The organism is Streptacidiphilus rugosus AM-16 (assembly GCF_000744655.1).
GTDB classification, from domain to species: Bacteria; Actinomycetota; Actinomycetes; order Streptomycetales; family Streptomycetaceae; genus Streptacidiphilus; species Streptacidiphilus rugosus.
On the sequence record NZ_JQMJ01000002.1, the window covers coordinates 1 to 100531 of the forward strand.

The window sequence follows — 100531 nt, forward strand, 5'->3', positions numbered from 1 at the left end:
GCCGAGACCGGTACCCGGGGCCGGTAGTAGCACTCCAGCTCACGGCCGGTGAACCCGTTGCCGGTGCCATGCGCGAGGCCGGGCGCGGTGGCCGGTGGCGTGGGTGGAAGGGGGGAACGACGGCAGCGCCACGATGTCGTCCTCGGCGGCCAGGTGCAGGGATGCCGTCGTCGGCGGTACGGAACGCGATCACGAGGTCGACTCCCCCGCCGCGCGGGTCCGTCGGCAGGCCGTGGCCCTCCAGGACCCGGCTCAGCTGGGACGGCGCGATGCCCGCGGCCGTGCTGAGGGTGCGCCGGTTCGCGTAGGGGCCGGAGGTGTCCGCGCGGGCCAGGGCGATCTCCTTCACCGTGCTCAGGCGGGCGTTCAGGCGCTGGAGGTCTGCGACCAGCTCGACCAACTCGTCGAAGTCCGTCGCCGTGGGCGGTGCCACAGGAGCCCCGCGCAACGCGCCGGCCAGCACACGGGCCAGATCGTCCGTGATGTCGAACCGCTCCCCGCCGATCTCTACCCGCATCCCCCACCGCCCTCAAAAGCTACACCTGACTCAAATGCTACAGAGGGGTGTTGTTTTCTCCGCACGGCACGCGCGGGGTGCCGTGCGGGTGCCGTGCGGTTGTCGTGCGGTTGTCGTGCGGTTGTCGTGCGGGGGGCGATGAGGTCGGAAGGGCGCGGGGGTGTTCGGGCGTGGGTGGGTGGGGTGTCGGGTTGTGTCCGGCTGCTGGTGGGTCCGGGTGGGTGGTCGGCGACGTGGCGTTGCGGCGTGCGACCGTCGGGCGCGGCGCTCGGGTTGGTCGGTGTGGGGTGGCGGGTCCGTGTGCGGTCGCTGCGCCGTGGCTCTTCAAGGCCCGGGCTACCGGGCGTAGCGTCCACACCCATGACGCCGCCCGGCAGGCCTGCGGATGCCGCCGGGCGCTGGGCGCTGGGCGCGGCGTGCCGCAGCCGCGCTGCTCTGGGTTTCGATCACTCGCGGCCGGTATGCCGGCACCGGCGTCGACCCGGCCCGGGCCTGGTTCGTGACCGGGAGCCGGCGGATCGGGTCGGACCCGCCGCCGCCGAGGTCGCGCGTGGGCTGGTGGAGTCGGTTTCGGTATCGCGTCGCGCGCCGGTGTGGCGGGGACAGGACGGTCGGGCCGGGTGTGGCCGTCGGCAGGGGCGGGGGCAGGGGCGCGGTGGTTCCGGCGGATCGGGTCGGGCATGGTGTCGTGGCGCTCGGGGCGGGGTTCTGGGCCGGTGTGCGGCGTTGGGATCCCCGCCCCGTTCCGGGTCACAGGCTGTGGGCGGTGATGTCGCCGCGGTGGGTGGTGGCGCGGATGGTGAGCCCGGTGGCGCCGTCGTTCTTCAGGGCGTTGCTGACACGGCCGTGGCCGGTGCCGGCGTTCAGGGAGGCGGAGACGCCGGGGGCGGCGGCGACGGTGACGTGGCCGTCCTGGGTGCGCAGGTCGACGGTGCCGCGGTGGGCCTCGGCGACGGTGATGTCGCCGCGGTGGGTGGTGATCTGGGCCGGGCCGGTGATCCGGCCGATCTCCACGTTCCCGTCGACGGCGGTCAGGCGCAGGCTCGCGGCCTCGTCGACCTTGATGTGCTGGTAGGCGCCCTCGAAGACCAGGTCGCCCAGGCGTCCGACGACGCGCAGTTCACAGGCGTCGGCCTTGGTCTGGACGTGGGAGCCGGCGGGCAGCTGCACGGTGACCTGGACCGACCCGGACGGGCCGAACAGCTGGTTCTTCGGCTCGGCGGTGCTGATCCGCAGCACGCCGTCGGTGTGGGCGACCGAGACCTGCTCGGCGGCCTTCACGTCCCGGCTGCGGGACGGGTCGGCGGGGCGGACCTCCACGGTGATGTCGGTGCGGTCGGCGGCGATCAGGTGGACGCGTCCGGAGGGGATGCCCAGGACGGCGGTGACCGGGGCGGTGGCGGGGAACTTCTGCATCATGCTCTCCTGTGTGCGTTGCTGTTTCTGATGTCGAGAACGCTACGTTGCGTTCTAGGTTTCGGCAACACACTTGTTGCGCCAAATCAGCTTCAGTACAGGTCAATGCCTGGATTTCGTTGCACCGAGCTTAGATCTAACGCAACGACAGGAGGAGGGATTCGTTGCATTGATGTGGAGTGAACGCTAGGGTGGCGGCGAAGAGGACAGCTCACACGAGGGAGACGCAGGTGCCGGGAGGCCGACTCACCGCACAGGAACGCCAGCAGATCGCCTCAGGGCTGGCCGACGACCTCCCCTACGCCGAAATCGCCCGCCGCCTGGACCGCCCCACCTCCACCGTCACCCGCGAGGTCGAACGCAACGGCGGCCCCACCGCCTACCGCGCCGACCTCGCCCACCGCGCCACCGAACACCGCGCCCGCCGCCGCAAGCAGGCCGCACCCCGCGGCCCGGGCCCGGCGGGGCGCGGACGCGACGACGTCGCGCTGCGGGAGTACGAGGAGAGCTTCACCACCCTGCTGATGGGCCAGGGCCTGCCCCGGATGACCGCCCGGGTCCTGACCCGCCTGATGACCGCCGACACCGGCGTCACCGCCGCCGAACTGGCCACCGGCCTCGACATCAGCGCGGCGTCCGTCTCCAAGGCCATCACCTTCCTGGAGGCACAGGGCCTGACCCGCCGCGAACGCGACGAACGCCGCCGCGAGCGCTACTTCGTCGACGAGGACGTCTGGTACCAATCCACCATCGCCGCCGCACACGGCATCGCCCAGGTCGCCACCACCGCCCGCCAAGGCATCCCCGTCCTGGGACCCGACACCCCCGCCGCCACCCGCCTGGAAAACATCGCCCGCTTCAGCGACTTCATCAGCGAAACCATGCTCCACGCCGCCGAACAGGTCCGCGCCATCCTCCACACCAAACCCCCCACCACCCACTGACCGGCCAACCCCCAAGCCACGAACGTGGCCACCACCGACGCGACTGTGCCGGACACGGTGATGACCGAGCCGATCCACCAGGCCCTCGCCAGCCGGGATCTGACACCGGGAGAGCACTACGTCGACTCCGGCTACCCGTCCGTGGCGCTCGTCGCCTCCTCCCTCAAGGATTTCGGAACCGTGCTGGTCAGCCCGCTATTGGGCGACTGCTCACCCCAGGGCCGGTCCAGCGCCGGCTACGACCGGACCGCGTTCGCCGTCGACTTCGAACAGCAGCACGCGATCTGCCCGCAGGGCCACGCCAGCTCCTCCTGGAGCCCCTGCACCCAGCGCGGCAACGACGCCGTGGTCATCAAGTTCGCCAAAACCACCTGTGCACCCTGCCCGACACGCGACCGGTGCACCACCTCGAAAGCCGGATACCGGCAGCTCACGGTCCTGCCCCGCCAGCTCCACGAACTCCAGCAAGCCGGCCGTCTCGCCCAGGCCACCCGCGACTGGCGGCACAAGTACCGGCTACGCGCCGGCGTCGAAGGCACCGTCCACCAGGCCGTCGCGGTCACCGGCACCCGCCGTGCCCGCTACCGAGGCCTGGCCAGAACCCACCTCGAACACGTCTACAGCGCCGTCGCCCTCAACCTGATCCGGCTCCACGCCTGGTGGAACGGCCACTCCCTGGACCGAACCAGAACCAGCCACCTCGCCCGCCTCGAACTCGCCCTGGCAGCCTGACCGAATTAACCATCAGAGAGCCTTTTCAGAGTGGGCACCGATCGGGTGATGTCTCCCGGCACCGCTGACCGCAGGAGAACGCCCGAGGCCCTCGGGGTGTTGAGAGAGGTGCTTGAAGTCTCAACTCATCACCCAGAGCGCCTCGTTGGTCACATATCCTGCCGCACTCGACCTGCCCCATGCGATCGTCGAGTGGGTCACCCATGCTGATTGTCACCCGTGAGGGTGACCGCCGGTGCAAGCTCCGCCCGTCCCAGCGCGCCCTGATCGCGCTGGTGTACCTGCGCAAACACGACACCCTGGCCCAGCTCGCGGCCGGCTTCGGGATCAGCGTCGGCACCGCGCACGCCTACGTGCATCAGGTCATCGGCCTCCTCGCCCACCGGGCGCCGGGTCTGACCCGGGCACTACGCGAGGCCAATGAGGAGTACGTGCTGGTCGACGGCACCCCTCGCACCGCGCGACCGGGTCGGCGACGGCCGCGCCGACTACAGCGGAAAACACCGCCGCCACGGCGTGAACCTGCAGGTCATCACCGGTCCCGGCGGCAACCTGCTCTGGGTCTCCCGCCCGCTGCCGGGCCGCACCCACGACCTCACCGCCGCCAGGCGTCACCGCGTCATCGCCACCTGCGCACGGCTGCGGATCCCTGCCCTCGCCGACCTGGCCTACACCGGAGCGGGCCCGGGTGTCGCCGTCCCGGTCCGCCGCCGACCGAAGCGGGAGCTCACCGCGAAGGAGAGGTCGCTGAACAAGGGCCACGCCCGGCTCCGCTGCCCGGTCGAACGAGGCGTCGCGACCCTCAAGCGCTGGCGGATCTTCCGCCATGCCCGCTGCAGCCCCAGCCGACTCGCGTCAGCAGCCAAGGCGGTGCTCACCCTGGAGAGGCAACGCTGAAAACGCTCAGAGTCCCGATCGAGGAGAAACCCTAGCCAGCCGCCCAGCAGTCCAGCGCTGGCAGTTGCCCGAAGGAACGACCGGACCGCCCTACCCTGCGGCCCACCGCCGCTGGAACTGTTGTTTGGGTAGCGGATAGAAGTGGAGCCATAATGGAAGCCAATCCAAATACTTTGCTTAGTAATCTCCAGAGCAGCGCTCCCTCGGCGGAATTCACGCTCCTACTGAATTATCTCTGGGAGCAGTCTCCCACGTGGTGGGATGCCTTCCAGAACTGGGACGACTTCCTGGCCTTCGCCATCGACAGCTACGGCCCCACAATCGCCAGTATCGGGGGCTGCCAGCTCGACGTGCTGGACAGGGCCCTGGACGCCCACAGCGACCCCAGCAGCGCCGGGAAGTACGCGGAGATCAAGCGCATCCTATTGCTGGCCTACGCGCAGCCCGCCGCGTCGACCATCCCTGTGACTGAGGAAAGCAAGGACCAAAAGGACAGGCGTCGGCAAGAACTGGCCGTCTATAAAACCGTCCGCCAGCTTGCAAAGGATGACAAAACCTACGCGGCCTACGACCCCACCTGGGAGTGCGCATACGACCCCGTCGATGATATTTACCTGTGGCGCAAGTCTAACCCGTCTAACGCGGGCGCGTGGGGCACTGCACTGCCACCGTATGCGAAGCCAAGGGCTCGTTACACCGGCATAGCGAAATACGATGAGAAGGGTTGGTGGTACGGCATAGACAGCATGGGAAGCAAATCAAACCCGGAGGAGCGCTGGAGGTACATCAAGAGCACGAGCAAGCCCACCGGAAAAGAAGACCCAGTGCGGTGGCTCACTCTTCGAGAATACGAACTGGCCACCACACCACTCAGGCCGAACAGATACGAGTACACGATCACAACGCCCGGAGGGCGGACCGCCACGCAACCGCTGAAGGGTCCCCTGCTCGATCTCCTCCAGGGAAAGTCGTGGTACCAGGACGTCCTGCTTCCCGACGCCGGCGAGGTGAAAAAAGACGGGATTTCGGCTTGGGTCATACCCGGCAGCCTTGGCAATGCCACGTTGCATGTGTCCGTCTCCCCGTCCGGCCTTAAGGCCCAAAATCGGGCCGCGCTGGCCGGGTACCCATCAGAGGGGGCCGACGTGTCGTTTGTCGGGTTCGAGGGCCTTGTCATCGTTGCTGGGCAGGACTCGGCAACTGACCTCGCGTACCAGATCCTGCGCGATTTTGCGGGGGAAGAGGGAAAGGTTCGCTTCGCCAAGACGGGGGCGAGAACCGTCGCCAAGGTATTCGGCAAGAGGCTCGGCGCCCGCGACTCCATGCAGCTGCTGACCGATGCAGATCAGGCAACAAAGAGCTATTTGATGAAGCTCTACGAAGACACTCGCGGACGAAGCGTGGAGGAAGCCACCCCGCAGTCGGGGGCACCGAATCAGCCCGCCGCCGAAATCAGGCTTCCAGGAAACGGACCCGCCCTTCTCGAACTTTCCTCCGACCAGTGGAGCGCCGTGTACAAGAAGCTAAAGGAGTCCAATCCAATCGCGAACGATCCAGAATTTCCGAGTTATATCAAATTCATCAACGCGGTAATAGAGTACAAAAAATCACCATCTCTAAGCACAGCCAAGGGGGTCCTCCATTATTGCAAGGAGAACGATATCCGCCCGGGGCACTCCATAGCCTCTTACGAGAAGATGAAGGGTACGTTGTTTGATTCTGCCTTCAATCGAGTTTCCATAATAGTCCTAAAGGACCACGACGTGCAGAAGGCGTTGATGCAGGTCCTTGCTCGGGCCTGAATCGTTCATGGCGGCCTTATATACCCAGGCCGCTCGACACTCCGCCCGCCAGGAAGCTTACTCGACCAGTGGCTCTAACCCACACCGGACGGCGTCCAAACACGGCGGAATTCACGAAGCGCCAACGTGTCCACCCGGCACTACAGACGGCCCAGTCCCTGGTGCTTAATCCCACCGGAAGCGTGGTGCTCGTATGACCCGACTAACCTCGCTGTTTCGGTTCGCGTTGGCTGATCTGGGGTGATCCCTGTGGCCGGGGTCGCGGGGCTGTTGTCGGACGGTGGGCATGCCGGTGGCCCGGCGCGGTGGCCGGGTGCTCCGGGGTCCTCGGGTCGTGGGTGGTCAGCGGTGAGGTCGTCGGTCAGGTGGCCGGTCGGGGCAGGGCGACGAGGCGGTTGAACGCGGTGGTCAGTTCGTGGCGCCAGGGCCAGGTGGCGGCGATCCGCAGACGCAGGCGACGGCCTCCGCGGGTGATCCGAGCGGCTGCGTGTAGCACGCGGTAGCGCAGTTTCTTGGGCTGGGCGGTGGCCAACTCGCCCTCCAGCAGCAGGATTCTGGTCCAGGCGAGCAGGTCGATCGCGGTCAGGGACAGCTCCAGCCAGGCCTGGTTGATCGCGAAGTGGCGGGAGGGGAAGCGGCCGAAGCCGGTGGTCTTGCCGCAGCGGATGTGGTCCTCGACCCGCGCGTGGGCTCGGTGTCGGACCTCCAGGTACTGGATGGAGCCGCCGGCGGCGGGCGTGTCGGTGAGGAAGACCTGGTGACGCATGCCTTCGTCCTGGTCGAACAGGGACAGCTGGGCTCCGGGATGGGGGCGCTCGCGGCGGACGATGAGGCGGGTGCCGTCCGGGTATCCGGTGAGGTCGACCAATCCGGTCAGCTCGGCGACCTCGGCACCCGCGCGCAGGGTGCCGTCCTGTTCGAGGGCGGGGTGCCAGACCTGGTCGGGCAGGACCCGGATGGCCTTGCGGACCGGTTCGGTGACGGCGTGCCCGACGGAGAAGGTGGTGCGGATCCCGCGCTTTCGCAGGTCGCGGAGGTGGTTGAGGAAGGCCTTCGCGCCGCCGGCGCTGTCGGCGCGGACGAGGATCTCGGTGCCGTGGCGGTGGGCGTCGGGGATCTGTGCGAGGGCCTGGTCCAGGACGGTGATGTGGTCGGCCGCGGTGTTCGCTCCGGCGTTGCCCGGCCGCAGGATGCCGGCGAGGGCCTCGCCGGTGTTGTCGAGGAAGCACAGCAGCGGGTGGTAGCCGAAGCCGCGTTTGTAGGTGGCGGCGGCCTGTTCCTTCTCGGAGTGGCAGGTGACCAGGGTCGCGTCGATGTCCAGGACCAGACCCGGCAGTTCACGCCCTCCCGCTTGTGAGCCGGGTATGGGGCGTCCGGTCTCGTCGACCTGCAGCCAGGCGACCTCGCGGGCGGTGGCCCCGGCTGCCCGCAGCGTGTTCAGGGCTGTTTCGTCGATGCCGGCCAGCACGCGCCAGGCGGTCGGGGTGGACGCGACGGGGCCGAACACGTCGGCCTGGTCGCGCAGCACGGCCAGGTCGGCGATCGCTTCGCCGCCGTCGGCGAGCATGACCGCGAGGTCCACCGCGACGCGGCCGGGGTCGTGTCCGGTCCCGCGCGGTCGCAGCCGGTGCAGGGCCTCGCTGAAGGCGCCGGTCAGCGTGGTGGCGTCGGCAAGATCCGCGAGCAGACGCGAGCCGGCGTGGCTGACCACCCCGTTCCCGTCGGCGCTGACGACGAGCTTGGGGCGAGACCGGGTAGTGTGCACGCAGAAAGTGCCTTCCCACTGGAACGACTGGGACCTTAAACAAGCCTCATCGTTGCAGCTCAGCAACGTAGCGCGCCTTCGGCGTGCGCCGGGGGGCGGGTAAATCCGGTGCGCGTGCCGTGGGTGCGTCTGTGCGCTGTGGGCTGGCGTGTCGGTGGCCGGGACCATGGTGCTGCCGTCCCGGCCAGCACCGTTGCCTTCTGTGATACCTCGCAGTTCGTAGCTCAGCATGGTGGTGAGGGCCGCCGCGGGAACCGTGGACTGTTGCCTGAGCACGAGCGTCAGATTCCTGATCCTCCAGTGCCCTCCCGGGGCGGCACCCGTCACGACCACCGCCGACCCGAAGGGAGCGGGGCATGGAGATCCTCCACGAGCGCTGCGCAGGCATGGACATCAGCAAGCGGGACGCCAAGGTGTGCGTCCGTGTCCCGAACCCGGGCCGCAAGGGCAGTTTCACCACCACGACCTGGGGCGCAACCACCGGCGCCGTCCTCGACCTGCGGGAACACCTGCTCGCCGCTGGCGTGACGCTGGTGGTCATGGAGGCCACCTCGGGCTACTGGAAGGGCTTCTACTACCTGCTGTCCGAGGGGCTGAACGTCATCCTGGTCAACGCCCGCCAGGCCAAGAACCTCCCCGGACGCAAGACCGATGTCTCCGACGCCGCCTGGCTGGCCCAACTCGGAGCGCACGGCCTGCTGCGCGCGTCGTTCGTCCCCGACGAGCCGGTGCGGGAACTGCGCCACCTCACCCGCACCCGCACCCACGCACCCACCTGACCCGTCAGCGCGGTCAGATCGTCCAACGGCTGGAGAAGCTGCTGGAGGACTCCGGAATCAAGCTCTCCTCGGTCGCCGCCGACATCACCGGCGTGTCCGGGCGCGCGATGCTGGAATCTCTGGTCGCAGGCGAGCGCGACCCGCAGGTGCTGGCCGACCTGGCCAAACGCAGGATGCGGCACAAGATTCCGGAGCTGACGCAGGCGCTGGACGGGCACTTCCGCGAGCACCACGCGTTCCTGGTCCGGCTGCACCTAGACCACTACGACCAGATCACCACGGCGATCGACCGGCTCACCGCGCGGATCGAACAGGCGATGGCACCCTTTCGCCCCGTCCTGGAACTCCTGGACACCGTCCCTGGGGTCAACCGGGCAGTCGCCGGGGTCATCGTCGCCGAGACCGGAGGCGACATGCGCCGGTTCCCCACCGCGAAGCACCTCGCTTCCTGGGCCGGAGCCTGCCCGGGCCACCACGAGTCCGCAGGCCGCGCGAAGAGCACCAGGGTCCGCCCCGGCAACCCCTACCTCAAAGGCGCCCTCGGTCTGGCCGCCTTCGGCGCCAGCCGCACCAAGGACACATTCCTGCAAGCCCGGTACAGACGCCTGGCTGGCCGCCGCGGCGCGATGAAGGCACTCGTCGCCGTCGAGCACTCCATCGTCGTGGCCATCTGGCACATGCTCACCGGCCGCACCCCCTACCACGACCTCGGCGGCCAGTACTTCGCCCAGCTCAACCCCGAGCGCACGGCACAGCGCGCCATCACCCAGCTCAACCAGCTCGGCTACAGCGTCACCCTCAATCCGATCGACCCCGCAGCCTGAGCGCCCACCGTCCCTCCCGGCAGCGGATCACGTGCCGCCGGGATCGCAGCCATGCCCACACCAACGCGGACCTGGGGTTATTTACGCGTCAGAAGGCACTTTCGCTTTTCCGATCATGATCCGGACGCAACCCCAGATGAAACGCGCAGGTTAGCCGAGGACGCCGCCGCCCGGGCTTTACCCGCCGTTCGGCACTGCCTCGCCCGACGGCGCCTGTGCCGGGGCGGGTATCGCGGACTCGATCGTCTGCACGGCCGTCAGCTTGGCGAGCTGTCGGCGTTTCCGGTGGATTCGGCTTTCGATGGCCAGCCACATGAGCAGCAGGAACAGCGGGGTCAGCAAGACGAGCAGGGTGACGGTGATCAAGGGTGCTCCTCGGGCGTGGCCTGCGTAGTCGCGGCGTGCGGCTTGATCCTCAGGTACGTGGCGGCGCTGGGGTCTGCATGGCTCTGCGTTGCGCGGCCCGGGGGCCCACCGGCCCGGACCCAGGCGGCCCGGCACCACGCTCGTGGTCGACCAGATACTCGCTGAGGAAGTGGTCGTAGGGGCGCGGGACGGACGACGCCCCGGCAGGTTCCATGGTCGACGTTGGCAGGTGCGCGGTCACCGCCTTCAGCCACAGGGCCCTGAAGTGCTCCAGCCCGCGGTCGTTGGCGGGGAAACACCGGGCGAGCTGGAGGTAGTCGTCCACGATCGCTCGCTCGATCTCGTCGGTCCAGGTCACGAGGCTCTCCTTGCGGTACGGGGCCAGGGACTGGCATCACTGGCCAGCGGTCTTCGGCACGAGCACGGGTGGTCAGGCCAGCGCCGGGGAAGCTGCGGCGCTGGGTAGTGGGAGCTGGGCCCACACCAGGGTGCGATCGGGATCCCGGTCGCAGCCCCAGGAGTCGGTGAGGATGTCGACGATCGGCAGGCCGCGGCCGTGTTCCGCCTCGTCGCCGGGCAGGGCGGGCGTGGTGGCGGCGGGGCCGGGTCCGGGGTCGGTGACCTCGATGCGGAGCATCCGTCGGCCCGCGTCCGCTACGGCCTTCAGGGCCAGGAGCACCGTCTGGCCCAGGCGGATGGCGTTGCTGACCAGTTCGGAGACGATCAGGAGGGCGTCGTCGGCGATCTGGTCCAGGTGCCACACGTGCAGCTGGCCGGCGACCAGGTGCCGGGCCCGGGCCGGGGCCTGGAGGTCGGGGGGCAGGGTCCACACCGGGGCCGCGGTGGCGGTGTCGGGGGTCATCGCGATCGACTCTCCGCTAGTCCTCGGCCACGGCGAGCGCGAGGGCGATGTCGGCGCGGGTGTAGCTGTGCGGATACCGCAACCGCGGGTCGTGCACCGTCGCGTCACGCAGCCGGCCGTCCTCGCCGCGGTAGCACCGCTGCCGCGGAATCCGCGCCCCGGCCGCCGCGGTGCGGCCGCCAGTGGGTGCGGTCAGGCGCCGGATGTGCCCCGACCAGGACGAGGTCGGTGTGGTGTTGTCGTCGAGTACGGGCTGCGCGTACATCGAGATCACTTCCTGGGTCGCTTTCCCGCCTCGCTCCGCGCCGCGGGACCGTTTCCTGCCTTCTGACATCTACCGTGCGCCCCGACCGGCACCCCTCACATCAGGCACCGTCCCTAGTCCCCACCCCTGTGCCAGGACTAGGGAACCGGGGATACCCCAGGCCGATGCGGGGTGAGGGGTGTGGTCAGTAGCCGCTGGCGCCGTAGGCGATCGCATCGAAGGAACCGTAGGTGGCGTTCGCGTAGCGCACGGAAGCGACGATGTTGTCGACCGGGTTCCAGATATCGGTGTGTGGCCGGGCAGCGCGTACGCGTCGAACGTCGGCTGAATGACCTGCATCAACCCGATCGACGGCATTGTCACGTTAACAGGCGAGCGTGGGATGATCTTGTTGTTGATCATCTCGAGGGAGCGTTCGTGCCGTCGACAGTGCCGTCGTACAAGCGCCACCGCTACCCGGCGGAGGTGATCGCGCACTGCGTGTGGCTGTACTTCCGGTTCCCGCTCTCCTTCCGTGAGGTCGAGGAGCTGATGCTCCGGCGCGGCGTGATCGTCTCGTACGAGACCATCCGGCGGTGGTGTGCCAGGTTCGGGCAGGCCTACGCCGACGGGCTGCGCCAGCGCCGACCCGAGCCGGGCGATAAATGGCATCTCGACGAGGTCTTCGTGAGGATCAACGGGGAGCGGCAGTACTTGTGGCGGGCCGTGGACCAGCACGGCAATGTCCTGGACATCCTGGTCCAGTCCCGCCGCGACAAGGCTGCGGCCAGGCGTTCATGGCGAAGTTGATGAAGAAGCAGTGCCGGGTGCCCCGGGTGCTGGTCACGGACAAGCTCCGCTCCTACGGTGCCGCCCGCCGCGAGTTGATGCCGTCGGTCGAGCACCGCGCCCACAAGGGCTTGAACAACCGCGCCGAGAACAGCCACCAGCCCACCCGCCAGCGAGAACGCGCTATGAAGGGCTTCCGCTCCGCCGGCGCGGCCCAGAGGTTCCTGTCCGCGTTAAGCGGCATCAGCCCCCACTTCCGGCCCGGCCGCCACCTCCTCAGCGCAGCCCGGCACCGGCTCGAAATGACCCTCCGCTTCACCCTCTGGGACCACATCACCGCCGGCATCGGCCTGCCCGCCGCAGCCTGAACCAGGGCCCTGGACCGGCACGACCACGGCCTCGCCCAGCGTCAGACGATCAAGCACCCGTTAACGTGCCAGCACCTCCAGGACTGTGTCGGCGCAAAAGCCCACTGGCGTCGGCGCGACACCGCCCAGCCCCGTGCCGCCAGAGCGAGGCGTGCTCGACGCCCTTGTGCGGAGGGCAGCCATGGCGCTACAGAAATATGCTGGTCGGGAAAGTGTGGTCACCGCGGAGCAGGCGGTCGCGCAGGTGCCCTGGGACCGAAGGTCCGCGACAAGGCCTGTGGGCCAGAAAGTGTCGGCGGATGAAGGGTTCCGTGAGGTGGGCTGGCGGCGTCCGCGTGTCACTGCGGACGTTCCTCCGGGTCATCGTCGTCGTCAACGCCGTACTGCTCGCTGTTGTCCTCGCCTTGAGCGTGTCGGCCGAGCAGAACATGCATGATGCAGCGAAAGCGCAGGCTCGGCGGTCGGAGTCGTTGCAGCTTGCTTACAGCTTCGCCAGTCGTCCGATGACCTCACCAACATGGCCAGGTTGTACGCGTCCACAGGGGAGACACGGTTCCGCGATTACTTCTACGAGATCCTGGCGAACCGGCGGCGGCACAGGATGAGGAGCGGGAATCGCTGCTGCGGGTGCTGGACAACCAGGCCGCCGAGATCCACCGGCAGTTCGGCCCGTACGGCCCGCACCCCCACACGCGCACCGGGGACGCGCGAACCGACTGGCTGGCCTCCTGGCTGGGCCACGCCCCGGCTGTGCGGTTCAGGGGTGAGCAGCTGGCCGAGGACGGTTGGCAGCGCGCGCCGCTGACCGACCCGGACGGCGAGACGTCCGCGTGGACCGTGGCTCGCACGCTTGCCACGCTGCGCAACGGCACGCCGGTGGAGTGGTCCCCGCGCGGCACCGTGACCGCGCTGCGCTTCCGCTGGACGCCAGTGGCCACAGCCCGGCCGTTCCCCGCAGGGGACCCGATCGACTGGGCCCGGGAGTTCACCGGCGCGACCGCGCCACTGGCCGCGCCGGACAGCGCGTGGACGCCCGAGCCCGGAACGGCCACCGCGCAGGGCATCACGGACGCGCTGCGCTCACTGCCCGCTCACGTCGACGTGTCCGAGCGCGCCGGAGAGATCAAGGCCTACGCACAGGACGGCGTGTACCGCTTCACCCCCCGCCGCTGACCAAGCCAGGGGCCGCCCGCACCGGGCGGCCCCACCCCCGGCAGCACAAAGGCCGGCCGCGCCGCCGCCCCGGCGGCACCAGGTCGCCCCACCACGCCCGACGGACCACCCCCAACACCCGCGAGGAGTTCCCGTGACGACCACACTCCCCCGCTGGGCGACGCCGCCCGCCACCCGCTCTTCCGCATGGACGTATGCCACGGAGCCGGATGGACCCGGCACCCGTTCGCCGACCCGGACGGCCAGACGCCCGCCGCCCACGTCGCCGAAGCGCTCGCCCTCATGACCCCTGACACGACTGTGCTGCGCACCGGACAGAGCATCACCACCACCGGGCAGGGTCCGCGATTCATGTCCGCGGTGCGAAGTCCAACACGACGTGGCAGTCCAGGGCAGCAGCTACCCGTTCCAGCACAGGCAGAGTGGGGATGAGCTTCCCTGATTCGATCCGCGAGATCGTCGCTTGCCCAGTACCGGCGCGCTGGGCCAGCTCCGCCTGGGTGATGCCCTTCGCTACCCGCCAGTTCCGCACCACCTCAGCGGTGGTCATCCGGGGTCTTCTCCGGATAAAGCGCCAAGACGCTGGTATCAATGGTCCAGTCACCGACCGGGATAGTGTCCCCGAAGCTGTAATGGACCGTGTTGGCGTACTTCGTTCCGTCGGTGTCCCAGTAGTGGACAGCGGTTCCGTCACGCGGATCCACGATCACGTAGTGGGGGATGCCCATCACGGCATAGTCGCGCAGCTTGTCGACGTAGTCGTTGTCCGGATTCGAGGGAGAGACCACCTCCACGGCCAAGGTTACGGCCTCGGCGCTGATCGCCTCAGCCGTGTACATCGCCGCATCCTCCACGACAATGACATCCGGGCGCCGCATCTTCGCGGCCAGCGGATGCTCGATATCACCCGTATACGCCACCAGCCCCGCCGGGAGCTGCGGGTCGAGCTGTTTGGTGATACGCATCGCAGTTTGATCATGGGCCCCGGTCGGGCTCATCATCATTACGATGTGTCCCCCACTGATCTCAATATGGGGACTGAACGGCGCCGGCGGCTCGAAGTGATCGGCAAAGTCGCGCAGGTGCTGGTAGATCGACTGCTCGCTCATACCACCAGCCTACATGTCGAAATCGACATAACAGGGCAACGATCCGGCACGACCCTGCCGCGCGCCGGTGCCATGGAGGCGCGCCGCGGCACGCGGACTGGACCGTGCTTCCCTGCACGCCCCAGACACACGCCCGCCGTGCTCACGACAAGAAGCTACGGGTTCACGTCCAGTACACGCACCGGCTGGTCTGCCCAGCGTGACGGGTCTGCCGTAGCAATGAACGCACCGTCCGGCCTGTCGGGCGTGGGATCCGCCGCGTACCTGGCGTGCGCGGCAGCCCAGGTGCTTTCCCGTGCAACGGCCAGGGCCGCCGAAAGATCGAGATCCAGCACGAGCACCCCAGGCATCGCGGCAAGGTGCTCGGCCGTTCCAGGGCGCTCACGGTCAGCCTCAACCAGCGCACACGCCGGCGCATAGAGGTTCCACCCGCTCTCCACATGAGCCCGGTGAATCAGCCTGGACACCAAGACGTTCCCGCGGCCGGCCGCGACCATCGCCGTCTCGTCCAGAACCACATGGACAACGTCACTCACGCAGCACCACGCAGGCCAAGGCGCCGATCCAACTCCGCGTCCAGCAACTGCTGCTCATCCTCGCTCGGGTCGTAGCCGTTCCACCGCTGCAACTCCAGGCGCGCCTTCTCAGCACGCTCGGCACGCTCCCGCGGAGTCAGCACGCTCTCCGCGAGCTGTGCAAGGTACGCACGCAAAGACATGCCCTCCGCGGCCGCCACCTCAGCAAGCCGGTCACGCGCATCAGCAGGGATACGCACATTCGCGTCAGCCATCACAACCACCTCTCTTCACCGAAAGCATACGGGTACGCACCCGTATACGTCCGCACATCCGGGGCGAACACATCCGCAGCCACTGGACCTCCCAGGCAGACGCCCACATGTACCCCGCAGGCCGGCAGCCACGGCCACCAGGAGACAGCCAGCCTCACCCACACCACCACCCGCACGGCCGAGAACGCCCTGTGCGGCACGGACCACCCCGACAGCCCGGCCGTGACCGTCGACGCCGCCGGAGTCCTCAAGATCTACAGCACCAACAGGGAGACGATCCGCCTCACCCCCGACCACTGGGCTGCAAGCGGGGCGCAGCGACGACGCACCCCGGACCCGGGCGCTGCGCGGCTGCCCCGCAGGACCCGCGTCCGCACGCGCCGGAGTGCTCCAACGCCACACCCGCGACGGGGCCCACCGCTTCACCCGCCCCGACTCTGAACCGCCCGGCGGCGCCGTGGGCACGCCTCACCCCCGCCCGTCCTGCCCAGGCGGGAGGGCAAGCCCCTCCCGCCCCTGACTGGCCAGGGCGGCACTGTCGCGTTATCGGGTGCTTGATCATCTGATGGCGCGTTGAGGCGTGGGTGGCACTGGTGCCGGGTTTGTGTCAGGCCGCTGCGGGCAGGGCGATGCCGGCGGTGATGTGGCCCCAGAGGGTGAAGCGGAGGATCGTCTCGAGTCGGTTCCGGGCTGCGGTCAGCAGGTGGCGTCGGGTGCGGAAGTGGGGGTCGATGCCACTGAAGGTGGCAAGGAATCTCTGTGCCGTGCCGGCGGAGCGGAAGCCTTTCATGGCGCGTTCGCGCTGCCTCGTCGGCTGGTGGGAGTTCTCGGCGCGGTTGTTCAGGTACTTCGACTGGCGGTGCTCGACGGATCCCATGACCTCGCGGTGGGCGGCGCCGTAGGAGCGGAGCTTGTCGGTCACCAGCACCCGGGGCACCCGGCCCTGCTTCTTCAGCAGTTTCCGGAAGAAACGCCTGGCCGCGGCCTTGTCGCGGCGGGACTGGACCAGGATGTCCAGCACGTCGCCGTGCTGGTCGACGGCCCGCCACAGGTAGTGGCGCTCCCCGTTGATCTTCACGAAGACCTCGTCCAGATGCCATTTATCGCCCGGCCGTGGGCGGCGCCGGAGCAACTGGTCGGCGTAGGCCTGCCCGAACTTGGCGCACCACCGTCGGATCGTCTCGTAGGAGACGATCACGCCGCGTTGCAGCATCAGCTCCTCCACCTCACGGAACGAGAGAGGACGGAAGTACAGCCACACGCAGTGCGCGATGACCTCCGCCGGGTAGCGGGTGGTTCCTGTACGACGGCGACGTCGACGACACGAACGAACCCTCCCTGGGATGAGCAACCTCAAGATCATCCTACGCCCGCCCGGCAACGTGACAGCGCCCGGCACCGGCTCGAGATGATCCTCCGCTTCACCGTCTGGGACCACGTCACCGCCGGCATCGGCCTGCCTGCCACAGCCTGAACCAAGTCCCGAACCCAGCCCGACCACGGCCTCCCACACCGTCAGCCTGGATCCGTCGATTCGATTTCTGTGAGCCGATTCGGGTGTCGCGTGGGTGGATTTCCGCTGGTGGGCAGGGGTGACTGCCGGGTGGCCGTCCCGGCGGCGGGGTCTCCGAGGTCCTCGGGTCGTGATCGGTTGGGGCGGAGGGGAGTTCAGCTCCGCAGGCGGCAGCCGGCCGCTGTCCACAGGTTCTCGAGGGCGTCTTGCCAGGACCAACGCGCGGGCAGGTGGAAGGTCATGGTGCGCCCACCAGCGGCCAGCCGGGGGAACGGCTACCAGTTGGCGGCGGATCGTGCCGGTGCGGGCCCTGGCGTGGAACGCGGAGGCCAAAGTGCCGAGGGTTCGGGTGAGGTTGTGGGCAAGGGTGGCCAGGGTCAGCCACGCGGCGTTCGCGGTGAACTTCCCCGAGGGCAGGTGGGCGAGGGCGGAGTCTTCCAGGTCGGCGAAGATCTGCTCGACGATCGCGTGCGCGCGGTGGCTCTTCTCCGCCTCCACGAGTGGGAATGGGGTGTCGGCGAAGACTGCATGGTAGCGGCAGGCGGGGAACAGCTCGCCCTGGCCGTCCGGGATGTCGTCCTGGTTGAGTCTGCGCACGCGGCGGACCAGCATCCGAGCGGTGACCTGGTACTGCTTCGCTTTCCCGGTGAACGCGGTGTACTGGGCCTCGGCGATTTCGGCGTCGGAGATCCAGCGTTCCTCATCCTGGTCCCAGATTGCTTTCGGGTACTTGATCGCCGTCCAGGTGTCCTCGGGGATCGCGGCGATCAGCTCGCGGACCCTCTTGCGCTGGGCGACGGCGATCGAGAAACGGGCCTTTGCTCGGCGGCAGGCCGCGACGACCTTGTGGGAGAAGAACGCCGAGTCGGCGCGGACCACGATCATGCCGGTGGCGCCCATAGCTCGCACCTGCGATATCGCCTCGGCGACCAGGCTCGCGGCGCCCTTGGCCAAGCCGGCCGAGCCCTTGCGCAGCCGCTCAGCCACGATCACCGGTGCCGAAAGCGGGGTGGAGGCGACCACGATCTGAAAGTGCAGGCCTGTGACCTTGGTGTATCCGTGCTCGGCGCCCTGCTTCCCGGCCCCGTAGACCTGCTTGATCTTGGAGTCGATGTCCAGGAACACGATCTCGTTGCCGCCGGGAAGCAGGTCGCAACTCCCGGCCAGGCGGCAGGTGAATGACCGGGCAGCGGACTGGAGTTGGCGCACGTGTCCCCAGGTGAACGCGCGCAGGAAACCGCCGAGCGTGGACGGCGCACGTGTCCCCAGGCGAACGCCCTGGCCATGGCTCCGTGCCGCAGCACAGTGGTGTCGTCGATCGAGTCGGCCCCGGCGAGCATCGCCGCCACAAGCGACATCACCTTCGCGTCCGCAGCGGCCCCGGCCCCGTTTCTGGCGCCCGCGAGGCGGACCTTTTCGCGGACCAGGCCGGGCAGGCCGCACACCTCCGCAAGTCGCACAGCCGGGGCGAGCCCGCCGTGCGAGCAGGTTCGCGTCGTCGAACGCGGCGAAGGTCACCGCTGGGCTGTGGGAGGATTTCACTTAAGAGGTGCCTTGCCGGTTGGTACTGATGGAAGCGTGAGAACTCCTATCATCCCAGCTCAGCAGGCACCTCCCTGCGTTGGCCCAGCCTCACGCCGACCGCAGATCGGTGGATCCAGGGTCAGACGCTCAAGCACTCGACAACGTGACAGCACCTCCAAATATACCCTCCTGAACTGCGGATATTCGGGCTAGGGGGGCTAGGGGGTGAGGTAACAAGCCTTGACAACGCCGAATATCGGGTCACCACCGAACGAGGCTGAGTTGCACGGAGCCTGGGCGGTGAAGGAGCGGTAGGCGAAGCGCCCCGCCGCGCCGTAGGCAACGGTACGAAATCCGGTGAACGTGCAGGTGCCCTTCTCCGGCGCGCAAGAGGCGGCGTAGCCGACGGGTGCGCCGCTTTGGGTGTAGCAGGATTTACCAGCGCCAGGGGCAGGGTCGATGCCAAAGGCAGCCACCGTGCATGCGGCGCTGCCCTGTCGGGCGATGAAGGAGCCTGCTGCGCCGAACGCGACGACCTGTGCATCCGCGGCGGAGCAGGTGCCGTTCTCCGGGGCGCAGGTGGCCCATCCGCCCGCGGGGGCGCCACTGGGGGCGAGGTAGCAGCTCTTGTGGACGCCGTAGAGGGGATCCCCGCCGAAGGACACGTAGTCGCAGCTCTTGCCGTTGGTCGCAGTCTCGTACGTGAACGCGCCGTTCGCGCCGTAGGCGATCACGTGAGTTCCCGAGAACGAGCAGTAGCCGTTCTCGGATGCGCAGGGAGTGTAGCTGTCGGGCCCGCCGGACGGCGCAACGTAGCAGGACTTCAGCACGCCTGGCGTGGGGTCGCCGCTGAACGTGGAAACCCCACAGATTACGCTGCCGGTCGCTGTCTTGAACAGGTAGCTGCCCGCGCCGTAGGCGATAAGAATCGTTCCGCTGACGCTGCAGGTGCCCCCCTCGCTGGCGCACCAGCTGTATCCGGCGGGCAGGTCTGTGGGGGCGAGCAGATCGGTGTCGCCGACGGAGGTGGTGAACTTCAGGTCGCGGGCGGATTCGGCGGTGAAGGCGCCGCCGCCGTTGGTGCTGTAGCTCTCGGTACCGCTTGCATAGGGGTTTGCGTCGTTGTATTCAAATCCGTAGCAGCCGCTGGAGGTCGCCGACCGCATCCGCAGCGTGTAGGAGTGGCCCGCGGTGACCCGGATCAGTGGGTGGACGGTCATGACGTGCGGTGCTGAGGGGGGCTGCGGCAGGACCTGCGAAGAAAGGGTTGATCCGTTCACTGTGTCCAGGAGGTCAACGATCAGGGGCGCGTTGGTGTGCCAGCTGAACGCCGTGATCGATGCAGAGTTGAGCGTGCCGCTGCGCGATGGAACAAACGTCTGCTGACGCTGGACGTTCCCTGCGATGTCACAGTAGTGCCGGAACCCGGCTGATCCGCTGGACTGGTCCTGTGTGGGCGGTGTGCCGGGTGCGCCCGCGCTGCCGGGCAGGTTCAGTGTGAACGAATCGACACAGGCGATCTGCTGCAGGGCACCGGAGGAGTCGAAGTCCATCGGACCGATGAACAGGTTCGCAGTCGACTCATTGGCGCGCCGACTGTCCCACCGGTCGGACATGAAAAGGTACCGGGTCGAACCGTCAGCCAGTGTCGTCGGGAAACTGGCGAGAGGCTGGCCGCCGCAGCTAGTGCCGTTGACGATCCGGGCTCGCCAGCGCGGTTCAGCTCTACCGGACTGATGGACGCCGTTTGGGTCGTACCAAGCGCCTGACCACGGGCCGAGCATCGAGGTCGCGGTCATCTCGCCGGTACCGCCAGAGCAGTAGGCGCAGGTCGGGTCAGACATCAACGCGTGGTAGACACCGTTCCGCTTAAAGACTGTGAACGCTTCGACATCGCCCAGGCCGAAGTTCGTGTGCTGGCCTGTCACTGACAGGTAGTCGGGAGTGAGCTTCTCTACGACGCCGTCGGCCGTAAGCCCTGCGGCGACCTGGGTGGTGTTGTGGATCAGGTAGGCGTCGCCGTTGTCGTCCTGGAAAAGAGCGAGGTCGACCGCGCCACCGACCGCGAGCTTCGGCGACGGCGCCTGGGTGAACTGCCCGCTGGGGGTGCTGCTGGTGTAGATGTTGTAGACGCCGCCTCCGCCGTCCGACCAGAGTACGAACTTCTGGGTGGCTGCGTTGTACAGGACGTGGGGGCGGAAGCAGTCGCTGCACACGTGGGGCGGGACGACGAACCCGCGATCGGTCCAGTTGACGAGGTCGGGTGAGCTGTAGGCCTTGAACCCGCAGAAGTTCGAGTTACCCCCGTATTCGTAACCGCACGCGTAGCTGGTTCCGTATAGGTAGTAGAGGCCGCCGACCTGAAGGACACTGCCATCGTGGGCGTCCAGAGAGTTTCCGTCGACGTCGAAACGGCTGAGCTGCTGGCCGTTGGAGTCGGCGTTAGTGATCGTGACCCCGGCGTCGGCATATGCACGGGTATCGGTCGGCCCAAGGGGGTGCGGCGCGATGAATGTGACGAAGGTGAGGACTGCGGCGAAGACTGTGAGGACGGCCTTGCGGGCGAGAGCGCGTGGTAGTCGGGGACGGCGAATGGGGGCGGGCGTCATCGGTTGCGGCTCCTTGGCGGCGGGGGAAAACAGCGGGAGCAGGGCAGACAGACAGTCAGTTTTTTGCTGGGCGAGCGGCCGGGTGTCGGAGATGAGGGTGGGGGAGGTCGGGGGCGGCCGGAGGGCGCGGGCTGGATGCCTGATGCTCCGCAGCATGGTGGAGTCGGCGAGGCCGTCGATGAGAGACAAGCTACAGGCGGTGGTGAGCAGCCACAGCCCGGTGCTGGGAGGACCGTGCAACGTCGTACCAACGGTCTACCGATTCCTCATTGCTCGCCGGGACAGTGATCTGTCGTCCGCCCTCTGTCCCAAGAGCAGAGCCCCTCCATCAATTCAATGCGCACTGATCCGCCCCGGGTTTGATGGAGAAATCGAAGACCCGGAAGGATCCCGAGCATGGCTGCTCCTCGTAGGTACCCCGATGAACTGCGCGAACGCGCGACCCGGCTGTGTGTCGAGGCCGCAAGGACCCCGCGGGCCGGGCCGGGGCGATCAAGCGCATCGCCGACCAGCTCGACGTGCACCCCGAGGCGCTGCGCGGCTGGGTGCGGCAGGCCGAGACCGACGAGGGAAGCCGACTCGGGACCACGAGCGCGGACGCGGCCCGCATCGCGGAGCTGGAACGAGAGAACCGCGAGTTTCGCCGGGCGAACTCCATCCTGCGGTCCGCCTCGGCTTTCTTCGCCGCGGAGCTGGACCGCCCGCATCGTTGAGGGTCGCCTACATCGACCAGCACAAGGAGGAGTTCGGCGTCCAGTCGATCTGCGCGGCCCTGGCGGGCACCGACGCCGAGATCGCGCCGAGCACCTACTATGCCGCCCGGGCCCGCCCGGAGGCGGCCCGCACCACCCGCGACCGGGAGTTGACCAGGCAGATCCGTGCCATCCACGCCGACAACTACGGCGTCTAAGGTGCCCGCAAGGTCCACGCCGCCCTGCGGCGCGAGGGCTGGAAGGTGGCCCGCTGTACGGTCGAGCGCCTGATTCGCGAGGCCGGCCTGCGCGGGGCGGTCCGCGCGAAGAGCCCGCGGGCCACCCGTCCCGCTCCCGAGACCGGCCGGCCCGCGGACCTGGTGAACCGGCAGTTCACCGCCGCGGCGCCGAATCAGCTGTGGGTCGCGGACATCACCTACATCAGGACGTTCTCCGGCTGGGTCTACGCCGCGTTCGTCATCGACGCCTTCTCCCGCATGGTCGTCGGCTGGCAGGTCGCCACCAGCCTCCACACCGACCTCGCCCTCGACGCCCTGGAGATGGCCCTCTGGCGCCGCCAACACACCGGCGCCGACCTGGCCGGCCTCACGCATCACTCCGACCGCGGAGTTCAATACCGTTCCCTGCGCTACACCGCGCGCCTCGAGCAGGAGGCCGCCGTGGCCTCGGTCGGGTCCAAGGGCGACTCGTACGACAACGCTCTCGCCGAGGCTTTCAACAGCCTGTTCAAGGCGGAGCTGATCCGCAACAAAGGCCCCTGGACCGGCATCAACGACCGCGAGATCGCCGTCGTCGAGTACATCGACTGGTTCAACCAGCGACGCCTCCACGGCGAACTCGGCCACGTCCCGCTGGCCGAGTATGAAGCCCTTCACGCCGCCGCACCTGTCCCAGAACCCGCCCAGAAAACCAGCTAACCGACCGTCCACGAAACCCGGGGCTTGACACACAGTCAGGGAGTCGGACTGTTGGGGCGGCCCAACAAAGCACGACTTGAGAGTTCCGCAGGTGGGGTCGATCGCGTTGAAGGACGCAAGGTCGCAGGCCACCGGACCGGTCATAGTCCGGTACGTAAATTGGTCGTTGGCCCCGTAAGGCACGGATTGGCTCCCTATAAACGAAGGGGTCTGCTTGAGTTAATGAAACGATTCATCAACTGGGAAGCACTGTCTACTCCTGGAAGGGCACTGTCAATACCCCTGGAGTCGGCGGTCGTTACTCCCGTTGAACTCGTAGTCGCCCGCGAGGGCTGACGTTCCTTGATCCCTGCGGTATGCCGTGGTGGTGAGGTATGCGCAGGCGGGTGGGTACACGCCCGAGCTGCAGGCGGCCCGTGAACGGCTGAGGCTGGAGGCTGCCGAGCGGTTCGAGCGTGGGGATGCGGGTGGAGGTGCTGCGGGAGCGGGCCGATCGGATCCTGGCCAGGCGGGACGATCGCGCAGCTCGCCACGCTCGGCATCACCGTGGCCGAGGTCAAGGAGTCCTGGACCGCCGACATGCCCACCCGCGCGCAGGCGAGCGCGCTGAAGCTGCCCGCAGGTACGCCGGTGCTGCGCTGGACCCGGCACATGATCAGCGACACGGGTCGCGTCGTCGAGGTCGCCGACCCGATCGTGCGGCGCGGCAACAGCACCGTCGTGGAGACCACCATCAAGGTTTGACGGGGAGTCGGTCCGCGTCGGTGCGGGAGAACCCCGGCCCGACACCGGTCGCCGCCAACCCGAGCGCGACCGCGACCGCGTCACCACCCGTGGGATTGGGTGCCCCGGCCTCACCGGCCGATCCGCAGATCGCCCGTTCGGCGGACCCGGCGAGCGAGCCGGCTTCCCCCTCTGCCTCCGGTGGTGGGGTCGTAGTTGCGGGCGCCGAGGAGGCTGTAGTTGGTGGCGGGGTCGGCGGCTGGTTGAGGTAGCCGCGGCCGTCGACCCAGCCGCCCGTGACGCCGCGAGCGGTGCCGTAAGGGGTGAAGGCGGCATCCCACGACTGGACGGGTGCTCACCTTTGAAGGCAAGCACCCGTCCCAGTATCCGCAGCAGGATCAGCCCGTGGAGCTCATCCATCCATACCTAACGCGAGCAGCCGCCGATGCTGGCGACAAAGTCGGTTACGGCGTGATGGAGACCCTGCTCGTCGATATCAAACTCATCCCGAAGTTCCGGGTCTGAGCAGTACGCATCGACAGCGCCAAAGAGTCGATCCAGCTCCTGTGCGATTGGCGCGTAAAGACCCTCACCGACTCCCCTGAAGAGCGCCAGGAAAAGCGTTTCAAACTCGGGGGCCGAAATCCTTCCATCAAGGAAGGCAACTGCAGCGACTCGGAATGGCTCGATCCTAGTGTCCATCAGAAGAGAAACCTATCATTAATTACACTTGAGATTTGACTCTCGCTCAGCTTCCAACCACTCAGGAAGCTGCCGCCTGGATTGGCCAGAACGGCCAAACGCTTCTCTGCATGATAGTGGGCAGTGACAGGGTTTCCGCGATAACTGATGGAGTCTTTGACAATCCCGTCACCATCCAGGAAGTCCTTCATTGCAGACTCAAACGCTTCCCGTCCGACATTACCTACCTGGACGACTCGCTGAACCGCATCGGTTCGAATGGAGACTCGATTCTCTGAGAGGATTGAGTCATGGCACGTCCCTCCCCCTATCCCGCTGAGCTGCGGCGTCGTGCGGTGCGCATGGTCGCCGAGGTTCGCCCCGACTACGACACGGAGTGGGCCGCGATGAAGGCCGTCGCCGCCAAGCTCGGCGTCGGGTCGGCCGAGACCGTGCGGCAGTGGGTCCGGCGGGACCAGGTCGACGCCGATACGCGGGCCGGCGTGACGACGGAGGAATCCGCCCTGGTGAAGGCCCTGAAGCGAGAGAATGCCGAGCTGAAGCGGGCGAACGAGATCCTCAAGGCCGCGGCGAGTTTCTTCGCGGCCGAGCTCGACCGGCCACACCTGCGCTCGTAGCGTTCATCGACGAGCACCGGGACCGCTTCGGCGGCGTCGAGCCGATCTGCCGCGTGCTGACTCAGCACGGCTGCAGCATCGCCCCCTCCACCTACTACGCCCACAAGCAGCGCCAGGCGTCTCCATCAGCCCACCAGGTTCGTGACGCCGAACTGAAGACCTTGATCGCCGAGGTATACGAGACCAACTACCGTGTCTACGGGGCCCGGAAGGTCTGGCGCGAACTGAACCGGCGGGGCCACACAGTGAGCCCTTTCCAACCTGACCGTGCTGGCCGCGGGTTGGGCATGCAGGGCTGTACGAAGTGGCGAAGCTCCTGGTAGACGGGTTCACGACCAAGATCACCCGTTGTCGACCAGGAGCTTCGTCGTGCTTGTCTACCGGTCCGCGATCGACCTGTCCAGTTCGGCCCTGCGGCTCCTGTCCCGCCACCTGGCCGAGCGGCGGAAGCAGCTGAAGACGCGATGGCGACGACTGTCGACGGGCCGACAGGCCCTGCTCGCCCTCGCGCACCTCCGCTGCGGCGACACCTACCAGCGCCTGGCCGCCGCTTTCGGCATCGGGGTGGCCACCGCTTACCGCTATGTCCGCGAAGCCGTCGACGTCCTCGCCGCCCTGGCCCCGACCCTCCAGCAGGCCGTTCAGGCGGCCACCAGCAAGGCGTTCGTCATCCTGGACGGCACCTTGCTGCCCATCGACCGCGTCGCCGCCGACCGCCCCTACTACTCGGGCAAGCACAAGAAGCACGGCATGAACGTGCAGGTACTCACCGATCCGTTCGGACGCCTGCTGTGGGCCTCTCCCGCCCTGCCCGGCGCGGTTCACGACATCAAGGCCGCCCGCACCCACGGCATCATCGACGCCCTCACCGCCGCCGGCGTCCGCTGCTGGGCCGACAAGGGCTACCAGGGCGCCCGCGGCACGGTCCGCGTCCCCTACCGAGGCCGCTGGGCCAAGCTCTCCGCCGGTCAGAAGGCCGTCAACCTCTCCCACGCGAAGATCCGCGCGGTAGGCGAGCAGGCCATGGCCACACTCAAGGGCTGGCGGCTCCTGCGCCAAGCTCCGCTGCAGCCCCAGCCGCATCACCAACATCGTCAAAGCCGTCCTCGCCCTGCACCTCAACACGTCAACATGAGGTTGGAAAAGGCTCAGTGGCCCGCTGCACCGTGGAACGGCTGATGCGCGAGCTGGGCATCACCGGCGCGGTCCGGGGCCGGAAGGTCGTCACCACCGTGGCCGACCCTGCCACCGCGCGGGCTCCTGACCTGGTCGGACGCGACTTCGTCGGCCCGGCACCGAACCGGACCTGGGTCGCGGACTTCACCCACGTCGCGGCCTGGGCCGGCACCGTCTACGTCGCGTTCGTCGTGGACACCTTCTCCCGCCGCATCGTCGGCTGGTCCGCGGCCACCACCAAGCACACCGAACTCGTCCTGGCCGCGCTGGAAATGGCGCTGTGGCAGCGCGACCGCACCGGAACCCGGCCCGAGGCAGGCGAACTGACGCACCATTCGGATGCGGGGTCAATACACATCATTCGCGCTCGCCGAGCACCTGAACCGCGAAGGCATCGCCGCCTCCATCGGTTCGGTCGGCGATGCGCTGGACAACGCACTGATGGAGTCGACCATCGGTCTCTACAAAACCGAGTTGATCAAGCCCCAGCGGCCCTGGCGGACGCTGTCCGAGGTCGAGCTCGCCACCGCCGAATGGGTGGACTGGTACAACCACCGCCGACTCCACGGTGAGATAGGCCACGTCCCGCCCGCCGAATACGAAGCCAACTACTACCTGGCAGCCACAAAACCGCTGGTCACAGTCACAACCTAGAGTCTCCGGACAACCCGGTGCGGTTCAGTTTGTTGCTGCTTTCTTGGCGTGTCTCGCTTGCCTTGGCCGCCCAGTGCGTTGCCCGTTCGGGCTGCCATTTGTCCGAGTGCACGAATCCTTGCAGGAACTGCTGCACCAACGGGCACTGCGCCCCAGTAAGGCGGAGCCAAGCTGTGGTTGTCCACCGCCGCCTGGTGGGTCCGCTTCTGCTTCAAAGAACGCCCAGGAGGTTCCAGCAGTGGCCTACAAATCGGTCAATAAGATCTCAGCCGCGCTTTACACCGGCCTGCTAGGTGTGGCTTGTCTTGTCTTGGCTGCCTGTTCTTCGGGAACCAGCGGCTCGGGTCAGACGCACGTGACTAAGCCCCCGACCGCTTCCCATCGTGTCGCCACTTCCGGGAACGCCGCTCCGCCGCCGCCGGCGCCCGCTCACGGTGCCGCCACCACGAGCGGTACCCGTACCGCTAACGGTGTCGCTGCCGGGAACGGCGGGAACGCCGCTCCGCCGCCGGCGCCAGCGCCCGCTCACGGTGCCGCCACCACGAGCGGTACCCGTACCGATACTGACTTGGGCGGTTCAGGGTGATGGTGGCGGGAGGTCGAGGGAGAGTCCGGTGCCGGCGAGGAAACCGTCGAGGACGGTGGGGCGGTACTGTTTGAACCGGTTGCGCACGAGGGTTTCGAGGCAGGGCTGATTCAAAGTCCTGGTCACGGGTGAACGCGCAGGTCGGGGCGGTGGTGTCGTGTCCGCCGTCACGTAAGCAACGGAGCTCCGGTTGACGGGGTGACCTACCAAGTCGCCCGTGTCCTGGAGCTCCGATGTGCCGCCAGTGGGCCACCGTCTGCCTGATCAAATCTCCCGGCCGCGCCGAGCGTGAACTCCCGCTCCTCGCCGACCGGTTGTCTTCCCTGCCTGATCCGCGCGACCGGCGAGGTCGCCGGCATCCGCTGGTCGCGGTGCTGCTGACCACCGTGTGCGCGGTCCTGGCTGGCGCCCGTTCCTACCTGGCGATCGGCCAGTGGGCCCGCCATGCACCCCAGCACACCCTCGCCCGCCTCGGGTTTCGCCCCCACGGTGTCCTCGGTGTCCGCACCGCGCCCTCGACGTCCACCGTGCGCCGGGTCCTGCTCGCCGTGTGCCCCGGCGGACTGGACGACCCGCTCGGCACCAACCCGACCGGGGCCGACCATGTCGCGGTGGACGGCAAGACCGCACGCGGCTCGCGGACAGACACCGCGCCCGCCGCCCACCTCCTGGCCGCCGTGACCGGCACCGGCCGGACCGTCACCCAGTTACGGGTCCATGCCAAGGCCAACGAGGTGACCGCGTTCGGCACCTGCTCGCCCCGTTCGACCTCACTGGGGTGACGGTGACGGCCGACGCCATGCACACCCAGCGCGACCACGCCCGCCACCTCGTCGAGGACCGCCAGGCGCACTTCCCACTGCTGGTCAAGGGCAACCAGCCCCGGCTGCACGCCGCCCTGCGGGCCCTGCCCTGGCAGCGCGTCCGGGCACGCTACAACCGCGAACTGGGCCACGGCCGTCGCGAGACCCGTTCGCTGCGGGTGCTGACCGTTACCGACCTTCACCTGGACTTCCCCCACGTCGTCCAGGCCGCCAAGATCCTTCGGCACCGCACCGACGCCCGCACCGGCAAGGTCTCCCGGCAGACCGTCTACGCGATCACCGACCTGACCGCCCTCCAAGCGTCCCCGCAGAAGCTCGCCCGCCTCGCACGCTCGCACTGGACCACCGAGAACCGGCTCCACTTCGTACGCGACACCGCCTTCGCCGAGGACGCCTCCAAGATCCGCACCGGCCACGGCCCCGAGAACATGGCCACCCTGCGCAACCTCGCCATCGACACCCAGCGAGCCTCCGGACACAAGGGCATCGCCGCCGGCCTGCGCGAGGTCTCCAGCGCACCCCACGACCGGCCACTCGACCTGCTTAACCTGCCCTGACCAGCCCGGACGTCCCCCCACGACGACTATGAATCAGCCCTGGGGCCGCGTCGAGGCCGACCACGCCACCCTCTCCCCTCGCAAGGCCGCCCGCCTCCCGCTCGCCGATCCCACTCACCCGCGCGAGGACCAGCTCGTGCCGGGCGACCAGCTCGCCCGAGCCCGCCCGCAGATGACCGCCCCGGACACGGCGGAGACCGGCTTCGCCGCCCAGCGCACCCCGAAACCGGCCAACGCTGCGGCCCTGACCGACTGGATCACCCAGGTCCGAGCGGCCGACCCGCCCTTCCCGCACGCCTACGCCACCGGCTTCGAACACGACCGCATCGGCGTCGACCACGCCCTCACCCCGCCCTGGCACAACGGCCGCACCGAAGGAGTCAACAACAAGATCATTCTGCTCAAGCGGCAGACCTACGGCCGCGCCGGACACCGCCACCTACGCCAGCGCATCCTGCTGAGCTGACAGCATCCAGAGAGTGATCACCGCAACGCCGCTGCGTTTAGGGGTTGCAGAGGATTAACTCGCTGTCTTGATCTTTGTGGCGGTCGTGATCTCTTCTCGAGTGGCGAGGTCGTGGTGGGCGGCCAGGTCGGCGAGTTGGGGGCCGGCGGGCTCGATGGTGTGTCCGGCGGCCTGGAGAAGTTGGCGGACGTCGCGGATCCGCCGGTTGATGGTGAAGGGTGTGACGCCGTAGAGCTGGGCGACGGCGACTTGCGGGAGGCCGTGGCGCTGGTGGAGCAGGACGGCCAGGAGGCGGTCGGCGAGCGTGAGGACAGGGCGGCGACCGGTGGTGCCGTCGCCCTTGATGCGGGGCCGGTGGCCGCGGCGCTTGTCAAGGTGGTTCTCGCGCTGGGCGTCGTGGAGGGCGAGGAGCTGGGCGATCAGGGTGTCCCACTCAGGCGTGGTGAGCCCGGTGAAGACCGGGTGCCGCAGCCAGGCGAGGTCGGGGCTGGGCTGGTCGAAGGGGTCCGGACCTTCGTTGATCTCGGCGTCGTAGGGTTCGGGCCGGAGCGTGTAGTTCCAGTCGCCGTGCCAGGTGTGCCGCTCCAGCGGCAGTGCGTCCATCTGGCGGTCGCCCACGGTCACTCCGGTGGGGTAGGTGCCGGTGTCGAGTTCGGCATGGACCGTCAGCCCGGTGCGGGTGGTGGTCGCGGCGATGCTGTTGAGGACCACGTCGTGGCTGGTGAGCGGCCTGCCGCGCCAGTTCATCGTGATGTGGGAGAAGAACCGGTGTTCGACTTTGTTCCATTTCGAAGTCACGGACAATGCCATTGCTTGAGGCCATCAAGTAGTCCGTGACATCGGGAGAGAACGGTCGTTGGACCTGGCATGCATCCGTGGGTGGGGTTGTCTGATCAGGTGCGGCTCGGGGTGGTGACCCGGTGGGTGACGCCGGAGCTGGTTGCCGAAGTGCTGGGCAGGTGCGGGGTCCGAGACAAGAAGCCCGGCGCGTTGCCGGCGGGGTTCATGGTCTACTACACGCTTGCGCTGGCGCTGTTCCAGCAGGACTCCTACACACCCAAGAAGATCAAGAACTTCCTGGCCATCCTTGCGGCGAGGTACGCCGGAAACTCGACAACGGTGCCAGGCGACTGCGCGAGGCGGACAGGCACCTCAAGCGGCCGGACTCGAAGTACTCCTCGAAGCTCTCCTACCGGATCAACACCCGGGACCGGCAGCCGACACGACGCGTCGCACCCAAGGTCATCACCCTACGACCAGCAATAGTTCACTGACTCAAGCAACGGCATTGAGTCCCCGGAGGAAAGTGACACACTGTCATTTTCAGGCCGGTCTCCAGGGCCAGGGCTGCGAGTTCGGCCTTCCAGGCGCAGGTGCGGTAGCTGTTGGAGCCGCCCGCGTCGGCGGTGATCAGTAGCCGGGACGTGGCCGGGTAGTCGAGGCTGCCGCGGTCCTTCCACCAGCGGCGGATGGACTCGACCGCGAATGCGACGGTGTCGTGGTCGGTGCCGACGCTGACCCAGCCGGTGTTCGCAGCCAGGTCGTAGACGCCGTACGGGATCGCCTTGCCCAGCTCTTTGTCAGGGAAGTCGTGGGTGAGACCCGGACGGGCTGGCCTGCGGCAGCCACTGCTGTCCCGCGTTCTTGTAGTTCCCGACGAGCTCTTTCTTCTTGGTGTCGACGCTGACCACCGGCTGCCCGGCGGCGATGTGGTCCCTGGCCTGTTCATTGATGTAGCGGAACTGCCCGTCCCGGTCCGGGTGCCGGTTGCCCTCGACGGTCTTGATGTTGCCCTGCAGGCTGAACCCCTCCTCGCGCAGCAGGTTACCGACCGTGTCGGCGGAGATCCGGTGGCCCTGCCGGGTCAGCTCGGCCGCCAGGGTCCGGGTCGACTTCGTCGTCCACCGCAGCGGCGACATCGGATCCCCGCGCTCATCCGGTTCCACCAGCGCCAGCAGCGCTTCCCGCAGGCCGGGGTCCAGGTCGGCCACCCGCTTGCGGCCGCCGCCCGGCCGGCGCACCCGCCCCAGCGGCGGCTGGCCGGACTCGAGCTCGTCCACCCCCGCCGACACCGTCGCCTCACGCACGCCCGCAGCCCGTGCGACCAGCCTGATCCCGCCATGACCCAGCGACCGCGCCTCAGCCGCGAACAGCAGACGACGCTGCCGCTCATCCAGATGCGGCAGGATCGCCTCGAACTTCGCTGCCAGTAAAGCCTGTTGCTCCGGTGACCTGCCCATATCACAACAACGATACGTAAACCCGGAAGCTACGGGTTGTTGCCCTGCAATCCCTAACGCAGCGGCGTTGCGAAAATCTTGGAAGAGCCAGAACGCTGACACGCCCTCTCCGCCTGAACTTCCCGCGCGACTCGCCGTGTCCTGGTGTGCGCCTGCTCCTCGAACCGCTCCGGCTATGGGACGATGATCGATGTCCTATATGTTCCAAAATGGCACGAAAGACGAGGTGGGAAATATGCCGGGCCCAGGTACAGGTATGCCTCGTCGGGATGTGCTGCGCATGGCCGCCGGTACAGCGATAGGGGTGGGTGCGGGATGGCTCGTAGCCGGGTGTACCTCTCATGGGCCCTCGGGCGGTGCGGGGAGTCCTGGGGTGGCGCGCCGGGGCGGAAGCCTGCGGGTGGGAGTGACCGGCGGCTCGACCGCGGACACGCTCGACGCCCACACACCGGTGGACAACCCTGACATCGCCCGGGTGATCCAGCTGTACGACACGCTCGCCGTCTTCAATGCGGACTTCGCCGTCGAGTCCGCGCTGGCCGAATTCATCGAACCGACTGTGGACGCCGCCGGGTGGACGATTCGGCTGAAGCCCGGGCTAGTTTTCCACAACGGCAAGCCCGTCACCGCCGCCGATGTCGTCTATACGTTCCAGCGGCTCCTCGACCCGGCGACCCACGCGAGCGCCGCCCCACAACTTTCGGCCATTGACCTGAACAACATCCGGGTCCTCGACTCGCTGACGCTGCAGCTGAACCTCAAACGGCCCGACGTGACCCTGCCGCAGACCCTTGCTCTTTACCATACGGGGATCGTGCCCGTGGGCTACGACCCCCGGCATCCGGTGGGGACCGGGCCGTTCAAATACTCCAGCTTCACGCCCGGCAAGCAAAGTGCCTTCGTGCGCAACGACCGGTACTGGCGCCCGGGTGAGCCGTATGTCAATCAGGTCACCATCATCGACTACCCCGATGACGCCGCCCGCGTGAACGCGCTCCTGGCCGGACAGGTCGACGCGATCGACGAACTCCCTCTCGGGCAGGTCGACGCCGTCGCACACCGGGCTGACCTGCGCGTGCTTGAGTCGCAGACCGGCGACTGGCTCACTTTCACCATGCGGGTGGATGTCCCGCCTTTCGACGACGAGCGCGTGCGTCAGGCCTTCCGCCTGGTCGTCGACCGGGAGCAGATGGTGCGCGAGGTCCTGGGCGGGCACGGGGTCATCGCCAACGACCTCTACGCCCGCTACGACCCCGCCTACCTCTCCACCGCGCCGCAACGCCACCAGGACATCGCCCAGGCCAAAGCCCTCCTCAAGCAGGCCGGCCACGAGAACCTCACTGTCGAACTGGTCACCGCGCCGGTCGCCACCGGGCTGATGGAATCAGCCCGCCTCTTCGCCCAGCAGGCCGCCACCGCCGGAATCACCGTCCACGTCCGCCAGGTCACCCCGGGCGTGTTCTTCGGCGACAACTACCTCAAGTGGCCCTTCGCCCAAGACGACTGGTTCACCCGCAACTACATTCTCCAGGCATACGACGGAACCTTGCCCGAATCGCCGTTCAACGAGACCCACTGGAACGATCCGACCTTCACCAGACTCGTCGCCCAGGCACGTGCCACCGTCGACCAGAGCGCCCGCACCAATCTTCTGCACCAGGCGCAGCAGATCGAGTACGACCGCGGCGGCTACATCATCTGGGGCTTCACCAACCAGATCGGCGCCTATACCGCGAAAGTGAACGGATTTATCCCCAGCCGAAGCGGCCTCCCGCTGAGCCAGTTCGAATTGCGCAGAGCGTGGTTCACCGCCTAAACCGCTGGAACAGAGCCCCAGCCACCGGTGCAACTCGGGGATGATTCTCGCTTCGCGATCAAGGGATTTGGTTGCGCGAGTGGGCATATGCACATGCTCGGTCTTGCCAGAGGGGAATGAAGGCCCTGGCTGGAGTTCCCCCCTGATCTTGGACAGCGGGTTTCTACGCTGCGGGGGTGAAGTCGTGCCGCAGTCTGGCCCGGGTTTCGAGTGGGGTGAGGTACCCGAACTCGGGGTGCTTGCGGAGCCTGGTGCGGTTGCACTCGACTTCGATGAAGGTTCGCCGGTGCGCCATCTTCGAACGTGCTGGTCGGAGGGGCTGGTGTGACAGGGCTGCGGTGTGCTCGTGCCGGTCGTGGGCAGGAGTCTGCGGTCTTGATCGTCTGATCGGGCGGCCGGAGTGGGTTCGCCGGTTTCTCCGCGTCGCGGGCGAGGTGCCGCCTACGATCCGGTTCCTGGTGGAGTCCGAGATCGCGGAACGGGTCGCGGCACGGCGCGCGGAGCTGGACGAACTCGAAGACCAGCTGGTCAAGCAGCTGGAGCAGGTGCGGGTCGAGCGCGACGAACTCGCCGTCGCGGAACGGGTCTGGAAGCGGATGGCGGAGCAGTTCGCCGCGGAGAGGGCGGTGGCCGCACCGGCTTCGGCGCAGGTCGCGGGCCACACGGTGCTGCTGGTGCGGCACCGCGGGCGTGGGAGTGGACGCGCTGCCACCTGACTACCAGCGCATCCTCGCGATCGTGCGGGGCGCCGGCGGGCCGGTGGCGGTCAAGCAGGTCGGCGAGGAGCTGGGGCTGGAGGTGGCGGTGCGGGGCCAACTGGAGCCGCTGCGCGGGAAGCTGTCCAAGCTCGCCGGGCGGGGGGCGGTTGCGCAAGCTGCCCGACGGCAAGTTCACCACGCGCCTGTGACCTGCACCGTTGTGGCGCCTTGGCCGTAACCCGCGGTGCCCTCGGCGGTCGTTGACGCTGCGTGACGAACACCAACGAGCCCGCCGAGGGCGTCTCCCTTGTCTACCAGTGCCGCCTAACCTGCGCGTTTCATCTGGGGTCGCGTCCGGATCATGATCGGAAAAGCGAAAGTGCCTTCTGAGCTGCAACGATGAGGCTTGTTTAAGGTCCCAGTCGTTCCAGTGGGAAGGCACTTTCTGCGTGCACACTACCCGGTCTCGCCCCAAGCTCGTCGTCAGCGCCGACGGGAACGGGGTGGTCAGCCACGCCGGCTCGCGTCTGCTCGCGGATCTTGCCGACGCCACCACGCTGACCGGCGCCTTCAGCGAGGCCCTGCACCGGCTGCGACCGCGCGGGACCGGACACGACCCCGGCCGCGTCGCGGTGGACCTCGCGGTCATGCTCGCCGACGGCGGCGAAGCGATCGCCGACCTGGCCGTGCTGCGCGACCAGGCCGACGTGTTCGGCCCCGTCGCGTCCACCCCGACCGCCTGGCGCGTGCTGGCCGGCATCGACGAAACAGCCCTGAACACGCTGCGGGCAGCCGGGGCCACCGCCCGCGAGGTCGCCTGGCTGCAGGTCGACGAGACCGGACGCCCCATACCCGGCTCACAAGCGGGAGGGCGTGAACTGCCGGGTCTGGTCCTGGACATCGACGCGACCCTGGTCACCTGCCACTCCGAGAAGGAACAGGCCGCCGCCACCTACAAACGCGGCTTCGGCTACCACCCGCTGCTGTGCTTCCTCGACAACACCGGCGAGGCCCTCGCCGGCATCCTGCGGCCGGGCAACGCCGGAGCGAACACCGCGGCCGACCACATCACCGTCCTGGACCAGGCCCTCGCACAGATCCCCGACGCCCACCGCCACGGCACCGAGATCCTCGTCCGCGCCGACAGCGCCGGCGGCGCGAAGGCCTTCCTCAACCACCTCCGCGACCTGCGAAAGCGCGGGATCCGCACCACCTTCTCCGTCGGGCACGCCGTCACCGAACCGGTCCGCAAGGCCATCCGGGTCCTGCCCGACCAGGTCTGGCACCCCGCCCTCGAACAGGACGGCACCCTGCGCGCGGGTGCCGAGGTCGCCGAGCTGACCGGATTGGTCGACCTCACCGGATACCCGGACGGCACCCGCCTCATCGTCCGCCGCGAGCGCCCCCATCCCGGAGCCCAGCTGTCCCTGTTCGACCAGGACGAAGGCATGCGTCACCAGGTCTTCCTCACCGACACGCCCGCCGCCGGCGGCTCCATCCAGTACCTGGAGGTCCGACACCGAGCCCACGCGCGGGTCGAGGACCACATCCGCTGCGGCAAGACCACCGGCTTCGGCCGCTTCCCCTCCCGCCACTTCGCGATCAACCAGGCCTGGCTGGAGCTGTCCCTGACCGCGATCGACCTGCTCGCCTGGACCAGAATCCTGCTGCTGGAGGGCGAGTTGGCCACCGCCCAGCCCAAGAAACTGCGCTACCGCGTGCTACACGCAGCCGCTCGGATCACCCGCGGAGGCCGTCGCCTGCGTCTGCGGATCGCCGCCACCTGGCCCTGGCGCCACGAACTGACCACCGCGTTCAACCGCCTCGTCGCCCTGCCCCGACCGGCCACCTGACCGACGACCTCACCGCTGACCACCCACGACCCGAGGACCCCGGAGCACCCGGCCACCGCGCCGGGCCACCGGCATGCCCACCGTCCGACAACAGCCCCGCGACCCCGGCCACAGGGATCACCCCAGATCAGCCAACGCGAACCGAAACAGCGAGGCTAGTACTCCAGTGGCACTTCTCCATTTGTCCTGGTCACAGGGCGCTTTTTGAGTCTACTGAGCTGACGTTGCGTCAGGGTAGTGGTGGATCGTGACTCACCCGATCGGGGTGCGTTGAACCAGTCATGGAGGCGGCGAGTGATGTCGAAGTAGGTCTGTGGGATGCCGAGTTGGAGTCGTTGCTGTTGCGGGTGGGCGAGCGGTTCGGCCGTGCCGAGCCGCGGCGGCGGATGCGGGACTACGTGCGCGGTCTGCTGGGTCCGGTGGGCAGGAAGAACAGCTGGCAGATAGCCGAGTACGCGGGTCATGACTCCCCGCATGGACTCCAGCGGCTGCTGTCCTGGTGCCAGTGGGATCCGGAGGAGATCCGCGACGACCTGCAGGACTACGTGGCTGAGCGGCTCGGGCAGCCGGATGGCGTGCTGATCGTCGACGACACCGGGTTCTTGAAGAAGGGCACCGTTTCCGCCGGCGTCCAGCGCCAATATTCCGGGACGGCGGGGCGCACGGAAAATTGCCAGATCGGGGTGTTCGCCGCCTACGCCTCCGCCAAGGGCCGGGCCCTGGTGGACCGCGAGCTTTACCTACCCAGATCCTGGACCGAGGATCCCGATCGGTGCCGCGCCGCCCGGATCCCCGAAGGTAAGTCGTTCGCGACCAAGCCGGAGCTGGCACGCGTCATGGTCCGGCGGGCGTTGGACTCCGCCCTGCCGATCGCCTGGGTGACCGCGGACGCGGCCTACGGGCAGGAGTGGAACTTCCGGCGCATGCTGGAGGAGGCCGGTGTGGGCTATGTCCTGGCGGTACCCAAGTCACAGCAGGTCAAGTCACCTGCGGGGAGCTGGCGTATCGATCATGTCCTGACCGGCGCCCCGGCCGAGGCCTGGGAGCGGATCTCCTGCGGGGACGGTGCGAAGGGGCCGCGAGTCTACGACTGGGCCGCGGCCAAGCTGCCCACCATCGAGGGATCAGACCCTGCCCACCACCGCTGGGTACTGGCCCGCCGCAGCCTCGCACGTCCCGAGGAGGTCGCCCACTACCTCGCATTCGCCCCTGCGGACACCAGCGTCGCACAGCTGGTCCGGGTAGCCGGCGCCCGGTGGGCCATTGAGGAGTGCTTCCAGGCAGCGAAGAACGAGTGCGGCCTGGACCAGTACGAGGTCCGCCGCTATGTCGGCTGGTACCGCCACATCACCCTGGCCATGCTCGCGCATGCCTTCCTGGCCGCCAAGACCGCCCACGCCCTCGAAAAGGGGGCCGAAGAAACGGTTCGAGCAGCCTCGTTCCCCTCACCGTGGCAGAAGTCCGACGGCTCCTGGACCTTGCCCATCCCCCCACAGCCCGGCACCGGTCACCCACGCACCGGCTCCACTGGTCCCACTGGCGCCGACGCCATCAGGCCATCGCCCGCCGCTGCCACTACCAGCGTCGCACGCACCCCGATCGGGTGAGTCACGATCCACCACTACCCTGACGCAACGTCAGCTCAGTAGACTCAAAAAGCACCCTGTGACCAGGACAAATGGAGAAGTGCCACTGGAGTACTAATACTCCAGTGCGGTTTCGCGATCTTGTCGGTTTCGTGGTCTACCGTGCCTGGTCATGGGCTACGACGTGCACATCACGCGGCGCGAGAACTGGTGGGATGAGCAGGGGCCGGACATCGCCAGGGCGGAATGGGAAGCGATGGTTGCTGCCGATCCTGGCCTCGCGGTGGTCCCGCTTTGGTGGAGCGCCGGGCGGATCGCGTCCAAGAACCCGAGCGATGCGGTGATCGCGAAGATGTGCGAGGTGGCGAGGGTGCTCGACGCACTCAGTGTACGCACCCTCACTCCCGCAGCACGATCCAGATGCCCTTCCTGGACATCGTCAGTTGGCGGGGTAGCGGGCATCCCTGTCGATGCCCAGCTCGAAGTCGAGCGCGTACCGGTTCGCGGGCATGGCACCGGCGGCCTTCGCGCCATCCACCGCAAGAGCGATGCCATTGACAAACCTTGACTCGTCGCTAGCCAGGAAGACCACCGCCTTGGCGACCTCCCACGGCTGCCCGACCCGGGCGGCCGGGGTGCTGGCCGAGAACCTGCGCTGGAGATCGTCCGAGGCCACTTGGTCCGCGTTCTCGACCGTCCCGAGGAGCATGTCCGTCATGATCCCCCCGGGGTTGACGGTGTTGGCGCGGATGCCCTGGTGGGCATGGGCAACGGCGATCGACTTGGCCAGGCCGACCAGCGCGTGCTTGCTGGCATTGTAGACCGGGTCCGCCGGCCGGCCCATCAGTCCCCCGTTGGACGAGTTGATGACGATGCTGCCACCGCCTCCGCGGATCATGTGCGGCAACACCTCACGGACCGCCAGGAACGTACTGCGGACATTGAGGGAGAAGACGCTGTTGAAGTCCTCCACCGTGGCGTCGGCGAGCGGCTTGCCCAGGTGGATGCCCACGTTGCTGAATAGCACGTCCACCCGGCCGGTTTCCGCCACCACCGAGGCGACGAACGCCGCGACTTGGTGCTCGTTCGTGGCGTCCACGATGCTGTGGGAGCACTGAGCGGACAGCTCCGGGTCGTCAATCTCGCGGATGTCGCAGGAGTATACCTGCGCCCCCTCGGCAACGCACTCGCGAGCGGTCGCCGCTCCGATTCCACGCGCACCGCCGAATACCACGACGACCTTGTTTTTAAGCCTGTTCATACGGTCTCCCAATTCTCGCAGGCATTCTCAGTGGAAATGATTTCCCCCTGAACAAGATGAGCAAAGGCCGATTCCACCATCGATGGATGACCGCACAGCGGTGTCCCGCTGCTTGCGCGCCGCCGTGGCGGCCAAGTAAGCGGCGTGGCATCCATGATCACAAACTAGGACCCAATGGTGCTTCTCGCCTCACGGCGAGAGAATCCGGGTGAATCCCGGGCCCTGTGTTGTCGGCGGACGGCGGGCTGCGTCTGCGACAATTATCTCGGGTCGTCGGTTATGGCGGGGCCGAAGTCAACTCCTCCCACGCGGCCGCCGTCTCCCACCCCGACGACGTGACCCGCCTCATCCTGAGCGCCGCACACACGGTGGGCTGACCGTCCCTGATCTTGGACGGCGGGTACCCCGGGCTGCACGCGTGACCGGCCATGATCCGGCGCCCGGCCGGTCACGCATCTGCTCCGACGGGCTCTTCAGACCAGGGATACATCCCTGGTCAGCGATGCTGATCGCTGAGTTCGTGTGGGTGCAGGAGCTCCAGGCGAGTACGGACGACCAGGTCGGCACTGCGGGCGAAGAAGTGCTGGATATGGGGTTGGGTGCCGTGTGTCTCAAAGGCCGCACGGTCGCGGTAGACCTCGAAGAAGATGCGGGCCAAGGGCTCGCCCTCAACGCTGTGGATGGCATAGGTCTGGACGTCCGGCTCCAGTTCGCGAACGTCTGCGGCTGTCTGGGCGGCAAGTGCGTCGAACGCTGTGGCGGCGGTCTCGTCGGCAAGGTCGAATCTGACGGTGAGGGCGAACATGCCTGTCCTTGTCTATGCGTGCAGGGAGTGGGGGCCGGTGTGTGGGGCTATTTCCCGCTTGCTGGCCGGCGGCGGATCAGGAAACCGTGAGGACGAGCTTTCCGAGCATCCCGCTTGTCTGCGCCAGGCGGTGGGCCTCAGCGGCCTGCTCAAGGGGGAAGGTCTGCGCGATCAGTGGGCGCAGCAACCCGGCCTCGAACAGCTTGGTGATCTCCAGAAGCCCTGCTCGATCGGGCTGGACCAGCATGAAACCGGCTGCGATGCCGCGTTCGGCGGCCTCGGCTTTCACCGCATCCTCCTGCGGGGAGGGCAGGGAGACCAAGGTCGCACCGTCCTTGAGGGTGGCCAGGGTTGCGGAGGTGTTCGCACCGCCGAGCGTGTCAAGGACCATGTCGACGTCGCGGACCGTGGCGTTGACGTCTACCTGGCTGTAGTCGATGAGTTCGTCGGCGCCCAGTTCGCGCAGCGTCTGGTGGGCGTGCGGGCGGGCGGTGCCGATGACGTACGCCCCGCGGGCCTTGGCGATCTGCACGGCGAAGTGGCCCACCCCGCCTGCGGCCGCGTGGATGAGTACGCGCTGCCCGGGTTGTACGACTCCGGCCTCCAGCAGAGCCTGACGAGCGGTAAGGGCTGCCAGCGGGAGTGCCGCCGCCTCGACGTGACTCAGTCCTGCAGGCTTGTGAGCGAAGTCCCGGGCTGGGCCCGTTACGTATTGGGCGTAGCCGCCGGCCTGTCCGGGGAAGCGAGGCATGCCGTAGACCTCATCACCAGGCTTGAACAGCCGCACCCCCGGGCCAACTGCCTCGACGACGCCGGAGACGTCCCAACCCAGGATGAACGGGGGCTCGCCGAGGAAGGCGCCGTGCTCGCGGGTCTTGAGGTCGATCGGGTTGATGCCGGCCGCGCGCACCCTCACCGCGATCTCACCGAGCCCCGCCTGGGGTCGCGCCGTCGTGGTCCAGCGCAGCACCTCCGGGCCGCCGAGAATGTCCTGGGTGATCGCTTGCATCGTGGTGTCGCTCATAGGGTGTCCTTCTTTTGGGCCGGGGTGTGCTGCGGCTGGTTCGGAGGTGGCCGCGCAGATTGGGGGCATCCGCGCGTTGGGGCCGTCAGAGCCTCGCGCACGGGTCCGGCGAGGTGCCGTTCGCCGGGCAAGGTTGGGTGGGGCGTAAAGGACCTTCGAGAATGCCACACAATTATTGCCTAAGCAATAATTGGCGCGGTACTCTATTCGCAAAGAAGCTGATCAGTGAGGGTGTCAGGCTCGAGTCACTTCGGTCCATGGCCTGTCGTGCCAGGACACCTCGGCTCCGCGCCTTCCAGCAGCCCGGACATGCGCAGGATCGAGCACCCGGCTCGTCCCTCGCTTCGGTGGCTGCCCCGGGCGGCGTGCCGATGGCCGGGCTTGCGGGGTGCCGGCAGGTTGTCAGCCTGATGCTCGCGAGTTGAGCATCGCCCAAGGGTCGCCCGGTCCGGGCGCGCTCCTCACCGCCGCTCCCCCACTGGCGCCGAGAATAGATGCCGCTGCGCGCGCACAGGGCCGTCTGTCGTCGATCGCGTCGGCTTGCTCACAGCTTTGCCGCGCTTTTGGGGAGACTGGCGTCCTCGCCTGCCGCCACCTCCACGCCCGGCACGTACCCTGGCTCCTTCCACTTGTTGCTCCAGCTCCGACGGCCGGTGGGGTGCAGGACAAGCTGAGGCAGTGCCATTTGACGGCGGCCTGGCCCGCCCGCGCCGGCCCAGATCCTGCTCTGCCTGCCCCCAGGCTGTGGCGCAGCGCGCGGTTGACCTCCCCTCCCCGGTCCAGGCAGGAGGTCCTGCCCGGCCGCGAGTGCGGCCCACACAGCGTTTTCAGCGTTGCCTCTCGAGAGTGAGGACGGCCTTGGCCGCTGACTGGAGCCAGCCTGGGCTGCAGCGTGCATGGCGGAAGATTCGCCAGCGTTTGACGGTGGCGACGCCGCGTTCGACCGGGCAGCGCAGCCGGGCGTGGGCCTTGTTCAGCGACCTCTCCTTGGCGGTGAGCTCCTGCTTGGGTCGGCGGCGGACCGGGACGGCGATGCCTGGGCCGGCTCCGGTGTAAGCGACGAACAGGAGTCGTTTTCGAAGCAGGGGCGGTTTGGCTCGGCCGAACATGCCGCGCTTGAGCGCCTTGAGGTCGTTGACACGGCCCTCGACCGGGCCGGACGACCAGTCGGTGCTCATGCCGTAGACGACGGCGTCGAGGTCGGGAAACAGTGGCATGCTGCGGACACGCCACTACTTCGGGGCGGTGGCATTTTCGGCGGCTTCGGTGCGGCCTCGCCATGACGTGATCTTCACCCAGTCGATGTACAGGTGCTGCGTTGCGTAGGCGTAGTCTCCCGACCAGGGGGCGGGCCAGCCCCCTACCCAGAGCTGGGCGGGGTGGGTAGGGACGTTCGCGTTTGTCATGGCGTAGCGCACCCCGTCGACGTACCAGTCGATGTGTGCGGGGCCCTGGCCTGCGCTCCCGTCGTACCAGTCCCAGCGGTAGGTGTGGAATCGGCCGTCGTTTTGCGGTGTCCCCACGTCGGAGATCATGTTCGTGGCACCGTCTTGGCCGGCGTAGGAGTTGAAGCCGACCAGTGACGGCCTGGCGTCCTGGCCGGCGTTGGCCGCGACCTCGGTGTCGATTTCCGTATAGGCCCCGTTGCCCGGGTCGTAGTAGTTCCAGATGCATGAGCAGCCACCGCCGAGCGGCATGGTCTTCATGCGCACCTCGTAGCGGCCCGAGCCAAACGCTGCTGTGGTCCACAGCAAGCCACCGGTCCGTTTGCCCGTGGACGCCGGTGCATAGCAGGAGGGCAGGACCGCCGGCGTACAGCCCGGAATCTGGATGACACCTCTGACGGCATCCTTCGCCCCGTCGTCGTACTTGTCGCCGCGCAGGGCCACATCCAGCACGGAGACAACGCCAGGTCCGTCCGGCACGGAATGCACAGAGAGGTTTTGCGGAATGGCTCCGTTGTTCATCGGAGACGACAAGATCCTGAAGGGACCCTCGTACCACTTGGCGCTGTCGACCCGTGTTCCGCCGAAGTCGTCGTAGAAAACCACCCGGCCCGGAACGGGCAGGATGGCGGCGCCCTGCGCCGATGGCGGAAGACCCACACAGACGACCGAGGTCAGGGAGAGCGACAGCATCCACCGGACTCTTCCGAAGCGACCGAGCTGCCACGTGCCCCCCACGCCGGTGATCACCCGAGGGCGGGCCGAAGCGAGCCCTGTCAGAACTGTGCTTTCGAACACGGAACTGCTCCCTATCGCCAGATCCCCGACCCGCCCAGTCTCGGTGAGGAACTCCCGATCCGCATCCCGTGCCTGACCAGGCATCACCGCGCGCGATTGGAACTCGCCGGGCCAGAACCCGACAAGGACGCGTGCAACCGCCGGCTTGGGTCACCGAACCTTCGGCTGGCGGAGCTGTGGCTTGGACTGTGCGATCGATCTGCCACGATTTTCGTGTTCGGGATGCGGTGACGGACTGTGATGTTGATCAGGCGGGCAGGACCCGTTTGCAAAACAGTGGGAACCAGGGCCGGCCGAACATCTGCCGCATGAGCATTTGCCTTGGGCAGGGTGCAGCGGCGGGTGCCAGCGCCGATCTTCAAAACAGGGCCAGGCCCTCACCGCTGGTGTCCGCGACGACGGGCCGAAACTGGGCGGGAATGCCGTCGTGACGGCCGGGTCCGGCCGCAGCGGCCACACCAGGGGCCGTGGCGGCCAGCCACGGCCGGAACCGGTCGACCGCGTCACGGTAAGAGACCCGCGCCACAGCGATCCCGGCCCGGGAGATCCGCGACATGATGGGCGCGCTCCAGCACCGCGCCCAGGTCGCCATCTTCGTCACCACCTCCCGGTTCACCCGCCCCGCCCAGGCCCTGTGCTGACTTCCCGGCGGCGGGCGTCGAGCCAGTCTCGGTCCGCAAGTACGATGGCCGGTCTGTCGCCGGGACTGCGGGGTAGGTGTGGGCGGCGGGTCCTCAGTTCGGCCGCCAGCTGACCGATCGTTTCCTGGACGACGAGGCCCAGGTTCTGGTCGCGCCCGACGACGGCGTAGACGGCTGCGGCTGCGGTGGCGGGCAGTAGCGGCACGAGCCACCAGTTGCTCCAGGACGTGGCGGCGGTCACGCACAGCAGCGCCAGGATGCTGGCGAGCCCGGCGGATGCGCACCTCACGGCGCGCAGCGCGGTGCCGCGAGCGTTCACGTGGAGTGTTCCGGAGGGGAGGTCCCCGCGCAGGCCGGCCCGGATCCAGGGCCAAAGCCGCTGCAGGGGTTCCCACGGGTCGGCACAGAGCACCAGACCGACAAGGATCACGAGGTCCAGGGGAATGGTCCAGCCGCCGGCGTGGGCGCGGACGACGGCATCGTGGGCGAGCGCACCGCTGATCATCGTGAGGCAGCCGAGGGACCGGGCCAGCACGTGGGTGGCGGTGCTCCACCGTTCGATCGCTTGGGCGGGTGTGCGGCGGGGTGCTGCGAAGCCCCACTCGTCGACAAGCTGGTCGCGCATCTGCTGTCCCTCGTCCAGGAAGCTCTGGGCGGTGGCGAGGACCTTCTCGTAGTCGGCGTCGAACAGCGCCTCTCTCAACTCCGGCGGCATGCCGGGCAGGGCGAACTCGGCGGTGAAGAGGGGGGCCGGTGCGCTGTGCCGCAGATCGGCGAGCTGTTCCTCCAACGCGTCGGCGCGTCGGCGCAGCCGTTGGGCCAGGACCTCGGCCTCGGTGCGGCCGGCCCGGGCCCGGGCCAGTTCCTGGGAGGTGGTCTCCAGCTGTTCGGCCAGTACGTTCAGCCGGGCCTCGGCTTCCTTGTCCCGGCGCTCGCCGAGGTCGGCTGCCTGCTGCTGCAGACCCGACATCACCGAGCCGAGTGCGAGCACGAGCTGTTGCGCCCGGTCCCGCTCCCGTGAGAGCTGCTCGTTGCGCTCGTAGGCGAGGACCAATGCCTCCTGGGCGAGCGCCGCCTGGTCCTGGGCGGTGGCCGCGACACCGGCCAGCGCCACCGAGACGTGATCTGCCGCGGACTCCCCTTCCATCGACGTGTTCGGCGCTGCGGCCGCGGATACGGGGGCTGGCTTGTCCGCGCTCTCCCATAACTGCCGGCACCGAGCGACCTCAGCCTCCCGCTCCCGTGGAAGCGTCACCGCCACGGCGACCTTCCGCACGAACGGCCACGGCGGCACGGCCTTGGCGCCCAGAAACTCCTGGATCCTCGACTTGCCGTAGCCCGTCGGCCCCTCGATGTCCCGCTGTGTCTTGCCCGCCCGCTTCAGCAGGCCGCGCAGGTGCAACGCCAGCGCCTGCGCCTCCGCAGTCGCCTCCGGATCCACGTCCCCGTACCCCCGGCCCTTCGCCGCCGTCACTGGCCCCTCCCCCACGTGCCGCCGCGCCCCCGCCAGCTCACTGGCGATCAGCGTACGGACAACGGCGCGTACATGGCAGAGCGCCTCACCCGGTCATGCCCGCCCATGTCCGCTCTTCTCCAGCACAAACACCGTCCGGACGTGACGGACAAACCCACCCGGGCAACGCTTTCTACCGTCCCCACCAAACCGCCCCCCTTTGGAGCACCCCACCCATGGCCAGCCACGCAGCACCCTCTCGCACCGCCCGCACCCGCCAGCCGACCACGGCCCCCGCTCCCGACAGCTCGCCCTCCCGACCACAGGCGCCCACCGAGACCTGCGCCGCACCGCACTCCCCCGCATGAGCGAACTCGCCATCGACACCGCCGCCCACGGCCGCATCATCGACCTGCGCCGCGACCACGATGCCGCCACCCGCCTGCCCCGCGGCCACGCAGACGGCCGCTACCTGTGCTGCGCCTGCGCCGCCCACCTGATCTTCACCGGCCCCACCACCCCCGGCTCCCGCTTCACCCCGCGTTTCCGCCACCGCTCCGGCCACGGCGCCGACCACTGCGCCGCCCCCGCACCCCACCAGGCCGACATCCACGCCGACCTGACCGCCGTCCTGACGCTGCGCGACCAACTCGCCCGTGCCCTGCCCGACGCCACCGTCCACCTCACCATCGACCCCGTACGCGCCGGACACCGCTGGGACTTGCCCCCCGCACTGGTCCTGCTTCGCGGTAACCACCGCGCCGTCATCGACCACCCCCGACGCCCCCTCACACCGCACACCGTCACTCAGCGGCTGCGCGAGGCCCGCGACCGCCACGGCGCCGACACCACCCACTGGTGGATCTTCGACCAGCACGACCCCACCCAGTACCAGAGCGCCGGCACCCTCAAGGTCCGCATCGACGGACACTCCACCCGCCACCAGAAAATCAACCCCACTCCCGCACAGCGCGCCCTGACCGCCGCCGGCGCCGTCGTCGCCTGGGCGGACGGGCACCAGCTCCTCATCCCCTACGGCGGCCACCGCATCGACTACCAGCCCCGCGACGGCGAAGACTGGACCGGCGAACAGGCATCCTGGGCCCACGACTGGCGCATCTCCCATCCCCGCCCTGCCCACGACGCCACCTGGTGGGGCCTGATCCCCCTCACTCCCAACGGTCTCGCCGCCTACCCCGGCTTGCGCCCCACCGCCGCCCTCCCACGTCATGACCGCCCTCGCCCGCTCTGAACAGGGCCGGGAAAGTCACCGCCGCAAACTCGCCCGCGAACACGCCCAACGCCAGCTCTCCCAGCACACCACGCCCGCGGTCGCAGTTTCCGCGCCGCCCACCCCGGTCCCGGGCACAACCGCCGACGAGGACTTCGTCGACACCCCGGCCACGGCGGCACTCCCCCGGACACCCGAACCCTTCCCGGGCCCCGCCCCCGCACGTGGGAACGTCGGCTGGCGGCGCCTGCTGCCACGCCGCTGGCGCCGTTGACTCCGCCCAGCCCTTCCGCCATCCGCTCTGCTGTTCCGCCGACACACGCTGACCGTCCGGCCGTAGGAGAGGCACCGCTGCAGACCATCTGGTCGTACTTGTCCGATTCGCCCGCTCATCCGACCGGACGGAACGTATGCTCGACCACAAGGCCGTCGCTGACCCCCGTGCAGCGACGGCCCTCTTCAGCCACTTTGGAAGAGCGCACTTCCGAACTCGAAGCGGCTCGCGCCGCTCACCGCGAACTGACACGCTCGCTGAGTCAAGAGGCTGACCAAGATCGCGGCGCTGCTCAGGACACGCTCGCAACCCTGGCCGGAGCGACGCCCAAGGCCAGCTTCTCCAGCGCGTCCTGGGCCGGCCCGAATGTCGCGATCCACATCCCGACGAGATAGATCTCGCCGGTCTCGTCGATGCAGAGGAAGAACCGGCCATCGTCGAGCTCGCCAATCGGGAAGAGGTCCCGGCCGAGCGTTTCGCTCCAGCCAGCGAAGCGGTCCTCCTCGCCAAGGCAGTAGTCAGGCTTGAAGTGGAACGGCGTCTTTGCACACGTGATGCCCGGCCCGCTGATCTGCACCTCCAGGCCGCCGAACTCGCCACGGGCTTGAGCCGCACCTGGTGTCGCCGATCGGCCCACCAGACCTCGAAGTCGGCCTCGGTACCCACGGCCGGCCAGCGCTCAGCGGAGGTCGGCAGCAACAGCACGTCGACGAAGCCGACGTCGACGACACGAACGAACCCTCCCCGGCACGACCAAACCCAAGATCATCTCACGCCCCGACCGACAACGTGACAGAGCCGCCGCTCGTCCAGGTGAGGCAGGATCGCCTCGAACTTCGCTTCCAGTGCAGCCTGTTGATCCGGCTGTCCGCCCATACCACAACGAGCCGAAAATGCTGGAAGCTACGGGTTGTTGCTCTGCAAGCCCTTACTCGCGAGTATTGACTTCCCAGGCGGCGCCCAGGACTCTCTCAGCATGAATGACGAGCCCATGACATACCGGAGCAGGTCATGAACCGATGCCGTCCGCGGGGCAAGCGCAGGCTGTTCCTGTTGCCGGCTCTCCTAGGGGCGCTGCTGCTGGGAATCGGGCCAGGTGTGGCCAAAGCCTCCGCTGATCAAAATTGGTGGGACCCACAAGCGCGGCCTGTCCCCGACGCGCAGATCGACGCAGTCGGTGCCCCGTTCACCGGCACCGACGCACAGGGGCAAGTCCGCGGATTAGTTGACGCGCATGTGCACCTGATGTCCTACGAAGGGTTCGGCGGCCGCCTGATGTGCGGCCAGACGTTCTCGGCAGCCGGCATTGCGGATGCGCTCAAGGACTGTCCGGAGCACTACCCCGATGGGAGCCTGGACGAATTCGACTTCCTCACACATGGCGGGGATGGCCGGCATGACCCTGTCGGCTGGCCGACGTTCAAGGACTGGCCCGCTCCCGCTTCCCTGACTCACAACCAAACGTACTACGCGTGGATAGAGCGAGCCTGGCGGGGTGGCCAGCGGGTGCTCGTCAATGATCTCGTCTCCAACGCAGTGATCTGCAACGCCTACCTTTTTAAGGACCGCACCTGCGATGAGATGTCCGCCATCCGCCTCGAAGCTCAGAAGACCTACGAGCTCCAGAGCTACATCGACACGATGTACGGGGGCCCAGGCAAGGGTTGGTTCCGGATCGTCACGGACAGCGGCCAAGCCCGCGACGTGATCAAGCAGGGCAAACTGGCCGTGATCCTGGGCGTGGAAACCTCGGAGCCGTTCGGCTGTAAGCAGATCCTCGACATACCCCAGTGCAGCAAGGAGGACATCGAGCGCGGCCTCGACGAGCTGTACGGGCTAGGCGTACGCAGCATGTTCTTGTGCCACAAGTTTGACAACGCTCTGTGCGGGGTCCGCTTCGACACCGGAACCGAAGGCGATGCGATCAACGCCGGCCAGTTCCTGTCCACCGGCACCTACTGGAAGACCGAGAAGTGCACCACTCCGGAGCAGGACAACCCCATCGGGACGCACACCAGCGCCGACGACCTGTGCAACACCCGGGGGCTGACCCCTCTGGGCGCTTACGCCGTCCACGCCATGATGAAGCGCCACATGATGCTGGAAATTGATCATATGAGCGTAAAGGCAGTCGACCAGACGCTCAGCATCCTCGACGCCCAAAACTATCCGGGCGTCATCTCCTCGCACAGCTGGATGGACCCCAATTGGACGGAGCGGGTCTACCGGCTGGGCGGATTCATCGCCCAGCACATCAACGACGCCCCTGCCTTCGCCGCACAGGAGCGCGAGAGCGCTGCCTTGCGGCAGAAGTACCACATCGTCGGCTACGGCGTCGGCACCGATATGAACGGCCTGAGTGAGCAGCCCGGACCCCGCGGCGCTGGCACCGAAGTGCACTACCCCTTCACCAGCCCTGACGGCGGAACGGTCTTGAGTCGACAGACGACCGGCCAGCGCACCTGGGACATCAACACCGACGGGGTCGCCCACTATGGCCTGCTGCCCGACTGGGTCGAGGACATCCGCGTCACCGGCGGCCAGGACGTGGTGAACGACCTGATGCTGGGCGCCGAAGGGTACCTTCGCACTTGGAGCGCCACGGAGCAGCAGGTGGTCGACGCAGTGGCCATGTGTCCCGTCGGCACTCAGCCCGCTGGCTCGAGTGGCAAGGGCATCCAGTATCAGGCTCACGTCCACGATCTCGGCTGGCAGGGCTTCAGCGGGGCGAACGGCACCTACGCCGGCACCACGGGCCTGAGCGATTCGATCGAGGCACTCCGGCTGACGGCCCGTGGCGCCGGAGGCATGTGGGTCCACGCCCAGGTGGAGAACATCGGCTGGCAGCCGTGGCAGTACGTGGCCGACGGGCAACAGGTCGAGGTGGGCACGACCGGGCAGAACCTGCGGTTGGAAGCTCTCGAGATCCAGGTCGGTTCCGGCACCATCACCGGGCGGGCGCACGTGCAGAACGTGGGCTGGCAGCCCTCCGCCACGTCCTCGAGGATCATGATCGGCACAGTGGGGCAGTCGCTGCGGATGGAAGCGGTCGGACTGAGCCTTTGCTTGTAAAAGCTCCGGGCAAGCCTGCAGAGCCATGATGGTTCGACACCCCGCTGTGTGCCGACGGCCCACAGCGGGGTGCGCCGCTCCGCGGAGACCTCGGGAGGCGGGATTATGTTCACAAAAAGACCGGCTAGTGCCGTGACCGCTATGGTTCGCCGGGTTGAGAGGGAGGACCGTGGTGTTCGTTGAGATCGTCTTCGTGGGGCTGCCGATCGATCGTGACGAGGTCGAGGAGGCTTTGGAGGCGGAGTTCGAGCTCGACGGCGAGGTCACAGGCGCTGGCAGCGGCATGGGCCGCTGCCATCTTGACCTGGAGATCACAGACGACTCGGACGCGACTGCGGCACTGGAGCGTCTTCGGGTGGTGCTGTCCGGGCTTGGTGTCGCTGACTGCGCAACCTTGAACGTCAGTGAGTGATCAAGCCGCTATGCGTGCTCGTCCGCCCCAGCGGATGCCCCTCTCACTACGGACACGGGCGCGTTCACGGCGCTCTGCCGCCAGGACGTCCCGGTGGCGGGCGTTGGCGTTGCGCCAGCGCAGGTATGCGTGCAGGGCCCGGGTCTGGACCGTGTGGTTGGGGTGGTTGGAGTTGGCGACGGTGAACTGCCGCAGCGGCCCGACGTGGGCCTCGATCGGATTCGCCCACGACGCGTAGGTCGGGGTGAAGCAGAGTTCGACGCGGTGCTTCTTCGCCCAGCGGCGGATCGTCTCGCCCTTGTGGGCGGACAGGTTGTCCAAGATGACGTAGATCGGGGCGCCGTCCGGGCGGGCCGCACGGATCGACCTGAGCGCGGCTAGCGTGTTGCCGGCGCCCTTCCTGCGCCGGTTGACGCCCCACAGCGTGTCGTCGCCGATCGAGTAGCAGCCGTGGAAGTAGCGGACCCCGTGGGTGCGGTGGTAGGTGGCGGGATGCCGCTCGGGATGACCGGCCCGAGCCCAGCCCGAGCCGATCGTGGGTCGGATGCCGAGCGGGCCGAACTCGTCGAACGCGAACACGCGGTCGGGGAAGCGGTCCAGGACCTGCTCGATCCGGTCGAGCTTGGCATCGCGTTCCGGGTCCGGCGACTCCTTCCAGGTCTTCGTGCGCTGGAAGGTGACGCCTCGGCGGGCGAGCAGACGGCGTAACGCCTCGCGGCCGATGCGGATGACCCGTCCGTGGACCCGGTGCAGGTAGATCACGAGCTTGCGCAGCGACCAGCGGGTGAAGGGCTGGCCGAGCTTGGTCGGGCGGGTGGTGGCCGTCTGGACGACGAAGTCCTCATCGTCAGGACTGAGCAGGCGGGGACGGCCTCCCGCCCAGCGAGGGTCCAGGCAGGCCAGGCCGATCTCGTTGAACCGGTGGATCACGTCGCGCACCGTGTCCTCGTCCGCCTGGACCAGCTGGGCGATCACCGGGACCCGGTTCCCGCCCGCCGAGGCCAGCAGCATCATCGCCCGCCAGAACCGCACCGAACTGGTGCTGCCCCGACGCACGATCTGCTGCAGCTTCTGCCCCTCCTGGTCGGTCAGTCTGCGCACCCGCACAGGCTCGGCCACCACACCCCCAAACGGTCGGACGGACGTCACCGCCACATCCAACCGCTCCAACCACCAACCCGGCGAACCAATGTGGTCAGAGCACTAGCGGTGGTTTGTTAGACCGGGGAGTAGAGATCAAGCGCGTGGCCTGCGCCGACGTGGTTGATCAGGGCCTGGAGTTCGGGTGGCGGGGGCGCGTTGGTCCAGGCTCGCCAGCAGCGTTGGAGGCTGGTCCAGGGGTCGAGCCAGGCCCGGACGGCGCGGATCGCCTTGGGCCAGCTGGACGGTCGGGGCTGATGGGGTCTGCGCAGGCCCCCTCTCAGCCGGTTCCGCCGATGTGGCGGCGGGCGGGTCCTCGGGGTCCTCGGCGCCGGACTCCTGCAGAGGCCCGGCGAACCAGGTGTCCCAGCAGAACGAGAACGCGCAGGTGACCAGGGTCTGGTGGCGGCGGATAGCAGTGTCGGAGCGGACCTGGAAGTCGGCCCAGCCCAGTTCGTCCTTGACCTGCTTGTAGCTCTGCTCGATCCAGTGCCTGATGCCGTAGATCCGGACGACTTCTGCCAGGCCGGCGGCCGGTTCGGGGCTGTCCGCCTCGCGCGGGCTGCCGGGCCGGGGCAGGTCGGTGGCCAGGTACCAGGTGGACTGCGCGGGCAGTGTGGCCGGCTCGGTGGTGGCCACGACCAGACGGACGTTTCCGTCGGGCCCCCACCAGCCCAGCGTCGCCTCGGCGGCCCACCAGGTCTCGGTGTGCCCGTCGCGGAAGGTGCGCTCGACCCGGGTCCAGTCCCCTGGATCCTCCGCGTCGGTCCAGGTCAGGGCGCGGGCGGCGTCGACGGGCGTGTAGGCGTCCTTGCCGTAGGCCCAGGCGCCGTGGCTGGGTTTCAGGGCCACGACGAACGGCAGCCCGGCCTCCGCGAGATCCCGGCGGAAGCCGTCCTGGTCGCCGTAGGCGCAGTCGGCGGCCACGGCCCGGAAGGTCACTCCGGCGGTCCTGGCGGTGCGGGCCAGTTCCGCGGCGATTCGCAGCTTCGTGCGGAAGCCGGGGTCGCTCTTGCCCTTGGGGAAGTGGTGGGCGGGGCTGTAGGGCACGGCGTGCAGCGGGTAGTAGAGGTTCTCGTCGGCCCAGCACGTGGTCACGGTGACGATGCCGTTGTCGGTCTTGCCCAGCCGGCCCAGCCACTGTCGGCCGACGTGCGCGGTTTTCTTCCCGTCCTTGCGGTCGCCCGAGTCGTCGATCACCAGCACCCCGTCCGGGTGCGGCCTGGTCGCGGGGTCGCCGAGCAGCAGTGCCACCCGGCGGGCATTGATCTTTTCGTGGTCCCAGGTCGACTCGGACAGGAAGAACTGGAGCCGCTGCACCGCCGCGTGCTGGGCGCCGACGACGGGTTCGGTGCCGACCAGGCAGGTCAGCGTCTTGTTGCGGTCCCGCGGCAGCAGCAGCCCCGCAAGATACTCGCGGAACCCGCGCCGCTGTGCCAGATTGGAGAAGAGGTCATCGAAGCGAGCGGCGTAGGCTTCCAGCGGGCCCGGAGCGGGCGGACACGGCACACGACGGGTCATCACAGCTCCCCGGCAGCGAAGCGACGTTCCTCTGCTACCGGCCTACTACGGCCCTGACCCGCCGTCAACAAACCACCGCTAGGGCATCAGGCTCATCGGTCCGTAGACCTCCTTGCTGTCCTGCAGGAGCACCACCTGGGCCACGCCTGCGTCAAGGAGTTGGCGCCAGGACAGCCCGATCCACGTCTCCGCGTCCCCTTGCGAATCAAAGCCCGCGCGAGCGGCATCGGCCACATCATTGGCGGGGAGGTCCAGGGCCAGGGCCTCCAGAGCGGTTGCAACGGCCTGCAGTGCCATTGCCTTGCCGTGGGCGTCCTCGAAACGCCACTGCCAGGCCATCCCCATGCCTTCTCCTTCGTCGTTGGGATCGGTTCGTCTGCGAGGTCGCCCTGCCGGGCTCCAGGGAGAGCGGCCACGCATCCCCATGCTTCGCTGGGCACGAGGTGCACCCGGTGCCCCTCAGGGTGACCGAGGGCGACATCGTGACCCGTTCGGCGTGGCGTCACTGTGACGCCGCACCGAACGCCACGGCAGAACCGACTGCCAATCATGAAGCTGACCTGGGCAAACAGATTGAAAACACAGTCTGACGGTGTGGGAGGCCGTGGCCGGGCTGGGTTCGGGACTTGGTTCAGGCTGTGGCAGGCAGGCCGCCGATGCCGGCGGTGACGTGGTCCCAGACGGTGAAGCGGAGGATCATCTCGAGCCGGTGCCGGGCGGCGCCGAGGAGGTGGCGGCCGGGCCGGAAATGGGGGCTGATGCCGCTGAACGCGGACAGGAACCTCTGTGCGGCGCTGGCACTGCGGAAGCCTTTCATGGCGCGTTCTCGCTGGCGGGTGGGCTGGTGGCTGTTCTCGGCTCGATTGTTCAAGCCCTTGTGGGCGCGGTGCTCGACCGAGGGCATCAGCTCGCGCCGGGCGGCGCCGTAGGAGCGGAGCTTGTCGGTGATCAGCACCCTGGGCACGCGGCCCTGCTTCTTCATGAGCTTGGCCATGAAGCGCCTGGCGGCCTTGGCGTCGCGCTTGGACTGCACCAGGATGTCCAGGACGTTCCCGTGCTGGTCGACGGCCCGCCACAGGTAGTGCCGCGCCCCGTTGATCCTCACGAAGACCTCGTCGAGATGCCACTTATCGCCCGGCCGGGGCCGACGGCGGCGCAACTGGTGGCGTAGGCCTGCCCGAACTTGGCGCACCAGCGGCGCACGGTCTCGTAGGAGACGACCACGCCGCGCTGCAGCATCACCTCCTCGACCTCACGAAACGACAGCGGGAACCGGAAGTACAGCCACACGCAGTGCGCGATGACCTCCGCCGGGTAGCAGTGGTTCCTGTACGACGGCGACGTCGACGACACGAACAAAACCTCCCCGGCACGACCAACCCCAAGATCATCTCACGCCCCGACCGACAACGTGACAGAGCCCCCCGAGGCCGCCAAGCGCGCTATCGCGGCTGGCTTCATGCTCGTCCAGCCGGATCGAACAGGCCTGCTGGAGAGCACCAGGCTCGCCGAGGCAGGGCTACTGCGCCCACAGATCGCACGGACCTTCCCCCTGGAGGGGGCAGCCGAGGCCCACCACCTGGCCCGGACCAGCGCCGGCACTCCCGGAAAGATCGTCCTCACGGTCACATGAGCTGCCGCCGGTCCTCCCGCCTCAATCCCCGCACAAGGACAAGGACAGGCATGTTCGCCCTCACCGTCAGATTTGACCTCTCCGACGAGGCCGCGGCTGCGGCCTTCGACGCACTGGCCGCCCAGACAGCCGCCGACGTGCGCGCACTGGAGCCAGACACCCTCACTTGTGCCGTCCACAGTGTCGAGGGTGAGCCGCTCGCCCGCGTCTTCTACGAGGCTTACCGCGACAGGGCAGCCTTTGAAGTGCATGGCAGCCAGCCCCACACCCAGCAATTCTTCGCCCATAGCGCTGACCTGGTCGTTCGCACCCGCCTGGAGTTCCGGCACCCGCACGAGCCCGCCATCCAGACCCGGCCCGCATCTGGGAGCCCGCGCACCGCTACGCCGAAGTCATGAACAACGCACTGGCGCCCCCGCTACACCGCGCCCGAAGGCACAGTGCCGGTGGCCGGACAGCAGCCGTCCGGACAGACCCGATGCACTGATCTGCCGTCACCAGGCGGACACGCGGACCCGGGTCGGTCACGTCAACAAGCGCGTGACCGTCTGACGGCACGGGTAATGACGTCCCAGCAGGTGAAGCGGACAGTCATCCCGAGCCGCCACCGGGGTGGCAGCCAGGTCCGAAGCAGGACGAGATACCGCCGCACGCGGACAGGGCAGGCGATGCCGGGGACCAGGCCGGGGCGGGTGTCGCTGTCGCCGTCGCTGCCCAGGGCGCGGGCCCTGGTTCCGTCGAGGACGGGCATCGCGTTCGGCTGCAGTCCCGCGCTTTGCCGGTCGGGGTCCCAGGGGCCGACGCCGTGGACACGGGCGGGGTAGCCGGTGCGCACCAGCACGGTGTCGCCGGGCCGCAGCGGACTGCCCTGGTGGGCGGCGCAGTCGCGCAGCTCCTGCCCGTGGACGGCTTCGTCGGCTGGCTGCGCCACTCGCGGGCCCTCCGGGCCCTTGGGCGCCGGTTGGGCGCCTGGGTGCCGGCCCCTTCGGGGCCTTGACGGGTGGTCGTGTCCCCTTCGGGGCCACCGGGGTGGGGCCGGGCGCGCCGTTGGCGCTTTTCCGGGTGGGTGGTTGATGGGTGTGGGGTGAGTACGGGTCAGAACTCGCAGGAGGTAAGGGGGCGCCAACGGCACCCCGGGGCGCAAGCCGAATGGGAAAATCCCATACTGGGCTGGCTACTCGTCGGGGGGCCAGTCGCTCGTGCGGGCCGACGACAGGAACCTGGTCGGCCATGCTGGTGTGGTGCTGCTGCGGCAGGCCGCCGACCGCACCGGCCTGACCGCCGCGCTCACGTGTTACTCCCGACTGAGCCGCAACCCGAGCACGACACACTGTCAGGGCCGATAGGCGTCGGCACGGTGGTCGATCCTCTCAACCCGCACAACGCGCACAACGCGCGCTGAGTCATCCAGTCGGTACAGGACGCGGTACGCGCCCCGTCCCGCGCTCCAAATACCCTTGAGGGGCTCCAGAAGGGGTTTCCCGACCCGGCGGGGGTCCTGGGCCAGAGGCCCGCTGATGAACTCCCAGACGGCCGATGGCACCACGAGGGGCAACCGCTAGGCCTTCGACGGCCGACTCTCCACCGGCCGCCGATAACCCCAACCACCAGCCGGTTTATACTACTGACTGACAGCGCCTACTGTCCGCGTAGTAGACGGCGCCGCCGGAGCGTGAGCCGGGAGCTGGCTTCGATCCGGTTATGCCTTGAGGATGCCCCAGCAGGCTTCTTCGGCGGTTTCGCGTTGGTCCTGGGGGAGGTCGTTGATCTTCGCGGGGTAGAGGTAGGCGCCCCACTGCAGGAGCGCTCCGTGGAGGAGGGCGACGAGCTGCCGGGGGTCGCCGGACCGGATCCGGCTGGCTTCCTGGCCGCGCCGGATGAAACCGGTGGCCTCGGTGTAGAGCTCCTGGCGCAGGGCGAGGTTCTCTTCGTTCAGGAAGGCGGTGTTGTCCTGGGCAAGGAACTTGTAGGCGGCGGTGCGCTCGCTGGCGAAGTCGGCGTTGCACTGCCAGTACTGGGCGAACTCGGCCCGGATAGAGGGATGGCGTGCGGCATGGACCTGCCTGACCCTGGCGAGTAGGTCGGTGACGGCGTCATGGTAGGCGGCGTTGCCGAGGTCTTCCTTGCTGGGGAAGTAGCGGTAGAGGCTGCCGACCGCGGTCTGGGCGACTTCGGCAATGAAGGGGACCTGGGCCCCGGCGTAGGTGCGCATGCAGAACGCACCGTAGGCGCCGTCGAGGATGCGGCGGCGGAGGTCTGGCTTCTTCTCGGACATTAGAATGAATCTTCCCTGCTCGGCGGGCTATTGGTCAAACTGGCACGAGTTCGAGCCGGACCGCGACGCGGGTCAGGCGAGCGGGACTGCGGCGCGACAGGGTGCGAGGAGGGACCAGACGGCGTCGCGGGCCTGGTCGGATCCGGCGGGTTCGGGGTGGCCGGGGGCGGCGGGCGGGCTGTGGTGCAGCCACCGCGCGAAAGCGCCGTAGGCCATCATGATCAGAGTGCGGGGGTCCCCGGGGCGGACCACCCCCGCCTTCTGGCCCCGGTGAATGAAGTCCTCCCCGATGGCGAGGCACTCGTCGCGCAGGGCGCGGCTCTCCCCATCGAGGAAGTGCGCACTGGGCTGGCTAATGAACTCCAGGGCGGCCGGTCGCTCGGCGGCGAACGCGGTGTAGCAGTGCCAGACCTGGGCGAACTCCTCGGCAAACGATGGGTACGACCGCGCGTGGACCCGCCTGAGGCGGGCGACCAGGTCGCCGCGGGCGTCGCCGTAGGCGGCGTTGCCCAGCGCGATCTTGCTAGGGAAGTGGCGGTAGACCGTGGCCATGCCGGCCCCCGCCCGCTCGGCGATCGCGGGCATCTGCGCGCCCTCGAAGTTACGGGCACTGAAGACGGCGTAGGCCGCCTCCAGGACCCGCCAGCGGGCTGCTGACTCTTCAAACATGACATAAATATTCATCCGCCGCTCGGGTTCCCGTCAACCCGAGGCCGACAGCGTCGGCGCGGCACCTGCCCGGCACGACCTTCCCCAGAGGCCTCTGGCTTCCCATTTGCAGGGAATCCTGGCCCCGCCGAGCCTTCAGCTGTCGCCCGGTGGTAGGAATCTGTTTCGGCAGAGAATGAGTTGACAGCCTCGATCATCGTAGGAAATATTCATTCTAGCCGGGCCGGGAGAGCAGTCCGCCGAGCAGACCGGGCCGTGACGGCACGGCACCCGTGCTGCGCCGCGCGCCGCCGTATCTCCCACGCCCAAATCTCCCGCATTCAGACGATGGAAAAGGTGTTTCCCATGGGCAACTGGACGGTTGAGACGCGTAACAAGATCGCGGTGCTGATGTTCGGGCGGCTGCCGGACAACCAGATGGACCTGGACTCCCTGGAGGAGCTGGCCGGTCTGCTGGAGGACATCGCGCAGCGCACGGACGAGGTCAGTGTGGTCATGCTCAAGGGTGGGATCGACGGGATCTTCATCAAGCACGCGGACCTGGACATCCTGCGCCGTGCCGCGGCGGGCACCCTGACCCCGGAGGCCGGGCGGGCCTGGCCGCGGGCGTTGGGTCTGCTGGAGTCGATCCCGCAGCCGGTGGTGGCCGCGATCGACGGGCAGGCCTGGGGCGGCGGCCTGGAGACCGCGCTGGCCTCCACCCTGCGCGTCGCCTCCGCGCGTTCGCACTTCTCCCAGCCCGAGATCCGCAACGGCATCATCCCGGGCGGTGGCGGCACGCAGCGCCTGCCCCGCCTGATCGGCAAGGGACCGGCCGCCGACCTGATCCTGACCGGCCGGATCATCGGCGCGGAGGAGGCCCACCGCATGGGCATCCTCAACGCGGTCCTGCCCACCGAGGCCTTCGCCCAGCTCGCCGAGGACTGGGCCGCGCAGCTGACCCGCAACCCCGCCCCCGCCCTGTTCGCCGCCAAGCGCGCCATCCTCGACGGCCTCGCCCTGCCTCTGGACGACGGCATCGCCCTGGAGCGCGACCTGTTCCGCCAGGTCATCCCCACCAGCGCCTTCGCCCACCACTAAAACACCCACCCTGGCGCGCGCCCCCGCGAGTACCTCGCCCGCCGGCCCGGCGGGTGGCAGCAGCCCGGACCGGTCGTTCCGGCCGGGACCGAGGCCACCCGCCGGTGGGCGAAGAGCCAAGCGTGCGCCGTCACCGTCCATCGAACAGCGGAGAGCTGTCCAGCAATGACTGCAACCTCTCACCAAGCCCGGCAAGGCGCGATGACATCCGTCTCCCCACCGCTCATACCCGCGCTCACCCATTGCGGGGAGCGACGCCTGGGGGACGACACGTTCTACCTCAAGGCGACGGCCCGGCTATTCGGCTGGGACGTGACAGAACGCCAGGACGCGGGTGCGGTGGAGGCGGTACGGGGCGCATGGACGCTGCGCCTGTCCTTCACCCACTGCGGAGCGTTCCGCCGCGCCACCGCCACCGGGCCGCACAGCGCTGACGCGGAACTGAGCCTTACTGAGGCAGTCCGCCTGCTCGAGTACGTCGAGGCCCTGGAAGCCCAAGGGGTCTCCCGAAGGCCGAAGGCAGTGACGCGGTGATTGCCGACGGCGTCCCACGTCCGGGCTTCCGTCTCGACCTCGCCGCGGCCCGCACCTGCCGTACCTGCCATGGCTGGGCCACCATGGTGGACCCCACCGGTCATGGCCTGCGTCTGTGCCCCGACTGCCAGACCCCGGCCTCCGCCCCAGCCCCGAGCAGAGCTGCGGCCCGCCTCCAGCCGAGGGTCCAATGGACCGGAACCGGCCCCGCCGACGGAACCGCGGCGCTGCTACACCTGGCCCAGTTCCTGTGGTGACCGATCGCAGACACAGGTCACCCCGGCCCGCCCCGGCCGGACGTGGCAACTCCGCGGGCGGCCCAGTGGTTCGGCGACCCGCGCCACGCCGCCGAGGTCACCGGCATACCGCGCCCACCGGACGACACCGAGACCATCCCCGCGATGGTCGCACCGTTCCTGGACGCCCACGCGACCATCCTTGCCCAGGCCCCGGGACGCCGCCGCGGACATCGCCGCTCTCGGCCTGGGGGACGAGGTCACCCGCGACCTCCTGGGTATCACAGGTGATCCGCACCCATCAGACCCAGGTCTGGTTGCTTTCCGACCGCCCCAACGCCCTTGCACAGGACCAACCCCTCGGACCTGTACCACCGCAGGCCCCTCATCGGTTGCCTGCCCAGCCCTCCCCAGGAAGACACCGTGCACCTCGTACCACCGCACCGCCCGCGGCCGGACTATAAGCACCGGCCCGGTGATTGTGTCCAGCTCGACGTGGACGCCCGGCTGACTGTCGGGAACAGTCAGCCACTCGGACTGCCGCTGCGCTTCGGCTACGACAGCCGGGACCCGTTCGCGCTCACGCTCGACCTGCGCGCCCCTACCGGGACGGTGACGGTCTGGCGGCTGTCGCGCGATCTTGTGTGGGAAGGCCTGCAACAGCCCACCGGCCTGGGAGACGTACGGGTCTGGCCCCCCGCTGCTGACCAGCTCGACTTGCAGATCATGCTTCGCGGACGGGAAGCCACAGCCCTGCTCGCGATACCCGCTCAGCCGGTGCGCCGCTGGCTCGCCACCCGGGCCTTCGCTCTGGTCCCCCAGGGAGCCGAAGCGGACCTGATCGACTGGGACACCGAACTGAACCACTTCAGGCACAGCCGCGGCTGAACCCCCCTTCACCGCAGCCGATCCACGCCACCCAGCCGCACTCAGACCGTGCGGCACGGCACCTTCCCCCACGGAGAATCCACCGTGTTCCGGAACATACTGCTCGCTCTCGACTCCTGCCCCGCACGCGACCGGCTTGTGACGACCGCGATGTGCCTGGCCGGTCCCTCGCGCGGCACGGTCCACGTCCTGCACGTCGACGCCACGGCCGCCACCGGAACCGAAGCCGTCGCGCTGGAAGACGAACTCGCGGCACGCCAGGTACTCAACCAGGCGCTGCGCACCCTGCACGAGCAGGGTGTGCCCGCGGACGGCGAACTGCGCGACGGGTTCATCACCGACATCCCCGCGCTGATCTCGAGCGCCGCCGAACGCTACGGCGCCGACCTGCTCATCCTGGGACCGCACCACCGCGGCCTCTTCGCGAGCCTGGTCAACCCGCGGGTCTCCGACGCGGTGAGCCACACCGCCCGCATCCCCGTACTCCTCATCCCTGACACCACGGCCAGCACCGCCTGAACGCCCCACACCGTCGACCGTCTGACAAAACTTCACCGCCCACCACGACCTGTCCGCCGGGTCGCAACGTCGGCATCTGACGGCCTATCGAACCCAAACACCATCAACAGCCGGGCAGCCCGTCCGCGCCCTGGGGCGGTAGATCACCACGCGCGCAAGCGGGAAGAGTCCGGCCCGCCAGGAAGAAAGCCAGATCATGCAGTTGATACGTTGTGATGACCTTGACACCGACTACGGTCCCGGCTTCGAGGCCGACCTCGACGCGGTGGTCCGAGAGATCGAGCGTGCCACCCGGGCGTCGGTGGAGCTCGAGGGGGAGGGCCGGGCCGTGCGGTTCGCACACGCGAAGGCCTACGGCCTGATGCGCGCCGAGGTCGAGGTCCTGCCCGTGGAGGATCCCCGTTACGCGCAGGGGCTGTTCGCGTCCGCCGGGCGCTACCGGGCACTGGTCCGGTACTCCAATGGCCTGGGACACCTGGGCCCGGACACCCGGCTGGGGACCGCGTGCGGAATGGCGATCAAGCTCTTCGGTGTCCAGGGGCCGTCTCTGTCCGACGAGCCGGACGCGGGCACCATGGACTACAACCTGATCAACCATCCCGTGTTTTTCGCGAACACGGCACGTGACTACATCAGCATCGCAAGGTTGTTCAACGAACTGCCGGACGGCCCGCGCGACCCTTCCCGACGCGCCAAGTGGTTCCACGACTTCGTGACCAGAGACGGCTCGCTGCCCTGGGAGCGGTGGTTGTGGGACGAACTGTTCGCCCTGACCGGCTCGGTCGGCAAGCCCATGCCCCACCTGCTCCACACCGCCTTCTGGTCGATGGGCGCGGTACGCCACGGCGACTACGTCGCCAAGGTGCGGGTGACCCCCTCAACCGTGCACCCGGAAGCCCCCTTGCCGCCGATCGACGCTTCGACGGCCCATCCCGTCCGTGACGCCCTGATATCCGACGCGAACGCCGCGGACCACAGCTTCGACCTGCAGGTCCAACTGTGCACGGACCTGCAGACCACACCGGTGGAGAACACCTCGGTTCCCTGGCCCGAGCGGCTGTCACCCTTCGTCACCGTGGCCCGGGTGAACATCCCCGCCCAGGACGTCTCCGCCGCGGACAACCCCGCACGCGCGGAAGCACTGTCCTTCACACCCTGGCGCACACCCGCCGAGCACCAGCCCGTCGGACAGATCCAGACCGTGCGCCGCCGGGTCTACGAGCGCTCCTCCGCTCTGCGCCACCGCCTCAACCACCAGGCCCGGACCGAACCCACCAGCCCTGACGACGTGCTCGGGTAACTCATCGCACGCCTTGACCGCGGCTCCCGGCTGCCTTGCGCAGCCATGAACAACCGCTGGGCGGATCCCGCCACCGGGACGAGAAGACCACAAGAGGAAAGAGCGAAGATGACGCAGACCATGCTGGCCGGACGCCTGCACCTGGCCGATCAGTCCCTGCGAATGGAGGAAGTCCCCGTTCCCGTCCCCGGAACCGGCCATGTGCTGGTCAAGGTCGAGGCGGCCGGCGTTTGCCTGTCGGACGTCCACGCGATCCAGGGCAGCCTGAAGCCCCTCCACCTCGAAGGCGACACCGTGACGCTGGGCCACGAGGTCGCCGGCGTCATCGCCGAACTGGGGCCGGACGTCACCGACTGGGCCGTCGGCGAACGAGTACTACTGCTATCCGGGCAGCTGCGCGACGGCATCGCAGTCACCCGCGGCCTCGACTACGACGGAGGCTGGGCCCAATACACTCTCGCCAAGGCCACCACACTCGTCCGCATCCCCGACGACCTGCCATTCGAACAAGCGTGCTTTGTTCCGGACGCCGTATCAACTCCGTGGGCGGCGATCACCCAGACCGCCGCGATACGGCCCGCCGAGGCCACGGGCGTATGGGGGGCCGGCGGCCTCGGCGTCCACGGCATCCAGCTCCTGCGCCTGGTCGGAGCAGCCCCGATCATCGCCGTCGACCCGCTGCCCGCCGCCCGCGACCGCGCCCTCGCGTCAGGGGCAGACCTGGCCCTGGACCCGGCCGACCCCGCACTACTCGACCAGGTCCTCAAGGTCACCGACGGCCGCGGGCTCGACGCCGCCCTCGACTTCGCCGGCCACCCGGCCGTCCGCGAACAGGCCATGGCCGCACTCGCCGACGGAACCCTCACCCCCGGAGGACGCCTGGTCCTGGTCGGCCTGACCAACCAGCCCGTCACCATCGCCGACGGCACCGCCTTCAGCGCCGGAAAGAAGCAACTCCTTGGCCACTGGGGATCCATTCCCGCCCACATCCACGAGCTCGTCCGCCTCATCCGCGACCACCGCCTCGACCTCACCCACTCAGTCAGCGCCGTACTGCCACTGTCTGAAGCCCCCCGCGCCGTCGAGCAGCTCGAGAGCAAGGCAGGCAACCCGGTCCGGCTGGTCCTCAAGCCCTGACGACCCACTATCCAGCTGACACCCCAGCCCGGCGACACACACGACCTACAGAAAGAAATAATCATGAGCTCCTCGGCGCCGGACCAGGCCACGCGCTGGCGCAGCAGCGCTCCTTTGATCGCCGCCCTGGGTCTGGCGACCATGGTCGTGTCCATGGCCCAGACCCAGGTCGTCCCGATCCTTCCGCTGCTCGCGCACGACCTGCACGCCAGCAGCTCCGGCGTCAGCTGGATCACCACGGCCACCCTGCTCTCCGCCGCCGTCTTCACCCCGCTGCTCGGCCGCGTCGGTGACCTCTACGACAAGAAACGCACCCTTCTCGCCGTCCTCGCCGTCATGATCGCCGGATCACTCCTCGCCGCCACGACGACCTCCCTCCCACTCCTCATCGCCGGCCGCGCCCTCCAGGGAGCCGCCACCGCGATCTTCCCGCTCGCTCTGTCGATCATCCGCGACCAGCTCCCCGCCGAACGCCTCTCCGGGGCTATGGCACTGGTCAGCAGCGCCCTCGCCGTCGGATCCGGACTCTCCCTCGTCCTGACCGGCCTACTCACCCAGGGCACCAGCCCCGACTACCACGCCGTCTTCTGGATCTCAGCCGCCCTCGCCGCACTGGCGCTGGTCGCCGTCGCCTTCCTGGCCCCCGCCTCACGACGCGGCCCCGGAGGCCGGACGGACTACCTGGGCGCACTCACCCTGACCGGCCTGCTCATCCTGCTCCTCCTGGGTATCTCCCAAGGGCGCACGTGGGGCTGGACCTCCGCCGCCACCCTGGGCTGCCTTACCGCGGCATGCCTGCTGGCCGCGCTCTTCGCGCTCGTGGAGCACAAGGTCGCCGAACCCCTGGTCGACATGCGAATCCTGACAAGCCGACAGATAGCATTCACCAACGTGGCCGGACTCCTCGTCGGATTCGCCATGTTCGCGCAGTTCATCGGCATCTCCACCCTGGCCCAGACACCACGGTCGCTGACCGGCTACGGCTTCTCCGCCTCAGTGCTCCGCGCCTCAGTGGAATACCTGCTCCCCGGCTCCCTCATCGCCCTCATCGTCGCCCAGGCCGGCGGCATCCTCGTAAGGAAGACCAGCGCCCGCACCACCCTGGCCCTGGGCACCCTCATCGGCGTGGCCGGCTTCGCACTACTGACCTTCGCCCACGACAGCAGCAACACCGTCATCTCGGCAGGCCTGCTCACCGGCACCTCCATCTCACTCGCCTACGCCGCCATGCCGGCACTGATCGCGGCCAGCGTCCCACCGCACGAGACCGGCATCGCCAACGGCATCAACTCCGTCTCCCGCTCCACCGGCAGCGCGATCGGCTCAGCCGTAGTCACCTCACTCCTCACCACCAACACACTCCACGACCCGCCACCGGGAATCCCCGCCCTGCCGCAGGAAGGACAACTCACCCTCACCTTCGCCATCGGCATGACCGCCCTGCTCCTCGCCCTCCCCGCCACCCTCATCGGAATCACCAAACCAACACCGACCACACCCAGGGGGCGCGTCCGGGAGGTTCAGACGGAGGCCCTGGACGGCTCCAGATGAGCAGCCGGCTTCGGCCGCCCGCCGGCTCCACCTCACAGCCACGCCCCAACCTCGGCCTTTCACCGGGACCCGGGAGAAGGTAACTGGGCAGGGGGCGTGTCCGGGAGGTGGCTCTTCCAAGATTTTCGTAGCTGGTGATCGCTTGGAGCTGGTTCAGCTGAGCAGGATGCGCTGGCGTAGGAGTCGGTGGCCGGCGCGGCCGTAGGTCTGCCGCTTGAGTAGTTTGATCTTGTTGTTGACGCCCTCGGTGCGGCCGTTGTGCCAGGGCAGGGTGAGGGCGTGGTCGACGCCGGTGCGGTCGCGTTCAAGGCCGTGGCGAAGGCGTGCAGGAACGGCAGATCCGCTGCCCTGACCTGTGCGATCCAGCCAGTCAGGGCGTCGGCGTTGGCCGGGGCCGGGATCAGCAGGGCGGCGAAGCCCGTCACCGCGTTTGCCAGGGCAGTCATCTGCGGACAGGCCCGGCGAGCTGGTCGCGCAGCACGAGCTGGTCCTCACGCAGGTGCGCGGGGTCGGTGAGCAGGAGACGGGCGGCCTTGCGCGGGGAGAGGGTGGCATGGTCGGCTTCGACGCGTCCCTGGTTGATGTAGCGGACCAGGAGGTTCGCGCTGCCGGTATAGCCCAGTTCCTTGATCTCGCGTAGGAGGTGGGTGACGGGCACCGCGGGGTCCTGGGCCCGGCGCCGGCGCAGGTGGTCGCGGTAGGGGTCGACCAGGGTGGGCCGGTACAGGGGTGCCCTCACCAGTCGTTCGGGCTCGGTGTGGCGGGCGTAGCGCTTGACGGTGTTCAGGGCCAGGCCGAGACGGCGGGAGCATTCCAGCAGGCCGACGCCGGTGTCGAGGAGCTGGTGGACCTGCTGCCACCGTTCGCGGGTGGTCGCGGCGCGGGTGCCCTCCCGCAGTGGCGGGCCGGCCTTGGCCCAGCAGGCGCTGTGTGCCCTGATCTCGCTGGTCGCGGCCTCGGCCAGGCCGTGCCACAGGTGCCAGCGATCGCACACCTGCACGATCGCGGGGTTCGCGTCCATCGCGGCCTGGGCGAAGCCTCCGGCACCGTCGCGGCAGACGACCTCGATGCCCGGGTGGTCCTTCAGCCAGGCCGTGACCGGCTCCATCTTGCGGTCCGGCAGGACGTCGATCCGTTCGCCGGTGGTGGCGTCGATCAGGATCGTGGCGTAGCGGTGGCCTCTGCGCAGGGCGAACTCGTCAATGCCCAGCACTCGCGGCGCAGGTCGGGCGGGGAGCGTGATGCGCATCAGGCAGTTCAGCACGCACGCCCAGGACAGTACGTGGTGCAGCACGCTCAGCAGGCGGGCTCCGGCCGATCCGGCCAGCGCGATGGCGACCGCGTCGACGACCCTCTGCAGGGCCGGCGTACGACGTTGGTATCGCCGGGTCAGGCCCGAGACCTGTTCGACGAAGGTGACCTTCTCACAGGCCGGGTTCTCGCAGTACAGGCGACGTACAGATAAGTCGATCACGACTGGGCGGCCGCCCACCGCCTCGTCCGCGACATGCCGCTCGTACCGGGAGTGCACCCAGCGCGACGGCTGCCCACACGCTGGGCATGCCGCCGGGGTGTCATCCCTGGTCCGGGCCGTGATCCTCAGCAGATCGTCACTGGCCTCCACCCGCTCGACCCACACCGCGGCCAGCTGCGGCAGCAGGTCCCCCAGCACAACAACGCACACAGCCAGCGTCTCACCGCCAACCAGGCGACACCACAGGCGAGTTGAAGCGATCACTCGCTACGAAAATCTTGGAAGAGCCCGGGAGGTCGTGTAAGTCCTGCGGTAGTCGGTGGCGGTCATCAGGTGGCGTCGGGGCCTCGGAAGTGCGGTGAGATCTGGCTGAAGGCGGCGAGGAACTGCTGGGCGGCTCTCGGCGAGCGGAAGCCCTTCATGGCGTGCTCGCGTTGCCTGGTCGGATGGTGGCTGTTCTCGGCGCGGTTGTTCAGGTACTTCGACTGCCGGTGCTCGACCGACGGCATGAGCGGGCGGTGGTGGGCGGCCCCGTAGGACCGGAGCTTGTCGCTGACCAGCACTCCCGGCACCCGGCACTGCTTCTTCATCAGCTTCGCCAGGAACCGCTTCGCGGCCTACAACCCAAATGATCATCCTACGGGCAGAGCCCTATCAACTTGACAGTGCCTCACCGGGGCCTGTTCGCCGGCCTGCTGAACCCGCGGGTCTCCGACGCCGTCAGCCACACCGCCCGAGTACCGGTGCTCCTCATCCCCGACAGCCCCTGCCCGCACCCCCGGACCGCCCATTGGACTGGCCTGGACACAGCCCCAAGCGGCCGACGGCGAAACGGTCCACCAGCTCAACCCAGGCGAACTGCTCGTGGCCTGCACCGACGGCGTCACCGAGGCACGCGACAGCCACGGCGACTTCTACCCCCTGGCCAGGCACATCGACAAAGCATTGACCCGCACACCAGGACTCCACAGCAACCCGGCCCAACTCGCCGCGTTCCTCGAACACGATCTGCACACCTGGGCACCCGGCCTGCACGACGCCGCGACGCTCCTGACCGTCCCACACCCCTGTTACAGCCCCACTCGCGGCGCGGCCGACCGCCACCGCGTCCTCTCTTGAAAGGCCTCCGCACGTGAGCCGTTCCGCTCCCGCTCTGGTACCGGTCCTCATACAACCCGCCCGGTCCAGCCACGGCGGCGGCCCTTCCCCGATCCTGGCTCTGGGTCTGGCGACCATGGTCGTGTCCATGGCCCAGACCCCGGTCGTCCCGATCCTTCCGCTGCTCGCGCACGACCTGCACGCCAGCAGCTCCGGCGTCAGCTGGATCACCACGGCCACCCTGCTCTCCGCCGCCGTCTTCACCCCGCTGCTCGGCCGCGTCGGTGACCTCTACGACAAGAAACGCACCCTTCTCGCCGTCCTCGCCGTCATGATCGCCGGATCACTCCTCGCCGCCACGACGACCTCCCTCCCACTCCTCATCGCCGGCCGCGCCCTCCAGGGAGCCGCCACCGCGATCTTCCCGCTCGCTCTGTCGATCATCCGCGACCAGCTCCCCGCCGAACGCCAGCCGGGGCACGATCTGTTTGGCGCGGACCGGCCCGGGAGCGTCCGCCACCACCTCCAGAATGTCGCGATATACCTGCGGCAGGACTTCCACCTCCATGCCGGGCTGCCAGTTCGGCACGGTCAGCACCCCGATCACGTGCCGCTCTGCCCCCGCATAGGCAGATGCCGTCGACTCACGGGCAATCGTCTGGTCGAAAGCCGCCGCTGATTTCTCCGGGGTCATCTCCGCGAGCACCTCGGCAACCGTCTCCCGCGCGATCCGCAACCGCTCCAGACTCCCCCGTGCCAGCTCCAGCTTCCCGGACAGCTCGGCGAGCTCGGCTTCGAGCCCCTCCACACGCGCCCGGGCGGCCGCCTCGCATGCTTCCAACTCCTCGAACAGCGAGCCCATCCGCCACCCTCCTCCACCACAAACGTAGAGAGGAGAAGCCGCGAGCACAGCCCCAGTCAGCGTTCTCGGGGTTCAGCCGTTCCCTTCAGAGGAACCGCACCCAATACTATTTACCGCATACGGCATAAACGGTGAATGATGCTGTCGCTAGTAGGCCGGCGTCGTAACGGAGTTTCGCTCCAGCGGTCCATCCTGTGGGGGGAGTCGTGCTTGAGCCTCCCGAGGGGGCGCTGTCGATCATTTCAACGTCTGGGGTGGTTGGGTTGAGACCGCCCCCAGTGGCCACGGTTCCTGTAGGACAGTTAACTGTCACGTTTGTCCAAGCTCCAGGACCGGTCAGGGTTCCAGAACTAGCGCTGACCACTCTCAAGGTCAGCAAACCGGAGGGGCCGGTGGGTCCGGTGGCGCCCTTAGGTCCGGTGGGTCCGGTGGGTCCGGTATCGCCCTTGGCTCCTGTAGGGCCGGTGGGTCCGGTATCGCCCTTGGCTCCTGTAGGGCCGGTGGCTCCGGTATCGCCCTTGGCTCCTGTAGGGCCGGTGGCTCCGGTATCCCCCTTGGCTCCTGTAGGGCCGATGGCTCCGGTATCGCCCTTGGCTCCTGTAGGGCCGGTGGCTCCGGTATCCCCCTTGGCTCCTGTAGGGCCGGTGGCTCCGGTATCGCCCTTGGCTCCTGTAGGGCCGGTGGCTCCGGTATCCCCCTTGGCTCCTGTAGGGCCGATGGCTCCGGTATCGCCCTTGGCTCCTGTAGGGCCGATGGCTCCGGTAGGCCCGGCGGGGCCAGCAGGCCCAGTAGGCCCAGTAGGCCCGGCGGGGCCAGCAGGCCCAGTAGGCCCGGCGGGGCCAGCAGGCCCAGTAGGCCCGGCGGGGCCAGCAGGCCCAGTAGGCCCGGCGGGGCCAGCAGGCCCGGAGGACCCAGTTGTACCTTGGGAACCATCTCCGTCGCAGTGACGGTTGTCGTTGCAGGTATTCGGTACAGAATGCGTGGGATGTGCGCCCGATGTGGTAGCGGCATTTGTGGCTGGCGACACTACAAGGACCGTCAAAGTCGCGGCGGGTAGGGCTAGAGCTGCTAGTCCTAGGGCTGTGGTCCGGCGTCGAGAGCGCTGGGTGTCGCTGCTGGTGGACTGGGTGATCCTATGCCTATGGCGTGTTTGGGAGCGCATGGGATACCTCCAGGGTGTGACGTTCTATGGCAGGAGGTTGAATTTCTCGTACCCGTGGTGGACAGAGTTCGCACTTCTGGATCGTTAATAGGGATTGGCGGGCTGCCCGTAGGGGGCAAGCTGGGGCAGGGGCGAGGCACGTGGAGTGGCGGTTGTCGGCGGCCGTGGTGCAGAGTCCAGGTGTGCGGCCAGTCGAGTCCCGGTTGATGGCCACCAGAAATCCAGGTAGATGGCCTCTAGCCTGCGGTGTTCCTGATCGCTTCCTTATCTGAAGGAGACCCCTTCGTCCGGTTTGCTGGTGTTTGCGAAGCATCAGCGATACCGGTCGAAGAGGTCCTGTGACGAAGTCTGACAGAGAGATCATGGAGATATTCGAGGCGTACGACCTGACCGAGACGGTCTGGTCGGCGGCCGCGCTCACGGGGCACGACCCGAAGACGGTCAAGCGGTATGTCGAGGCCCGCGCCAGCGGGCGGAACCCGTTCGAGCGTGAGCCGCGGCCGAAGATGATCGACGGCTTCCTGGAGAAGATCGAGGAGTGGGTCGAGCAGTCGAAGGCGTCGATCCGCGCGGACGTGGTCCACGACAAGCTCGTGAAGATGGGCTTCCAGGGCAGCGCGCGCTCGACCCGGCGGGCGGTGAACGCGGCGAAGACCGCGTGGAGGGCAGGCAAGCGCCGGACCTACCGGCCGTGGATCCCCGAGCCCGGGAGGTGGCTGCAGTTCGACTGGGGCGAGGGCCCGAAGATCAACGGCAGGCGGACCTGGCTGTTCTGCGCCTGGCTGTCCTGGTCCCGGTTCCGGGTGGTGATCCCGGTCTGGGACTGCACTCTGGGAACGCTGGTGGCCTGCCTGGACACCACGCTGCGGAGGATCGGCGGGGCGCCGACCTACGTGCTGACCGACAACGCGAAGACGGTCACCGTCGAGCACATCGCCGGGATCCCGGTCCGGCATCCGCAGATGGTCGCCGCGGGCCGGCACTACGGCTGTCAGGTCGTCAGTTGCGTTCCCTACGACCCCGAGAGCAAGGGCGGGGCGGAGGCCACTGTCCGGATCGCGAAGGCCGACCTGGTCCCCACCGAGGCGAACCTGCTGCCGGCCTACGACTCCTTCGCCGAGCTCGCGGACGCCTGCCGGATCTGGTGCGAGCAGGTGAACACGCGCCGGCACCGGGCGACCGGGCAGGTCCCGGCCGACCGGCTCGACGTCGAACGCACCACGCTGCACGTCCTCCCGCTGGAGCCGCTGGCGCTCGCGCTGGGCGAGGAGCGGGTGGTCGGCTCGGACCGCACGGTCAGCTTCAACTCGGTGCGCTACTCGACGCCGCCCGGCTACACCGGCGCCAGAGTCTGGTGCCGGGTCGTCGGCGACGAGCTGTCGATCACCGCCCGCACCCCGTCCGGCGACCTGGCCGAGATCTGGCGGCACCAGCTGTCCACGCCCGGCGTCCCGCAGATCATCGACGCCCACTACCCCGACCACTCCGACGGCCGCGGCGTCCACCAGCCCAGGCTCCAGCCCCGCTCCGAGGCGGAGATCGCGTTCGTGGGCATCGGCCCCGGCGCCGGCCGCTGGCTCAAGGAAGCCGGCCCCGCCGGAGCGGCCCGGATCCGCGCGAAGATGGCCCACGCCGTCGAACTCGCCACCGTCCTGGGCAACGACCGGGTCGACCAGGCCCTCGGCCTCGCGGCCGCGGCCGGGCGCTTCGCCGAGGACGACCTGGTCTCCATCCTGGAGCACATCGCCGCCAACAAGCCCGCCGCGCAGGTCGTCCGCGCCGATGAGGCCCACTCCGTCCAGAACGGCACGATCGGCTGGCAGGCCCTGGGCCGCTGAACCACCGCACTCCGTCCCGGCACCGATCCTGACCGCACGTCAACACACGAGAACGGCACGTTCATCATGAGCTTTCCCCACCCGCCGGCGATCCCCGAGGAACTCGACAAGCTGATGCGCCGGATGCGCCTGCCCTACATGCGCAAGGCGGCACCCGACGTGCTGGCCACCGCCCGGGCGCAACGCTGGGATCCCGCCGAGGTGCTGCGGCTGCTGATCTCCGAGGAGGTCACCGGCCGCGACGCGGCCACCCGCCGCCTTCGCCGGCACGCGGCGAACTTCCCGACCGGCAAGACCCTGGCGTCCTGGCGGGCCGAGGACTCCACGATCCCCGAGCCGACCCAGAACTCGCTGGTCACCCTGGAGTGGATCGGCCGGGCGGAGAATCTGGTGATCGCCGGCCCGTCGGGGACCGGGAAGTCGCACTTCACGGAGGGTCTGGCGCAGGCCGCGATCGAGAAGGACCTGCGGGTGTCGTGGTTCACCCTGGAGACCTTGGCCGCCGCGATCGGCAAGTCGAAGGTCGACGGGTCGACCGCTCGGACCGTCGCGCGGATCTGCCGGGCCGACCTCATCGTCGTTGATGATATTGGCCTATTGCCGGTCGGCGAGGATGCCGCCGAGGCGTTCTACCGGATCATCGACGCCGCCTACGAGCGCCGCTCGATCGCGGTGACCAGCAACATCCACCCGTCCGGCTTCGACACGATCATGCCCAAGACCCTCGCCGGGGCCAGCACCGATCGGCTCATGCACCACGCTCACCTGGTCCAGACATCCGGCGACTCGCATCGCCTCGCCGAGGCCCTCGCCGGCAAGGGAGTGGTCCCCTTGAACTGACCCCCACCCCCAGGAACACCACTGGCCACAGGCATGGATTTCTGATGGCCACCAGCCTGGACACCCGAAGACCGCCCACCTGGGCATCTCAATGGCCGTTGACAGCGGTGTCGTTGGTCGCGAGCAGCGCCGGGTTCTCAGGCTGCGAGATCGAGTAGTACGGCTGCGCGGTCGGGGCGTGACCGGTAGTGGTCGGCTGCGGCGGCGATGTTGGTCCAGCCGGCCTGGCGCATCAGTCCGATGGCGAGGTTGCGCAGGGTGGCCATGATTCGGGGGCGGTCCCGGTTCGGACGCGTGAGGCGTCCTCGCCGTAGGTCACGTCGCGGATGTGGTGCAGGGCTTCCACCGACCAGTGCTCCTGTACGAGTTGGGCCAGCTGGGCGGGGGTGGCCTGTTCGGGCGTGAGGCTCGTGACGGCGTAGACGGTCTTCGTCTCGACCTTGCCGGTCTTGCGGTTGGTGCGGCGGCGCTTGATCTCCATTGCCTGGACGGCGTGCGAGAACGGCAGTCCGGGGCGGACGGTTCACGTTGGCAGGCTTGAGGTCGCGGTGGATGACGCCCGCCTGGTGGATGGCGGCCAGCGCGCGGGAGCAACCTGCGGCGAACAAGTGGAGTTCATTCCGCTCAGTGGCCCGCGGGCCTGCAGGTGCTCGTGCAGGGTGAGCCCGGCTATGTAAGGGGTTGCGAGCCACGGGAGGTCTGCGGTGGCGTCGGCTTCCAGGAGCGGGACGACGCAGTCGCCCTGGACGCGCTGCAGGACCTGCACTGCAGGACCTGCACCTCGCGGTGGAAGCGGGCACGGAAGTCTGAGTCTTGAGCGTGCTCTACGTGCATGCGCTTGATCGCGACCCGCGTGCCCGCCGGATTCATGCCCGCGAAGACAGTGCCCATCCCGTCCGCTCCGAGACGTCCAGCGATTCGGTAGGGACCAATACGAATCGGATCTCCTTCTCTGAACGGGGCGATGGCTGGCACGATGCTTGTTCTCCTGCGGATCGGTGGCGTGAACAACGGCGGGGGCATCGCGGGAGCGACACCAGGGAAGTTGCGCGGTGGGCTCTCCGGGCGGCGGCAGGCATGGGCGGCCGGCAGGCCGATTGATAACCGGGTTATCGCTGACTCTCGGACCGGTGCTGCGCATCTCGTGGACGCGGTACGGCGGGGCCGGCCTGACGGCAGAGCTCGTTCTAGAGGTGCTGCAGTACTCGCTCCGTGAGCGATTTCAGCGCAGCGGTGGCCGAAGGGAGACGCGCGCGGGCCCAGTCGCTCTCCGGCCAGCCGTGCTCCAGCTCGCAGCCGCCCTGAGTGCGTCGCTGAACTTCAGCGATGAACGACACGTCGCGCCCCCAGAACGCCGCGCCGAGCACGGCGCGGCGTGTGCCGTCTGGGCGCTCAACGGCGACGGTGAGCGTTCCATCGGACTCGAAACCCTCCGGCGAGTTCGGCTGCCAGTCGTACGTGCGGAGCCACAACTCGGAGGCGCGGGGCTGCGGCACGTCCCCACCGTTTGTGTTGCCAACGGTCCGGGCGAGAGCAGCGACCGCAGACTGCATGATGCGCTGGGTCTCGGCGGCGTCACGTTCGTAGTCATCCATCGGCCCCCATCCCGTTCGGAATCCATGGTTGCGGGTGAGCGGCACCCGGGCTGCGCTGAGCCACACCCCCAGCTCCTGAGCTAGGTCTCTGATCGACAGACGATCCTGGGGTTCATTGCGGGTCGCCGCTTCCAGGACGTGTTCCAGGGCGTCGAGGGCGTCATGGTCGCCCTTCCAGCCTCGGTTCAGGTCGTACTCCTCGGTCCCGGCGCGGAAGGTTCCGGGCAGCGGCAGAGTTCCCAAAGACAGGATGAAAGCGGACAGAGTATGGGCAAGGGAGTAGACATCAGCCTGGCGGCCGTCTTCCTCCCCTGACATCTTGCGCATCTCGGGAGCCATGAACCACAGCGGCCCCACCTTGACACCCACAGCAGAACCACGGCTTGCCGTACAACGCACAGCAGCCGCAGCACGTCGTGGTGGACCACTACTACTCAGCGCCCGCCAGGCGCGGCCCGGACGTCCGCCAGGTGCTCGGCTGGACCGCAGTCGGCGGGATCGTCACGGCCGCGCTGCTCGCCGTCGCCACCGTCGCGGTCGCCCTCGGCCTGGCCGCGCTCGCGCTCGCGCTCAGCATCATGGCCCTCGTCGCCGGGGACTGTGGCGGGACATCCGCGGCCAGAGCTGAGCAGGCGAGGGCTCCACGACGTGCGCCGTACTGGCCGGGCCCACACACTGAAGCCGTCGGCAAGGAGGCCCTGCCATGTCCTTCTCTCCGCGTCCACACACCAAGCAGGTCGGATCGATCCAGCACGTCGGCAGCCGCAGACGAGGACAGCCGAATCCTGCGGGGGGCGCCCTCGTCCTGGCCTTGATCGTCCTCACGATCATCGGTTGGATAGTGATCGCGATCCTGCGCTGGTCGTAGCTATCAAGCCCGTGCGGTGCGGTGTAGTGGCAGCGGCGCGGTCCACCTGTTCACCTGGATGCGTCCGGCGCGCCTCCTCCTCGGCGTGCACCCACCGGCGCACGGTGAAAGCAGGACGCCGTCGTACCCCCAGGGCGGCCGTCCGCCCCGTGGCCCGACCCCGATCATCGAGCCTCTCCGGGGCTTCCCCTCGCGATACGGGGTGGAGCCCCGGACTCTCAACCCAGCGGTACAACGCGCGCCGCAGCCACGCGCCCACCCGGCCCCGGTGCGCTGCGGAGCAGCCGCTCCCAGCAGTGCGCACATCGGCGCTCAACGGGGACCCTCTCCGCGTCCTCGATCGGCATCACCGGCGTGACCGGGTCCATCAGACGCGTGCACAGCGCGAACACCGCACCGACCCGGACCACGTGCCACACTTGGCCACCGCCCTCCCCGGCTCGAAGGCGTTCGGCACAGAGCTGAATGAAAGCGGGGCATGGGGCACTCCTGGACGTTCAAGGTGCCCCGGAGCCTCCCAGCCTGGGGCACCGCCGCCGGCGTCTGGACGGTACGGCTGGCGGCGCCCAGCGTCTTGCCACTTGCGTCCCGGGCAAACAATCGTCCAGCTGACCGTTTGGCCCCCGTCTGCCGGGTAGCCGCCGGATGTCCCGCTTCCCCGCGCAGGGACGACGGAGGCCCCGGCCAGGGTTGTGGCCGGAGCCCCGCCACGCCGGCTACGCCCAGACGGCGAGGCCGCCGCCCTGCCAGTGGATCAGCCCGGGGTCGTGGACGTCGCCCTCATGGATGCCGGCGCGGCGCATGAACTCGATGACGTCGGCCAGCCCGTAGGCCTTCCCCACCAGCTGGCCAAGGATCTCCACCCGCCGGAACGGGCGGGCCCCCTCGTCCAGCGTGGGCACGTGCACCCGGACGGGCGCTGACTCTGTCACGTCTTCAACAGGCAATGGCTCGCTCATGGGCCAAGAGTGAACGCCCGGACGGGTGATCGCATCCGGGGAGCTGGGCTGTTCCGGGCGCGGACCAATAGCCCCCGACGCCGAGTCCGCAGCGTCGGGGGCTTTCGCGCCGGTCCTGCCTCCACAACAGGGCCCGCGCTGGCCCGTCCGGGCGGTGCGCTCGGAGAGCAGCTTCACCAGGAACGCCGCCTCCAGCTCTCGTGGATGCGATCCGGATTCAGGTCCAGCCACCATCTCGGCCGGTCGTAGAGCACATCCCGAGGGCGCTCCGCCGCCCTTGCCTCCGCGGGTCAGCGCATGGGCAGGAACAGAACGGCATGTCGGCAATGCCGACGATGGACCCGAGACGGCGCCCGTGGTGCTCCGTGCGGTCGAGGGGGAAGTCGCAGTTCGGGCACCAGTCCGCCGCGGCCGAGTACGGGGTCGGCGGCCATGACAGCTGAGCCGCAACCGCGTCCAACTCGGACGAGGTTTCTGCCTCGGCCCGGGTCACCGCGACCCCTGCTCGTGACAGAAGCAGGAACACGCGACCGCGACCCATCCGAGCACCCGGTCGCGGTAGCCCGGGGCGCTGCACATCTGGTGGAGGTCAGGCCAGCGGGTTCCGCCGGTGCGACACTCCGGCGTGGAGTAGCCCCGCGGCAACGGGCGGGGCGTAGTGGGGCGGCCTGGTGCTGTGCCGGCGGTGGAGACGCGTGATTCATCGGAAGAATCCTTGCTTCCGGGGGCGGACGGTAACTCCGTCCCGATCCACGTTCCCGGCTGAGCTGACGCCGCCTCAATCTTGTTGCACGGTTGCACGGCAATCGAGCGTCACAGGTCGCGCAGCGCCGCCCGAATGCGCGCCGAGGCGGCCTGGCCCTACAGGGCCATCCGGCCGAGCTCGACGAACGCCCGCTCGTACAGGGCGACGTCCGCGGGCGCGGTCACCGAGATCACCGCCGTGAGCGTCTCGAGCTGCACGAGCCCCCGGTCGTAGATCCGGAACGTGCTCCGCCAACGGTTCGGCAGCTCCGCCCTGGTGCGCGGGCCGCTCGAGCATCTCCTCGACCTGCAACGCCTCCCAGCCGTCGCCTTCGGCGTCGTCCCGTTCTCCGCCGAACGGCCGGCCTTGTGGTGCCCTGAGTCACCAGGCGACGATGTCGGCCTTCGCCGGCGGGGTTACCGCGTTCTCGATCCGGGAGACCTTCGCGGCGGACACGCGATCCGCGCGGCGAGATCCCGGACGGTCAGGCCCGTGCTGGACCTCAGCTCGTGCAGGCGCGCGGCCACTCGCTCGCGCGCCTGCTGAGCCGAAGACGAAGGCGATCTCGACATGCCGTGCTAACGGACCTCGTAGTCCTCATGCGGAACGGCCCGGCTCCAGACGCTCTCGAAGGCGTCGAGGCACAGCTTGATGACCTCGGGCTCGTCCCGGTACTGCGGCTCCTGGGGGATGCCGTCGCCAGAGAACTGCCCGAAGCGGACGAGGGTGTCGTCGAAGACCCAGAAGTCGGAGCCGGGCAGGCAGAGGTCGGTGGCGTTGCTGCGCGACAGCCAGCTCACGCGTTCCCCGGCCGCGAGGTTCGCCGGGGTGATCGCGTGGAGCCATCGCGTGTAGCGGGTGACGGGCTCGGACACGATCCGGGCGCGGCGCACCACGACGCCGCGGGCGACCGCGTCACGGACGATCCGGGACCAGCCCGCTCACCATTCGGAGTCCGGGTCGGCGTCGGCCTCGCCGGTGGCCTCCCAGCGGGCGATCGGGTCGTCCTCGCTGGGCGCGGCGTACTGGTCGCGCATCTCCAGGTGGACGGCGGAGTGCTGGGCTGTGGCGAAGAGGTCAGCCCAGTTCGTCGGCGGCATCGCAGGCCTTTCGGATGTTCGGGATCATGCTGAACGGGAGACGGATCGCGTACCGTGGGCAGGTATGCTGGCAGCGTAGTCCGGGGGCGGATTGTCGTGGATCTGCTGGAGCAGTTGCTCGTCCGGCCGGTAGCCCCGGATCACCAGCTCCCGCTTGTCGTCGTCGACCCAGACGGCCGGGGACTCGCCCTGTCTGGTGTTCGGGTCGACCCCGATGAATCGCAGCGCCATGATCCCTCCCGCTGTCACGCGCGGATCGGTCCTGGACACCGTCTTGCGCCAGTCGACAGCACGTCAAGATGGCGCGAGTGAAGCGGGGTGTCTCGGCTGCCGCGGAATGATGTCTGCGGCAGCCGTGGGGTCCTGTGTCCGCAGGTGAGTGTCTCGGGCTGCGGGAACTGTTGGCCGGCCTGAGACTGGCAGTGGCCCGTGTGATCCTCAGGTGGCGGGCCGCGCCGGGTCCCGTTTCATGCCTCAATCCCGGGGCCCGGCCTCATGCGCCCGTGGCCCGCAATGCCCTCGCTGGCCGCGGGCTCGGTCCGGCCCGCGTCGCCCCTCGCGATGCCTCTCGCGGGTCGGACCTCGACCTCCGCGTGAGCCGTCCGGGTGATCATGTCGGCGTGGATGCCCGGCCAGGGCCCGGTGATTCGCGAGGCTTAGTGTGTCGCGGTTCTTCCTCGATCGCGCGGCACCGCCGGGTCTCACGCCTCCCACTGGTGGCGCCCGCAGTGAGGCCCGGCCAGCAAGCTCCCGGCGAGGTGGACGACCCGGCCGGGATCCGGCGGCGCGGGGCCGTCAGGGATGTACGGCCCCGCGCCCCTCATTGATCCGGTCGTGTGACCTGGGCGTGTCAGTCCGCGGTGGTCGACGCCCATCGCGCATCCTGCTAGTGAGGCCCTTCGGATCGGCCCCATTCGGACCCCGCCCGGGTGCTACGGCGTCTCGCCTGAGCGGGGTCCGCTGCCGCCCAGGGGCCTACTCGCCGTCGAGGAGCGCCGTGGTCGTCCTCGCCCTGGATGGCGCACGGTCGTCCAGCTCGGCGACAAGCCAGGACAGGGACAGGTCTTGCTCGGCGTGGTCGGGGCGCAGCAGCTGGGCAGCAAAGGGCTGCAGGCGGGCGACTACCTGATCGATCTGGGATCTGTGGCTGTCCATGCCGTCCATGATGGCCCCGCCCGGCTCGACGGCGCGGGGCCTACCTGCGCCCGGGTGATGTCCGCGTGTCCCTTCCAGGGCATGCCGCGTGCTGTGGGCAGGATGATCCTGACCAGCTTGTCGTCCTCGCAGGGGCGGGCTGGTCGGGCGGCGGCCCGGTCTGGATGTGCCAGGCCGCCGCCTACGCGTCTCGTCCGCTCTGGTTGGGGCGCCGACATGCAGCAGCTCCAACCCCGGCTGATCGTGGAGACATGAGCGACGAGGAGATCCTGGGCTTCCTGATCGAGGACGTACGGGGCGATGGTGTTGTGGTGAAGGTGTGCCGCCGCGAGAGCGAGCCACCCGTCGTCGAACGGGCCGCGGGCAGCTGGGCCGATCTCGCTGCGCTGGGTGCGGAGTACAGCGTGTCCGAGGAGCGCTGGTCGATCACGGATGAGGCCCGGGCGGTCCTCGACGCGACCGCTGCTGGCCCGCACGTCCCCGACTGATCGACTCCCAGGTGCGGCGTCTGCGGGCTGACGTGAGACTGGTTCTGGGTCTGCTGCTGTGTCCGTGGCGGCCCTTTTGGGTCTCGGCCTGGATGGACGTGCCCTGGGCCGAGGCCCACCCGCAATCGGGGTGGGATCCTGATGGTGCGGCCGGGTTGGCGGAACAGGCATACGCTGGCGCCTCAAAAGCGCTTGTCCATGAGGACGTGCGGGTGCCCACGGCGACGGCGACCGCGGCGTCCTCGCGGGGCGCCAGATGGACGGGGATGGAGGAGCCGATTTCGCCGATGAGGCCGCCCAGGTGGGAGTCAGGCACGCCGACCGCGGATTCGAAGCCCGCCCGGAGCAGGCGCTGGGCCAAGGTGGTGGTCATCGTCGGCCCCTAATAGGCGTTTAGCGGGCCCTGCTCCTATTTACGGCTTTCATTCTCGCGGCTTTTGTATGGCTTGGCCCGATACAAGAGCTCTGCGGCCGCCTTGGTGGTGGCTGCGGCGGGCGCGGTCGGCGGTCTGGGCGGCGCGTTCCACTCGCAGTGACCACAGTCGTTCCAGCTCGGCCCGCTCGGCCAGGACCTGGTCGGCCGCATGCAGGGCCACCTCGACGACGGCGGGCGTCAGAGCGAGCAGGACTTGTCCCTCGACGAAGGCGTCCACGCAGGCGGAGTTGATCAGCTGACAGCTGCTTCGGGCACCGTAGTTGGACACGTCCCTCGCGCACGCGTACTCGGGCAAGGCCTTGCTGTGCTGGGTGTGGTAACGCATGCTCATGCGGCGGTTGCGGCGTCCGCAGAAGACCAGCCCGGCCGCGAGCGCGGGGCCGCCCCGGACCGCGCCCATCGCTTCGGCGACAGCGCAGTTGGCCGCCGGCTTCGCTTCGTTGGCCTGGAACTGGGCGACGGTGATGTAGGCGGGCAGGACGTTCTCGATCATCACATGCCATCCGTCCCGGGAGCGGACGACCCGCCCAGTGCTGGGGCGGGCCGGGTCCTGGCGGCGCGGCTCGACCCGGCGGCGCCCATAGGCGTAGATGCCGGCGTAGGCGGGGTTGTGCAGGAGGTTCTGCAGCGTCATCCGGTTCGGCCGTCGCCATTCCAGGGTGCCCTTGTCCGGGCCCTCGCGCAGCCGGATGCCCAACTGGATTTCGTGGTCGACGAGATAGCGAAGTTCGGCGTGCAGGGTGCCGAGCCGCTCGAACTGCGTGAAGTTCAGTCGGATGACGGCCTGGACCTGCTCGTCCGGGTCGAAGGCCACCTCCCCGGACGGGCGGCGGATGTAGCCGCTGGGCAGTGGGAAGGCCAGCTCGCCGCGGCGGGCCTTGTTCAACCGTCCGCTCCACATCCGCTGTTTGATCAGGTGGAGTTCGGCCTCGCTCTCATCGTGCCCTTGAGTCCCAGCCGCAGCCGGTCGTTGTACTCGCCCGGGTCGTAGACCCCGTCGGTGTCGGCCAGCACCGCACCCGAGAGGGCGCACAGCTCGATGAGCTGGTACCAGTCCCTGCCCGAGCGGGCCAGGCGGGACATCTCGATCCCCAGCACGAGCCCGACGTGGTCCAAGCCGATCTCGGTCACCAGCCGCTGGAAGCCAGTGCGGGCCACCGCGCTCGATCCGGACCTGCCCAGGTCCTCGTCGATCACCAGGACGCGCTCCGCCTGCCAACCGAGCGCGATCGCCCGGTCGACCAGGGCGTACTGCAACCGGGTCGATTCCTGGTGGTCGACCAGTTGCTGGCGCGTCGACCGCCGGACGTAGACCACCGCGAGCCGCTGCAGGTGACGGTCGTCGATCTTGCTGCCGGGACGCTCCCACGGCATCACCGAGGTCATCGCCGGACCCGCTCACTCGCCGTGGCAGCCGGCACTGCCCGGCTCGCCAGCCGCACCAGATGCACGACGACCGCCTGCCGGTTCGCTTCCGGCAGTGCTTCCCATACCCGGCTCTCCGCTACTACCTGCGCTGTTGTCTTGGGCCGGCATCGCTGTCGTCGGGCATGGCGACTCGTTCCCCTCGTCGCTGATCCGGCCCCGCAACCGATGGGCCACAGCGACCAACCGCCGCAGACCCTCACGACCAATTATCGGCGTCCCCGCACCGCCTTGACTATCCATAAGCGCAGTGTGCTTGTGCGCTTGAGCGGACCTACAGCTGGCTGATGCTCCACCGCCGTCTGGCCCGCGACTACGAGACCCTGCCCGCCCGCTCCGAAGCCATGATCCACCTCGCTATGACCGACCTCATGGCCCGCCGCCTCACCCGCGAAGCCACCATCTCCTGGCGCGACCCGGAACCCCAGCTCAACCACCACATAACGGGATGAAACGCTGAGAGGAAACGACCTCTCAGGGCGGGATCGCAGCAGGTCACGGGGGTAGACGATGGTGCTTGTGGACAGGTAGGCGGCACTGGTAGACAAAGGAGACGCCCTCGGCGGGCTCGTTGGTGTTTGTCACGCAGCGTCAACGACCGCCGAGGGCACCGCGGGTTACGGCCAAGGCGCCACAACGGTGCAGGTCACAGGCGCGTGGTGAACTTGCCGTCGGGCAGCTTGCGCAACCGCCCCCCGCCCGGCGAGCTTGGACAGCTTCCCGCGCAGCGGCTCCAGTTGGCCCCGCACCGCCACCTCCAGCCCCAGCTCCTCGCCGACCTGCTTGACCGCCACCGGCCCGCCGGCGCCCCGCACGATCGCGAGGATGCGCTGGTAGTCAGGTGGCAGCGCGTCCACTCCCACGCCCGCGGTGCCGCACCAGCAGCACCGTGTGGCCCGCGACCTGCGCCGAAGCCGGTGCGGCCACCGCCCTCTCCGCGGCGAACTGCTCCGCCATCCGCTTCCAGACCCGTTCCGCGACGGCGAGTTCGTCGCGCTCGACCCGCACCTGCTCCAGCTGCTTGACCAGCTGGTCTTCGAGTTCGTCCAGCTCCGCGCGCCGTGCCGCGACCCGTTCCGCGATCTCGGACTCCACCAGGAACCGGATCGTAGGCGGCACCTCGCCCGCGACGCGGAGAAACCGGCGAACCCACTCCGGCCGCCCGGTCAGACGATCAAGACCGCAGACTCCTGCCCACGACCGGCACGAGCACACCGCAGCCCTGTCACACCAGCCCCTCCGACCAGGTGATGTCGCCGCACCAGCGCGCGTCCAGGGCGGCCGGGTCGGGCTCGAAGTCGCGAAGGACCAGGTCCGGCCGGCTGGCGGCGTTCGGGTCTTGGAGGTGGTGCGGTGGCGCCGGCGGCGGTGCCGGCCCTCAAGGCCTGCCTGGCGCATCAGCCTGGCGACACGGCGCCGTCCGCACCGGTCGCCGCCCTGCTGGAGCTGGGCGTGGACGCGTGGGGCTCCGTAGCTTCCCCGGGAGTCCGCGTGGATCTCGACGCTCTTCTCGGTCAGTTCGGTGTCGCGGACGGCGCGGGGGCCGGGCTCGCCGTTGCGGCGGGCGTAGAAGGCGGCGCGGGAGACCTTGAGCAGCTCACACGCGCGTTTGACGCTGTGACCTGCCTGCTTCTCCGCCTCGATGAACGGGTGGACCGTCACCGGGAGTCCTCTTTGAGGCAGAAAACACCGAAGCGGCCTTCAGGATCCTATTGGTCCGCTTCAACTCGGCGTAGTCCAGGCTTCAAGGACTCCACGAGGGAAAGAGCGGCTCACTCAGGTGCAGGCATGTCCAACAACCCGCTATCAGCCGGAGTACTGGACTCGCAGGACGCAGACCAGCTCAAGCCGTGGGAATGTCGAGTACCAGACCATCAGGTCCGGCTCTGCGACCTCGCGGATCTTGATCCCCGCACCCTGGTAGGCGGCACCATCGGGGACATCCAGTGACGCGACGACCGCCAGCTCAGCAGCGATCCGCTCAACGCGCGCCACCACCTTCAGTGGAAGGCCGCCCACGACGTTCGGCTTGTCCGGGTCGTACTCCCAACGCCAGTCGCTCAACCCGCGATCTCCCGTTCGGCCTCGTCCAGGATCGCCCGCAGTTCAGCATTGACCGCCCGAGCCTCTTCCCGCGTGTCAACCACCCCGGTACGGGCCTCCAGGGCATGGAACCGTGCGGCACGTGACGGGATCCGCTCGATCGCCACCACCATGCCCCACTTGAGTCCGAACACCCGCAACGGTGCGATCGAGCTCTGCTCCACCGCCCACGACGACGCCTGGTCCAAGTCCGCCTGAAATTCCGTCATACGGCCCGGGGCGAGCCGCATCACGGCTTCCCGCAGCTGGTTGGGGACAAGCGCGGGCAGCGGGATAAGAGGGGTGTCCGACGGGGGCAGGGATGCCGCAGTGCTCATGCCGCCTCACCGTCCCGAGCGGCCGGGGTCGCGGGCTGCCCGGCCTCGATCTTGCGGACCCGCAGGCGTAGCGCTTCGCGGGTCAGTCCCGTGATCCGGGTCGCGGCCTGCTGCGAGCCACGGGGGCCGTTCTGGCACAGGTCCAGGAGAGCGGCGTCGTACTCGCCCTGGGCGTCGGCGAGCTTCTTCAGCGCTCGTTGCAGCCGCAGAGCCTTTGGGTCGATGGTCGGATCCATACCTCCGAGAATGCCACCAACCGCCCAAAAATGCCAATCCAGCTTGGCCTAAGCTTCTTGGCATCAGCGTCGCGATAATACCCAATCGACTTCGGAGAATCAGAGGTGCCGAAGGACCGAAACAATCAAGTCAGACCAACCTTCGAGAGCAAATCCGACTTCCTGCCCCAACCGGGGAAGGGACCACCACCACGCCACACAGGTTGGTGCGGACCGCGGACATCGGCCCAGGCTACGACTCCCGCATCGTGAAGCTCACCGGGACCGGCGGATGAACCGTCACGGCCTCCGTGAGCCGCCACCGCAGCCCTCCTCAGCGCGGCCACCTTGTTCGCGGCGTGCGGCTGCGCCGCGCACCACCACTGCATGAACCCCGCCCTGGCGCCAGTCGCCGCGACCCCGAGCGCAACCGCGACCGCGTCACCACCCGTGGGATTGGATGCCCCGGCCTCTCCGGCCGATCCGCAGATCTCCCGCTCGGCGGACCCTGCGAACGAGCCCGCCGATCCGGTGCCGCACGCCGGCACGCTCCCCCCACCCCCCGCCGAAGGCACCGGCCCGGCACCACCGCCCAGCACGGGGCACGACCGGATCGCACCCCCACGACGGCAGCATCCACTCCGGGGCCGGCATGGTCCGTCCCCGTGTGACGCACTCGCTCACGAGGGCGGGCTGCCGGGGAACCTGTACGCGCAGTGCCGGCACCTTTACGGCTGACGCGCACGAACGCGCAGTGGGCCGGTGCGCGCTGCACACCGGCCGCCCTCCTCTCCCCCGCCGGTGCGCATGCGCAGCGGCGCTGGATGGTGCGTGTGCGCAGCGGAGGGTTCGCGCTACCGCCGGCCGGCGATGTGCGCAGTCAGGACCAACGCGTAGGCCGACGCGCACCTCGTGATGACGCCCAAGGCGACGGTGCGCACCGAGTCAGCCCAGCACGAGCCGGTCCGATTCCGGGAGCGGGGCAGCGGACGGCTGGGCGCCTTCTTCGCATGGAACTTCATCTTCTTGGGACTGCCGCCAAGGACCCTCAGCCCTCCTCGTGAGCACCCGGAAGTGCCGCCCCGGGTCCTTGCTGCTGCGGCAGCCCTGACGCAGAGAGGAGTCGATGGCGCTATCGTGCCAGCATGGGGACATGGCACAACTGGACGGGCTGGTCGAGGAGGCCACCGTTGACGCCTACGGCGAGGAAGAGGAAGAGACAGGCCTGTTCACGGTGGTCCAAGAGCACCTGGCCGTGCCGTTCACGACGATGGTGCTGGGGGTTGAGGTGAACGTTGTCAATGTGGACCTCACCGCGAGTGGCATCGTGGCGATCTGCGCCCGCGGCAAGCAGCGACAGACCATCGGGCTTCTCGATATGCCCCTGCCCACTCCCCCGCCTGAGGGCGCGGAATGGATCGAGGCCTACCGCCGCTGGGCGAGCTGACACTGCCAGTTCGTAGGCGGGCACACCACCCAGTGCCAGCGGGGTCCACCGCCTGCAGCGAAGGGGCTCGAGCTGGTCCGACGCAATGGCGCGGTGCACCCAGACGATTACGCGGGACAGTCGCGGGCATTTCGGGCGTTCGGCGTCGACCGCGCGCAAATGGCCAGGGCGCTGGAGACCTCGGCGAGCGTGCTGCTGGAGATCGGCTTCAGCCGCGAAGCGGCGCACTTCTGCTCCAGCGGGTCCGCGATGATGCCCGAACCGCGCTGGCCATAGTGGAGCGGACCGGCGGCACGGGCAACCACAACCACTACATCCTTGCCTCGGGGGCAATGTGACGCACGTGGGCTACATCGAGACCTCGCGCGTGCGCCTCACCGAGCACGGCGCCCAGGCGAATCTGCGGGCCCTGCTGCTGCAACTGTGCGTCGCAGGTAGGGTGCGGTGCGGTGCCAAGACGCTGCGCCCGTCCGCCGCGACCACGGCCCAGGTGGCCACGGTGCTGGACGGTGGGGACTTCTACCCCGACGAGCCGATCGCCGCGTTCGCGTGGCCCCTACTGCTGCAGGCCGGCAGCCTGGCCCAGCTGGCTGCCGGGAAGCTCGCGCTGACCACGCGGGGACAGCAGGCCCTCACCCAGCCACCACACCAGGTACTGGCCAGCCTGTGGCAGCGCTGGCTCTCCAGCACGATCCTGGACGAGTTCTCCCGAGACATCGAAGCCATCAAAGGCCAACGCGCCGCGAACGTGCTCAGTGCCCGCCCTGAACCACGACGCGCCCACGTCGGCGCCGCACTCGCCGTTCTGCCGGACGACGAGTGGACCACCGTCGACCAGCTGTTCACCAGTATGCGCAAGGCCGGGCACAACCCTGCGATCGCACGTTCCGACCGCGCCCTGTGGAAGCTCTACCTGGAAGACCCCGAGTACGGCAGCCTCGGCTACGACGGACACCACGCCTGGGAACTGCTGCAGGGCCGCTACACCCTGGCCGTGCTGTTCGAATACGCCGCACCTCTGGGACTGATCGACGTCGACTACGTGGACGCTCCGGGGCTACCAGCACAACTGGGGCGGCGACGGGCTGGAGCGGCTCAGCCGCTACGAAGGGCTACGCGCGATCCAGCTGACCGCGCTCGGCGCCTACGCCACCGGCCGATCCCCTGCCTACCTGCCGGGCACTGCCCCCGAACCGGCTGTTGCCGGGGGCGCCGCGGCGCTGAAGGTCCTGGCCAACCACGACTTGGTCGCCCTCGACGGCCTGCCTCCTGCTGAGGCTCTGCTCCTAGACGCCTTCGCCACCCGCGCCAGCGACCGGATCTGGACTCTGAGCTTGAAATTTAACCTCGCAGGTCACCCGACCTGCTGGTTTGCGGTTCTTCCCGGGACAACGAGGGCGACCGTTCTCCACGCTTCGAGATGTCGAGTCATGAAGCACGAGAGAACGGCCGCCGCATATGAGTCTGCCCCTCGTTCCGTCCGCTGGTGACGCGTTGGGCCTGTTGTCCCGCTTTCGAGTTGAGTTCTACGACTGCTTGTACGCCCGTGCGGACTCGCTCTTCGAGCTCACCGACGCAGTGCTGTGCGTGGACAGTCCGGTGAAGACCCTGGTCGAGCTCAGCCTGGCGGTCGAGCACCGGCGCGGGCATGGCGCGTTGTACGCCGCGCTGGACCGGGGCTGGCTGGAGCCGACACGGCTGCGCCGCACCCTCGCGAACCTGCCGCTGCCGAGGGCGGCCGACGGGCGGATCGTGCTGGCTGTGGACGTGTCCAACTGGCTGCGGCCCGACGCCCCCACCAGCAGCGATCGGCTGTTCTGCCACTGCTACGGCCGGGGCGGCCGGGCCAGTGACCAGTTCGTGCCGGGCTGGCCCTACTCCTTCGTCGCAGCGGTGGAGCGCGGGCGGACCTCCTGGGTCGCCCTGCTGGACGCAGTGCGCCTGGGGCCTGCCGACGACGCCACCGCCGTCACTGCCACCCAACTACGCGACGTTGTCGAGCGGTTGATTGCCGCTGGCCACTGGAAGGAGACCGAAGGGGACATCTTGATCGTCATGGACGCCGGCTACGACGGCGCACGCCTGGCCCACGTGCTGGCGGATCTGCCGGTGGAGATCGTGGTGCGGCTGCGCTCGGACCGCGTCATGCTTCGCGATCCGGGCCCGCCCCGCTCCACCGCCCGCGGCGGGCGTCCGCGCCGCCACGGCGGCGTGCTCACCTTCGCCCGCCCCGAGACCTGGCACACTCCCGATGCCACCAGCCGGACCGAGACCACCCGCTACGGCAAGGCCGAGGCGCTGGCGTGGGATCACATGCACCCCCGGCTGCAGCGTCGCGGACCATGGTTGGAGTACACCGACGCCGAACTCCCCGTGCTGCACGGCACGTTGATCCGACTGCAGGTCGAGCGCCTGCCCGGTGAACGAGAGGCCAAGCCGCTGTGGCTGTGGTCCTCGGCAGCCGCCCTGACCAGCGCGGAGATGGATGTGCGGTGGCAGGCGTTCTTGCGCAGATTCGATCTTGAACACACCTTCCGCTTCCTGAAACAGACCTTGGGCTGGACCGCACCCAAGATCCGACACCCCGACGGCGCAGACCTGTGGACCTGGCTGGTCATCGTCGCCTACACCCAGCTCCGCCTGGCCCGCCCCCTCGCAGCCGACCTACGACGCCCCTGGGAGCGGCCGGCGCCGCCGAACAGGCTCACGCCGGCCCGGGTCCGACGCGGGTTCCGCCACATCCACGCGAAGACCGTCTCTCCGGCGGGTGTGCCGCAACCGACACGCCCCGGCCCGGGGCGCCCGCCGGGCTCAAAGAACCGCAGGCCAGCACCCCGCTACGACGTCGGGAAGACCGTAAAACGCGAACTCACGCTCGAGGCTCATCTCGCGAAACAAACGGCCGCCGGTTAAAGATCAAGCTAAGCCCCGCATCCCTCCTGGCCGCCGTGCATGCCGGACGTCACCTGACCGAGCTACGTGCCTATTTGAACCGGGTCGCGGTCTTGCCGGACACGGTCGCCCCGCTCCGCGCCGACGCCGCGAGGCGCGTCGGCGCGGCCCGCGATCTCGGGCCCGTCCACCTGATCGAATGCGCGGACGCGGCCACCTGCGCGCTGCTGGCCGGCGGCCAGCGCGTCCGGGCGCTCGCCACCCGCCTCGGCGACCACCACCTCGCCGTCCCCGCCGACAAACTCGACCGCTTCCGCAAAGCAGCTCTCGCCCTCGGACACCCCATCACCTGATGTCTGCGCCCCTAACGCGCACAACTGGCCTCTGGGAAACTGGGGCTCTCGCTCCTCGCAGGGGACCTGGCTGCCTGGTCGAAGCTCCGCTCCTCATGGGCTCTGCACGAGGGGCGCGGTGGGGTGAGCGGCGCGCCACGCATCGATGACCTCTGCGCGGAGCCTGCCGCGTGGGGGGACGTCGATGCCTTGTGCTCGGGCCCAGGCCCTGACCTTGGCTGCGCTTGCGCTCAAGCCGACGGTGGTTGAAGCATCGGCGTGCTGTCGTAAGGCCGGTGGAGCGCTCGGGCTGGGGAGTGCGTCTGGTTGTGTTCGGGTGAAGCCGCGGCGTTCGAGGATGCGGCGGCGCTTGTGGTGGGACCGTTCGAGCCGTGGGACCTCGGCGTCGAGGTAATCGTGGGCTTCGACATGGCTCTTCTTCGCTTCGGTGTTGCGCATGATTCGACCGACCTGCTGGATGACGCGGCCCCTGAAGGAGATGGGGCTGGTCAGGAAGATCGTGTCGAGGCGGGGTGCGTCGAAGCCCTCTCCGGCGAGTTTGTCGATCGCCAGCAGAACCAGCGGCCGGCCGTCGTCTTCCTCCAGGGCAGCGCGGACACGGGCGCGCTCGGCTGCGGGCATGGCCCCGTGGAGGATGAGCGGTTGGATGCCGTGCGGCTCGAGCGCGCCTGCGAGCCTGGTGAGGTGCTCGATCCGGTTGGTCAGCGCCAGGCTGCAGCGGCCGCGCCGGACGGCGTCGGCGATGTCGGCCGCGATGAGGGTGTTGCGGTCGGTGTTCAGGGCGAGTTCGTTGTAGACGGCCTGGATCGAGGCGCCGTCGTTGCCCCTCTCGTCGGTGGTGAACTTCGTCGGATGGACGACCAGGTGCTTGGTGAAGGTGGTGGTGTCTTCGATCTCGTGGCGGATGGGTCCGCACTGCATGGTGATCAGGGCGTCCATCTGGTCGGCGCGGTAGGGAGTTGCAGACAGTCCGATCCAGCGCTTGACGTTGGCCTTGCGGATCGCGGCTTCCGCGCCGGGGGCGCCGACGGTGTGGCATTCGTCGACGATGACCAGGCCGTAGCCGTCGAGCAGGTTGTCGGGGGCGTCGCGGTGGGCGAGGGTTTGCAGCATGATCAGGTCGATGGTGTGGGCGCGGCGGTCCTTGCCCGCGCCGAGTGACCCGATCGTGTGGTCGCCGAGGTCGAGGAACGAGGCGAGTCGCTCGCGCCACTGGGTCAGCAGTTCGGCGCGGTTGACGATGACCGCGGTGGGTGTGGCGTGGTGGGCGATGAGCGCGCAGGCGATGACGGTCTTGCCTGAGCCGGGCGGCGCGACGAGCACTCCGGTGGTGTGCGGGGTCATCGCGGTGACGGCATCCTGCTGGGTGGCGGCGAGGTGGCCGGTGAAGCTGGCGGTGATCGGAGCCGGCTCGGCGAGGTCGCTCGTGATCTTCAAGGTGCCGCTGGCTGCCGAGACAAGCTGGGCGGCCTCGTCCGCAAGTCCCCGGGGCAGGCGCAGCCAATCGGGGTCCGTGTCATCGAAGCAGCACACTAGCCTGGGCGTGTTCCACGTGGAATAGCGCTGGTTCTGGCGCCGGTAGAACTCCGGATTGTGGAACGCAGCGGCGTGTTTCAACGCGGCAAGCAGGCCTACAGGCAGGCCCTCGGTGGCGATCGCCAGCACCGCAGACAACCGTGCGGCGACAACCACGGGAGCCTTGCCCAGCGCGCCGCGACGGGGCTTGGCGGGCAGCGAGGGCGTGGTCGCGCAAGGGCCGGCTTGGACCGGGCCAAGCTCGTCGACCAGCCCCTGGACCTCGGCCGAGGTCAGGCGCTGGATGCCTGACAGATACGCGAACTGGTCCGGATAGGGGGTCCAGGTGTCCGGGTCCACGAACACGGTCGTGCCGCCGGTGCGGGAGACGCCTTGCAGTGGCAAGGCGATGAGGTTGCCGAACCGCGCATTGCCCGACGCGTTCGTCGGCAGGAAGTCCTGGACGGGGAAGAGCCGGTCGTAGCTTGACAGCTTCATCTGTCCACGTGCGTCGATCGCGCGCCGCAACAGGGCCATACCCAGCGCTCTGGCGGTCACCGCGGGGACGGGGGCGTCGAAGAACGTCCAGGCATGGGCGCCAGCGCCGGAGCGGGAGATCTCCAGCAGGGCCGGAACTCCCACGTGCTGGCAGGCAGCCAGGTAGGCCTTGGCGTCGCCCTTCCAATCGCTGCCGTCCTTGCCGTCGAAGTCGCATACCAGCAGGCGGCAGGTGTCATCGACGAGCAGGGGGTAGAGCCCGAGGTGCGTCTCGCGCTGGCCGGGTCCGGGGCGGGACAGGTGGTTGTAGACGGCTCGGTCGGTCAGCGGCCAGAATACGCGCTCGGCCTCTTTCTTGTTCTTGGCGAACGGGTTGTCCTCCGCCGGGCTCCATCCGGTCTTCCCGCTCTTCGCGCTCACCCACCGCGTCGCATAGATGTCCGTCCGGCCCGCGAACAACGAGCGGAAAAGCGCGATCTTCACCTCGGTGGGCGACGTCGCATCAGCCTGCGGAAGCCCCTCCCCGACAGCAGGATGATCAGCAGGTGAGGGCTCCGGAACCGGCGGAAGGACCGTGGGGACGGACAAGCCGAGCCGGGCTCGCAACTCGGCGTTCTCCACGCGCAGCCGCGCGAGCTCAGCCTGCAGCTCGGCGCTGTCCGCCAGCGCTGCATCGAGCATGATCCGTAGTTCGGCTGGGTCGTTCCACCTCGACCAGTCATCCATCACTCCATGATCCACAAGAGTGGTGCCGCGCGTAGCCAACCGCACAGAATCCACCCAGCACCACCTCATGGCCGGGGTGACGTCACCGCCACCGGGCAGGACACGATCGGCGGCGCCGGGTCGTCAGGCCGCGTGCCCAGGTCTTGTATCGTGCGGTGATCCCTCGCACCCCTGGTGGAGGCCGGTGTTTCGACCCGCGCTCCGGCTAACGACCCTGGGTGCAATGAACTCGGAGCCCGACGCGCCGTGACGTGAGAAGGGCCGCACGGGTTGGCGAGGTGTGACGCTTGCCTGGGCCCGTGCGGCCTGTTCCCATCCTGCCCTCTCCGGTGTCTCCCGCGCACATCTCGGCGATTTGCTCGAAGAGTTGGCTCCGAAATGGGTGGCACGGCGGGAGTCCTCGCTGCGCGAGCGACGGGGCGGGCAGCGACGCCGAGCCGCCGGCGCGGGCCGTAAGCCCAAGCTCGTGTTCGTGGACCGGCTGCTGGTCACGCTGGTGCATCTGCGGCTGGGCCTGCCGCACGCGGCGCTCGCCGAGCTGTACCGGGTGGATCGCTCCACCGTCTCGAACGCGATCCGCGAGGTGAGGCCGCTGCTGGCGGCCCGCGGCTTCGCCGTCCCCGACCTCCCCGGCATCCGGCTGCGCACACTGGAGGACGTGTTCGCCTACGCGCAGGCCGAGGGCGTGTGCTTGCGGATCGACGGAACCGAGGTCCAGGTCCGCCGCCCGAAAGCGGGCCGCCCCGGCCGCAAGGCCTTCGTGTCCGGCAAGAAGAAGCAGAACACCATCAAGACCACCACCTTCAGCGACGGCCAAGGCCGCACCCTGTTCAGCGGCGCGGTCCGTCCCGGCCGCATGCACGACCAGACCGCCGTTCGCACCGAGGGCATCGCCGAACAGTTTCGGCAATACCCCCAGGTCAAGGCCAAGGTCGACGAGGGCTACCGCGGCCTGGCCAACGAGTTCCCCGACCAGGTCGACGCCCCGCCGAAGAAACCGAGGGACGACGTGCCGTCGGGCGAGCACCACGCCTGGCGCGAGCAGCGGCGCCGCCAGTCCTCCGCGCGGATCTGCGTGGAACACACCAACGCCGAGTACAAGCAGTGGCGGCCGCTCCAGCGGTACACCGGACGCCGGAAGACCTACCCCGAGACCCACCTCGCCATCGCCGCACTCGTCTCTGACCGCTCCGCCCGCCGGGCGACCCGACGCAAGCCGAGCACCGAACTGGTCCTCGCCCGTCCGGCCGCCTGCTGATCACCCACCAGCCGCACCGCCAGGTCAGCACGCCCCAACGTCAATTTCTCCCGAGGTCGTAACACGTCCTGCGGTTTACCATTCGTATTCCACTCGTATACCATGGCCTTATGGCTGACACGACGATCAAGGTTTCGACCGAAACAAGGGATCGCCTAGCGACGCTTGCAGCCGAGAGCGGCACGAGCATCGGGCATTTGGTGACCCGCCTGTCCAAACAGCAGTTCACTGCCGAAGAAGTCGCCGAGCGGGTTGCCCGGACCCGGCAGATCTTGCGTGAATCGTTCGGGATGACGCTCACCGACGAGGAACTCGACGCCGGGCCGAACGTTCTCACCCGCGTGTACGAGATCGCCGCGGAAGATGCCCGCGCCAAGCTCATGCCGCACGGGGACGCAGCGTGATCATCCTGGACACCAGTGCCGTGACTGCCTTCGCCACCGGACACCGCAAAATGCACCGTCTCATCAGTGACGCCGCAGCCTCCCCATTCGAGCACCTGCTCATCCCCGCGCTGTGCCTGATGGCCGCCGAAGTCGCGGATGAAGGAGCCGCCAGACGCATCCTGGCCCTCCCAGTTGTCGAGATCGAACCACTGGACGCTGCCCAGGCCGCCGCCGTCGGCACGATGATCCGTGACGGATACGGCAGCCCGGAAACCTGCCACGCCATCGCAGCCTGCCTACCAACACCCCTGCGCCCAACGCAGCAACTGATCCTGACCGACCACCAGGAAAACTACCCACCCGGGATCGTCACCGTTAGCATCAACGACCCACGCCTCAAAGGCTGACGTCCGCCCGCCAGGGAAGCCCACGCGTCAGTGGACGCAGTCACCCACCACTGCGACGTCGTCCTCACTGCGGCCCCGGCTTCGACACCTGGCTCGTACCACCGTCCGGGACCGGCGGATGATCCGCGTCGTCGCGTGCCCCGCCGCCGCATCATGACACGACGTTTCCGGCTGCGCTGATCACCGCTGGGCTGGTGGGCCGCCGGCAGCGAGTCGCCAGGCCGGTAGCGCAGGAGCTTCCGCGGTTCCGCGCCACCGCGCACCGCACCATCGGGCCCCCAGACCTCCGGTCGGCGGCGAGCACCACGATGCGGGCGCCCGCCCCGCTTGTCAGCACCTCGTTATCGCCATGCGATGCGTTTACCCAGGACTGCGGGCAGCCGGGGAGCCTGTACGCGCAGTGCCAGCACCTCTACGGCTGACGCGCACGAACGCGCAGTAGGCCGGTGCGCATGCGCAGCGGGCCTGCCGCGCACCGCGCGCTCAAGGGTTCGCGCTACCGGCTGTCGGCGATGTGTGCAATCAGGATCAGCGCGTAGGTCGACGCGTACCTCGTGATGACGCCCAGGGCGACGGTTCTCACGGAGTCAGTCCAGCGCGAGCCAGGCCGGTTCCGGGGGCGGGGCAGCGGACGGCTGGGCGCCTTCTTCGCGTTCGACTTCTTCGGCTTGGACATGGCTGGCCTCCACGGATCGTGACTCCAGGTCACGTCGGCCCGAAGGCACCGCGCAGGAAGCCGCCCGCACCGGAGCCCAGTCCCTCAACGCCGCAGGCGCGCTGACCGGGCACGGCTTCACCGTCGACAACACCGCGGCGATCGCGGCCGCGAACGCCTACCTCAAAGCGGCCGGCGTGTCCGGCACGGTCACCACGGTCGGCAACCGCATCGAGGTCACCGTGAACGCCCCGTTCACGCCGCTGTTCCCGCTGCTCGGCGCCGGGACCGTCACTGGCCACGGCAGCGCCCTGCTCCTCTACCAGCCCGGAGGCTGAGATGGCTGCCACCAAACTCGTGCGCGCCCTGGCCGCCCTGACCGCGATCGCCCTGCTGGAACTCGGCATCCCCGCAGCCCTGCTGGCCGTCGGCATGCTCCCGACCTGGGCACAGGCTCAGGGTGCGTTGACCGGGCCGGACAACGGCACCCTGTTCCTGGGAGCGCTCACCCTCCTCGGATGGGGAGCCTGGGCCGCCCTGACCCTCAGCTTCGCCCTCGAGGCCGCGGCGGCGCTGCGGCACCGCAGCGCACCCCGACTCCCCGTCCTCGGCGTCACCCAGCATCTGGCCGCGTCCCTGGTCGCCGCGATCGTCGTACTACTCCCCTCCACCGGCGCATTCGTGATGCTTCACCTGGATGCGCCCGGCGCGACTGCCCTGCGGCGGGTGCCCGCGAGCGCACCGTGAAGCCAGGACCTGCCGCTACGCCCCCCGGTGGCTGGTCCGCCCCGAGGGCCCGACGGTGGAACCGGGCCCGGTCCGGGGCCCGGTGCCGTAGGCTCACCGCGGCCCGGACCCACAGTTCGGCCGGGCCGTTGCCTGATCTGGGCGCCGCAGTCGCTGGATGTCGAGGTGCCCCGAAGCCTCCCAGCACGGGGCACCGCCGCTGGGGCCTGGTCGGCGAGAGAGCTGGCGGCACGGGCGTCTGATCGGGCGCCCCGGGTCGCAAGCGCCGCAGGTCAGGCCTACGGCCGGTCGGCGGGTGGGCTGGTCGGTGACAGCGGGGATCGAGTCGGGATCGGCGCCCGGCCCGGGACGCCTGGCGGCCGGAAGGGTCCCGTCGTCAAGGGCCGGGCGGGTAGCGGACGGAGCAGCGCACGCACAGGTCACCGCGGGGCAGGCGGTCGAGGTCCGTGATCGGGCGGGTCTGGGTGGTCGGCGCGAGCGGGGCACCACACAGGGACGCGCTGCCTCCGGCCCAGACGATGTGCCACAACAGCACGGTCCGCCACTCGTACTCGGCCTTCAGCTCGAACCGCACCCCTCCACGCTACGGGCAGCCGCCTCCTGCCCGCGCGCGATGACACCTTCAGCAGCCGGGCCCGCGGGTCGTGGGTGGCGCCGAGGATGTAGAGGGCGTGTTCGAGGAGCGCGGGCTCCATTGTCGGCATGGCGATCGCCAGCGGTTCGACGAGGTCCAGGGGCAGGCGGTGGTGGTTGAAGGCCTCGCTGATGGAGTTCAGGGCGGACTCGCGGACCTTGGTCTCCGGTTCGTTGAAGGCCAGGCTGATCAGGCGTCCGACGACCAGGTGGGCGGTGTCCGTGTCGAGCGCGGTGTCGCGCAGGAGGTCCCCGAGTGTGTCGGCTGCGGCATCCCGACGGTTCGGATCGCGGTCGGTCAGCGCTTCAAGCGCCGTGATCATGTCGCTCATGCTGCCACCTCGGACCGCTCGACCAGGACGCCGTTCTCGAAGCGAGCGCCGGCGCGGACCAGGGACACCAGGTGAGCTCCGGTGATCGCGCGCCATCGCGCCTGAGCGGACTCGACCAGCTTGAACACCATCGCCAGCGCCGCCGCCGGGCTGCCCGCACCGCGGGTGACCTTGGTGCGGAGTTTGACCGTGGAGAAGGTCGACTCGATGGGGTTCGTGGTCCGCAGGTGGATCCAGTGCTCGGCCGGGAAGTCGTAGAACGCGAGGAGCTCGTCCCGGTCGTCGGTGATCTTCGCGACAGCCTTCGGGAACTTGGCCCCGTAGGCCTTCGCGAACGCCTCGATCGCTTTCTCGACATGGCCGCGGTCCTCGGCGTTGTAGATCTCCTGCATCGCCTTCACAGCCCCAGGCTGTGCGGACTTGGGCAGGCAGTTGGTGACAGTTGCGGGATTTGTGAACCCAGCACCTCTGCGGCCTCGCCGCCGGGAACACCTCGGCCAGCGCCCGCCAAAGGCCCATCGCGCCGTCGCCGACCACCAGCTCGGGGTCGCGCATGCCCCGTCGGCGGCAGTCGCACAGCAGGTCGGCCCACGACTCGGTCGACTCCCGCAGGCCCTCGGCCAGCGCGATGAGCTCCTTCGTGCCGTCCAGGCGGACGCCGAGCAGGACCAGGACACACGAATGGCCTGCCCGAGTCGGACCTTCGGGTGCACGCCGTCGGCCCAGACGTAGACGAAGTCGCGATCGGACAGGTCCCGGGCCTGGAAGGCGGCGTGGTCCTCGCTCCACTGCTTCGTCAGCCGGGTCACGGTCGCGGCCGACAGGCCGGCGGTGCCGCCGAGGAACTGCTCCAGCGCGGGCACGAAGTCCCCGGACGACAGTCCGTGCAGGTAGAGCAGCGGCAGCACCTCGGAGATTTTCGGTGACTTGCGGCACCACGGCGCCAGGATCTTCGAGGAGAACCGCTTGCGCTCGCCGGTGGCGTCGTCGACGCGGCGGTCGTTCACCCGCGGGGCCTTCACCTCGACCGGTCCGGCGGCGGTGACCACGGTGCGGGGCCGGTGGTGGCCGTTGCGGACGACCAGGCGACGCCCATGCTCGTCGGTCTCGGCGGTCAACTCGGCTATGTACTGGTTGACTTCCGCTTCCAGCGCGGCGGCCAGCATCCTGCGGGCGCCCTCGCGGACGATCTCGTCGATCAGGGAGCCGGACTGGGTGGAGCCGTCGTCGGTGACTACGCTGAGCACGGGCGTGCCTTCCCGACCCGCGCTGCAACGCGGGCCTACTCGGAGACCATCAAAGGATCATTCGGGAAGGTACGCCTTCCGCGTGCCTGCCGGCACTGATCCACAGGTCTCCAGCATTGCTCGGCGCGCTCCACCTGGACATCAGGGGGGCGAGAGCGGACTGTAAAGCCGCCCCCTCTGGGGGCTAAACTCCCGCCGGATAGGGAGGCGCCATGTCGGCATGGATCATGTTGGTCGTCGGCTGCACGTTCATCGTTGGTGGCGTCTCTGTCCTCAATGGCTGGCGAGCGGCGACATACTCAGACAAGCGCCTAAGTGGCTGGGGCAACATCGCGGTGGGGGCGGGCTTCACGCTGGATGGCTTGCCAAAGATCGTTGGATCATCCGACGCCGTTGGCCTGCTCTTTGCCATCGCTGGGCTTGCCCTCATCGTCGTGGGCGTTGTGCTTGGTGCCCGCGACTTGCGGCGCCGGCGGGGCAACGCCTGAGACCGTGCCCGCTGCGTGCCCGTCACGAAGGCAATGGGTGGCACATAGCGGTAACTGGCGGTCATCCCCTTGAGACTGTGCAGGTCAACGCCGTCGCACGTCAGTCCACATCCGGCATAGAGTCTTCCCAAGCTCAGAGCCTTTGCCTCCCGGAGACTCAGTCTGATCGGATCGGTTGATGGACGCTTATTCAGGCGACTACTCGGAGGTCACGCCAGCCCTCAGGGAGTACGCCGCCCAGTTCGCAGGGGCGATCGCCGAGGTTCGTGCCGAGCATTCGGGCAAGGACTACGACATCGTGCGCGAGGCCCTGGCCGTCCGTCTGAGGTCCGTTGGTATCGCACCAGTGCCTCAGGTCCTTGACGACCTCTCCCGCCAGATCCACGCCGGCGAGCGCTGACTGTTGCGGCTACGCCAATGTCAGCGTGCGGGGGTCACGCCCTCAGGCCGTGAGGCTTCCAGCAAGATCCGGACCAGGCACGGACCAGAGCCCCGCACGTGTCAGGCGCAAGACGACCTCGTGCAGGTCAGGGCGCTTGACCCACCGATTTGCGGAGCGGCCTGTAAATCCGCCGCATAGAGACCCCGCCCGGCCCGGCTCGAACTCGGCTGGTCCCCTCCACAACGGGCCGGGCTTGGGGGTCTCCAGCAGCCGGCCGACGCGGGTAAGCACGACTATATGAGGCGGTTCGGGAGCCAGGGAGGTCAGTTCTGCCCCGCAGCCTGCTCCCAAGCCGCCAAGTCGTTCCTGTCCCCCACGAAGGCCGCCCTACAGCCAGGGGGCAGGTGCTCCACGACGAGGGCCGCCGCTGCCTGAGCGGAGTCCGCTGGCCCTACCGCTTCAATCCGGGACGGCCCTGCGACAAGGAAGCCACCACCCTTCATAGGGGCGATGTAGGGCACGTCTCAGGTACAGGGATGCTGGGTGCAACGGCTGAAGTGCAGCTCCCACATCCCGACCCAGGGGAAGAGCTGCCGCAGTCGCGGTTGCTCGTAGGCCGCCCGGACCATCAACGGGTCCACCCTGTCCTCGGCCGTCAGCAGTCGTTGCCACTCAGCTTCTACTACGTCGGCGCCGTGGCCGAGCTCTTCGCTCATGGCAGAAGTCTGCCGTGCCATTCGCGTGCCAGACAGACCGGGGAACGGCGGGGAGCTACGGGGTAGAGCGGGGACCGCACATGCGAGAGGCCCCGGACCGTTTGTGCTGGTCCGGGGCCTCTCGGCTTCCACGTGGCGGGTGCAGGGTTCGAACCTGCGTAGCTTGCGCGACAGATTTACAGTCTGCTCCCTTTGGCCGCTCGGGCAACCCGCCAGGGATGGTGTCTCGCGGTCTCCCGCTCGACGTCGTAAACCATACCCGATGGTGGGGGGTGCTTCGCCACTCGGTTGATCAGTGTGGGGGCGGGCATGAGGCCGAGTGGGTGGCTAGGCTGGTTCGGCCGCCGTTCCCGGGCGGGAACCGAATCACCAAGGAGACTCAACGATCATGGCCGACTCCAGTTTCGACATCGTTTCGAAGGTCGAGCGGCAGGAGGTCGACAACGCGCTCAACCAGACCGGCCGCGAGATCGCCACGCGCTTCGACTTCAAGAACGTCGGCGCCTCCATCGAGTGGTCCGGCGACAAGATCGAGATGCGGGCCAACGGCGAGGAGCGGGTCAAGGCCATCCTCGACGTGTTCCAGGGCAAGCTGGTCAAGCGTGGCATCTCGCTGAAGTCGCTCGACGCCGGTGAGCCGCAGCTGTCGGGCAAGGAGTACAAGATCTTCGCGACGATCGAGGAGGGCATCTCCCAGGAGAACGCCAAGAAGGTCTCGAAGATCATCCGCGACGAGGGCCCCAAGGGCGTCAAGGCCCAGGTGCAGGGTGACGAGCTCCGCGTGACGTCGAAGAGCCGCGACGACCTGCAGGCCGTCCAGGCGCTGCTCAAGGGCAAGGACCTGGACTTCGCGATCCAGTTCGTGAACTACCGCTAGACCCCACGCTGACCTGCGGAAACGCATGGTCCGAGCGACCTCGGGGCACAACGGGGCCCGGCGGACACCGACTCCGCCGGCCCTCGTTGTGCCCGTGTCGTTCCGCCACTGGGAAGCCCTTGCACCTCCAGCGGCTGGAGGTCGCAGACTCGGACCCATGGACGGCACACACGCGGCAGCGTCGCCGCTGCTGAGCATCGGCGACCTCGCCCGCCGGACCGGGCTGCCGGTACGCACGATCCGGTACTGGTCCGAGACCGGCGTGGTGCCCGAGGCGACGCGCAGCGCGGCGGGCACCGGCTCTACGACGCGGCCGGCGTGGCCCGACTGGAGCTGGTGGCCACGCTGCGGGAGCTCGGCTGAGCCATGCCGAGGTCCACCGCGTGCTGAACCGCGAGAGCACCGTGGCCGAGGTGGCGGCGATCCATGTGCGGGCGCTCGACGCCCAGATCGCCACGCTGCGGCTGCGCCGGGCCGTGCTGTCCGCCGTCGCCGCAGGGGACCGGGAGGAGCCAGGACACATGGATCGTCTGAACCGTTTGGCACGGATGTCGGCACAGGAGCGGCAGCAGACCATCGACGACTTCGCAGCCGAGGCCTGCGCGGGCTTGGAGGCCGAGCCGCAGCTGCGGGACCGGCTCAGGGAGCGGTTGCGCGGCGGAGGCCACCGGCTGCGGACGCCCCGACCCAGGATCAGCTGGACGCCTGGCTGGAGCTGTCCGAGCTGATGCAGGATCAGGAGTTCCGGCGGCTGGCGCGGCGCGCCGTCGAACGGAGTTCCGAGCCTGACCGGCATCGCTTCTTCAGCCAGAATCTCGACCGGACCGTCGGAGCGGCGATGCGCGAGGGGGTCGAGCCGGATTCGCGCGGGCGGCGGCCGTCGTCGACGAGTTGCTCGACCGCCCCGGCCCGGATCGTCGCAGGGCCGTCCGCGACCGGCTCCGGCCCAGCTGGACGCGGGCCCCGACGTCCGCCTGGAGCGCTACCGGCACCTGCTGGCGGTCATGCAGGGCCGGCAGCCCCGTCTACCCGCAGTGCTCTGTACGCGTGGCTGGCCGACGCCATCGACGCGGGGGCGGCGGGGCCGGTCCCCGGTCGACGGGTGACACCGGCCGACGCCGTACGCGCCGGCGGTGCGAGAGCTGTGCCGGTGAAGCCCACCGCAGAGCAGCTCGCCGCCGCGCAGGACCGCACCATCGAGGACGTCATCGGGCGGATCTGCGGGTGCTGTTCTGCGGGATCAATCGGGGCTCTGGTCGGGGGCGACGGGGCATCACTTCGCCCGGCCCGGCAACAGGTTCTGGCCGGCGCTGCACCGCGGCGGTTCACCCCCGCGGCAGCTGGCGCCGGAGGAGGCAGGGCGAGCTGCTCGGGCTCGGCCTCGGGATCACCAACGTCGTCGCCCGGACGACCGCGAAGGCCGACGAGCTCAGCGCCGAGGAGTACCGCGTCGGCGGCAAGGCGCTCGTCGCGCGCGTGGAGCGGTGGCGGCCGCGGACGCTCGCCGTCCTCGGGATCGGGGCGTACCGGACCGCGTCGGCGGCCAGGCCGCCGTGGGCGGCAGGAGGAGGGACTGGGCGGCACGGAGGTGTGGGTGCTGCCCAATCCCAGCGGGCTCAACGCCCACCGCCGGACGGAATCGCGGCGGAGTTCCGCCGACTGAGGGACGCCGTCGGCGACTGAGGCGACGACCGAGGCGAACCGGCGCGCCGGACGGCCGGCCGCCGGTTGCCGGCCGCCGGACGCAGCCGCCCGCCGCCCGCGTCACCAGCCGGCGAAGCGCTCGTCGGTCGAGACGATCTCGCGCCCCAGCGGCATCAGCGAGATCGGGATCATCTTGAGGTTGGCCCAGGCGAAGGGCAGCCCGATGATCGTCACGGCCAGCGCGATGCTGGTCGCCAGATGGCCCAGGGCCAGCCACCAGCCGGCGAAGATCAGCCAGATCACGTTGCCCGCACAGGAGGCCGCACCGGCGTCCTGGCGCTCGCGGGTCATCCGGCCGAAGGGCCAGAGCACGTAGCCCGCGATCCGGAACGAGGCGATGGCCCACGGGATGGTGATGATCAGGATGAAGCAGATGATCCCCGCGACGGCATAGGCGATCGCCATCCAGAGGCCGCAGAGCAGAAGCCAGAGCACGTTGAGGACGAGGTTGATGACCTTCACGCGTGAGTCCCGTCTCTTCCGAAGTCCTTTGAAGTCCCGACGTTCGTTCCTACCTTCGGAGTCTGCCACGGTGGGC

The 100531-nt window shown here is 68.7% G+C and carries 90 protein-coding genes, 1 tRNA gene and 24 pseudogenes; 58 read left to right on the forward strand and 57 right to left on the reverse strand.

Annotated features, from left to right (window positions below; all coding sequences use genetic code 11):
* Both BS83_RS02830 and BS83_RS02835 read right to left on the reverse strand, forming a co-directional pair.
* The coding region (locus BS83_RS02830; RefSeq protein WP_037600636.1) for a hypothetical protein at window positions 1–517 on the reverse strand (517 nt) is incomplete at its 3' end.
* Between the two features lie 750 nt (window positions 518–1267).
* Complete coding sequence (locus tag BS83_RS02835) at window positions 1268–1933, reverse strand: DUF4097 family beta strand repeat-containing protein (RefSeq protein WP_037600638.1); 666 nt, start codon at window positions 1931–1933, stop codon at window positions 1268–1270.
* Window positions 1934–2163: 230 nt separating this feature from the next.
* On the opposite strand from BS83_RS02835, the gene BS83_RS02840 reads away from it, so the two are divergent.
* The 4 genes and pseudogenes from BS83_RS02840 to BS83_RS02855 all read left to right on the forward strand — a co-directional run bounded on the left by BS83_RS02840 (window position 2164) and on the right by BS83_RS02855 (window position 6308).
* Entirely contained in the window at window positions 2164–2877 is a 714-nt protein-coding gene (locus BS83_RS02840) for a MarR family transcriptional regulator (RefSeq protein ID WP_037600640.1), read from the forward strand.
* A gap of 24 nt (window positions 2878–2901) precedes the next feature.
* Window positions 2902–3609 carry a transposase gene (locus BS83_RS02845; RefSeq protein ID WP_051942536.1) on the forward strand — a complete coding sequence of 236 codons (708 nt, stop codon included), beginning with the start codon at window positions 2902–2904 and terminating at the stop codon, window positions 3607–3609.
* 145 nt (window positions 3610–3754) lie between these two features.
* Window positions 3755–4506 (forward strand): annotated as a pseudogene (locus BS83_RS02850) (transposase family protein).
* A 152-nt stretch (window positions 4507–4658) separates the two neighbouring features.
* Window positions 4659–6308, forward strand: coding sequence for a hypothetical protein (locus BS83_RS02855; RefSeq protein WP_157596859.1), 1650 nt, complete (start codon window positions 4659–4661; stop codon window positions 6306–6308).
* A gap of 361 nt (window positions 6309–6669) precedes the next feature.
* Here BS83_RS02855 and BS83_RS02860 read toward each other — a convergent pair whose 3' ends face one another.
* Complete coding sequence (locus BS83_RS02860) at window positions 6670–8073, reverse strand: IS1380 family transposase (RefSeq protein ID WP_037600644.1); 1404 nt, start codon at window positions 8071–8073, stop codon at window positions 6670–6672.
* Between the two features lie 356 nt (window positions 8074–8429).
* Here BS83_RS02860 and BS83_RS02865 point away from each other — a divergent pair.
* Window positions 8430–9676 (forward strand): annotated as a pseudogene (locus BS83_RS02865) (IS110 family RNA-guided transposase).
* A 177-nt stretch (window positions 9677–9853) separates the two neighbouring features.
* Here the strand turns inward: BS83_RS02865 and BS83_RS02870 are convergent.
* The 4 genes from BS83_RS02870 to BS83_RS02885 all read right to left on the reverse strand — a co-directional run bounded on the left by BS83_RS02870 (window position 9854) and on the right by BS83_RS02885 (window position 11169).
* A complete protein-coding gene (locus BS83_RS02870) occupies window positions 9854–10042 on the reverse strand; it encodes a hypothetical protein (protein WP_037600647.1) in 189 nt (62 codons plus the stop codon).
* Between the two features lie 49 nt (window positions 10043–10091).
* The gene (locus BS83_RS02875) at window positions 10092–10400 is read right to left on the reverse strand and encodes a hypothetical protein (RefSeq protein WP_037600650.1); all 309 of its coding nucleotides are present in this window, start codon (window positions 10398–10400) and stop codon (window positions 10092–10094) included.
* A gap of 72 nt (window positions 10401–10472) precedes the next feature.
* Window positions 10473–10904 carry an ATP-binding protein gene (locus BS83_RS02880; RefSeq protein ID WP_051942537.1) on the reverse strand — a complete coding sequence of 144 codons (432 nt, stop codon included), beginning with the start codon at window positions 10902–10904 and terminating at the stop codon, window positions 10473–10475.
* Window positions 10905–10920: 16 nt separating this feature from the next.
* Complete coding sequence (locus tag BS83_RS02885) at window positions 10921–11169, reverse strand: hypothetical protein (protein ID WP_037600652.1); 249 nt, start codon at window positions 11167–11169, stop codon at window positions 10921–10923.
* 417 nt (window positions 11170–11586) lie between these two features.
* Between BS83_RS02885 and BS83_RS02890 the strand changes: the two are divergent.
* Window positions 11587–12305: pseudogene (locus tag BS83_RS02890) on the forward strand (IS6 family transposase).
* Window positions 12306–12932: 627 nt separating this feature from the next.
* Complete coding sequence (locus tag BS83_RS02895; protein ID WP_037600653.1) at window positions 12933–13478, forward strand: hypothetical protein; 546 nt, start codon at window positions 12933–12935, stop codon at window positions 13476–13478.
* 349 nt (window positions 13479–13827) lie between these two features.
* Here the strand turns inward: BS83_RS02895 and BS83_RS02900 are convergent, their stop codons facing one another.
* The 7 genes and pseudogenes from BS83_RS02900 to BS83_RS41305 all read right to left on the reverse strand — a co-directional run bounded on the left by BS83_RS02900 (window position 13828) and on the right by BS83_RS41305 (window position 21212).
* A complete protein-coding gene (locus BS83_RS02900; protein ID WP_037600657.1) occupies window positions 13828–14028 on the reverse strand; it encodes a helix-turn-helix domain-containing protein in 201 nt (66 codons plus the stop codon).
* Window positions 14015–14587, reverse strand: coding sequence for a Uma2 family endonuclease (locus BS83_RS02905; RefSeq protein WP_037600660.1), 573 nt, complete (start codon window positions 14585–14587; stop codon window positions 14015–14017). The genes BS83_RS02900 and BS83_RS02905 overlap by 14 nt, the downstream gene beginning before the upstream one ends.
* Before the next feature lie 155 nt (window positions 14588–14742).
* Window positions 14743–15123: a PIN domain-containing protein gene (locus BS83_RS02910; protein ID WP_037600662.1), complete on the reverse strand. Its 381-nt coding sequence runs from the start codon at window positions 15121–15123 to the stop codon at window positions 14743–14745.
* Entirely contained in the window at window positions 15120–15377 is a 258-nt protein-coding gene (locus tag BS83_RS02915) for a hypothetical protein (protein ID WP_037600664.1), read from the reverse strand. The genes BS83_RS02910 and BS83_RS02915 overlap by 4 nt, the downstream gene beginning before the upstream one ends.
* A gap of 607 nt (window positions 15378–15984) precedes the next feature.
* Window positions 15985–16702 (reverse strand): annotated as a pseudogene (locus BS83_RS47115) (IS6 family transposase).
* A 343-nt stretch (window positions 16703–17045) separates the two neighbouring features.
* Window positions 17046–18432, reverse strand: a pseudogene (locus tag BS83_RS47120) (IS1380 family transposase).
* A gap of 200 nt (window positions 18433–18632) precedes the next feature.
* Window positions 18633–21212 carry a family 43 glycosylhydrolase gene (locus BS83_RS41305; protein ID WP_157596860.1) on the reverse strand — a complete coding sequence of 860 codons (2580 nt, stop codon included), beginning with the start codon at window positions 21210–21212 and terminating at the stop codon, window positions 18633–18635.
* A 207-nt stretch (window positions 21213–21419) separates the two neighbouring features.
* Between BS83_RS41305 and BS83_RS02950 the strand changes: the two are divergent.
* Together BS83_RS02950 and BS83_RS02955 are read left to right on the forward strand one after the other, a co-directional pair.
* A pseudogene (locus BS83_RS02950) lies at window positions 21420–22653 on the forward strand (IS3 family transposase).
* 540 nt (window positions 22654–23193) lie between these two features.
* Window positions 23194–23397 (forward strand): UTRA domain-containing protein, encoded by a 204-nt coding sequence (locus BS83_RS02955; RefSeq protein ID WP_269664833.1) that lies wholly within the window; start codon window positions 23194–23196, stop codon window positions 23395–23397.
* A gap of 405 nt (window positions 23398–23802) precedes the next feature.
* On the opposite strand, the gene BS83_RS48750 is transcribed toward BS83_RS02955, so the two are convergent.
* Window positions 23803–24078, reverse strand: coding sequence for a colicin immunity domain-containing protein (locus BS83_RS48750; protein ID WP_084713086.1), 276 nt, complete (start codon window positions 24076–24078; stop codon window positions 23803–23805).
* Window positions 24078–24269: a colicin D domain-containing protein gene (locus BS83_RS48755; RefSeq protein ID WP_084713087.1), complete on the reverse strand. Its 192-nt coding sequence runs from the start codon at window positions 24267–24269 to the stop codon at window positions 24078–24080. Before BS83_RS48755 ends, BS83_RS48750 begins: the two co-directional genes overlap by 1 nt.
* A gap of 99 nt (window positions 24270–24368) precedes the next feature.
* Here BS83_RS48755 and BS83_RS49080 point away from each other — a divergent pair.
* The 7 genes and pseudogenes from BS83_RS49080 to BS83_RS02980 form a co-directional block, all read left to right on the forward strand.
* A pseudogene (locus BS83_RS49080) lies at window positions 24369–24925 on the forward strand (IS3-like element ISMyma3 family transposase); the annotation flags it as partial.
* A gap of 139 nt (window positions 24926–25064) precedes the next feature.
* A pseudogene (locus BS83_RS02965) lies at window positions 25065–25830 on the forward strand (transposase family protein).
* 43 nt (window positions 25831–25873) lie between these two features.
* Window positions 25874–26161 (forward strand): annotated as a pseudogene (locus BS83_RS48770) (DDE-type integrase/transposase/recombinase); the annotation flags it as partial.
* A gap of 49 nt (window positions 26162–26210) precedes the next feature.
* Window positions 26211–26525 (forward strand): integrase core domain-containing protein, encoded by a 315-nt coding sequence (locus tag BS83_RS02970; protein WP_084713089.1) that lies wholly within the window; start codon window positions 26211–26213, stop codon window positions 26523–26525.
* A gap of 819 nt (window positions 26526–27344) precedes the next feature.
* Entirely contained in the window at window positions 27345–27893 is a 549-nt protein-coding gene (locus BS83_RS47145) for a transposase family protein (protein WP_232248023.1), read from the forward strand.
* Window positions 27863–28492 carry an ISAs1 family transposase gene (locus tag BS83_RS47150; RefSeq protein ID WP_232248030.1) on the forward strand — a complete coding sequence of 210 codons (630 nt, stop codon included), beginning with the start codon at window positions 27863–27865 and terminating at the stop codon, window positions 28490–28492. The genes BS83_RS47145 and BS83_RS47150 overlap by 31 nt, the downstream gene beginning before the upstream one ends.
* Before the next feature lie 28 nt (window positions 28493–28520).
* Window positions 28521–28958 carry an ISL3 family transposase gene (locus BS83_RS02980; RefSeq protein WP_037600675.1) on the forward strand — a complete coding sequence of 146 codons (438 nt, stop codon included), beginning with the start codon at window positions 28521–28523 and terminating at the stop codon, window positions 28956–28958.
* 54 nt (window positions 28959–29012) lie between these two features.
* Here BS83_RS02980 and BS83_RS02985 read toward each other — a convergent pair.
* Window positions 29013–29753: pseudogene (locus tag BS83_RS02985) on the reverse strand (ISAzo13-like element transposase-related protein); the annotation flags it as partial.
* A 72-nt stretch (window positions 29754–29825) separates the two neighbouring features.
* Here BS83_RS02985 and BS83_RS48775 point away from each other — a divergent pair.
* Window positions 29826–30224 (forward strand): transposase domain-containing protein, encoded by a 399-nt coding sequence (locus tag BS83_RS48775; RefSeq protein WP_084713091.1) that lies wholly within the window; start codon window positions 29826–29828, stop codon window positions 30222–30224.
* Window positions 30225–30249: 25 nt separating this feature from the next.
* Here the strand turns inward: BS83_RS48775 and BS83_RS02990 are convergent.
* A pseudogene (locus BS83_RS02990) lies at window positions 30250–31198 on the reverse strand (ISAzo13 family transposase); the annotation flags it as partial.
* A gap of 373 nt (window positions 31199–31571) precedes the next feature.
* Here BS83_RS02990 and BS83_RS02995 point away from each other — a divergent pair.
* From BS83_RS02995 to BS83_RS03010, 4 genes and pseudogenes are all read left to right on the forward strand, one after another.
* On the forward strand, window positions 31572–33014 hold the full coding sequence (locus tag BS83_RS02995; RefSeq protein WP_198035133.1) for an ABC transporter substrate-binding protein: 1443 nt from the start codon (window positions 31572–31574) through the stop codon (window positions 33012–33014).
* Between the two features lie 458 nt (window positions 33015–33472).
* Window positions 33473–33730: a hypothetical protein gene (locus BS83_RS47155; protein WP_232248024.1), complete on the forward strand. Its 258-nt coding sequence runs from the start codon at window positions 33473–33475 to the stop codon at window positions 33728–33730.
* Between the two features lie 431 nt (window positions 33731–34161).
* Window positions 34162–35565 (forward strand): IS1380 family transposase, encoded by a 1404-nt coding sequence (locus tag BS83_RS03005; RefSeq protein ID WP_037600644.1) that lies wholly within the window; start codon window positions 34162–34164, stop codon window positions 35563–35565.
* Window positions 35566–35846: 281 nt separating this feature from the next.
* Window positions 35847–36995: pseudogene (locus BS83_RS03010) on the forward strand (IS701 family transposase); the annotation flags it as partial.
* Window positions 36996–37590: 595 nt separating this feature from the next.
* Here the strand turns inward: BS83_RS03010 and BS83_RS03020 are convergent.
* The 5 genes from BS83_RS03020 to BS83_RS03040 all read right to left on the reverse strand — a co-directional run bounded on the left by BS83_RS03020 (window position 37591) and on the right by BS83_RS03040 (window position 42484).
* Entirely contained in the window at window positions 37591–38412 is an 822-nt protein-coding gene (locus BS83_RS03020) for an SDR family NAD(P)-dependent oxidoreductase (protein WP_037600684.1), read from the reverse strand.
* A 496-nt stretch (window positions 38413–38908) separates the two neighbouring features.
* Entirely contained in the window at window positions 38909–39217 is a 309-nt protein-coding gene (locus BS83_RS03025) for a putative quinol monooxygenase (RefSeq protein WP_037600686.1), read from the reverse strand.
* 76 nt (window positions 39218–39293) lie between these two features.
* Window positions 39294–40241: an NADP-dependent oxidoreductase gene (locus BS83_RS03030; RefSeq protein WP_037600689.1), complete on the reverse strand. Its 948-nt coding sequence runs from the start codon at window positions 40239–40241 to the stop codon at window positions 39294–39296.
* 827 nt (window positions 40242–41068) lie between these two features.
* Window positions 41069–41458 carry a transposase family protein gene (locus BS83_RS41320; protein ID WP_051942543.1) on the reverse strand — a complete coding sequence of 130 codons (390 nt, stop codon included), beginning with the start codon at window positions 41456–41458 and terminating at the stop codon, window positions 41069–41071.
* A 15-nt stretch (window positions 41459–41473) separates the two neighbouring features.
* Window positions 41474–42484, reverse strand: a complete 1011-nt coding sequence (locus tag BS83_RS03040; protein WP_037600692.1) for a glycoside hydrolase family 16 protein — start codon at window positions 42482–42484, stop codon at window positions 41474–41476.
* Between the two features lie 557 nt (window positions 42485–43041).
* Here BS83_RS03040 and BS83_RS43455 point away from each other — a divergent pair.
* On the forward strand, window positions 43042–43125 hold the full coding sequence (locus BS83_RS43455) for a restriction endonuclease (protein ID WP_232248032.1): 84 nt from the start codon (window positions 43042–43044) through the stop codon (window positions 43123–43125).
* Here the strand turns inward: BS83_RS43455 and BS83_RS03050 are convergent.
* Window positions 43097–44599 carry a helix-turn-helix domain-containing protein gene (locus tag BS83_RS03050; RefSeq protein WP_037600700.1) on the reverse strand — a complete coding sequence of 501 codons (1503 nt, stop codon included), beginning with the start codon at window positions 44597–44599 and terminating at the stop codon, window positions 43097–43099. The two genes, BS83_RS43455 and BS83_RS03050, sit on opposite strands and share 29 nt — an antisense overlap.
* 343 nt (window positions 44600–44942) lie before the next feature.
* Here BS83_RS03050 and BS83_RS03055 point away from each other — a divergent pair, with 343 nt between their 5' ends.
* Complete coding sequence (locus BS83_RS03055) at window positions 44943–45830, forward strand: hypothetical protein (protein ID WP_037600701.1); 888 nt, start codon at window positions 44943–44945, stop codon at window positions 45828–45830.
* A gap of 545 nt (window positions 45831–46375) precedes the next feature.
* Here the strand turns inward: BS83_RS03055 and BS83_RS03060 are convergent.
* Window positions 46376–46660 carry an SUKH-3 domain-containing protein gene (locus tag BS83_RS03060; RefSeq protein WP_051942544.1) on the reverse strand — a complete coding sequence of 95 codons (285 nt, stop codon included), beginning with the start codon at window positions 46658–46660 and terminating at the stop codon, window positions 46376–46378.
* Window positions 46661–47094: 434 nt separating this feature from the next.
* Between BS83_RS03060 and BS83_RS03065 the strand changes: the two genes are divergently transcribed.
* Window positions 47095–49155 (forward strand): hypothetical protein, encoded by a 2061-nt coding sequence (locus BS83_RS03065; RefSeq protein WP_084713096.1) that lies wholly within the window; start codon window positions 47095–47097, stop codon window positions 49153–49155.
* A 172-nt stretch (window positions 49156–49327) separates the two neighbouring features.
* The gene (locus tag BS83_RS03070) at window positions 49328–49567 is read left to right on the forward strand and encodes a hypothetical protein (RefSeq protein ID WP_037600703.1); all 240 of its coding nucleotides are present in this window, start codon (window positions 49328–49330) and stop codon (window positions 49565–49567) included.
* On the opposite strand, the gene BS83_RS03075 is transcribed toward BS83_RS03070, so the two are convergent.
* From BS83_RS03075 to BS83_RS03090, 4 genes and pseudogenes are all read right to left on the reverse strand, one after another.
* Window positions 49568–50686, reverse strand: a complete 1119-nt coding sequence (locus tag BS83_RS03075) for an IS630 family transposase (RefSeq protein WP_332262308.1) — start codon at window positions 50684–50686, stop codon at window positions 49568–49570.
* Between the two features lie 117 nt (window positions 50687–50803).
* Window positions 50804–52228 carry an IS701 family transposase gene (locus tag BS83_RS03080; protein WP_051942505.1) on the reverse strand — a complete coding sequence of 475 codons (1425 nt, stop codon included), beginning with the start codon at window positions 52226–52228 and terminating at the stop codon, window positions 50804–50806.
* Between the two features lie 78 nt (window positions 52229–52306).
* Window positions 52307–52567, reverse strand: a complete 261-nt coding sequence (locus BS83_RS03085) for a hypothetical protein (RefSeq protein ID WP_037600815.1) — start codon at window positions 52565–52567, stop codon at window positions 52307–52309.
* A gap of 292 nt (window positions 52568–52859) precedes the next feature.
* Window positions 52860–53581 (reverse strand): annotated as a pseudogene (locus BS83_RS03090) (IS6 family transposase).
* 58 nt (window positions 53582–53639) lie between these two features.
* On the opposite strand from BS83_RS03090, the gene BS83_RS03100 reads away from it, so the two are divergent.
* Together BS83_RS03100 and BS83_RS03105 are read left to right on the forward strand one after the other, a co-directional pair.
* Window positions 53640–53861 carry a zinc-binding dehydrogenase gene (locus BS83_RS03100; protein ID WP_037600707.1) on the forward strand — a complete coding sequence of 74 codons (222 nt, stop codon included), beginning with the start codon at window positions 53640–53642 and terminating at the stop codon, window positions 53859–53861.
* 50 nt (window positions 53862–53911) lie between these two features.
* Window positions 53912–54259 carry a putative quinol monooxygenase gene (locus BS83_RS03105; RefSeq protein ID WP_063774081.1) on the forward strand — a complete coding sequence of 116 codons (348 nt, stop codon included), beginning with the start codon at window positions 53912–53914 and terminating at the stop codon, window positions 54257–54259.
* 131 nt (window positions 54260–54390) lie between these two features.
* Here the strand turns inward: BS83_RS03105 and BS83_RS46240 are convergent, their stop codons facing one another.
* From BS83_RS46240 to BS83_RS03120, 4 genes are all read right to left on the reverse strand, one after another.
* Window positions 54391–54792, reverse strand: coding sequence for a cyclase family protein (locus BS83_RS46240; RefSeq protein WP_037600709.1), 402 nt, complete (start codon window positions 54790–54792; stop codon window positions 54391–54393).
* Window positions 54793–55194: 402 nt separating this feature from the next.
* The gene (locus BS83_RS48780; protein WP_408640957.1) at window positions 55195–55407 is read right to left on the reverse strand and encodes a type II toxin-antitoxin system RelE family toxin; all 213 of its coding nucleotides are present in this window, start codon (window positions 55405–55407) and stop codon (window positions 55195–55197) included.
* A gap of 153 nt (window positions 55408–55560) precedes the next feature.
* Window positions 55561–56136 (reverse strand): TetR/AcrR family transcriptional regulator, encoded by a 576-nt coding sequence (locus BS83_RS03115; protein WP_037600711.1) that lies wholly within the window; start codon window positions 56134–56136, stop codon window positions 55561–55563.
* Between the two features lie 72 nt (window positions 56137–56208).
* Complete coding sequence (locus tag BS83_RS03120) at window positions 56209–56805, reverse strand: TetR/AcrR family transcriptional regulator (protein WP_037600713.1); 597 nt, start codon at window positions 56803–56805, stop codon at window positions 56209–56211.
* Window positions 56806–57150: 345 nt separating this feature from the next.
* Between BS83_RS03120 and BS83_RS03125 the strand changes: the two genes are divergently transcribed.
* The 7 genes from BS83_RS03125 (at window position 57151) to BS83_RS03155 (ending at window position 64050) form a co-directional block, all read left to right on the forward strand.
* Window positions 57151–57885 carry an enoyl-CoA hydratase/isomerase family protein gene (locus tag BS83_RS03125; RefSeq protein ID WP_037600716.1) on the forward strand — a complete coding sequence of 245 codons (735 nt, stop codon included), beginning with the start codon at window positions 57151–57153 and terminating at the stop codon, window positions 57883–57885.
* Window positions 57886–58086: 201 nt separating this feature from the next.
* Complete coding sequence (locus BS83_RS03130) at window positions 58087–58419, forward strand: hypothetical protein (protein WP_037600719.1); 333 nt, start codon at window positions 58087–58089, stop codon at window positions 58417–58419.
* Between the two features lie 731 nt (window positions 58420–59150).
* Complete coding sequence (locus tag BS83_RS03135; RefSeq protein ID WP_037600722.1) at window positions 59151–59543, forward strand: SsgA family sporulation/cell division regulator; 393 nt, start codon at window positions 59151–59153, stop codon at window positions 59541–59543.
* 84 nt (window positions 59544–59627) lie between these two features.
* Complete coding sequence (locus tag BS83_RS03140; protein WP_037600723.1) at window positions 59628–60062, forward strand: universal stress protein; 435 nt, start codon at window positions 59628–59630, stop codon at window positions 60060–60062.
* A gap of 196 nt (window positions 60063–60258) precedes the next feature.
* Window positions 60259–61362 (forward strand): catalase family protein, encoded by a 1104-nt coding sequence (locus tag BS83_RS03145; RefSeq protein ID WP_037600726.1) that lies wholly within the window; start codon window positions 60259–60261, stop codon window positions 61360–61362.
* A 108-nt stretch (window positions 61363–61470) separates the two neighbouring features.
* Window positions 61471–62499: a zinc-binding dehydrogenase gene (locus tag BS83_RS03150; protein ID WP_037600728.1), complete on the forward strand. Its 1029-nt coding sequence runs from the start codon at window positions 61471–61473 to the stop codon at window positions 62497–62499.
* Between the two features lie 63 nt (window positions 62500–62562).
* The gene (locus BS83_RS03155; RefSeq protein ID WP_051942546.1) at window positions 62563–64050 is read left to right on the forward strand and encodes an MFS transporter; all 1488 of its coding nucleotides are present in this window, start codon (window positions 62563–62565) and stop codon (window positions 64048–64050) included.
* A 153-nt stretch (window positions 64051–64203) separates the two neighbouring features.
* Here the strand turns inward: BS83_RS03155 and BS83_RS03160 are convergent.
* Both BS83_RS03160 and BS83_RS03165 read right to left on the reverse strand, forming a co-directional pair.
* A pseudogene (locus BS83_RS03160) lies at window positions 64204–65740 on the reverse strand (ISL3 family transposase).
* Between the two features lie 51 nt (window positions 65741–65791).
* Window positions 65792–66141, reverse strand: a pseudogene (locus BS83_RS03165) (DDE-type integrase/transposase/recombinase); the annotation flags it as partial.
* Window positions 66142–66289: 148 nt separating this feature from the next.
* Here BS83_RS03165 and BS83_RS03170 point away from each other — a divergent pair.
* Together BS83_RS03170 and BS83_RS48785 are read left to right on the forward strand one after the other, a co-directional pair.
* Window positions 66290–66643 (forward strand): annotated as a pseudogene (locus BS83_RS03170) (SpoIIE family protein phosphatase); the annotation flags it as partial.
* Window positions 66644–66770: 127 nt separating this feature from the next.
* Window positions 66771–67034: pseudogene (locus BS83_RS48785) on the forward strand (MFS transporter); the annotation flags it as partial.
* On the opposite strand, the gene BS83_RS48790 reads toward BS83_RS48785, so the two are convergent.
* Complete coding sequence (locus BS83_RS48790) at window positions 66966–67484, reverse strand: hypothetical protein (protein ID WP_051942547.1); 519 nt, start codon at window positions 67482–67484, stop codon at window positions 66966–66968. The pseudogene BS83_RS48785 and the gene BS83_RS48790 overlap by 69 nt on opposite strands.
* Before the next feature lie 1524 nt (window positions 67485–69008).
* On the opposite strand from BS83_RS48790, the gene istA reads away from it, so the two are divergent.
* Window positions 69009–70484, forward strand: coding sequence for an IS21 family transposase (gene istA / locus BS83_RS03185; protein WP_037599589.1), 1476 nt, complete (start codon window positions 69009–69011; stop codon window positions 70482–70484).
* 66 nt (window positions 70485–70550) lie between these two features.
* Entirely contained in the window at window positions 70551–71324 is a 774-nt protein-coding gene (istB, locus tag BS83_RS03190) for an IS21-like element helper ATPase IstB (protein ID WP_037599587.1), read from the forward strand.
* 137 nt (window positions 71325–71461) lie between these two features.
* Here istB and BS83_RS48205 read toward each other — a convergent pair whose 3' ends face one another.
* From BS83_RS48205 to BS83_RS03200, 3 genes are all read right to left on the reverse strand, one after another.
* Window positions 71462–71590 (reverse strand): hypothetical protein, encoded by a 129-nt coding sequence (locus BS83_RS48205; RefSeq protein ID WP_269664832.1) that lies wholly within the window; start codon window positions 71588–71590, stop codon window positions 71462–71464.
* Complete coding sequence (locus BS83_RS43480) at window positions 71557–71805, reverse strand: transposase (RefSeq protein WP_084713105.1); 249 nt, start codon at window positions 71803–71805, stop codon at window positions 71557–71559. The genes BS83_RS48205 and BS83_RS43480 overlap by 34 nt, the downstream gene beginning before the upstream one ends.
* Window positions 71806–72511: 706 nt before the next feature.
* On the reverse strand, window positions 72512–73288 hold the full coding sequence (locus BS83_RS03200) for a hypothetical protein (RefSeq protein ID WP_037600735.1): 777 nt from the start codon (window positions 73286–73288) through the stop codon (window positions 72512–72514).
* A 14-nt stretch (window positions 73289–73302) separates the two neighbouring features.
* On the opposite strand from BS83_RS03200, the gene BS83_RS45045 reads away from it, so the two are divergent.
* Window positions 73303–73734 carry a hypothetical protein gene (locus tag BS83_RS45045; RefSeq protein ID WP_157596866.1) on the forward strand — a complete coding sequence of 144 codons (432 nt, stop codon included), beginning with the start codon at window positions 73303–73305 and terminating at the stop codon, window positions 73732–73734.
* 769 nt (window positions 73735–74503) lie between these two features.
* Here the strand turns inward: BS83_RS45045 and BS83_RS03205 are convergent.
* Window positions 74504–74719: a hypothetical protein gene (locus BS83_RS03205; RefSeq protein WP_232248028.1), complete on the reverse strand. Its 216-nt coding sequence runs from the start codon at window positions 74717–74719 to the stop codon at window positions 74504–74506.
* Window positions 74720–75734: 1015 nt separating this feature from the next.
* Between BS83_RS03205 and BS83_RS48795 the strand changes: the two genes are divergently transcribed.
* The gene (locus BS83_RS48795; RefSeq protein ID WP_408640956.1) at window positions 75735–76037 is read left to right on the forward strand and encodes a hypothetical protein; all 303 of its coding nucleotides are present in this window, start codon (window positions 75735–75737) and stop codon (window positions 76035–76037) included.
* A 32-nt stretch (window positions 76038–76069) separates the two neighbouring features.
* Here BS83_RS48795 and BS83_RS03210 read toward each other — a convergent pair.
* From BS83_RS03210 to BS83_RS03220, 3 genes and pseudogenes are all read right to left on the reverse strand, one after another.
* Window positions 76070–76591: pseudogene (locus tag BS83_RS03210) on the reverse strand (DUF6879 family protein).
* Window positions 76592–76615: 24 nt separating this feature from the next.
* Window positions 76616–76822: a hypothetical protein gene (locus BS83_RS03215; RefSeq protein ID WP_232248029.1), complete on the reverse strand. Its 207-nt coding sequence runs from the start codon at window positions 76820–76822 to the stop codon at window positions 76616–76618.
* Window positions 76823–77566: 744 nt separating this feature from the next.
* Window positions 77567–77746, reverse strand: a complete 180-nt coding sequence (locus BS83_RS03220; protein ID WP_157596868.1) for a hypothetical protein — start codon at window positions 77744–77746, stop codon at window positions 77567–77569.
* A gap of 251 nt (window positions 77747–77997) precedes the next feature.
* Between BS83_RS03220 and BS83_RS03225 the strand changes: the two genes are divergently transcribed.
* Window positions 77998–78234, forward strand: coding sequence for a hypothetical protein (locus BS83_RS03225; RefSeq protein WP_037600744.1), 237 nt, complete (start codon window positions 77998–78000; stop codon window positions 78232–78234).
* Window positions 78235–78656: 422 nt separating this feature from the next.
* Here BS83_RS03225 and BS83_RS46245 read toward each other — a convergent pair whose 3' ends face one another.
* Both BS83_RS46245 and BS83_RS46250 read right to left on the reverse strand, forming a co-directional pair.
* On the reverse strand, window positions 78657–79556 hold the full coding sequence (locus BS83_RS46245) for a recombinase family protein (RefSeq protein WP_051942548.1): 900 nt from the start codon (window positions 79554–79556) through the stop codon (window positions 78657–78659).
* A 26-nt stretch (window positions 79557–79582) separates the two neighbouring features.
* Entirely contained in the window at window positions 79583–80056 is a 474-nt protein-coding gene (locus BS83_RS46250; protein WP_051942549.1) for a recombinase family protein, read from the reverse strand.
* A gap of 302 nt (window positions 80057–80358) precedes the next feature.
* Between BS83_RS46250 and BS83_RS43490 the strand changes: the two are divergent.
* Window positions 80359–80547 (forward strand): annotated as a pseudogene (locus BS83_RS43490) (IS5 family transposase); the annotation flags it as partial.
* Between the two features lie 385 nt (window positions 80548–80932).
* Here BS83_RS43490 and BS83_RS47175 read toward each other — a convergent pair.
* From BS83_RS47175 to BS83_RS03260, 5 genes and pseudogenes are all read right to left on the reverse strand, one after another.
* On the reverse strand, window positions 80933–81190 hold the full coding sequence (locus BS83_RS47175; RefSeq protein WP_232248024.1) for a hypothetical protein: 258 nt from the start codon (window positions 81188–81190) through the stop codon (window positions 80933–80935).
* 273 nt (window positions 81191–81463) lie between these two features.
* Window positions 81464–81757 (reverse strand): annotated as a pseudogene (locus BS83_RS48800) (IS3 family transposase); the annotation flags it as partial.
* A 144-nt stretch (window positions 81758–81901) separates the two neighbouring features.
* Complete coding sequence (locus BS83_RS03250) at window positions 81902–82159, reverse strand: hypothetical protein (RefSeq protein WP_037600750.1); 258 nt, start codon at window positions 82157–82159, stop codon at window positions 81902–81904.
* Window positions 82156–82515, reverse strand: a complete 360-nt coding sequence (locus BS83_RS03255) for a hypothetical protein (protein ID WP_037600753.1) — start codon at window positions 82513–82515, stop codon at window positions 82156–82158. The genes BS83_RS03250 and BS83_RS03255 overlap by 4 nt, the downstream gene beginning before the upstream one ends.
* Window positions 82512–82751: a hypothetical protein gene (locus BS83_RS03260; RefSeq protein ID WP_037600756.1), complete on the reverse strand. Its 240-nt coding sequence runs from the start codon at window positions 82749–82751 to the stop codon at window positions 82512–82514. Before BS83_RS03260 ends, BS83_RS03255 begins: the two co-directional genes overlap by 4 nt.
* 1132 nt (window positions 82752–83883) lie before the next feature.
* On the opposite strand from BS83_RS03260, the gene BS83_RS03265 reads away from it, so the two are divergent.
* The 5 genes from BS83_RS03265 (at window position 83884) to BS83_RS03280 (ending at window position 87422) form a co-directional block, all read left to right on the forward strand.
* Window positions 83884–84177: a hypothetical protein gene (locus BS83_RS03265; RefSeq protein WP_037600833.1), complete on the forward strand. Its 294-nt coding sequence runs from the start codon at window positions 83884–83886 to the stop codon at window positions 84175–84177.
* A 93-nt stretch (window positions 84178–84270) separates the two neighbouring features.
* On the forward strand, window positions 84271–84453 hold the full coding sequence (locus BS83_RS45060; RefSeq protein WP_157596870.1) for a hypothetical protein: 183 nt from the start codon (window positions 84271–84273) through the stop codon (window positions 84451–84453).
* A 67-nt stretch (window positions 84454–84520) separates the two neighbouring features.
* A complete protein-coding gene (locus BS83_RS03270) occupies window positions 84521–85453 on the forward strand; it encodes a hypothetical protein (RefSeq protein ID WP_051942550.1) in 933 nt (310 codons plus the stop codon).
* Window positions 85454–85635: 182 nt separating this feature from the next.
* Window positions 85636–87090 (forward strand): NF041680 family putative transposase, encoded by a 1455-nt coding sequence (locus BS83_RS03275; RefSeq protein ID WP_037600757.1) that lies wholly within the window; start codon window positions 85636–85638, stop codon window positions 87088–87090.
* A 92-nt stretch (window positions 87091–87182) separates the two neighbouring features.
* Complete coding sequence (locus tag BS83_RS03280) at window positions 87183–87422, forward strand: hypothetical protein (protein WP_157596872.1); 240 nt, start codon at window positions 87183–87185, stop codon at window positions 87420–87422.
* 93 nt (window positions 87423–87515) lie between these two features.
* Here the strand turns inward: BS83_RS03280 and BS83_RS03285 are convergent, their stop codons facing one another.
* The gene (locus BS83_RS03285) at window positions 87516–90161 is read right to left on the reverse strand and encodes a TOTE conflict system archaeo-eukaryotic primase domain-containing protein (protein WP_198035135.1); all 2646 of its coding nucleotides are present in this window, start codon (window positions 90159–90161) and stop codon (window positions 87516–87518) included.
* Between the two features lie 280 nt (window positions 90162–90441).
* Between BS83_RS03285 and BS83_RS03290 the strand changes: the two genes are divergently transcribed.
* The 3 genes from BS83_RS03290 (at window position 90442) to BS83_RS46260 (ending at window position 92212) form a co-directional block, all read left to right on the forward strand.
* Window positions 90442–91419, forward strand: a complete 978-nt coding sequence (locus BS83_RS03290; protein ID WP_198035120.1) for a transposase family protein — start codon at window positions 90442–90444, stop codon at window positions 91417–91419.
* 110 nt (window positions 91420–91529) lie between these two features.
* Window positions 91530–91823, forward strand: coding sequence for a hypothetical protein (locus BS83_RS03295; RefSeq protein WP_051942512.1), 294 nt, complete (start codon window positions 91530–91532; stop codon window positions 91821–91823).
* On the forward strand, window positions 91820–92212 hold the full coding sequence (locus tag BS83_RS46260; RefSeq protein ID WP_037600104.1) for a PIN domain-containing protein: 393 nt from the start codon (window positions 91820–91822) through the stop codon (window positions 92210–92212). Before BS83_RS03295 ends, BS83_RS46260 begins: the two co-directional genes overlap by 4 nt.
* 496 nt (window positions 92213–92708) lie before the next feature.
* Here the strand turns inward: BS83_RS46260 and BS83_RS03310 are convergent, their stop codons facing one another.
* The gene (locus BS83_RS03310; RefSeq protein WP_037600102.1) at window positions 92709–92888 is read right to left on the reverse strand and encodes a hypothetical protein; all 180 of its coding nucleotides are present in this window, start codon (window positions 92886–92888) and stop codon (window positions 92709–92711) included.
* Between the two features lie 176 nt (window positions 92889–93064).
* Between BS83_RS03310 and BS83_RS45070 the strand changes: the two genes are divergently transcribed.
* Both BS83_RS45070 and BS83_RS03315 read left to right on the forward strand, forming a co-directional pair.
* Window positions 93065–93205 (forward strand): hypothetical protein, encoded by a 141-nt coding sequence (locus tag BS83_RS45070; RefSeq protein ID WP_157596835.1) that lies wholly within the window; start codon window positions 93065–93067, stop codon window positions 93203–93205.
* A 1-nt stretch (window position 93206) separates the two neighbouring features.
* On the forward strand, window positions 93207–93614 hold the full coding sequence (locus BS83_RS03315; protein WP_037600101.1) for a hypothetical protein: 408 nt from the start codon (window positions 93207–93209) through the stop codon (window positions 93612–93614).
* 419 nt (window positions 93615–94033) lie between these two features.
* Here the strand turns inward: BS83_RS03315 and BS83_RS46265 are convergent, their stop codons facing one another.
* Window positions 94034–94579 (reverse strand): hypothetical protein, encoded by a 546-nt coding sequence (locus BS83_RS46265; RefSeq protein ID WP_198035119.1) that lies wholly within the window; start codon window positions 94577–94579, stop codon window positions 94034–94036.
* A pseudogene (locus tag BS83_RS03330) lies at window positions 94576–95826 on the reverse strand (IS256 family transposase). Before BS83_RS03330 ends, BS83_RS46265 begins: the two are co-directional and overlap by 4 nt.
* Window positions 95827–96038: 212 nt before the next feature.
* Between BS83_RS03330 and BS83_RS03335 the strand changes: the two are divergent.
* Window positions 96039–96314, forward strand: a complete 276-nt coding sequence (locus tag BS83_RS03335; protein ID WP_037600765.1) for a hypothetical protein — start codon at window positions 96039–96041, stop codon at window positions 96312–96314.
* 178 nt (window positions 96315–96492) lie between these two features.
* Entirely contained in the window at window positions 96493–96714 is a 222-nt protein-coding gene (locus BS83_RS03340) for a hypothetical protein (protein ID WP_037600768.1), read from the forward strand.
* A gap of 305 nt (window positions 96715–97019) precedes the next feature.
* Here the strand turns inward: BS83_RS03340 and BS83_RS03345 are convergent.
* Window positions 97020–97433: pseudogene (locus BS83_RS03345) on the reverse strand (DUF6193 family natural product biosynthesis protein).
* Between the two features lie 112 nt (window positions 97434–97545).
* Window positions 97546–97626, reverse strand: a tRNA-Tyr gene (locus BS83_RS03350).
* Between the two features lie 174 nt (window positions 97627–97800).
* Here BS83_RS03350 and BS83_RS03355 point away from each other — a divergent pair.
* The 4 genes and pseudogenes from BS83_RS03355 to mug form a co-directional block, all read left to right on the forward strand.
* Window positions 97801–98289: a YajQ family cyclic di-GMP-binding protein gene (locus BS83_RS03355; RefSeq protein ID WP_037600771.1), complete on the forward strand. Its 489-nt coding sequence runs from the start codon at window positions 97801–97803 to the stop codon at window positions 98287–98289.
* A 157-nt stretch (window positions 98290–98446) separates the two neighbouring features.
* Window positions 98447–98536: pseudogene (locus tag BS83_RS47180) on the forward strand (hypothetical protein); the annotation flags it as partial.
* A 136-nt stretch (window positions 98537–98672) separates the two neighbouring features.
* Window positions 98673–99017 (forward strand): hypothetical protein, encoded by a 345-nt coding sequence (locus tag BS83_RS47185; RefSeq protein ID WP_051942552.1) that lies wholly within the window; start codon window positions 98673–98675, stop codon window positions 99015–99017.
* Between the two features lie 467 nt (window positions 99018–99484).
* Window positions 99485–99931: pseudogene (mug, locus tag BS83_RS47190) on the forward strand (G/U mismatch-specific DNA glycosylase); the annotation flags it as partial.
* A 122-nt stretch (window positions 99932–100053) separates the two neighbouring features.
* Here the strand turns inward: mug and BS83_RS03370 are convergent.
* Entirely contained in the window at window positions 100054–100455 is a 402-nt protein-coding gene (locus tag BS83_RS03370; protein ID WP_037600774.1) for a YccF domain-containing protein, read from the reverse strand.
* Window positions 100456–100531: the final 76 nt, after the last annotated feature.

What these genes read in the sequence shown, in the direction of transcription:
- BS83_RS03025 (WP_037600686.1), bottom strand. Translation starts at nt 39,217, where the DNA reads ATGTTCGCCCTCACCGTCAGATTCGACCTTGCCGACGAGACCGCCGCC.
- BS83_RS03085 (WP_037600815.1), bottom strand. Translation starts at nt 52,567, where the DNA reads ATGGCCTGGCAGTGGCGTTTCGAGGACGCCCACGGCAAGGCAATGGCA.
- BS83_RS03285 (WP_198035135.1), bottom strand. Translation starts at nt 90,161, where the DNA reads ATGGATGACTGGTCGAGGTGGAACGACCCAGCCGAACTACGGATCATG.
- BS83_RS02915 (WP_037600664.1), bottom strand. Translation starts at nt 15,377, where the DNA reads ATGGCTGACGCGAATGTGCGTATCCCTGCTGATGCGCGTGACCGGCTT.
- BS83_RS03065 (WP_084713096.1), top strand. Translation starts at nt 47,095, where the DNA reads ATGAACCGATGCCGTCCGCGGGGCAAGCGCAGGCTGTTCCTGTTGCCG.
- BS83_RS47145 (WP_232248023.1), top strand. Translation starts at nt 27,345, where the DNA reads ATGTGCCGCCAGTGGGCCACCGTCTGCCTGATCAAATCTCCCGGCCGC.
- BS83_RS43480 (WP_084713105.1), bottom strand. Translation starts at nt 71,805, where the DNA reads ATGGAGATCAAGCGCCGCCGCACCAACCGCAAGACCGGCAAGGTCGAG.
- BS83_RS03145 (WP_037600726.1), top strand. Translation starts at nt 60,259, where the DNA reads ATGCAGTTGATACGTTGTGATGACCTTGACACCGACTACGGTCCCGGC.
- istA (WP_037599589.1), top strand. Translation starts at nt 69,009, where the DNA reads ATGGAGATATTCGAGGCGTACGACCTGACCGAGACGGTCTGGTCGGCG.
- BS83_RS03260 (WP_037600756.1), bottom strand. Translation starts at nt 82,751, where the DNA reads ATGGATCCGACCATCGACCCAAAGGCTCTGCGGCTGCAACGAGCGCTG.
- BS83_RS03295 (WP_051942512.1), top strand. Translation starts at nt 91,530, where the DNA reads ATGGCTGACACGACGATCAAGGTTTCGACCGAAACAAGGGATCGCCTA.
- BS83_RS03225 (WP_037600744.1), top strand. Translation starts at nt 77,998, where the DNA reads ATGAGCGACGAGGAGATCCTGGGCTTCCTGATCGAGGACGTACGGGGC.
- BS83_RS48205 (WP_269664832.1), bottom strand. Translation starts at nt 71,590, where the DNA reads ATGGCCACCCTGCGCAACCTCGCCATCGGACTGATGCGCCAGGCCGGC.
- BS83_RS43455 (WP_232248032.1), top strand. Translation starts at nt 43,042, where the DNA reads ATGGGCGCGCTCCAGCACCGCGCCCAGGTCGCCATCTTCGTCACCACC.
- BS83_RS48750 (WP_084713086.1), bottom strand. Translation starts at nt 24,078, where the DNA reads ATGGACACTAGGATCGAGCCATTCCGAGTCGCTGCAGTTGCCTTCCTT.
- BS83_RS03020 (WP_037600684.1), bottom strand. Translation starts at nt 38,412, where the DNA reads ATGAACAGGCTTAAAAACAAGGTCGTCGTGGTATTCGGCGGTGCGCGT.
- BS83_RS03340 (WP_037600768.1), top strand. Translation starts at nt 96,493, where the DNA reads ATGGACGCTTATTCAGGCGACTACTCGGAGGTCACGCCAGCCCTCAGG.
- BS83_RS03215 (WP_232248029.1), bottom strand. Translation starts at nt 76,822, where the DNA reads ATGGCGCTGCGATTCATCGGGGTCGACCCGAACACCAGACAGGGCGAG.
- BS83_RS03150 (WP_037600728.1), top strand. Translation starts at nt 61,471, where the DNA reads ATGACGCAGACCATGCTGGCCGGACGCCTGCACCTGGCCGATCAGTCC.
- BS83_RS46250 (WP_051942549.1), bottom strand. Translation starts at nt 80,056, where the DNA reads ATGACCTCGGTGATGCCGTGGGAGCGTCCCGGCAGCAAGATCGACGAC.
- BS83_RS02885 (WP_037600652.1), bottom strand. Translation starts at nt 11,169, where the DNA reads ATGTACGCGCAGCCCGTACTCGACGACAACACCACACCGACCTCGTCC.
- BS83_RS03080 (WP_051942505.1), bottom strand. Translation starts at nt 52,228, where the DNA reads ATGACCCGTCGTGTGCCGTGTCCGCCCGCTCCGGGCCCGCTGGAAGCC.
- BS83_RS03155 (WP_051942546.1), top strand. Translation starts at nt 62,563, where the DNA reads ATGAGCTCCTCGGCGCCGGACCAGGCCACGCGCTGGCGCAGCAGCGCT.
- BS83_RS03055 (WP_037600701.1), top strand. Translation starts at nt 44,943, where the DNA reads ATGAGCGAACTCGCCATCGACACCGCCGCCCACGGCCGCATCATCGAC.
- BS83_RS02855 (WP_157596859.1), top strand. Translation starts at nt 4,659, where the DNA reads ATGGAAGCCAATCCAAATACTTTGCTTAGTAATCTCCAGAGCAGCGCT.
- BS83_RS03315 (WP_037600101.1), top strand. Translation starts at nt 93,207, where the DNA reads ATGGCTGCCACCAAACTCGTGCGCGCCCTGGCCGCCCTGACCGCGATC.
- BS83_RS03115 (WP_037600711.1), bottom strand. Translation starts at nt 56,136, where the DNA reads ATGTCCGAGAAGAAGCCAGACCTCCGCCGCCGCATCCTCGACGGCGCC.
- BS83_RS03130 (WP_037600719.1), top strand. Translation starts at nt 58,087, where the DNA reads ATGACATCCGTCTCCCCACCGCTCATACCCGCGCTCACCCATTGCGGG.
- BS83_RS03310 (WP_037600102.1), bottom strand. Translation starts at nt 92,888, where the DNA reads ATGTCCAAGCCGAAGAAGTCGAACGCGAAGAAGGCGCCCAGCCGTCCG.
- BS83_RS03030 (WP_037600689.1), bottom strand. Translation starts at nt 40,241, where the DNA reads ATGAGCGACACCACGATGCAAGCGATCACCCAGGACATTCTCGGCGGC.
- BS83_RS03125 (WP_037600716.1), top strand. Translation starts at nt 57,151, where the DNA reads ATGGGCAACTGGACGGTTGAGACGCGTAACAAGATCGCGGTGCTGATG.
- BS83_RS02905 (WP_037600660.1), bottom strand. Translation starts at nt 14,587, where the DNA reads ATGAGCGAGCAGTCGATCTACCAGCACCTGCGCGACTTTGCCGATCAC.
- BS83_RS03220 (WP_157596868.1), bottom strand. Translation starts at nt 77,746, where the DNA reads ATGGACAGCCACAGATCCCAGATCGATCAGGTAGTCGCCCGCCTGCAG.
- BS83_RS03255 (WP_037600753.1), bottom strand. Translation starts at nt 82,515, where the DNA reads ATGAGCACTGCGGCATCCCTGCCCCCGTCGGACACCCCTCTTATCCCG.
- BS83_RS48755 (WP_084713087.1), bottom strand. Translation starts at nt 24,269, where the DNA reads ATGAAGGACTTCCTGGATGGTGACGGGATTGTCAAAGACTCCATCAGT.
- BS83_RS03335 (WP_037600765.1), top strand. Translation starts at nt 96,039, where the DNA reads ATGTCGGCATGGATCATGTTGGTCGTCGGCTGCACGTTCATCGTTGGT.
- BS83_RS03355 (WP_037600771.1), top strand. Translation starts at nt 97,801, where the DNA reads ATGGCCGACTCCAGTTTCGACATCGTTTCGAAGGTCGAGCGGCAGGAG.
- BS83_RS48775 (WP_084713091.1), top strand. Translation starts at nt 29,826, where the DNA reads ATGCATCCGTGGGTGGGGTTGTCTGATCAGGTGCGGCTCGGGGTGGTG.
- istB (WP_037599587.1), top strand. Translation starts at nt 70,551, where the DNA reads ATGAGCTTTCCCCACCCGCCGGCGATCCCCGAGGAACTCGACAAGCTG.
- BS83_RS46265 (WP_198035119.1), bottom strand. Translation starts at nt 94,579, where the DNA reads ATGAGCGACATGATCACGGCGCTTGAAGCGCTGACCGACCGCGATCCG.
- BS83_RS02900 (WP_037600657.1), bottom strand. Translation starts at nt 14,028, where the DNA reads ATGACCACCGCTGAGGTGGTGCGGAACTGGCGGGTAGCGAAGGGCATC.
- BS83_RS02880 (WP_051942537.1), bottom strand. Translation starts at nt 10,904, where the DNA reads ATGACCCCCGACACCGCCACCGCGGCCCCGGTGTGGACCCTGCCCCCC.
- BS83_RS02835 (WP_037600638.1), bottom strand. Translation starts at nt 1,933, where the DNA reads ATGCAGAAGTTCCCCGCCACCGCCCCGGTCACCGCCGTCCTGGGCATC.
- BS83_RS02980 (WP_037600675.1), top strand. Translation starts at nt 28,521, where the DNA reads ATGAATCAGCCCTGGGGCCGCGTCGAGGCCGACCACGCCACCCTCTCC.
- BS83_RS03275 (WP_037600757.1), top strand. Translation starts at nt 85,636, where the DNA reads ATGAGTCTGCCCCTCGTTCCGTCCGCTGGTGACGCGTTGGGCCTGTTG.
- BS83_RS02970 (WP_084713089.1), top strand. Translation starts at nt 26,211, where the DNA reads ATGCGGGGTCAATACACATCATTCGCGCTCGCCGAGCACCTGAACCGC.
- BS83_RS41320 (WP_051942543.1), bottom strand. Translation starts at nt 41,458, where the DNA reads ATGCCACTGTTTCCCGACCTCGACGCCGTCGTCTACGGCATGAGCACC.
- BS83_RS03105 (WP_063774081.1), top strand. Translation starts at nt 53,912, where the DNA reads ATGTTCGCCCTCACCGTCAGATTTGACCTCTCCGACGAGGCCGCGGCT.
- BS83_RS03120 (WP_037600713.1), bottom strand. Translation starts at nt 56,805, where the DNA reads ATGTTTGAAGAGTCAGCAGCCCGCTGGCGGGTCCTGGAGGCGGCCTAC.
- BS83_RS48790 (WP_051942547.1), bottom strand. Translation starts at nt 67,484, where the DNA reads ATGGGCTCGCTGTTCGAGGAGTTGGAAGCATGCGAGGCGGCCGCCCGG.
- BS83_RS03265 (WP_037600833.1), top strand. Translation starts at nt 83,884, where the DNA reads ATGGCACAACTGGACGGGCTGGTCGAGGAGGCCACCGTTGACGCCTAC.